At 55.0% G+C, this 83143-nt stretch carries 84 protein-coding genes, 4 tRNA genes and 1 pseudogene (1 of these 89 cut by a window edge); 31 read left to right on the top strand and 58 right to left on the bottom strand.

Going from position 1 to position 83143, the window contains the following annotated elements; genetic code table 11:
- Window positions 1-1981, top strand: the 3' portion of a protein-coding gene (gene pta, locus Q7C21_RS01925; RefSeq protein ID WP_033743374.1) for a phosphate acetyltransferase. It extends 149 nt beyond the left edge of the window; 1981 of the gene's 2130 nt are visible here — the last part of the coding sequence; its start codon lies off the left edge, out of view; its stop codon occupies window positions 1979-1981.
- A gap of 110 nt (window positions 1982-2091) precedes the next feature.
- Here pta and yfcD read toward each other — a convergent pair whose 3' ends face one another.
- Both yfcD and yfcF read right to left on the bottom strand, forming a co-directional pair.
- Window positions 2092-2616, bottom strand: a complete 525-nt coding sequence (gene yfcD / locus Q7C21_RS01930) for an NUDIX hydrolase YfcD (protein WP_003854255.1) — start codon at window positions 2614-2616, stop codon at window positions 2092-2094.
- 108 nt (window positions 2617-2724) lie between these two features.
- Window positions 2725-3366, bottom strand: a complete 642-nt coding sequence (yfcF, locus tag Q7C21_RS01935) for a glutathione transferase (RefSeq protein ID WP_008926475.1) — start codon at window positions 3364-3366, stop codon at window positions 2725-2727.
- A 182-nt stretch (window positions 3367-3548) separates the two neighbouring features.
- On the opposite strand from yfcF, the gene Q7C21_RS01940 reads away from it, so the two are divergent.
- Window positions 3549-4448 carry a TIGR01777 family oxidoreductase gene (locus Q7C21_RS01940; RefSeq protein WP_003854257.1) on the top strand — a complete coding sequence of 300 codons (900 nt, stop codon included), beginning with the start codon at window positions 3549-3551 and terminating at the stop codon, window positions 4446-4448.
- Between the two features lie 36 nt (window positions 4449-4484).
- On the opposite strand, the gene hisP is transcribed toward Q7C21_RS01940, so the two are convergent.
- The 15 genes from hisP to Q7C21_RS02015 all read right to left on the bottom strand — a co-directional run bounded on the left by hisP (window position 4485) and on the right by Q7C21_RS02015 (window position 18293).
- Window positions 4485-5258 (bottom strand): histidine ABC transporter ATP-binding protein HisP, encoded by a 774-nt coding sequence (hisP, locus tag Q7C21_RS01945; protein WP_003854258.1) that lies wholly within the window; start codon window positions 5256-5258, stop codon window positions 4485-4487.
- A gap of 8 nt (window positions 5259-5266) precedes the next feature.
- Window positions 5267-5983, bottom strand: coding sequence for an ABC transporter permease (locus tag Q7C21_RS01950; RefSeq protein ID WP_003854259.1), 717 nt, complete (start codon window positions 5981-5983; stop codon window positions 5267-5269).
- A complete protein-coding gene (locus tag Q7C21_RS01955; protein WP_003854260.1) occupies window positions 5976-6665 on the bottom strand; it encodes a histidine ABC transporter permease HisQ in 690 nt (229 codons plus the stop codon). Before Q7C21_RS01955 ends, Q7C21_RS01950 begins: the two co-directional genes overlap by 8 nt.
- A 178-nt stretch (window positions 6666-6843) precedes the next feature.
- The gene (gene argT / locus Q7C21_RS01960) at window positions 6844-7626 is read right to left on the bottom strand and encodes a lysine/arginine/ornithine ABC transporter substrate-binding protein ArgT (protein WP_003854262.1); all 783 of its coding nucleotides are present in this window, start codon (window positions 7624-7626) and stop codon (window positions 6844-6846) included.
- A gap of 259 nt (window positions 7627-7885) precedes the next feature.
- Window positions 7886-8455, bottom strand: a complete 570-nt coding sequence (locus Q7C21_RS01965) for a UbiX family flavin prenyltransferase (RefSeq protein WP_008926477.1) — start codon at window positions 8453-8455, stop codon at window positions 7886-7888.
- A gap of 112 nt (window positions 8456-8567) precedes the next feature.
- Complete coding sequence (gene purF / locus Q7C21_RS01970) at window positions 8568-10085, bottom strand: amidophosphoribosyltransferase (RefSeq protein ID WP_003854264.1); 1518 nt, start codon at window positions 10083-10085, stop codon at window positions 8568-8570.
- A 37-nt stretch (window positions 10086-10122) separates the two neighbouring features.
- Window positions 10123-10608, bottom strand: a complete 486-nt coding sequence (gene cvpA / locus Q7C21_RS01975; protein ID WP_003854265.1) for a colicin V production protein — start codon at window positions 10606-10608, stop codon at window positions 10123-10125.
- 265 nt (window positions 10609-10873) lie between these two features.
- Entirely contained in the window at window positions 10874-11656 is a 783-nt protein-coding gene (dedD, locus tag Q7C21_RS01980; RefSeq protein ID WP_003854266.1) for a cell division protein DedD, read from the bottom strand.
- On the bottom strand, window positions 11646-12914 hold the full coding sequence (folC, locus tag Q7C21_RS01985) for a bifunctional tetrahydrofolate synthase/dihydrofolate synthase (RefSeq protein ID WP_375150314.1): 1269 nt from the start codon (window positions 12912-12914) through the stop codon (window positions 11646-11648). The genes dedD and folC overlap by 11 nt, the downstream gene beginning before the upstream one ends.
- Window positions 12915-13008: 94 nt before the next feature.
- The gene (gene accD, locus Q7C21_RS01990; protein ID WP_031590594.1) at window positions 13009-13923 is read right to left on the bottom strand and encodes an acetyl-CoA carboxylase, carboxyltransferase subunit beta; all 915 of its coding nucleotides are present in this window, start codon (window positions 13921-13923) and stop codon (window positions 13009-13011) included.
- Window positions 13924-14067: 144 nt separating this feature from the next.
- Complete coding sequence (locus tag Q7C21_RS01995; protein ID WP_008926480.1) at window positions 14068-14730, bottom strand: DedA family protein; 663 nt, start codon at window positions 14728-14730, stop codon at window positions 14068-14070.
- Between the two features lie 29 nt (window positions 14731-14759).
- The gene (gene truA, locus Q7C21_RS02000) at window positions 14760-15563 is read right to left on the bottom strand and encodes a tRNA pseudouridine(38-40) synthase TruA (RefSeq protein WP_008926481.1); all 804 of its coding nucleotides are present in this window, start codon (window positions 15561-15563) and stop codon (window positions 14760-14762) included.
- Window positions 15564-15565: 2 nt separating this feature from the next.
- A complete protein-coding gene (locus Q7C21_RS02005) occupies window positions 15566-16573 on the bottom strand; it encodes an aspartate-semialdehyde dehydrogenase (protein ID WP_003854270.1) in 1008 nt (335 codons plus the stop codon).
- Window positions 16574-16876: 303 nt separating this feature from the next.
- A complete protein-coding gene (pdxB, locus tag Q7C21_RS02010; protein WP_140916282.1) occupies window positions 16877-18010 on the bottom strand; it encodes a 4-phosphoerythronate dehydrogenase PdxB in 1134 nt (377 codons plus the stop codon).
- 55 nt (window positions 18011-18065) lie between these two features.
- Window positions 18066-18293 carry a hypothetical protein gene (locus Q7C21_RS02015; protein ID WP_003854272.1) on the bottom strand — a complete coding sequence of 76 codons (228 nt, stop codon included), beginning with the start codon at window positions 18291-18293 and terminating at the stop codon, window positions 18066-18068.
- A gap of 89 nt (window positions 18294-18382) precedes the next feature.
- On the opposite strand from Q7C21_RS02015, the gene Q7C21_RS02020 reads away from it, so the two are divergent.
- The gene (locus Q7C21_RS02020; protein WP_140916283.1) at window positions 18383-19282 is read left to right on the top strand and encodes a DMT family transporter; all 900 of its coding nucleotides are present in this window, start codon (window positions 18383-18385) and stop codon (window positions 19280-19282) included.
- Here the strand turns inward: Q7C21_RS02020 and Q7C21_RS02025 are convergent.
- Both Q7C21_RS02025 and tctD read right to left on the bottom strand, forming a co-directional pair.
- Window positions 19263-20651: a sensor histidine kinase gene (locus tag Q7C21_RS02025; protein WP_283543961.1), complete on the bottom strand. Its 1389-nt coding sequence runs from the start codon at window positions 20649-20651 to the stop codon at window positions 19263-19265. The genes Q7C21_RS02020 and Q7C21_RS02025 overlap by 20 nt on opposite strands.
- Window positions 20642-21313 carry a transcriptional regulator TctD gene (tctD, locus tag Q7C21_RS02030; RefSeq protein WP_003854275.1) on the bottom strand — a complete coding sequence of 224 codons (672 nt, stop codon included), beginning with the start codon at window positions 21311-21313 and terminating at the stop codon, window positions 20642-20644. The genes Q7C21_RS02025 and tctD overlap by 10 nt, the downstream gene beginning before the upstream one ends.
- Window positions 21314-21433: 120 nt before the next feature.
- On the opposite strand from tctD, the gene Q7C21_RS02035 reads away from it, so the two are divergent.
- The 4 genes from Q7C21_RS02035 to flk all read left to right on the top strand — a co-directional run bounded on the left by Q7C21_RS02035 (window position 21434) and on the right by flk (window position 25534).
- A complete protein-coding gene (locus Q7C21_RS02035; RefSeq protein ID WP_140916285.1) occupies window positions 21434-22414 on the top strand; it encodes a tripartite tricarboxylate transporter substrate binding protein in 981 nt (326 codons plus the stop codon).
- 12 nt (window positions 22415-22426) lie between these two features.
- Complete coding sequence (locus tag Q7C21_RS02040) at window positions 22427-22858, top strand: tripartite tricarboxylate transporter TctB family protein (protein WP_003854277.1); 432 nt, start codon at window positions 22427-22429, stop codon at window positions 22856-22858.
- Window positions 22859-22868: 10 nt separating this feature from the next.
- Window positions 22869-24374 (top strand): tripartite tricarboxylate transporter permease, encoded by a 1506-nt coding sequence (locus tag Q7C21_RS02045; protein ID WP_375150315.1) that lies wholly within the window; start codon window positions 22869-22871, stop codon window positions 24372-24374.
- Between the two features lie 113 nt (window positions 24375-24487).
- Entirely contained in the window at window positions 24488-25534 is a 1047-nt protein-coding gene (gene flk / locus Q7C21_RS02050) for a flagella biosynthesis regulator Flk (protein WP_003854279.1), read from the top strand.
- Between the two features lies 1 nt (window position 25535).
- Here the strand turns inward: flk and Q7C21_RS02055 are convergent, their stop codons facing one another.
- Window positions 25536-25979, bottom strand: a complete 444-nt coding sequence (locus tag Q7C21_RS02055) for a rhodanese-like domain-containing protein (protein WP_003854280.1) — start codon at window positions 25977-25979, stop codon at window positions 25536-25538.
- 87 nt (window positions 25980-26066) lie between these two features.
- Here Q7C21_RS02055 and Q7C21_RS02060 point away from each other — a divergent pair, with 87 nt between their 5' ends.
- Window positions 26067-27491, top strand: coding sequence for a PLP-dependent aminotransferase family protein (locus Q7C21_RS02060; RefSeq protein WP_008926488.1), 1425 nt, complete (start codon window positions 26067-26069; stop codon window positions 27489-27491).
- A 78-nt stretch (window positions 27492-27569) separates the two neighbouring features.
- Here Q7C21_RS02060 and fabB read toward each other — a convergent pair whose 3' ends face one another.
- Window positions 27570-28790: a beta-ketoacyl-ACP synthase I gene (fabB, locus tag Q7C21_RS02065; RefSeq protein ID WP_003854282.1), complete on the bottom strand. Its 1221-nt coding sequence runs from the start codon at window positions 28788-28790 to the stop codon at window positions 27570-27572.
- A gap of 154 nt (window positions 28791-28944) precedes the next feature.
- Here fabB and mnmC point away from each other — a divergent pair, with 154 nt between their 5' ends.
- Complete coding sequence (gene mnmC, locus Q7C21_RS02070) at window positions 28945-30951, top strand: bifunctional tRNA (5-methylaminomethyl-2-thiouridine)(34)-methyltransferase MnmD/FAD-dependent 5-carboxymethylaminomethyl-2-thiouridine(34) oxidoreductase MnmC (RefSeq protein WP_375150316.1); 2007 nt, start codon at window positions 28945-28947, stop codon at window positions 30949-30951.
- Between the two features lie 36 nt (window positions 30952-30987).
- Here the strand turns inward: mnmC and Q7C21_RS02075 are convergent, their stop codons facing one another.
- The 6 genes from Q7C21_RS02075 to prmB are packed head-to-tail and all read right to left on the bottom strand — an operon-like array spanning window position 30988 to window position 35574.
- Window positions 30988-31272: a YfcL family protein gene (locus Q7C21_RS02075; RefSeq protein WP_003854283.1), complete on the bottom strand. Its 285-nt coding sequence runs from the start codon at window positions 31270-31272 to the stop codon at window positions 30988-30990.
- A 32-nt stretch (window positions 31273-31304) separates the two neighbouring features.
- Complete coding sequence (locus Q7C21_RS02080) at window positions 31305-31850, bottom strand: elongation factor P hydroxylase (RefSeq protein ID WP_003854284.1); 546 nt, start codon at window positions 31848-31850, stop codon at window positions 31305-31307.
- A 19-nt stretch (window positions 31851-31869) separates the two neighbouring features.
- Window positions 31870-32673 (bottom strand): sulfite exporter TauE/SafE family protein, encoded by an 804-nt coding sequence (locus Q7C21_RS02085; protein WP_003854285.1) that lies wholly within the window; start codon window positions 32671-32673, stop codon window positions 31870-31872.
- An 8-nt stretch (window positions 32674-32681) separates the two neighbouring features.
- On the bottom strand, window positions 32682-33506 hold the full coding sequence (mepA, locus tag Q7C21_RS02090; RefSeq protein WP_375150317.1) for a penicillin-insensitive murein endopeptidase: 825 nt from the start codon (window positions 33504-33506) through the stop codon (window positions 32682-32684).
- Between the two features lie 4 nt (window positions 33507-33510).
- Window positions 33511-34596 (bottom strand): chorismate synthase, encoded by a 1086-nt coding sequence (gene aroC, locus Q7C21_RS02095; RefSeq protein ID WP_375150318.1) that lies wholly within the window; start codon window positions 34594-34596, stop codon window positions 33511-33513.
- Window positions 34597-34641: 45 nt separating this feature from the next.
- The gene (prmB, locus tag Q7C21_RS02100; RefSeq protein ID WP_008926490.1) at window positions 34642-35574 is read right to left on the bottom strand and encodes a 50S ribosomal protein L3 N(5)-glutamine methyltransferase; all 933 of its coding nucleotides are present in this window, start codon (window positions 35572-35574) and stop codon (window positions 34642-34644) included.
- A gap of 159 nt (window positions 35575-35733) precedes the next feature.
- Between prmB and smrB the strand changes: the two genes are divergently transcribed.
- Window positions 35734-36282: an endonuclease SmrB gene (smrB, locus tag Q7C21_RS02105; protein WP_008926491.1), complete on the top strand. Its 549-nt coding sequence runs from the start codon at window positions 35734-35736 to the stop codon at window positions 36280-36282.
- A gap of 29 nt (window positions 36283-36311) precedes the next feature.
- Here smrB and sixA read toward each other — a convergent pair whose 3' ends face one another.
- From sixA to Q7C21_RS02125, 4 genes are all read right to left on the bottom strand, one after another.
- Entirely contained in the window at window positions 36312-36794 is a 483-nt protein-coding gene (gene sixA / locus Q7C21_RS02110) for a phosphohistidine phosphatase SixA (RefSeq protein ID WP_033763107.1), read from the bottom strand.
- 224 nt (window positions 36795-37018) lie between these two features.
- Entirely contained in the window at window positions 37019-39115 is a 2097-nt protein-coding gene (gene fadJ / locus Q7C21_RS02115) for a fatty acid oxidation complex subunit alpha FadJ (RefSeq protein WP_375150319.1), read from the bottom strand.
- Window positions 39115-40425 carry an acetyl-CoA C-acyltransferase FadI gene (gene fadI, locus Q7C21_RS02120; protein WP_192377761.1) on the bottom strand — a complete coding sequence of 437 codons (1311 nt, stop codon included), beginning with the start codon at window positions 40423-40425 and terminating at the stop codon, window positions 39115-39117. Before fadI ends, fadJ begins: the two co-directional genes overlap by 1 nt.
- 158 nt (window positions 40426-40583) lie before the next feature.
- A complete protein-coding gene (locus Q7C21_RS02125) occupies window positions 40584-40880 on the bottom strand; it encodes a YfcZ/YiiS family protein (protein ID WP_003854289.1) in 297 nt (98 codons plus the stop codon).
- Between the two features lie 358 nt (window positions 40881-41238).
- Here Q7C21_RS02125 and fadL point away from each other — a divergent pair, with 358 nt between their 5' ends.
- Entirely contained in the window at window positions 41239-42522 is a 1284-nt protein-coding gene (gene fadL / locus Q7C21_RS02130; protein ID WP_008926495.1) for a long-chain fatty acid transporter FadL, read from the top strand.
- 317 nt (window positions 42523-42839) lie between these two features.
- Here fadL and mlaA read toward each other — a convergent pair whose 3' ends face one another.
- The 10 genes from mlaA to ccmA all read right to left on the bottom strand — a co-directional run bounded on the left by mlaA (window position 42840) and on the right by ccmA (window position 50720).
- On the bottom strand, window positions 42840-43604 hold the full coding sequence (gene mlaA / locus Q7C21_RS02135; RefSeq protein WP_003853085.1) for a phospholipid-binding lipoprotein MlaA: 765 nt from the start codon (window positions 43602-43604) through the stop codon (window positions 42840-42842).
- Between the two features lie 150 nt (window positions 43605-43754).
- Window positions 43755-44966: a c-type cytochrome biogenesis protein CcmI gene (ccmI, locus tag Q7C21_RS02140; protein ID WP_003853087.1), complete on the bottom strand. Its 1212-nt coding sequence runs from the start codon at window positions 44964-44966 to the stop codon at window positions 43755-43757.
- Window positions 44966-45418, bottom strand: a complete 453-nt coding sequence (locus tag Q7C21_RS02145) for a cytochrome c-type biogenesis protein (RefSeq protein WP_003853088.1) — start codon at window positions 45416-45418, stop codon at window positions 44966-44968. Before Q7C21_RS02145 ends, ccmI begins: the two co-directional genes overlap by 1 nt.
- Window positions 45415-45972, bottom strand: a complete 558-nt coding sequence (locus Q7C21_RS02150) for a DsbE family thiol:disulfide interchange protein (RefSeq protein ID WP_039659714.1) — start codon at window positions 45970-45972, stop codon at window positions 45415-45417. The genes Q7C21_RS02145 and Q7C21_RS02150 overlap by 4 nt, the downstream gene beginning before the upstream one ends.
- Window positions 45969-47927: a heme lyase CcmF/NrfE family subunit gene (locus Q7C21_RS02155; protein ID WP_008926497.1), complete on the bottom strand. Its 1959-nt coding sequence runs from the start codon at window positions 47925-47927 to the stop codon at window positions 45969-45971. The genes Q7C21_RS02150 and Q7C21_RS02155 overlap by 4 nt, the downstream gene beginning before the upstream one ends.
- A complete protein-coding gene (ccmE, locus tag Q7C21_RS02160; RefSeq protein WP_003853091.1) occupies window positions 47924-48409 on the bottom strand; it encodes a cytochrome c maturation protein CcmE in 486 nt (161 codons plus the stop codon). Before ccmE ends, Q7C21_RS02155 begins: the two co-directional genes overlap by 4 nt.
- Window positions 48406-48639, bottom strand: a complete 234-nt coding sequence (ccmD, locus tag Q7C21_RS02165; protein WP_039659712.1) for a heme exporter protein CcmD — start codon at window positions 48637-48639, stop codon at window positions 48406-48408. Before ccmD ends, ccmE begins: the two co-directional genes overlap by 4 nt.
- Complete coding sequence (locus Q7C21_RS02170; RefSeq protein WP_008926499.1) at window positions 48636-49376, bottom strand: heme ABC transporter permease; 741 nt, start codon at window positions 49374-49376, stop codon at window positions 48636-48638. The genes ccmD and Q7C21_RS02170 overlap by 4 nt, the downstream gene beginning before the upstream one ends.
- 67 nt (window positions 49377-49443) lie before the next feature.
- On the bottom strand, window positions 49444-50103 hold the full coding sequence (ccmB, locus tag Q7C21_RS02175) for a heme exporter protein CcmB (RefSeq protein WP_008926500.1): 660 nt from the start codon (window positions 50101-50103) through the stop codon (window positions 49444-49446).
- Window positions 50103-50720, bottom strand: coding sequence for a cytochrome c biogenesis heme-transporting ATPase CcmA (gene ccmA / locus Q7C21_RS02180; protein ID WP_008926501.1), 618 nt, complete (start codon window positions 50718-50720; stop codon window positions 50103-50105). Before ccmA ends, ccmB begins: the two co-directional genes overlap by 1 nt.
- Before the next feature lie 242 nt (window positions 50721-50962).
- On the opposite strand from ccmA, the gene Q7C21_RS02185 reads away from it, so the two are divergent.
- From Q7C21_RS02185 to Q7C21_RS02200, 4 genes and pseudogenes are all read left to right on the top strand, one after another.
- On the top strand, window positions 50963-51898 hold the full coding sequence (locus tag Q7C21_RS02185) for a formate/nitrite transporter family protein (protein ID WP_375150320.1): 936 nt from the start codon (window positions 50963-50965) through the stop codon (window positions 51896-51898).
- 240 nt (window positions 51899-52138) lie between these two features.
- Window positions 52139-52213 (top strand) — tRNA-Arg (locus Q7C21_RS02190).
- Between the two features lie 170 nt (window positions 52214-52383).
- Window positions 52384-52561: pseudogene (locus Q7C21_RS02195) on the top strand (Arm DNA-binding domain-containing protein); the annotation flags it as partial.
- A gap of 296 nt (window positions 52562-52857) precedes the next feature.
- Window positions 52858-53076, top strand: coding sequence for a hypothetical protein (locus Q7C21_RS02200; protein ID WP_050540853.1), 219 nt, complete (start codon window positions 52858-52860; stop codon window positions 53074-53076).
- Between the two features lie 233 nt (window positions 53077-53309).
- Here the strand turns inward: Q7C21_RS02200 and Q7C21_RS02205 are convergent, their stop codons facing one another.
- Window positions 53310-54125 (bottom strand): serine protease, encoded by an 816-nt coding sequence (locus Q7C21_RS02205; RefSeq protein ID WP_128755125.1) that lies wholly within the window; start codon window positions 54123-54125, stop codon window positions 53310-53312.
- Between the two features lie 60 nt (window positions 54126-54185).
- Between Q7C21_RS02205 and Q7C21_RS02210 the strand changes: the two genes are divergently transcribed.
- Window positions 54186-54533 carry a hypothetical protein gene (locus Q7C21_RS02210; protein ID WP_008926505.1) on the top strand — a complete coding sequence of 116 codons (348 nt, stop codon included), beginning with the start codon at window positions 54186-54188 and terminating at the stop codon, window positions 54531-54533.
- A 1-nt stretch (window position 54534) separates the two neighbouring features.
- Here the strand turns inward: Q7C21_RS02210 and Q7C21_RS02215 are convergent, their stop codons facing one another.
- The gene (locus Q7C21_RS02215) at window positions 54535-55323 is read right to left on the bottom strand and encodes a DUF4225 domain-containing protein (protein WP_375150321.1); all 789 of its coding nucleotides are present in this window, start codon (window positions 55321-55323) and stop codon (window positions 54535-54537) included.
- An 82-nt stretch (window positions 55324-55405) separates the two neighbouring features.
- On the opposite strand from Q7C21_RS02215, the gene Q7C21_RS02220 reads away from it, so the two are divergent.
- Window positions 55406-55888, top strand: a complete 483-nt coding sequence (locus Q7C21_RS02220; protein ID WP_008926507.1) for a type VI secretion system tube protein Hcp — start codon at window positions 55406-55408, stop codon at window positions 55886-55888.
- Window positions 55889-56192: 304 nt separating this feature from the next.
- On the opposite strand, the gene Q7C21_RS02225 is transcribed toward Q7C21_RS02220, so the two are convergent.
- Complete coding sequence (locus Q7C21_RS02225) at window positions 56193-57062, bottom strand: helix-turn-helix domain-containing protein (RefSeq protein WP_375150322.1); 870 nt, start codon at window positions 57060-57062, stop codon at window positions 56193-56195.
- A 177-nt stretch (window positions 57063-57239) separates the two neighbouring features.
- On the opposite strand from Q7C21_RS02225, the gene Q7C21_RS02230 reads away from it, so the two are divergent.
- A complete protein-coding gene (locus Q7C21_RS02230) occupies window positions 57240-58139 on the top strand; it encodes a DMT family transporter (protein WP_008926510.1) in 900 nt (299 codons plus the stop codon).
- A gap of 36 nt (window positions 58140-58175) precedes the next feature.
- On the opposite strand, the gene Q7C21_RS02235 is transcribed toward Q7C21_RS02230, so the two are convergent.
- Window positions 58176-58409 (bottom strand): hypothetical protein, encoded by a 234-nt coding sequence (locus Q7C21_RS02235; protein WP_003848934.1) that lies wholly within the window; start codon window positions 58407-58409, stop codon window positions 58176-58178.
- 290 nt (window positions 58410-58699) lie between these two features.
- On the opposite strand from Q7C21_RS02235, the gene Q7C21_RS02240 reads away from it, so the two are divergent.
- Window positions 58700-59926, top strand: a complete 1227-nt coding sequence (locus Q7C21_RS02240; protein WP_008926511.1) for an MFS transporter — start codon at window positions 58700-58702, stop codon at window positions 59924-59926.
- Window positions 59927-59974: 48 nt separating this feature from the next.
- Here Q7C21_RS02240 and Q7C21_RS02245 read toward each other — a convergent pair whose 3' ends face one another.
- Window positions 59975-60850 (bottom strand): SMP-30/gluconolactonase/LRE family protein, encoded by an 876-nt coding sequence (locus Q7C21_RS02245; RefSeq protein ID WP_110411168.1) that lies wholly within the window; start codon window positions 60848-60850, stop codon window positions 59975-59977.
- A gap of 263 nt (window positions 60851-61113) precedes the next feature.
- Between Q7C21_RS02245 and Q7C21_RS02250 the strand changes: the two genes are divergently transcribed.
- Window positions 61114-61287, top strand: coding sequence for a hypothetical protein (locus Q7C21_RS02250; RefSeq protein WP_008926513.1), 174 nt, complete (start codon window positions 61114-61116; stop codon window positions 61285-61287).
- Window positions 61288-61362: 75 nt separating this feature from the next.
- Here the strand turns inward: Q7C21_RS02250 and Q7C21_RS02255 are convergent, their stop codons facing one another.
- The 4 genes from Q7C21_RS02255 to Q7C21_RS02270 all read right to left on the bottom strand — a co-directional run bounded on the left by Q7C21_RS02255 (window position 61363) and on the right by Q7C21_RS02270 (window position 63980).
- Window positions 61363-61644: a lipoprotein gene (locus tag Q7C21_RS02255; protein WP_003848928.1), complete on the bottom strand. Its 282-nt coding sequence runs from the start codon at window positions 61642-61644 to the stop codon at window positions 61363-61365.
- 274 nt (window positions 61645-61918) lie between these two features.
- Window positions 61919-62725, bottom strand: a complete 807-nt coding sequence (locus Q7C21_RS02260) for a hypothetical protein (protein ID WP_039659612.1) — start codon at window positions 62723-62725, stop codon at window positions 61919-61921.
- A 9-nt stretch (window positions 62726-62734) separates the two neighbouring features.
- Window positions 62735-63187 (bottom strand): universal stress protein, encoded by a 453-nt coding sequence (locus tag Q7C21_RS02265; protein ID WP_039659611.1) that lies wholly within the window; start codon window positions 63185-63187, stop codon window positions 62735-62737.
- 13 nt (window positions 63188-63200) lie between these two features.
- A complete protein-coding gene (locus Q7C21_RS02270; protein ID WP_039659610.1) occupies window positions 63201-63980 on the bottom strand; it encodes an IclR family transcriptional regulator in 780 nt (259 codons plus the stop codon).
- 149 nt (window positions 63981-64129) lie between these two features.
- On the opposite strand from Q7C21_RS02270, the gene Q7C21_RS02275 reads away from it, so the two are divergent.
- The 3 genes from Q7C21_RS02275 to ypdK all read left to right on the top strand — a co-directional run bounded on the left by Q7C21_RS02275 (window position 64130) and on the right by ypdK (window position 67037).
- Window positions 64130-65728, top strand: coding sequence for an MFS transporter (locus Q7C21_RS02275; RefSeq protein ID WP_375150323.1), 1599 nt, complete (start codon window positions 64130-64132; stop codon window positions 65726-65728).
- Between the two features lie 2 nt (window positions 65729-65730).
- Window positions 65731-66759: an HlyD family secretion protein gene (locus tag Q7C21_RS02280; protein WP_375150324.1), complete on the top strand. Its 1029-nt coding sequence runs from the start codon at window positions 65731-65733 to the stop codon at window positions 66757-66759.
- Between the two features lie 203 nt (window positions 66760-66962).
- Window positions 66963-67037, top strand: a complete 75-nt coding sequence (gene ypdK / locus Q7C21_RS02285; RefSeq protein ID WP_099257831.1) for a membrane protein YpdK — start codon at window positions 66963-66965, stop codon at window positions 67035-67037.
- Window positions 67038-67088: 51 nt separating this feature from the next.
- Here ypdK and alaC read toward each other — a convergent pair whose 3' ends face one another.
- Window positions 67089-68321 carry an alanine transaminase gene (gene alaC / locus Q7C21_RS02290; protein ID WP_003848915.1) on the bottom strand — a complete coding sequence of 411 codons (1233 nt, stop codon included), beginning with the start codon at window positions 68319-68321 and terminating at the stop codon, window positions 67089-67091.
- 117 nt (window positions 68322-68438) lie between these two features.
- A complete protein-coding gene (locus Q7C21_RS02295) occupies window positions 68439-68963 on the bottom strand; it encodes a GNAT family N-acetyltransferase (RefSeq protein WP_003848913.1) in 525 nt (174 codons plus the stop codon).
- A 269-nt stretch (window positions 68964-69232) separates the two neighbouring features.
- On the opposite strand from Q7C21_RS02295, the gene Q7C21_RS02300 reads away from it, so the two are divergent.
- Window positions 69233-70903, top strand: coding sequence for a sensor histidine kinase (locus Q7C21_RS02300; protein WP_039659607.1), 1671 nt, complete (start codon window positions 69233-69235; stop codon window positions 70901-70903).
- The gene (locus Q7C21_RS02305) at window positions 70900-71628 is read left to right on the top strand and encodes a LytTR family DNA-binding domain-containing protein (RefSeq protein WP_003848909.1); all 729 of its coding nucleotides are present in this window, start codon (window positions 70900-70902) and stop codon (window positions 71626-71628) included. Before Q7C21_RS02300 ends, Q7C21_RS02305 begins: the two co-directional genes overlap by 4 nt.
- 166 nt (window positions 71629-71794) lie before the next feature.
- Here the strand turns inward: Q7C21_RS02305 and glk are convergent, their stop codons facing one another.
- Window positions 71795-72760, bottom strand: coding sequence for a glucokinase (gene glk, locus Q7C21_RS02310; RefSeq protein ID WP_003848907.1), 966 nt, complete (start codon window positions 72758-72760; stop codon window positions 71795-71797).
- A 160-nt stretch (window positions 72761-72920) separates the two neighbouring features.
- Window positions 72921-74573 (bottom strand): indolepyruvate decarboxylase, encoded by a 1653-nt coding sequence (gene ipdC / locus Q7C21_RS02315; RefSeq protein ID WP_078804641.1) that lies wholly within the window; start codon window positions 74571-74573, stop codon window positions 72921-72923.
- A 219-nt stretch (window positions 74574-74792) separates the two neighbouring features.
- Between ipdC and mgrA the strand changes: the two genes are divergently transcribed.
- Both mgrA and Q7C21_RS02325 read left to right on the top strand, forming a co-directional pair.
- Window positions 74793-75782: an L-glyceraldehyde 3-phosphate reductase gene (mgrA, locus tag Q7C21_RS02320; protein ID WP_078804642.1), complete on the top strand. Its 990-nt coding sequence runs from the start codon at window positions 74793-74795 to the stop codon at window positions 75780-75782.
- A gap of 172 nt (window positions 75783-75954) precedes the next feature.
- Window positions 75955-76374: a DUF2502 domain-containing protein gene (locus Q7C21_RS02325; RefSeq protein WP_187512857.1), complete on the top strand. Its 420-nt coding sequence runs from the start codon at window positions 75955-75957 to the stop codon at window positions 76372-76374.
- A gap of 46 nt (window positions 76375-76420) precedes the next feature.
- Here Q7C21_RS02325 and Q7C21_RS02330 read toward each other — a convergent pair whose 3' ends face one another.
- The gene (locus Q7C21_RS02330; protein WP_003848897.1) at window positions 76421-77662 is read right to left on the bottom strand and encodes an Nramp family divalent metal transporter; all 1242 of its coding nucleotides are present in this window, start codon (window positions 77660-77662) and stop codon (window positions 76421-76423) included.
- A gap of 369 nt (window positions 77663-78031) precedes the next feature.
- Between Q7C21_RS02330 and Q7C21_RS02335 the strand changes: the two genes are divergently transcribed.
- Entirely contained in the window at window positions 78032-79222 is a 1191-nt protein-coding gene (locus Q7C21_RS02335; RefSeq protein ID WP_003848895.1) for a NupC/NupG family nucleoside CNT transporter, read from the top strand.
- Window positions 79223-79535: 313 nt separating this feature from the next.
- On the opposite strand, the gene Q7C21_RS02340 is transcribed toward Q7C21_RS02335, so the two are convergent.
- Window positions 79536-79611 (bottom strand) — tRNA-Ala (locus Q7C21_RS02340).
- A 44-nt stretch (window positions 79612-79655) separates the two neighbouring features.
- Window positions 79656-79731: transfer RNA gene (locus Q7C21_RS02345), tRNA-Ala, on the bottom strand.
- Between the two features lie 359 nt (window positions 79732-80090).
- Between Q7C21_RS02345 and Q7C21_RS02350 the strand changes: the two genes are divergently transcribed.
- Window positions 80091-80879, top strand: a complete 789-nt coding sequence (locus Q7C21_RS02350) for a formate/nitrite transporter family protein (protein WP_003848892.1) — start codon at window positions 80091-80093, stop codon at window positions 80877-80879.
- A 111-nt stretch (window positions 80880-80990) separates the two neighbouring features.
- Entirely contained in the window at window positions 80991-81344 is a 354-nt protein-coding gene (locus tag Q7C21_RS02355) for a YfeC-like transcriptional regulator (protein ID WP_003848889.1), read from the top strand.
- A 35-nt stretch (window positions 81345-81379) separates the two neighbouring features.
- Here Q7C21_RS02355 and gltX read toward each other — a convergent pair whose 3' ends face one another.
- The gene (gene gltX / locus Q7C21_RS02360) at window positions 81380-82795 is read right to left on the bottom strand and encodes a glutamate--tRNA ligase (RefSeq protein ID WP_039659597.1); all 1416 of its coding nucleotides are present in this window, start codon (window positions 82793-82795) and stop codon (window positions 81380-81382) included.
- A 271-nt stretch (window positions 82796-83066) separates the two neighbouring features.
- Between gltX and Q7C21_RS02365 the strand changes: the two genes are divergently transcribed.
- Window positions 83067-83142, top strand: a tRNA-Val gene (locus Q7C21_RS02365).
- Window position 83143 lies beyond the last annotated feature (1 nt).

The following is an 83143-nucleotide window of genomic DNA, read 5'->3' on the forward strand; positions in this document are numbered from 1 at the left end:
GATTATCCGTAAGAACTCCTCGATTCCTGCCGCTGAACCGCTGCAGATGTCACGTGTGGAATCTCTGCTGGGATCGAACCAGCAGGATGTGCTGATGGAAGAGATCATCTCCCGTTACCATGCCAACACGCAGGATGCGGAAGTGGTTCTGGTTGAAGGGCTTGTGCCGACCCGTAAACATCAGTTTGCCAACGCGCTGAACTACGAAATCGCCAAAACCCTGAACGCAGAAATTGTCTTCGTGATGGCGCTGGGCAATGACTCGCCAGCACAGTTGAAAGAGCGCATTGAACTGACTCAAAGCAGCTTCGGCGGTCAGAAGAACAAAAATATCACGGGCGTAATTATCAACAAACTCAACGCGCCGGTGGATGATCAGGGGCGTACCCGTCCTGACCTGTCAGAGATCTTTGATGACTCCTCAAAAGCGAGCATCGCCAACATCGATCCAAAGCAGCTGTTCTCAGACAGCCCGCTGCCGGTGCTGGGCTGCGTGCCGTGGAGCTTTGATCTGATTGCTACCCGCGCGATCGATATGTGCCGCCACCTGGATGCGCGTATCATCAATGAAGGTGAAATTCAGACCCGCCGGGTCAAATCCGTCACCTTCTGTGCGCGCAGTATCCCGCACATGCTGGAGCATTTCCGTCCTGGCTCACTGCTGGTGACTTCCGCAGACCGCCCTGATGTGCTGGTCGCCGCCTGTCTGGCCGCGATGAACGGCATTGAAATTGGTGCAATTCTGCTGACCGGTAACTATGAGATTGACGATCGCATCGCCCGTCTCTGCGACCGGGCTTTCCAGACCGGCCTGCCGGTGTTTATGGTGAAAACCAACACCTGGCAGACCTCCCTGAGCCTGCAGAGCTTTAATCTTGAAGTGCCTGCTGACGATACCCAGCGCATTGAGAAAGTGCAGGAATATGTGGCCAGCTACATTAATGCCGAGTGGATTGAGTCACTGACCGCCACCTCTGAGCGCAGCCGTCGCCTGTCACCTCCAGCCTTCCGCTACCAGCTGACTGAGCTCGCGCGTAAAGCGGGTAAACGCGTCGTGCTGCCAGAGGGTGATGAGCCGCGTACGGTTAAAGCGGCCTCTATCTGTGCTGAGCGCGGTATCGCCACCTGCGTCCTGTTAGGCAATCCGGATGAGATTCAGCGTGTCGCTGCGGCTCAGGGTGTCGTACTGGGCAAAGGTGTCGAAATTGTTGACCCGGAACAGGTACGTGAAAACTACGTGCCACGTCTGGTTGAGCTGCGTAAGAGCAAAGGCATGACCGAAGTAGTCGCTCAGGAGCAGCTGGAAGATAACGTGGTTCTCGGCACCATGATGCTGGAGAGCGGTGAAGTGGATGGTCTGGTTTCAGGCGCGGTTCACACCACCGCCAACACCATTCGTCCGCCACTGCAGTTGATCAAAACCGCGCCGAACAGCTCGCTGGTTTCATCCGTGTTCTTTATGCTGCTGCCGGAGCAGGTGCTGGTCTACGGTGACTGCGCCATTAACCCGGATCCCACCGCTGAGCAGCTGGCTGAGATTGCTATCCAGTCAGCGGATTCTGCCAGCGCCTTTGGTATCGATCCGCGTGTGGCGATGATCTCCTACTCTACCGGCACGTCAGGTGCAGGTAGCGATGTTGAGAAAGTGCGTGAAGCAACGCGCATTGCGCAGGAGAAACGTCCTGATCTGGTCATCGATGGTCCGCTGCAGTATGACGCCGCGATCATGGAAGATGTGGCGAAATCGAAAGCGCCAAATTCACAGGTTGCAGGTCGCGCTACCGTGTTTATCTTCCCGGATCTCAACACCGGTAACACCACCTACAAAGCGGTACAGCGTTCAGCCGATCTGATCTCAATCGGACCGATGCTGCAGGGTATGCGTAAGCCGGTCAACGATCTGTCGCGCGGTGCGCTGGTTGACGACATCGTCTATACCATCGCCCTGACGGCTATTCAGTCACAGCAGGCTGAAGGTTAAGCGTCTGGTAACAACGAAAAAGGCATGCCACGAGGCATGCCTTTTTTTTCGCCGGTAACCGGGCAGTGCACGTTAATGCGCGTCGGTCACTGGTATGAATGCGCCCGTTTTCAGGCCCGGTTATCACCGTTGCGGCTCATCCACAGAGAGAGCGCTTTCAGCGAATCGTCGGTAAATTCATCACAGCGTGCGGTGATCTCATCGGGCGTCATCCAGATAATCTCATCGACTTCCGATTCCTGCATGGCGAAAGGGCCATGTGACACACAACTGAACAGACCGCCCCAGACACGGCAATGCTGATCTTCGAAGTAGAATTTGCCATGCTCAGCAAACGGCACGGCGGCAATCCCTAACTCCTCTTCCGCTTCACGTCGCGCAGATTCCAGCATATCTTCACCGCTCTGCACCACGCCGCCTGCGGTTGCGTCCAGTTTGCCCGGCATAAAATCTTTTATCTCGGTGCGACGCTGTACCAGAATCTTACCCATACCGTCATGAACCACGATATAAGTGGCGCGGTGACGCAGGCACTGAGCACGCATCTGCGCGCGTGTCGCCTGAGCAACGACTTCATTCTCTTCGTTTACGATATCGACCCACTCAATGCCGTCACCCGCAGTTTGATCCACCATCCGTAACCCTTTCCTGTTTGGCGTACAGTTGCGTACGCAGTTTGCCACGTCGTTATTTTTATGTGGCGTAAGGTAATCACTTACGCCAGCATGAGCAAGCCCCGGCTGTTACCGATTTTTACCACTTTCTGCTAACCACAGCTGTACCGAGGCGCGTTGCCACTGAAACTCAGCATATTGCTGTAAGCGTGCAGGCAGAGGATCGCCATGCAGTACCAGCCGGTTAAGCATCACCGCCAGATCGGTATCTGCAATTGACCACTCGCCAAACAGGTTCTGCTGTCCGTCTGGCAGCAGACGTTCGACAGCCGTAACGAGTTTATCCACCGCCTGCTGCGCTGACGCGGTCAGCGGCGCAAAGCGTTCACCGGCAAACAGCACCTCTGTCGGACGCTCCTGACGAATCCACAGGAAGTCACTGCGCAGCCAGGCCTGAATCTCTCTCGCGCGCGCGCGCTTTTCGCGGTCGCGAGGATAGAGACGTTCAAACTCGGGTGCCGGAAAACGCTCTTCAAGATATTCGGTTATCGCCGAGGATTCGCTTAACAGAAAGTCATCAATCTGCAGGGTCGGAACCCGGCAGGTCAGCGACAACTCACGGTATGCCGCTGCGTATTGCTGATTCTGCGACAAATCGACGCGTTTCAGGTGGAACGGAATCCCTTTTTCGTTAAGGGCAACGTAGGCCGACATGGCGTAAGGACTGAAAAATGATGAATCTGACCACAGGGTGATGGGCGGATAATTCATCGGTTACCTCAATTGGCTGTCAGGATTGCATCATGTTTACCGATTTTTTTTTGCGAAGGCAACGCTGAGCTGATCCGATCTCTTCCTTCAGAAGAAGAAACCGCGACGCGACTCACTATAGAGTGGCTCCACTCTTCTATGCTGAAAGGTGCAAATAACAAAAACATCAAGGGAGCCGCAACATGCACATTCTTATTACCGGTGGCACGGGACTGATTGGCCGTCACCTGATTCCACGTCTGCAGCAGTTGGGCCATCAGATCAGCGTGGTAACGCGCGACGTGGTCAGCGCGCGTGAAAAACTGGGCGAGAACGTCGCACTCTGGTCAGGACTAGCGCAACAGTCGACACTGGATGACATCGATGCGGTGATTAATCTGGCGGGCGAACCGATCGCTGACAAACGCTGGACGGAGCCACACAAGCAGCAGCTCTGTGAAAGTCGCTGGCAGATAACCGAGCAGATCGCCTCACTGATCAACGCCAGCACCACGCCACCCGCCGTATTGATCTCAGGTTCGGCAACCGGCTTTTATGGCAATACCGGCGATCTGGTGCTGACCGAAGAGGATCAGGGACAGGATGAGTTCACGCATCAGCTCTGCGCCCGCTGGGAACAGCTGGCGCTCACGGCGGAAAGCGAACGCACCCGCGTTTGTCTGCTGCGAACTGGCGTGGTACTGGCGCCCGAGGGCGGCGCACTCAGCAAAATGAAGTTGCCGTTTAAGCTCGGCATCGGCGGGCCAATCGGCAGTGGTAAACAGTACATGCCGTGGATCCATATTGATGACATGCTCAACGCCATTATCTGGCTGCTGGACCATGATGACCTGAGAGGGCCGTTCAACATGGTCGCACCTTACGCGGTGCGTAATGAGCAGTTTGCCGCCACGCTGGGTCGGGTTATGCATCGTCCGGCCTTTATGCGTACGCCTGCCAGCGCCATTAAGCTGATGATGGGCGAATCGTCGGTTCTGGTGCTGGGAGGACAACATGTGCTGCCAAAGCGGCTGGAGGCGTCAGGTTTTGGCTTCCGCTGGTACGATCTGCAGGAGGCATTGCAGGATGTAGTGAAGCATTAACCAGAAGCCCGCGCCCGGCCAGGCGCGGGCTCAGGCTTACTTCAGCGATCCCTTGAGGAACTGCTGTAAACGTGGACTTTTCGGGTTGCCAAACACCTCCGCAGGCGGCCCCTGCTCTTCAATTTTGCCCTGGTGCAGGAAAATCACATGGCTGGAGACGTGACGGGCAAATTCCATCTCATGCGTGACGACCACCATGGTTTTACCCTCCTCCGCCAGCTTCTGCATAATGCGCAGCACTTCGCCCACCAGTTCAGGATCCAGCGCCGACGTCGGCTCATCAAACAGCAACACTTCCGGCTCCATCGCCAGCGCGCGCGCAATCGACACACGCTGCTGCTGACCACCCGAGAGATGCACAGGATACTTCGCCTGCGCCCGCGCATCAATGCCGACTTTATCGAGATAGCGGATGGCGCGCTCACGCGCTTCCGCTTTACTCAGCCCCAGCACCTGAATCGGCGCTTCCATCACGTTTTCCAGCACTGTCATGTGACTCCAGAGATTAAAGTGCTGGAACACCATGGTGAGGCTGGTGCGCAACGCGCGCAGTTGCTCTTTGTCAGCCACTTTAAGCTGACCATCTTTATCCCGGACTAAGGTGATCTGCTGGTTGTTCACCATGATGCTGCCTTCACTCGGTTTTTCGAGGAAGTTGATGCAGCGTAAAAAGGTACTTTTCCCTGAACCGGACGATCCAATGATACTGATCACATCGCCCGCTTTAGCAGTTAACGAGACCCCTTTCAGCACTTCATGTTCACCGTAACGCTTATGCAATTCGGTGACGCTTAATTTATTGTCAGCCATAGTTCTACTCAATGCGATGAAGAGGGTTTCACGTGGGCCAGCCAGCGGCGTTCCGCCAGGCGGAACAGGCTGATCAACACGTAAGAGATAATCAGGTATAACACAGCCGCAATGCCAAAGGCGGTAAACGGCTGATAGGTCGCCGAGTTAATATCCCGCGCGATTTTCAGCAGATCCGGCACCGTGGCGGTGAAAGCCAGCGCCGTGGAGTGCAGCATCAGAATCACTTCGTTACTGTAGGCCGGCAGTGCCGTCCGCAGCGCCGAGGGCAGGATAATGCAGCGATAGAGTTTAAAGGTGGAGAAGCCATACGCCCGCGCCGCCTCAATCTCGCCGTGGGGCACCGAGCGAATGGCACCGGCAAAGATCTCTGTGGTGTAAGCACAGGTATTCAGGGTGAAGGCGAGTAACGTACAGTTCAGGCCACTGCGGAAAAATGCGTTCAGCAGTTCAGTGCCTTTCACAATCTCCAGCGTGTACATGCCGGAGTAGAATACCAGCAGCTGTACATAGAGCGGCGTGCCGCGAAACACGTAGGTAAAGAGCCAGACCGGAAAACTGATAAACCGGTTAGGCGAAACCCGCGCTATCGCCAGCAGGATGGCCAGACAGCCACCAACGGTCACCGAAAGGATCAGCAGCCAAAGGGTGATAGCCACACCGGTAAAACGATAACCGTCGGTCCAGAGCAGCGATTTCCAGTATTCCTGAATAATCTCAATCATAACTCGCCCTCTTCACACCGACCGTATAGCGACGGTTCAGCCACCACAGCACGCCATTCGACAGCGTGGTGAACACCAGATAAATCACACCCGCTACAATAGCGAAGTAGAACGGCTGCCAGGTACTTTTCCCCGCCAGTTGCGTTGCCTTCACGACATCTTCCAGCCCCAGCAGCGAGACCAGCGCGGTGGCTTTCAGAATCACCTGCCAGTTGTTGCCGATGCCCGGCAACGCATAGCGCATCATGGCCGGAAACAGAATGCGGCGGAACACCTGCGCGCTGGTAAAACCAAATGCAGTAGCCGCCTCTATCTGTCCCTGAGGCACAGCCATAAAAGCACCCCGGAAGGTTTCGGTGAAGTAGGCACCATAGATAAAGCCGAGCGTGATGATACCGGCCACCATCGGGTCGATATCAAACTGCGCCATACCCAGCGCATCGGTTACCTGGTTGAGGACAATCTGCAGACCGTAGAAGATCAGCAGCATCAGTACGAGGTCAGGCACGCCACGAATCAGCGTGGTGTAGCCTTCAAAAATCATCGCCAGCGGCCGGCTGCGCGACAGTTTCGCGCCTGCGCCAATCAGGCCCAGCAGCACGGCCAGTACGACAGAGGTGAGTGCCAGCTCCAGCGTCACCAGCGTGCCCCGAAGAATTACATCAGAATAGCCATACAGCATCGAAAGGTCCTGTCGTGGGGTGTAAACGAAACGCTGCCCGCAAGCGAGACGGGCAGTTTAGCTTTACCTCTCCGTTTCAGACGCTTTCCGTCATCACTGGGCCAGGTCCGGTTTCTGCCTCGGGCAGAACCGGCTCAGTCCCGGCAGAACGGAAACAGAAGGTAAAGCGACAGGATGGTTAGTCGCCGTACACATTGAAATCGAAGTATTTCTTCGCAATCTTGTCGTAGGTGCCATCTTTACGCATGTCAGCAAAGGCTTTGTCGATGGCGGCTTTCAGTTCGCTGTCATCTTTACGCAGTCCCATACCGGTGCCGACGCCAAAGATCTTGTCATCTTTGACGGCCGGACCGGCAAACGCGTAGTTTTTACCGACTGGCTGCTTCAGAAAACCTTCGCTGGCCTGCACTTCATCCTGGAAGGCCGCATCAATACGACCGGCATTCAGATCCTGATAAACCAGATCCTGATTAGCATAAGGGGTGACGTTAACCCCTTTAGGCCGCCAGTTCTGATTGGCATAGGTTTCCTGGGTTGTGCCCTGCAGCAGACCGATATTTTTGCCTTTCAGCGACTCAATGGTCGGTTGAATTTTCGATCCTTTCGGTGCGACTAAACGCGCATTAGCAGCGTAAAGCTTATCCGAGAAGGCGATCTCTTCCTGACGTTTTGCTGTGATGGAAAGTGAGGAGATGATGGCATCAATTTTTTTCGCTTTCAGCGACGGGATCAGCGCATCGAAGTCGCTTTCAACGTAGGTGCATTGGGTATGAATACGTTTACAGATTTCGTTAGCGAGGTCGATATCGAAGCCCACTAACTTGCCTTGCGCGTCTTTCGACTCAAACGGTGGGTAAGTTGGATCTGTGCCGATACGGATTGAACCCGGCACTGCCGCGAATACGCTGGCAGCACTGGATAAGCCCAGCATCAGGGAAAGAGCCAGAACACGCTTTTTCATAGATTACCCTCAAGTGAAGTGCTTTTTGTTATGTGGTTTGTGATGTGTTTGCGCAAATTAATTTGCATGTTTCATGCCAGTTCTGCAAGTTTTCCACGCAGTTAGCGTGATGTCAGACAGGCGAAAACGCTGTGTTTGTAGGGGGAATATAGCAGTGAAGTAAAAGAGAAAAAGCGACGTTGTTAACTTTTGGTGCATCAAATGCACGAAGAGTGATCCGAGGCGCGCTTATGCACTAAATAAGTGCGCCAGCGGAACTTTATGCACCCTGCCAGCGCGCGAAGAGATCTTCCGGTAATTCGATATCGAATTGATCAATAACCCGGTTGACGGTCTGGTCAATCAGCTGATCGATGGTTTCAGGCCGATGATAAAAAGCCGGCACTGGTGGCATTATTATGGCGCCCAGCTCGGCGGCGGTGGTCATCATGCGCAGGTGTCCAACGTGCAATGGCGTTTCACGTACGCACAATACCAGCTTACGCTGCTCTTTTAATATGACGTCAGCCGCACGGGTCAGCAGGGAGTCAGTGTAACTGTGGACGATGCCTGAAAGCGTTTTCATTGAGCAGGGTAAAATCGCCATGCCCAGGGTTTTAAACGACCCCGACGAGATATTTGCTGCAATATCGCGCACGTCATGCACCACATCGGCCAGCGCCTGCACGTCACGCAGCGAATAGTCGCTCTCCAGCCCCAGCGTCTGACGCGCCGCCTGGCTCATGACCAGATGCGTTTCTACTTCTTCCACCTGCTGCAACACCTGCAGCATGCGCACGCCATAGATCACCCCGCTTGCGCCGGAGATGCCAATGATGAGTCGTTTCATATTCCAACCTTATGTCAGCCAATGCACCATCATACGCGGCCAGCAGGTTTCTGAAAACAAACAGGGCGGGATTGCTCCCGCCCTGCTTTATGTTGACCACCCGCTGAGCATATCAGCCCTCGTTGTGCAGCTCGAGGTTTTCGACTTCGTTCTGGCGTTGAAGCGCTTTGGCGTCATCGTTGCGCAGCGATTCCAGATACTCCAGATACTGCTGATCGACATCTTTCGTCACGTAGATACCGTTGAACACCGAGCATTCAAACTGGGCGATGTCCGGGTTCTCTTCACGCACCGCTTCAATCAAATCGTCCAGGTCCTGGAAAATCAGCGCATCGGCTTTAATCAGCTGGCGAATCTCTTCCACTTCGCGGCCATGCGCAATCAGTTCCGTGGCGCTCGGCATATCAATGCCGTAGACGTTCGGGAAACGAATTTCCGGTGCAGCAGACGCCAGATAAACGCGTTTAGCGCCGGCTTCACGCGCCATCTCAATGATCTGCTCTGAGGTGGTGCCGCGCACGATAGAGTCATCCACCAGCAGGACATTTTTATCACGGAATTCGGCACGGTTAGCGTTGAGCTTGCGGCGAACCGCGCTGCGACGTAACTGCTGGCCCGGCATGATAAAAGTACGGCCAACGTAACGGTTTTTCACGAAGCCCTGACGATAAGGCTTGTCGAGAATACGGGCAATTTCCAGCGCAATATCGGTAGAGGTTTCCGGAATAGGAATCACCACGTCGATATCCAGATCTTCCCACTCGCGGGCAATTTTCTCGCCCAGCTTGGTGCCCATGCGGACACGGGCGCTGTAGACGGAGATTTTATCCAGGAAAGAGTCCGGACGGGCAAAATAGACATATTCGAACAGGCACGGATTGCTTTTCGGGTTTTCAGCACACTGGCGGGTAGAGAGCTGGCCCGCTTCAGTGACATAGACGGCTTCACCCGGTGCGACGTCACGGATGAACTCAAAGCCCAGCGTATCCAGCGCGACGCTCTCGGAGGCGACCATGTATTCGGTGCGACCATCAGCGATAACGCGCTTGCCCAGCACCAGCGGACGGATGCCATTAGGGTCACGGAAAGCAACCATGCCGTGGCCGATAATCATCGAGACAACCGCGTAGGCGCCACGCACCTGCTGATGTACGGCAGCCACCGCGGCAAAAATGTTGTCGGCTTCCAGCGGATCATTTTGAAAACGATCTAACTCCTGCGCAAAGATATTCAGCAGGATTTCAGAATCTGAGGTGGTATTAACGTGACGGCGGCCCTTTTCAAACAGGTGCTTGCGCAGCACGTGGGCGTTGGTCAGGTTACCGTTATGCGCCAGGGTGATGCCGTATGGGGAGTTTACATAGAATGGCTGCGCTTCAGAGGCACTGGAGCTTCCCGCAGTGGGATAACGCGCGTGGCCAATCCCCATATTGCCCTGCAGACGCTGCATGTGGCGTGCTTCGAAAACGTCGCTGACCAGGCCATTTGCCTTTCGCAGGCGAAAACATTTCAGCGCATCAATCGTACAAATGCCTGCGGCATCCTGCCCGCGGTGCTGGAGCACCGTTAACGCGTCATAGATCGACTGGTTGACCGGCATGAAACCGGTGATACCGACAATACCGCACATGTTGTCATTTCCTCATTTAGCCGCACTCCCGGTCACATCACCGGGGTAAAAAACTCGACGTGCTTTTCAGGTAATCAAAAAACCACCTGATGATATAACTGAACTCGGGAATGAGTTGAGACTGTTGCCAGTCTGGACTTTTAGAAAAGCCAGTGAATGTATCAAGGAAGAACAGCAAAGCGGCTACGATCAGCACACCACGCAACGCCCCGAAACAGACGCCCAACACCCGGTCGGTTCCCGACAGGCCGGTTTTCTCCACCAGCGTGCCGATAACATAGTTCACAATGGCCCCTACAATCAGGGTAGCCACAAACAGCACACCAATGGCGATACCGTTACGAACCAGTTCGTCGTCAAAACCTGTAAACCAGACTGCAAGGTAGGCGTAGTAATGACTGGCGACAAAAAACGCGCATCCCCAGGTAACAAGAGATAAGGCTTCCCGGACAAACCCACGGACGAGGCTGACCAGAGCCGAAAAACCAACTACCGCAATAATGACGTAATCAATCCAGATCATGAACTCTTCCAGCGCCAGTGCAATTGCACCCCTGCATCCAGTTCGGGGCGCATTCTAACAGAAAAAGAAAACGTTTGCGTAGCGGTTTTCTTTTTCTGCATCCATAAAAAAGGCGATGAAAAAAAACGCAATCGCCTGGGTGATTCTCAGCCGGAAAGGCCGTTGAAAATATTCACTATTTCAGGCGTACCGCGCGACCTGAGCACGCTGTACGCCGGGAAAAAGACGCTGCCTGTTACTGCTATCGGCAGCGCCAATCGCCGGTTTAGCGGGCGCTGTACGGTTTCACAACACCGCCCAACCCTGAGATGCTTTTCAGCTCGCCAACGGCACTCTGCATTTTGGCTTTCGAGGCATCCGGCCCGACGTAAATGCGGGTAATCTGACCCTGAACGGGCGTTGAAGGCACAGTAAAGGCGCGATAGCCCGACAGCCGCAACTGCGCGACAATCTCATTCACTTTGCTGGCGTTTTTCAGCGCACCTAACTGCACCACATAAGCCTGCCCTGCCGGTGCGGTCGTCTCTGCTGCTTTTGGCGCCGCTTCCTGCTTCGGCTGTTCGACCGCTTTAGGCGGTTCTTCCGGCTTCGGCTTCGTCTGCTCCACCGCTTTAGGCTTCTGCTGTTCGACCGGTTTCTGCTTAGGCTGCTCAGTGACTTTAGTTTTCTGCTGCTCTGCCACTTTCGGTTTGGTCACCGTCTGTGCAGGCACAGACTGATGAACCGGCGGCGGCGAAACCACAGTCGGTTCGGTATCATCATCCGGCTCGGCACGCCCCTGCTCTGCCGTGACGCTGCTTTTGCTATTACCATTACTGCTGTTGACCGCATTGCCCGCGCCTTCAGGTGGCTGGGATGGCAGCGACTGGGTAACCGGTGGCACCATTTCACTGTCCTGCTGATCGTCAGGTTTCGGCACCAGCGGAATGGCGGCGAACTCTTCTTTGTAATGCTTTTTCTGACCATCCAGCAGCCCTGGCAGCACAATCACGCCAACGGCGACCAGAATAACGGTGCCGACTAAACGGTTTTGAAACTTACTTGCCACGTCCTTTCTCCGTTTCAATCGATTCCATGACCTGCGCAACGGTGTGGAATGAACCACAGACCAGCACAGTGTCCTGCGGCGCTGCCCGCTGGCGTGCCTGCTGCCAGGCGAGCTCAATCGAGCTAAAGGCTTCGCCCTGCGAGAGGCAATCCAGCAGTTGCTCAGCACTGGCGCCGCGCGGACCGTCAAGCGGTGCGCAGTACCAGGCATCGACCATGGGTGCCAGCACCGTCAGCGTACCGGCAATATCTTTATCATGCAGCATGCCCACGACGGCATGCACTTTGCCGCGTTTCGGCAGCGTCGCCAGCTGTGACGCCAGATACGACGCTGCATGCGGATTATGGGCGACATCCAGAATCACGCGCGGTGATTCACTAATCGTCTGAAAACGCCCTGGCAGCATCGCCAGCGGCAGGCTGGCGCGAATCTGCGTCTCACTGACCTCAAGTCCAGATACACGCAGCGCCACCAGCGCGGTCGCCGCGTTAGGTAACGGCACCTGGGGCAGTGGCAGATCGTTCAGCTCCCCCAGCGCATCATGCAGCGACCAGCTTTCGGCCTGTGCATGCCATGACCAGTCACGGTTGCGCTGTAACAGCTCAGCGCCTTTTTCCTGCGCGACCACCGCGATGCTGTGTGGCATATCGGGTTCACCGACGACTGCCGGTTTCCCCGCCCGGAACACACCCGCTTTCTCACGCCCGATGCTTTCGCGATCCGGCCCAAGCCAGTCAGTATGATCCAGTGCAATGCTGGTGACTACGGCGACATCGGCATCCACGATGTTGGTGGCATCCAGCCGTCCGCCGAGGCCGACTTCGAGAATCACCACATCCAGCTGCGCCTGGCGGAACAGATTGAGCGCAGAGAGCGTGCCAAATTCGAAATAGGTCAGGGAGATATCCGCACGTCCGGCTTCAATCTCCGCAAAGCTGGCGCAGTGCTGCGCTTCACTCAGCTCCTCTCCCTGGACCCGAACACGCTCGGTGTAGCGCACCAGATGTGGCGAGCTGTAGACGCCAACGCGGTAGCCCGCGGCAATCAGCAGCGTTTCCAGGGTCCGACAGGTCGTGCCTTTGCCATTAGTGCCGGCTACGGTAAAGACAAAGGGAGCGGGTTTCAGCAGGTCGAGACGAAGTGCTACCTGACGAATACGGTCCAGACCCAGTTCGATGGCCTGGGTATGCAGGTGCTCAAGATAATAAAGCCACGTGGCCAAAGGCGACGTGGCTTGAGGAAGGTGAAGATTGTCCATATGTCCCGTTTTGCTTATTTATACCTGGCAGACTGGTGCTGCGGTATACGGTGCATTGGTAAGAGGTGCTTTGGACGCACCTCTCTATCTCCTGTCAGGCCTCGTTGCTTTCCGATTCAGTCGTCGCAGGAGCGGACTGTTCACCGTCATGCAGCGGTGCCGGCAGGTTCATCATTTTTGCCAGCAGGCTTGCCAGTTTGTAACGCATTTCCGGACGACGAATGATCATATCGATCGCGCCCTTCTCAATCAGGAACTCACTGCGCTGGAAGCCTGGCGGCAGTTTTTCGCGCACGGTCTGTTCGATCACGCGTGGACCGGCAAAGCCGATCAGCGCTTTAGGTTCCGCGATATTGAGGTCACCCAGCATCGCAAAACTGGCCGAAACGCCACCCATCGTCGGGTCAGTCAGCACAGAAATATATGGCAGACCGCGCTCGCGCATTTTGGCCAGTGCCGCACTGGTTTTCGCCATCTGCATCAGCGACTGCAGCGCTTCCTGCATACGGGCACCACCACTGGCGGAGAAGCAGATCAGCGGACAGTTATCTTCTAACGCCTGCTCAACCGCACGCACAAAGCGCGCACCAACCACAGAACCCATTGAACCGCCCATAAAGGCAAATTCAAAGGCTGCCGCAACAACCGGCATGCCGTGCAGCTGACCTTTCATGACAACCAGCGCATCTTTCTCGCCGGTGTCTTTCTGGGCCGCTACCAGACGGTCTTTATACTTTTTGGAGTCACGGAACTTGAGCAGATCTTTAGGTTCAAGTTCACTGCCCAGCTCAACCATAGTGCCCTGATCGAGGACACTGCCGAGACGCTCACGGGCATGCATACGCATGTGATGGTCACACTTCGGGCAGACCTCAAGATTACGCTCCAGCTCGGCGCGGTAGAGAACCTGACCACAGCTGTCACACTTGGTCCAGACCCCTTCCGGGATACTGGCTTTGCGCACAGGCGTTCCGGTGCTTTTATTAAGAATGCGTTCAATCCAGCTCATTGATGACCTTTCTGTTTAAAACTGACCTGGTCCAGTCGTCTTGATACTGCTGAAAACCGCTTCAGCAGACGGTAAATGTCGCTCATTAAACCACAACCTGTTCAGACTGTGGATAAAAATCTGGTCTTACCCCTGAGCGAAGCCTTATGGCAGCTTCTGCTGCTTAGCCTGACGGCGATGACGCCAGACTTCAATCACACCCGGCAGAATCGACACCAGGATAATGCCGACAATCAGCAGCTTCAGGTTTTCCTGCACCACCGGCAGATCGCCAAACAGGTAGCCGGCGTAGGAGAACAGCAGCACCCATAGCAGCGCACCCGTCACGTTGAACAGTGCGAAGTGGCGATAGGACATATGGCCCATACCCGCAACAAACGGCGCGAACGTCCGGACGATGGGCACAAAGCGCGCAAGGATAATGGTTTTTCCGCCATGACGGGCATAAAACGCATGGGTTTTATCCAGATGGCTGCGACGGAAAATCTTCGAGTTCGGGTTACTGAACAACCGTTCGCCAAACAGGCGGCCAATGGTGTAGTTCACCGCATCGCCCAGAACCGCCGCCACCACTAACAATGCCACCATAATGTGCACATTGAGATCGTTACCTGGCAGCGCGGCCAGTGCGCCCGCCACAAACAGCAGCGAATCACCCGGCAGGAATGGCGTGACCACCAGTCCGGTTTCGCAGAACAAAATCAGGAACAAAATAGCGTAAATCCAGATACCGTACTGTGCAACCAGTTCAGCAAGATGCACATCGATGTGCAGAATAAAATCGACCAGAAAATGGATAAACTCCATAGCGCGCCCTTTTAAGTCCTGAAAGTAAATTAATCCGCGAGGAACAACGGTCCCATCGACGGTTGTGGTAACGCAAAGTGGGATGGGTAATCCACCGCCACCAGATACAATCCCTCTGCCCGGGCTGTGGCTGCCGCCAGTGTCCGATCTTTCGCTGCCAGCAGCGTGGCCATCCATGACTCAGGCTTATTGCCGCAGCCTATCTCCATCAGACTGCCCACGATATTGCGCACCATGTGATGGACAAAAGCGTTGGCTTTGATATCCACAATCACGTAAGGGCCCTGACGCGTGACGTTAAGATGAATCACGTTGCGCCACGGGGTACGCGACTGGCACTGCACGGCGCGAAATGAGGTGAAATCATTTTCGCCTAACAAACATTGCCCGGCGCGCTGCATCTTCTCCGCATCCAGAGGATGGTAGAAGTGCGTGACGCCCTGCGCCAGCACCGCCGGACGCAGACGCTGATTGTAGATCAGGTAGCGATAGCGTCGGGCCGTAGCGCTGAAGCGGGCATGAAACTCATCCGGCACCGCTTTCACCCAGCGCACCGCAATATCCGGCGGCAGATTAGCGTTGACGCCCAGCGTCCAGGCACCATCAGGTCGTTGTGATGTCGTCTCGAAATGGACCACCTGCCCCGTTCCGTGCACGCCGGCATCGGTGCGGCCCGCGCAAAAAATGCTGACCGGGTGATCCGCGACCTTCGACAGCGCGCGCTCTACCTTCTCCTGCACGCTGCGGACTTCATTCTGACGTTGCCAGCCGTAGTAACGACTGCCGTCATACTCGATGCCGAGCGCCAGTTTTTGCGTCTGACCATCGGACATGGTTACAGATACTCCTGAACCAGTTTCTCGGCAGTTTTCACCGCCATCAGCGCGCCGCCAAAACGAATATTGTCCGCCACTGACCAGAACTGCAGTAACTCCGGAATACCGTAGTCGTTACGTACCGCGCCGATACTCAGTTCGCCGTTGCCTGAGGCATCCGTAACCGGCGTTGGCACTTCATCCTCTTCGCTCAGACGAATATCTGACGCCAGCGCCAGCTCGGCACGCGCTTCTTCCGCAGAGAGCGGGCGCAGGTTTTCGATATGCACAATCTGCGCATTACCGTAGAACACCGGTGCCTGTACGCTGCTGACCGCAATCGGTAAGCCTTCGTCCTGTAATACCTTACGTACCTGATCAATCAGGCGACGTTCACTTTCCACGCTGCCTTCTGCATCGGCCTGTTGGGGCATCAGGTTAAACGCCAGCTGACGACCAAAATGGTGTTCATCGGCTGGAATACCATTCAGCAGGCGGGCACTTTCCCCGGCCAGCGCATCCACCGCCACTTTGCCGTAGCTGGAGACCGAGATCAGGTTCGTCACCTGTAAACGGCTCAGTCCGGCTGCATCCACCAGCGGTTTAATTGCGGTCAGCAGCTGGCTCACCAGATTATCTGCCACGCTGATGATGTTGCGATTACGATAATCAGCCAGCACCTGCGGGTTCACATCCGGCACCACCAGCGGCACATCAGGTTCCAGCGCAAACAGCTCGCTGCTGTCGATCACCAGACAACCGGCGTTTGCCGCTTCATCGGCAAAGCGCGCCGAAGCGTCACGTCCCGCCACGAAAAAGGCCAGCTGCGCCTGTGACCAGTCGAATGTCTCTGCATTGTCGACCCGCACCGAGCGGCCCTCGTAACGCTTGATTTCGCCTGCGCTGTTTTCGCTGGCCAGCAAATATAATTCACCAACCGGGAACTGGCGTTCCGCCAGCAGTTCCAGTACAGCGTTCCCTACTGCGCCTGTCGCGCCAAGTAGCGCAATATTCCAGCCGTCAGACATGTTGGTTTACTCCAGACAATGACATAAAAACAGAAGGCGGTGATATTCACCGCCCAGGGATTCAGATTTATCCCCATCGTCTTTCAGGTTGCATCTTTGCTGGCTGCGTTCACTCAACCGAATCACTTACCTGAGTAAGCTCATCGGGACTCGTGCTCTTGCCGCCGCAATGCAACCCGAAATCCATGGGGTATCTCCCCCGGAAACCACCGTCATGCAGCCATGCCAGCAGTACGCATCGTTTCCGTACACTGACTGATTCAGTGCGGAAACCGCGCCGGGGCGACTGACCTGCAGCGCCCGTTATTTCGGGGAGATGATTGCGTTAAAGCCCAGCTGGTTTAGCTTCTCAGCCGTTGTGGCGTCATCACAGTTCACCTGCAGCGACGACCATTCGCGGCGCTCCAGATACTGCTTGCGCAGGCGATCAAATTCGCCCGGTTTGGCCGCCACTTTACGCAGGGGGGCATCATCGCGGCGCACATCATACACCAGATGCGCCAGGCGTTTCAGCGTTGGCTGATCCAGCGGGCCATTCAGGGTGATTTCACTGAACTCCGGCACCGGCAGTAAAGTGCTGAGCGGCACCTGCTGCGGCTGACCAATAAAATCGCACCAGGCTTCAAATACCTGCGTGGTGCCGCGTGCTTTACCTTCCAGGGTGTAGCCCGCGATGTGCGGCGTGGCGATATCAACCTTATCCAGTAACGCCAGTGAGAGATCCGGCTCCGGCTCCCAGACATCCAGTACAACGCTGAGATCCGGCCGCATTTTCAGCACTTCCAGCAGCGCGCCATTGTCCACCACCGGACCACGACAGGCATTGATCAGAATGGTGTTGGGCTTCAGCGCCATCAGCAGCGCCGCATCCGCCAGATGCCAGCTTTTATAGGGACCGTCTTTAAACAGCGGGGTGTGGAAAGTCAGAATATCAGCCTGTGCGGTGACGGCGTCCAGCGACAGGAAATCGCCCTCGTCACCCCGATCGGCGCGTGGTGGATCGCACAGCAGGGTTTTGATGCCCCAGGCCTCCAGACGCTTTTGCAGACGCCCGCCAACGTTACCGACACCGACGATGCCGACCGTGCGGTCACGCAGCTCAAAGCCGTCACGCTCCGCCAGCAGCAGCAGCGCAGAGAAAACATATTCCACCACGGCAATGGCGTTACAACCCGGAGCGGCAGAGAACGCAATGCCCGCCTGCTGCAGCCAGTTCTCGTCGATATGATCGGTGCCCGCCGTGGCGGTTCCGACAAACTTTACCGGCTTTCCTGCCAGCAGTGACTCATTCACCTGGGTGACTGAGCGCACCATCAGACCATCGGCATCGGCCAGTTCTGCCACCGGCAGCGGACGTCCCGGCACCGCGACAACATCGCCGGTACGGCTGAATAACTCACGGGCGTAGGGCATATTTTCATCGACCAGAATTTTCACTACGGCTTTCCTGTCAGTTGCATAGAGGGGAGTGATTCTGGCACAAAGCGACGCGTTAGCCTAACCGTGCGCGATAGCGATCGGGCGTGATTTCCGCCGGCTGCCTGAAAATGACAATCAGCGCCGGGGCGGAACGGTATTCCAGCGCAAGGGCGAGACGCTGCACACGTTCCCCTGCTCCGGCAGCACGATGGCGCGCAGAAAACGCAGCCGCTGTCGTGACCCGCCCGATGTCATATGACGCGGGGAGTGACTGGTCACTTTCAGGATCACTCTGTCCCATCAATCACTTATTTTTCCGATATTAATGATCTGAATAAATCCGGACACGCGTACAATGCGCCTCATTAATTATACATATAGAGAGTCAGCATGTTTTTCCTCTATCCGCTCTTTGCGGTAATAATCTGGTCAATCAACTCCATTGTCAGCAAGCTCTCAGCCAGTGCGATCGATCCCGCGGCGATCTCTTTCTATCGCTGGCTGCTGGCGCTACTGGTGCTGACGCCCTTTGTGCTGCCGGGCGTGTGGCGGGCGCGTGTGGCTATCAAGCCGCATCTCTGGCGGCTGGCTATGCTTGGACTGCTCGGGATGGTGCTCTATCAGAGCCTCGCGTACTACGCGGCACACAGTGTCAGCGCACTCTTTATGGGCATTATTGGCGCACTCATTCCGCTGCTCACCGTGCTGCTGAGCGTCGTGATCCTCCGCATTGCGCCGACGCTCGGTATCCTGCTCGGCAGTATCATCTCATTCATCGGTCTGGTATGGCTGGTCAGTGAAGGCAATGTGATGCAATTGCTGAATTATGGCCTGGGCAAAGGCGAACTGCTGATGCTGGCCGCTTCCGCCGCCTATGCACTCTATGGCGTGTTGACACGGCGCTGGGCGCTGCCGCTGCCTATCTGGCAAAGCCTGTATGTGCAGATTTTATTTGGTGTCGTGCTGCTGTTGCCTGGTTTTCTGCTGGCACCTGAGGTGGCGCTTAACCGGCATAATCTGCCGCTGGTGGCATTTGCCGGTCTGTTTGCGTCGATCATTGCGCCGTTCCTGTGGATCCATGGCGTGCAGCGTCTGGGGGCCAGCACCACCAGCATCTTTATGAATCTGATTCCGGTATTTACCGCGGTGATTGCGGTGATATTCCTGCATGAACAGCTGCACAGTTACCACTGGATTGGCGGCGGTCTGACGCTGGGCGGTGTGATCCTGGCCCAGCGACTGCGTACGCCGTTAATCCGGCGTAAAGCGGTCAGCCTGCCACCGAGGTAAACAAGACGGTTACCCGCAGCCCGCCAAGCTGCGGGCTGCGGTCCAGCTGCATTGTGGCACCATGCCAGGCACAGATATCCTGGACCAGCGCAAGACCAATACCCGCACCGGGCTGCATGCCGACATTATCCAGCCGCTGAAAAGGCTGCAGTGCTTTGGCCTGACTGGCATCCTCAATGCCCGGACCACTATCCTCAATTTCCAGTTTTCCAGGTGTCACGCGCGCCGTCACCACGCCATTGTGCGGGGTGTATTTAATAGCGTTATCAAGCAGGTTGGCGCACAGCTCGCCCAGCAGAACACCATCCCCCACCACCTTATGACACTCTTCACCCTCATAACCGAGGTCAAGCTGCCGGGTTCGCGCCGCCGGATAACGGCTAAAACAGGCTTCACGCACAATGGCGGCCAGATCGACACGTGCCATTGGCTTATCTTCACCATGCCGCGCTTTAATGCGGGCCAGCTGTAGCAGCCGGTCGGTAAGTAAAATGGTCTCATCCAGCGTGTGGCGCATCCCAAGCAGGCTCTCCTGCCACTGCTCAGGACGATCGCTGTTGAGTGCCACGCTGACCTGAGTTTTGAGGATGGTCAGCGGGGTGCGAAGCTGGTGAGCCGCGTCGGCGCTGAAGCGATCCTGACGCGCCAGCAGCCCGCGCAGGCGCTCCAGGTAACGGTTAAATGCGATGATCAGCGGCTGAAGCTCTGACCAGGGTAATGACGGCAGTGGCGTTAACTCTCCCCCATCCCGCTGCAGGACAATGCGTGACAGTCGGCGTAGCGGTCGCAGCACCCGACGCAGCATCAGACTGGCCAGCAGTAGCGTCATCAGAACCAGCCCGCTCTGACTGATCAGCGCAGTGCGCATCAACCGGCTGGCGAACTCCTGACGAGAATTAATGGTTTCAGCCACCAGGACCAGTGCCATGCCTTCAACACCCGCCTCACTGACCGGTTGCCAGAGTGCCGCAACGCGAATGCGATGCTGGTGATAGCGACCATCATAGAAGTGCACCAGCGCCGGATAAGCGATCGACATTTCACTGGCTGGCGGAATCGGCGGCAGATCGTCGTAACCGGAGAGGGTTTTTCCCTGCGGGGAAATGACCTGATAAAACAGCTGATCATTCATATTGCGTTCAAAACTGTCGAGCACCACCCAGGGAACATCGACTTCCAGATGCTGCTGTCGTACCACCAGACGTTCTGCCACGGTTCGGGCCGAAGCCAGCAGCGAGCGGTCATAGGCCTGGTTGGCTGCCGCCAGCCCACTCTGATAATGGGTATAGACTGACAGGGCCCACAGCAACAGCAGTGGCAGGCCCAGCCACGCCAGCAGCTCGCCGCGCAGAGAGTGAATCAGCCGCACGGCAAGGTTTCCAGGCTGTAGCCGAGTCCGCGCAGCGTCACAATCGCTACATCACTGCCCGCCAGTTTTTTACGCACCCGATGCACATACAGCTCAATGCTCTCCGGACTGGCCTCATCAGCCAGAGTAAAGGTCTGTTCATAGAGATGCTGACGGGAAACGGGCCGGCCATGACGCTGCATCAGGGTAGTAAGAATACTGGATTCGCGCGGCGTTAATGCCAGCGGCTTTTCAGCCAGCAGAAAATAGCCCTCCCCATCCAGCACCAGTTGCCCCAGTGACTGACTTTGCGCGGACTGGCTTTGACTGCGCCGCAACAGCGCGCGCAATCGCGCTTCCAGTTCATCCAGTTCAAACGGCTTGGTCAGATAATCATCCGCCCCCAGATTCAGGCCGCGCACCCGGTCATCCAGTGCACTGCGCGCCGTTAACAGCAACACCGGCACACCCTGTCCACGCCGCCGTAACCGCGTCAGCACCTCCAGACCATCAATACGCGGCAGGGAAACATCCAGCACGACCAGCGCATAGGCTTCACATTGCAACGCGTGATCGGCGGCAACCCCATCTGCAACCCAGTCAACGGCGAAGCCCTTTTGCGTCAGCGCCTTCTGCAGCCAGCGTGCCAGTTCAACGGTATCTTCTACCAGTAAGAGACGCATATCACATCCTGTCATTAAATCCGGGCAGTGAAAGGTAAATGAAAGGTAACTGTTTTAACAATTCAGTAACGCCAATATTACGGCTGTAATCACACTCTGGAAGAATGAATGGAGCGCACGATGAAAAAAATAATCCATACCGCCCTTACCTCTGCCCTGCTGGCTCTGCTGGTACCGGCTGCCAATGCCGCTGACGGCCCTGGCCGTACCGAATGTATTGCACCAGCCAAACCGGGCGGCGGGTTTGATCTTACCTGCAAGCTGTTGCAGGTCTCGCTGCAGGAAACCAAACAGATTGAAACCCCGATGCGCGTGACCTATATGCCTGGCGGCGTGGGTGCGGTGGCCTATAACGCCATTATTGCCCAGCGTCCGGCTGAAGCGGGCACGGTGGTCGCCTTTTCTGGCGGATCGCTGCTGAACCTGTCACAGGGCAAATTTGGTCGCTATTCGGTTGACGATGTGAAGTGGCTGGCCGCCGTGGGAACGGACTACGGTATGGTCGCCGTCCGCGAAGACGCGCCATGGAAAACCCTGGGCGAACTGATGGCGGCAATGAAAGAAGACCCGACCAAAGTGGTGGTCGGTGCCGGCGCATCAATCGGCAGTCAGGACTGGATGAAAACGGCGTTGCTGGCGCGCGAAGCGGGCATCGATCCCCGCAAAATGCGCTATGTCGCCTTTGAAGGCGGTGGTGAGCCGGTAACGGCGCTGCTCGGCAATCATATTCAGGTGGTTTCCGGCGACATGAGTGAGATGGTGCCACATCTGCAGGGCGGCAAAATGCGGGTACTGGCGGTGATGTCCGATCAACGTCTTCCTGGCCAGCTGGCTGAGGTCCCTACCGCCAAAGAACAGGGTTTTAACATGGTCTGGCCCGTCATTCGTGGCTACTACCTCGGCCCAAAAGTCAGCGATGCTGATTATCAGTGGTGGGAGCAGGCATTTAAAAAGATGGTGGATACCCCGGAGTTTAAAAAACAACGCGATATGCGTGGCCTGTTTGAATTCAACATGTTCGGGCAGGAACTTGATAGCTACGTGAAAACGCAGGTCGCGGATTATCGTGAAAAGGCGAAATCATTTGGTCTGGCCAAATAAGCGGAGCGAATCATGAGCGATCGTATTTTTGCGGGCCTGTGGCTGGCCCTGTGCCTCGGCGGCATGGTAATAGCCTGGCAAATTCAGAGTGAATACAGCTACGAACCGGTGGGACCACGACCGTTCCCAATGGCGATCCTTGGCCTGATGGCAATCTGTGCCGTGCTGATGCTGTTTCGTAAACCGGACACCATTCACTGGCCAGCCCACAGCACACTGAAACGTCTGGTGGCGCTGGCGGCAATGATGATGCTCTATGGCTGGCTGTTTGAAACGCTGGGCTTTGCCATCAGCACAACGCTGCTGACGTTTGGCATCGGCTTGCTGTTTGGTGCGCGCTGGTGGGCAGCCGCACTGTCCGGCGTGGTAATGGGCTCCACACTTTTTTATGCCTTTGACCGTCTGCTGGAAGTGACCCTTCCGGTCGGCAGCTGGCTGAGTTAAGGAGAGTATCATGGATACCTGGTCCTTTTTAATGCAGGGCTTTGCCGTCGCCATGACGCCAGAGAACCTGCTGATTGCCCTGATTGGCTGTTTTATCGGTACCATCGTCGGCCTGCTGCCGGGTCTGGGGCCGATCAACGGCGTGGCGATCCTGATGCCGCTGGCCTTTGCCCTGCACTTACCGGCGGAATCGGCGCTGATCCTGCTGGCAACGGTCTATATCGGCTGTGAATATGGCGGACGCATCTCCTCCATCCTGCTTAACGTGCCCGGTGATGCTGGCGCGATTATGACCGCGCTGGATGGTTATCCGATGGCGCAAAAGGGCAAAGCAGGCGTTGCCCTGTCCATCTCAGCCGTGAGTTCATTCATCGGTTCAACCATCGCGATTATCGGCATTATTCTGTTCGCGCCCCTGCTGGCCAGCTGGTCGCTGGCATTTGGCCCGGCGGAATATTTTGCGCTGATGGTGTTCGCTATCGCCTGCCTTGGCAGCATGATGAGTCACAATCCCCTGAAGTCGTTCCTTGCGGCATTAATAGGGCTCAGCATGGCTACGGTGGGCGTGGATGCCAATACCGGCGTGTACCGCTTTACCTTTGACAGCGTTCACCTTTCCGATGGCATTCAGTTTGTGGTGGTGGTGATTGGTCTGTTCTCAGTCAGCGAAATTCTGCTGATGCTGGAGTCCACCAGTACCGGGCAGAAAGCGGTTCGTGCCAGCGGTCGCATGATGTTCAACATGAAAGAAGCCTCTATGGCAACCGGCGCAACGCTGCGCTCCTCGTTTATCGGTTTCTTTGTGGGTGTGTTACCTGGCGCAGGCGCCACCATCGCCAGTGCTATTGCCTACATGACTGAGAAAAAGATCAGCGGCAGCGATCAGTTCGGTAAAGGCGATATTCGTGGTGTGGCAGCACCGGAAGCGGCAAACAATGCTTCTGCCTGTGGATCCTTTATTCCGATGCTGACACTGGGTATTCCCGGCTCAGGGACAACAGCGGTGATGGTCGGCGCATTAACGCTCTACAACATCACACCAGGACCGGCGATGTTTGTTGAGCAGCCAGATATTGTCTGGGGCTTGATTGCTGCCCTGCTGATTGGCAACGTAATGCTGTTGATCATGAATATCCCGATGATCAACGTCTTCGCCCGCATGCTAACCATTCCATTGTGGTTTCTGGTGCCAGCCATTGCCGCTATTTCTGCCGTGGGCGTCTACGCGGTGCACAGCACCACCTTTGACCTGTTGCTGATGGTGGGATTGGGTATCTTTGGTTATATCCTGCGTAAAATGGATTTTCCGATGTCGCCGTTGATTCTGGGATTTGTGCTGGGTGAGATGCTGGAGCAGAACCTCCGTCGCGCCCTGTCGATCAGCAACGGCAACATGGTCATTCTGTGGGAAAGTCTGATCTGTAAAATCCTGCTGGTTCTGGCAATTGCGGTTCTGCTGGTGCCGCCAATCTGGAAACGCTGGCGTCGTCACCAACTGAAGCGCACCGAAGCGTAATTCTCCTGCCGAAACGCGCATGCCCCCGTGGGATTTCCCGGGGGCTTTTGCTATCATGGCCTATTCTTTTTCCGGCGCGCCCCACGCTGTTCTGTTTTTCCAAGGAATCCGCCATGCAACCTCTTAGCGGCCCCGGTGTGCCGGTCGATCGTTCATCTGTCAATCCGCAAACCGGCGTAACGCGTCACGGTTCCGTGGCCGGTGAACAGCCTCTTTCGCCTGCGCAGCGCACGACGTTAGAACGCCTGATCGTGCGTATCTCTTCGCTCAGCAATCTTAAAGCGCCTGAACTCTGGGCGGGGCTCCGTCATGAAGTGGGCGTCAAGAGTGAAGCGGAGTTGCAGTCGCGTCATTTTCCGGCAGCGGAGCAGTATCTTAATAACCGCCTAACACAGACGCAAAATGGACATGCCACCCGCCTGCTGATGACCCAGCTCACCGACTTGCTGCCCAAGGGCAATAACCGCCAGGCTGTCAGCGATTTTATCCGTCAGCAATTTGGCCAGACAGTGCTTAGCGCGCTGAGCCAGGATCAGTTGCGCCAGGTGCTGACGATGCTGCAGAACGGGCAGATGACGATTCCCCAGCCGCAGCAGATTCGCGTCAGCGACCGTACGCTGCTGCCTGCTGAGCACCATACGCTGAATCAGCAGGTGGTGCGCCTTGCCGCTGCCACCGGCGAATCTACCGGTAAGCTGTGGACGGCTGCGCTGAAGCTGGTGAACCTGACCAGCGGCGATCCGATCCCGTCACGTCACTTCCCGCTGCTGACCCAATATCTCCAGGTGCGCCAGACGCTGAGTCAGCACAGCGCCCCTACGCTGCACTTGCTGGAAGCCTCCCTGAAACAGCCGCTTGATCAGCAGGAGCGGCAGCAGCTGGAGGATTACAGCCAGCAGCGTTTTCAGGCCACGCCACAGACGGTGCTCACGGTGACGCAGACTCAGGATTTGCTGAATTTTCTGTTCAGCCGTCGCGCAGACCGGGCAGAAAAACTGCACGAACAGCCGCTGGCTGCCAGCGAGATTAAACCGCAGCCGATCTGGTCACCCTTTGTCGCCTCGCTGCCGCCGCCGATTCAGTCACTGGCAGGGCGTCCGCTGTTGGGTTTCTTTATTGCACTGGTCGTCATCACCCTTTTACTCTGGCTGGTACTCTGAGCTAACAGCCACAGGATGCTTTGGTCGCGGTAACGGGCCATTCACCCGCCGCATCACCCCAGGTCAGCGGATGACCATCACGTTTCCAGAAATCCAGCCCGCCAATTAACTCCTTTACCTGAAAGCCCAGCGATGCCAGCTTCAGGGCCGCTTTCGTCGAGCCGTTACAGCCAATGCCGTCACAATAAGTGACATACACTTTGCGGCGATCAAGCCGGGCCGTCGTGCTGGCATCCATCCCGCGATGCGGAAAGTTGATGGCGCCGCAGATGTGCCCGGCGCGATAAGCCTCCGGCGCACGCGCATCAATCACCACGATAGCCTGACGCTGCTGCTCCAGGTCTTCCGCCAGATCCCACGCGTCGGTGTAATACGCGAGTTTTGACTGCAGATAGTCGAGGCTTTGCTGCGGCGTGGCGGCCGGAATGCGTAAAACTGATGACATAGCGATTCTCCTGTTGTGATGAATTCGCAGTTTACGGCAAAGTGGACTGCTTACTGATACCCATTCTTCATCAGGGATAAGACCGATATGCCTTCACCGCTGTTACAACTTTTCCAGCATCAGACCAGTGGCGGCGTGCGTGAACGTCTCTGCGCGACCCTTCGGCTGGCGATTAACCGGCACCATCTGCGTGCGGGTCAGCAGTTACCCTCCAGCAGACAGCTGGCGCTGGATCTGCACCTTTCACGCGTGACGGTGGAAGCGGCCTACGGACAACTGGAGAGTGAAGGCTATCTGCGACGTGAAACCGGTCGCGGTACTTTTGTCGCCATCATCATCCCCGGCACACCCTCATCTTTGCCGACACGGCATCAGCCCGCCCGTTTTTCGGCGCGCGGCCAGCAGGTGCTGGCAACCGGTGGCTGTCAGGATCCCCCTTTTCCTCACGCGTTCGCATCCGGTTCACCGGAGTTACGTGCGTTTCCTCACGACACCTGGCGACGCCTGAGCAGCAGCGTACAACGTTCTCTGGGCAGCACCGCAATGGGATATGGCGATCCCTGTGGCTATCTGCCGTTACGCAGTGCACTTGCTGATTATCTGACACTCTCCCGGGGCGTCGCGTGCCAGCCGGAGCAGGTCATCATTCTGACCAGTTCCCAACAGGCGCTGCAGTTACTGAGCATGATGCTGGTCGATCCTGGTGATGAGGTGTGGATGGAGGAGCCGGGCTATCCCGGTGCCCGCAATGCCTTCCTGGCTGCAGGCGCACAGGTGCGTGGGATTGTTGTTGATGCCGAAGGCGCCCTGCCCACCAGTGGCAGTGCAACGCTCATGTACCTGACGCCCTCGCATCACTATCCCACCAGCGTCACGCTCAGCCTGCCGCGACGTCTGGCATGGCTGGACTGGGCACAGCGCAACCAGAGCTGGCTGATAGAAGACGATTACGACAGCGAGTTTCACTACAACGAACGTCCGATTCCTGCATTGCAGGGTCTGGACCGGCATCAGCGGGTCATTACGCTGGGCACCTTTTCGAAGTCGCTGTTTCCTTCCCTGCGGCTGGCCTGGATGGTCGTGCCGCCGGCGCTGGTTACGCCCATAGGCCGTGCACGGAGCGTGCTGGATGGGCACAGCGCCCTGCTGCCGCAGGCTGTCACCGCCGCCTTTCTGCAACAGGGACATTTCGCCAGCCATCTGCGCCTGATGCGTCAGCTCTATCACAGCCGTCGCGATCGGTTGCTTGAGCAGATTGAGCAGCGGCTCTCGCCGTGGATCACGCCAATAGCCAGCGGCGGTGGATTACAGCTGACGGTAACAGTACAAAAGGATGAAGCACGCTTAACCGCGCTGGCAACACAACAGGGATTGCTGCTACCGCGACTGAGTCCGCTTTATGCCGGACACGCATCTCAACAAGGCTGGATGCTCGGTTTTGCCGCGCTGACGCCTGACGAGATTGTGGCAGGATGCGATAAGTTGCTGCGGCTACTGCAGCGGGAGGGTTAATACCGAGGGGTAAATGAGGTAACGGAGATGGGCTTTAAAAACAAAAAGGGCCGGCAAGCCGGCCCTTCAGAGTACTGATTACGCCTGATATTTACGCATGGTCAATGTGGCGTTGGTGCCGCCAAAACCAAAGCTGTTAGACATCACGGTGGTCAGCTCTTTTTCCACTGGCTCAGTCACAATGTTCATGCCGGTTGCTGCCGCGTCCAGCGAGGTGATGTTGATGCTTGGCGCGATAAAACCATGCTCCAGCATCAGCAGCGAGTAGATCGCTTCCTGCACGCCAGCGGCACCCAGTGAGTGGCCGGTCATTGCTTTGGTCGCAGAGATGTATGGCGTGTTATCGCCAAACACTTCACGAATCGCACCCAGCTCTTTCACATCACCTACCGGGGTAGAGGTTCCGTGGCTGTTCAGATAGTCGATGGGTGTATCGACACCGTGCATCGCCATCTTCATGCAGCGTACTGCGCCTTCGCCGGATGGCGCAACCATGTCTGCACCGTCTGACGTCGCACCGTAACCGACGATTTCGGCATAGATGTGCGCACCACGAGCCAGCGCATGCTCCAGCTCTTCAACAACGACCATGCCGCCGCCACCTGCAATAACAAAACCGTCGCGCTCGTTGTCATAGGTACGTGACGCTTTTTCCGGGGTGTCGTTGTAACGGGTAGAGAGCGCGCCCATCGCGTCGAATTCACAGGCCATTTCCCAGCACAGCTCTTCGCCGCCGCCAGCAAAAACGATATCCTGCTTGCCGAGCTGAATCTGCTCAACAGCATTACCGATACAGTGCGCCGAGGTGGCACAGGCGGAGCTGATTGAGTAGTTTACGCCATGAATCTTGAACGGCGTGGCGAGGCAGGCAGAGACGCCAGAAGCCATCGCTTTGGTCACCACGTAAGGGCCAACCGCTTTCAGGCCACGTGGGCTACGCATCGCATCAGCACCAAATACCTGGAAACGAGGAGAACCGCCGCCTGAGCCTGCAATCAGACCCACACGTGGGTTGCTCTGATACATTTCAGTGGTGAGGCCGGAATCTTTAATCGCTTCTTCCATGGAAAGATAAGCATAGATTGACGCATCACTCATAAAACGCACAACTTTGCGATCGATGAGGCCGGTGGTATCCAGTTTAACGTTACCCCAGACGTGACTACGCATGCCGGAATCTTTCATCTCTTCAGAAAAGGTGATGCCAGAGCGTCCTTCACGCAGAGATGACAGCACCTCCTGCTGGTTATTACCAATACTGGAAACGATCCCTAAGCCAGTAATCACAGCACGTTTCATTCAATCTTCCTCATCCACTTCTTCTTAATTGGCATGCACTCTAGCGTACACTTGTACGCCGAACAAGTCCGATCAGCTATTTCCTTTTGTAAATTTGCGTCATGTCACGTGGGTCGCTAAAATCGCGCCACTGCCTGAAAAATGAGCCTTTACCGTGAAATTAACCCCGGTCGAACATGCGCAGCTAAACTGGAATGAACAGGGTACACCTGTTTCCCGAGCGTTTGGCGACGTCTATTTCTCTAATGACAATGGTCTGGAAGAGACACGCTATGTCTTCCTTGGCGGCAACGGTTTTCCCCAGCGTTTTGCTGAGCATCCACGGGATCTGCTGATCGTGGCGGAAAGCGGTTTTGGCACCGGCCTCAATTTTCTGACGTTGTGGCAGGCGTTCGATGCGTTTCAGCGTGACCAGCCTGATGCCACTTTAAAACGTCTGCATTTCATCAGCTTTGAGAAATTTCCGTTAACCCGTGATGACCTGGCTGCGGCGCAGCAGCACTGGCCTGAACTGGCCCCGTGGGCGGCGGCGCTGCAGGCGCAATGGCCCGCCGCCCTGCCCGGCTGTCAGCGACTGCTGTTTGACGGCGGACGTATCACCCTCGACCTGTGGCTGGGCGATATTAACCAGCTGATGGGAGAGCTGGATGAGAGCCTGAATCATCAGGTGGATGCCTGGTTCCTGGATGGTTTCGCGCCGTCGAAGAACCCGGATATGTGGACGCCAGCACTGTTCAGCATGATGGCAAAACTGGCGCGTCCGCAGGGGACATTCGCGACCTTTACCGCCGCAGGCATTGTCCGGCGCGGTCTGCAGGAGGCCGGCTTTGACGTCATCCGCCGCAAAGGATTTGGTCCCAAGCGCGAAATGCTATGCGGACCTTTACAGGATGCACCTGCGCTGCCTGCCGGGCAGCCCTGGTATCATCGTCAATCAGCGGCGCAACATGATGTTGCGCTCATTGGCGGCGGCGTTGCCAGTGCCACGCTGGCGCTGGCGCTGCTGCGTCGCGGCTGGCGGGTGACGCTTTACTGCGCCGATGAGGCGCCGGCGCTGGGTGCGTCCGGCAATCGTCAGGGAGCACTCTATCCGCTGCTCAATCAGCACGACCCGGCGCTTGCCACCTTTTTCCCGGCAGCATTCAGTTTTGCCCGGCGGCTCTACGATCAGTTAACTGTCGCCTATGAACATCACTGGAGCGGTGTGCTGCAACTGGGCTGGGATGAGAAAAGCCGCAAGAAGATCGATCAGATGCTGGCGATGGGCCTGCCTGAATCCATCGCCCGTGGCGTTAATGTGGATGAGGCAGAGACGCTGGCGAATGTCGACCACGGCTGTGGCGGTATTTTCTACCCGCAGGGCGGCTGGCTTTCACCGGCTGAGCTGACCAGCGCGATGCTGGCGCATGGCGAAACCCAGGGATTACGCATTCACTGGCTGCATCGCGTCAGCGAACTTTCACGCGAGGGCGATCACTGGACGCTGACGTTCAGCGATCGTCCGGCGGTCCGTCATGCCACGGTGGTGCTGGCAAACGGTCATGCGATAGCCGACTTTGCGCAGAGCGCCCCGCTGCCAGCCTATCCGGTGGCCGGTCAGGTAAGCCATGTTCCCTCCACGCCGGGGCTTAATGCACTCCACACCGTGCTCTGTTACGACGGCTATCTGACGCCCGTCAGCCCACAGTTTGGTACTCACTGCATCGGTGCCAGCTATCACCGTGGCGAAACCGCCACAGATTACCGGGAAGAGGATCAGCAGGAGAACCGCAGCCGCCTGTTGCATTGCCTGCCTGACAGCCGCTGGGCAACAAACGTGGATGTCAGTGGCGGTGAAGCAAGAATGGGCGTGCGTTGTGCCACGCGGGACCACCTGCCGATGGTGGGCGGCGTACCGGATTATGATGCGACGCTTAAGCAGTATGCTGATTTACCGACCCAGCTTGCAGCAGGTCATGACATCGCTGACGCACCTGAGTTTACGGGCTTATACCTGTTTGGGGCGCTTGGGTCGCGCGGCCTGTGCAGTGCACCGCTGGCAGCCGAAGTGCTGGCAGCCCAGCTGACCGGCGAGCCACAGCCGCTGGATGCCAGTACGCTGGCAGCCCTCAATCCTAATCGTTACTGGGTAAGGAAATTACTGAAGGGAAAAACGGTTTAACTGGCGATGATAAGGGCGGCATGCCGCCCTGCACTGTCAGGCGGAGAGCTGACGAGCCTGGACAAACAGGTTGTCCCACATCCCCACCACTAATGCCTGATCGCGCGGCGAGAGTTCACCCGCCGCAATGGCATTTTGCAGGCTGCGGGAGACCTGAATCTGCAGCGCTTCTGGCGTATGTTCGCCCAGTTGCTCCACCTCGGCCACGGCCAGTGTCAGATGCCCGCGCAGATAACCGCTGGCGAACAGCTCATCGTCACTGGCATGCTCGACCATGTCGTCAATCAGGGCCAGAATACGCGCTTCAAATTCTGCGATCATCTTAATTCCTCTATTTATAATGCCTTTCTGCATCACAGATCGTCCGGCCAGGGAAACTGCGACGCTGTTAATGACGGCCTGCCATAAAATTCCGCCAGGGCGGTAATAAAACGCGCGGGACGGTCGGGAATGCCCGACGTCAGATAGCTCATGACCTGAGCATGGACTTTACGCTGAAACGCAATGCGATCCGGCTCACAATCTCCATCGAGATTGTCACAACTCACGTTGAAGGGAAAGCCTGCCGCCGTACAAAACATCCACTCCAGCGCCTGCGGCTTCACTTCCACGGCTTCAAACTGACTCTGGGTCAGCGCGTCGCGACCATCCGGGCAGTACCAGTAGCCAAAATCGACCAGTTTGCGGCGGGCTTCACCGGCGATGCACCAGTGTGAGATCTCGTGCAGAGCGCTGGCGTAGAAGCCGTGGGCAAAGACCACGCGGTTCCACGGCGACTCTGCATCCGCAGGAAGATAGATCGGTTCATCGTCGCCTTTAATTAGACGGGTCTGAAATTCATCGCTGAAACAGCGATCAAACAGCGTGATCAGCTGTTCATAATGATGAGTCGGGTTCATGACGGTATCACGTAAAAAGTTACGAATGCAGCGTGGCCAGCCAGGCCAGAACGTCGCTGCCGTGGCTGTCCCACAGTAATTTAATGCTCATGACGGCAGAGACAATGACCACCATCGGGCGGATCAGTTTCTGTCCGCGGCTCAGCACCAGCCGCGCGCCCAGACGCGCGCCGCAGAACGCGCCGAGCATCATAACCAGGCCTGTTCCCCACACCACTTTGCCGCCGAACATAAAGAACAGCAGGCTGCCCAGGTTTGAAGTGAAGTTAAGGACCTTGGCGTGCGCGGTCGCTTTGGCCAGGTTGTAGCCGCAGAGCGTGACGAAAGCCAGCGCATAAAAGGAGCCTGCGCCCGGTCCGAAAAATCCGTCGTAGAATCCTACTGCTCCGCCGCCCACCAGCGCATAAGCCAGGCCATGCAGGCGGCGCGCCTGATCCACTTCCCCCAGGCGCGGCATCAGCAGGAACCACAGGCCGATGGCGATTAAAAACAGCGGCAGCATCTGGCGCAGAAAATCCGCCTGCAGGCGCTGAATCAGTATCGCACCCAGCACGGACCCCATCAGCGTCATGGCGATATTCAGCCACTGTTCATTCAGCTTCACTGCACCGCGTCGGACAAAGTAGAGACTGGCGGAAAACGATCCGCCGACTGATTGCAGTTTATTGGTCGCCAGCGCCTGGGCAGGAGAGAGGCCCGCCGCCAGCAACGAAGGTACCGTAAGTAATCCCCCGCCACCCGCGATTGAATCAATAAAACCGGCCAGCATGGCGATTAAAAACAGCAGCCCGACCAGCAGCGGGCTGACCACAAACCAATCCATGGAATCCCTTACAGTAAATGTTTATCCAGCAGGGCCTGACAGGCAGGCGGCAGCGGCGGTGGCTCACGTTTCACCGGTGCACCAGAACCCGGTTGCTTCGGCAGGAACCAGCTCTGCAGTTCTGCGCCACAGCCATCGCCTGGCGGCGGTGCAGGCTGATCTTCACAGCCAATACTGCCTGCCGGGCAGCGCAGCCGCACATGCATATGGGCACGATGAGCAAACCACGGACGCACTTTACGCAGCCAGTCGCGATCGTTACCTGCATCAGCACAAAGCTGCTTTTTAATTGCCGGATTGACGAAGATGCGTGTGACATCATCATCTTTGGCCGCCAGTTTAATCAGGCTGTCGATTTCCGGCTGCCAGTGGCGCGCAATGACATTTTTATCGCTTGGCCCAACCAGATCCAGCGGCTGCGGCTTCAGCAGTTGCTGCGCGCTCCAGCGGCTTTTTGGTAGCTGCAGCCAGATATCTACATCCAGTCCGGTCTGATGACTGGCGTGACCGCTGCTGAAGCGCCCGCCTGCTGCCATGCCCATGTCGCCAATCAGCACGTTACCCAGTTGCAGGTTATGCACCTGGGTGCTGAGCCGCTGAATAAACTGAATCAAATCGGGATGACCGAAATAACGCCGCTGATCCTGCCGCATCACCTGATAGTTGGGTGAATTCAGCGGCAGCGACTGCGCGCCAACAATACAGCCATTGGCAAAGCCGCCAATAGATTGCGGTGCGCCGCTGATTGGATGCTGAATGTTTTGCCACGGCGTCGCCGCCAGGCTTGAGGCGCTGATCAGCAGCGCACTCAGGGTAAGCAAGAGCGCTTTCATGCCATCACCAGCGCGGCACGGAGCTGTTAACATCACCGTTCTGCGCCCGCTGGCGCAGCAGATGATCCATCAGCACGATCGCCATCATCGCTTCCGCGATCGGCACGGCACGGATCCCCACGCAGGGATCGTGACGACCTTTGGTGATCATCTCCACTTCTTCGCCATCGCGGGTAATGGTTTTACCCGGCACGGTGATGCTGGAAGTCGGTTTCATCGCCACATTGGCGCTGATGATCTGACCGCTGCTGATACCGCCCAGAATGCCACCCGCGTGATTGCTCTTGAAACCATCGTGACGGATCTCGTCGCGATGCTGACTGCCGCGCTGGTTTACCACCGCAAAGCCGTCACCGATTTCGACGCCTTTGACGGCATTGATACTCATCAGCGCATGCGCCAGATCGGCGTCCAGTCGGTCGAAGACCGGCTCGCCCAGGCCTGGTGGCACGTTCTCAGCCATGACAGTGACTTTAGCGCCAATGGAGTCGCCCTCTTTTTTCAGGCCGCGCATCAGTTCGTCCAGCGCTTCCAGCTTGCCAGCATCCGGGCAGAAGAACGGGTTCTCTTCTACGATGCTCCAGTCTTTCAGCTCGCAGGCGATATCACCAATCTGTGACAGATAGCCGCGCACCACCACACCGTGTTTCATCTGCAGGTATTTCTTGGCGATGGCACCTGCCGCCACACGCATCGCGGTTTCGCGCGCCGACGAGCGGCCGCCGCCACGGTAGTCGCGCTGACCATATTTCTGCTCGTAGGTGTAATCCGCATGGCCCGGACGGAACAGATCTTTGATCGCGCCGTAATCCTGCGAGCGCTGATCGGTGTTCTCAATCAGCAGACCAATTGAGGTGCCGGTCGTCACGCCTTCAAACACACCGGACAAAATTTTCACCTGATCCCGCTCGCGGCGCTGCGTGGTATAGCGCGATGTGCCAGGACGACGACGATCGAGATCGTGCTGAATATCGGCTTCGGTCAGCGGGATGCCTGGCGGCACGCCGTCAACAATGCAGCCCAGCGCAAGACCGTGGGACTCGCCGAAGGTGGTTACTCGAAAAAATTGCCCGATGCTGTTTCCGGCCATGCTGTTTCCTTCTCAGGGTTTGGCGGGCGATACTTCGCCCCACTTTTAGTCTTTATAAAAAGAGAAATGGTGTTGTGCGTCGACAATCTGCTGGCGCGTCAGCGTAAAGACGCCGTCACCGCCGTTGTCGAATTCCAGCCAGGTAAAGGGCACATCGGGATACTGCTCGATCATGTGCACCATGCTGTTGCCCACTTCGCAGACCAGAACGCCCTGCTCGCTGAGATAGTCAGGTGCACACGCCAGAATACGGCGCACCAGCTTCAGGCCATCGCTGCCTGCCGCCAGACCCAGCTCAGGTTCGTGACGATATTCGTTTGGCAGATCATCCATGTCTTCCGCATCCACATACGGCGGATTCGTGACGATCAGATCGTATTTTAGCTGTGGCAGTTCGCGGAACAGGTCAGCACGAATTGGCGTCACCTGATGAATCAGTCCATGCTCTTCAATATTCTGCTCGGCGACGGCCAGCGCACCGGTGGAGATATCCACGGCGTCCACTTCCGCTTCCGGGAAGGCATAGGCGCAGGCAATCGCGATGCAGCCGCTGCCGGTACACATATCCAGAATATGACGCGGCGGCGTGCTGACCAGGCCGGCAAAGCGGTTCTCAATCAGTTCGCCAATGGGTGAACGTGGAACCAGCACGCGCTCATCCACAAAGAATTCGTGACCGCAGAACCAGGCTTTATTGGTCAGATAGGCGACCGGAATGCGCTCGTTGACGCGACGGATAACGCGCTCAACGATCAGCAGACGTTCGCTGGCGGTCAGACGCGCGTTGCGCATATCTTCCGGAATATCCAGCGGCAGCCAGAGTGACGGCAGGACCAGTTGAACGGCTTCGTCCCAGGGATTGTCTGTACCATGTCCGTACCAGATTCCGGCAGCGGAAAAGCGGCTGACCGCCCAGCGCAGCATGTCCTGAATGGTGTGCAGTTCGTTCACTGCCTCATCGACGAAAATTTTGTCCACGTAGCCCTCCGCAGGCCTTTTGCTAAATCGGCCAGTAGTGTGCCATGAAGCCGGGGAGAATTCAGCGCAGCGAGGTGAAAAAGCTGACATTTAATGACACTTAACGGTAAGGTAGCGGCTCTGCTGTGTGACAGCCTTTTCTGATATGACTGACCTGCCATGAGTAAAAAAACACCACTAAGCCCGGATGATGAAGCGCTGTTTCGCCAGTTAATGACCGGAACACGTCAGTTAAAACAGGACACCTTTGTCCATAAAGCGCCGGTGAAAACCCGCCAGATTCCAGTGAAACGTCTGCTTTCAGAGCAGGCGGACAACAGTCACTACTTTTCGGATGAGTTTCAGCCGCTGCTTTCTACGGAAGGGGCAACCCGTTACGTTCGCGCCGATGTCAGTCACTTTGAGCTGAAAAAATTGCGTCGCGGCGACTATACGCCAGAGATTTTCCTGGATCTGCACGGATTAACGCAGCAGCAGGCCAAGCAGGAGCTGGGGGCACTCATCGCCGCCTGCCGCCGTGAACATCTGTTCTGCGCCAGCGTCATGACCGGTCATGGGAAGCATATTCTGAAGCAGCAGACGCCGCTGTGGCTGGCCCAGCATCCGTGGGTGATGGCTTTTCATCAGGCGCCGAAGATGTTTGGCGGTGACGCCGCGCTGCTGGTATTGATTGAGATTGAGGAGTGGCAACCGCCTGAGTTGCCATAAAAGGGGCCGACGGGATCGGCCCAGAGACGTCAGATCGCTTTCGCCAGTTTTTTGGGACTGACCTGCCACAGCAATTTACCTGCGCTTGCCGCGGGATCGAACTCCACGCAGGCAATGGCGGAAGTGGCAAACATGGGCGGTGCTTCCTGTGGGCACAGTTCAGAGACTAAATACCCTACCAACGGTAAATGTGAGATCACCAGCGCCGATTTCACGCCTTCATTCGCCAGCGCCTGCAGATAGCACCCTACCATCTCAGGATCGCCACCCGGCGTTAACTCCGGCAGAACGTCCTGGCCTTCCGGCAGGGGAAAGGCTTCACGCACCGTCGCGAGCGTTTGCTGCGCGCGTAAATAGGGACTCACCATTACTCGCTCAATGTCCGGCGTCTGGCTGTTAAGCCAGTTGGCCATTTGACGTGATTCGTTGCAGCCACATAAGGTCAATGGCCTGACTGAATCACTGGCTGCTTCCAGAGCCGCATCGCCGTGACGCATGATAAAAACTTGCATAAAGCACCGCTGTTGTTTGTCGACATCGCCCGACGCGTAGCGCCTGACTCTTCACTCTGCGAATGAACGCTGTGTTTTACCCTAATGGCTTCAGTATAGTCAACCGGTTGTTTATTAAATAAGCACTTCTCAGAATCATGCTGCGCCGCACACTCTGGCGGCGTTTTTCTAAGCCGCTGAATCGGATTGGTTATTCCATTTTCAGCAGAAATGTAAAATTTCGTCTATTTTTTAGCCGCCTCAATCAGCGCGTCACAGGGTGTAAAACATTCCCCATGTTGCTGCGTAAGCCGGGTTAATCTGTTGACCATTTCCGCCGCGCCCAGTTTGTCCATGTAGTGGAACGGACCACCCAAAAATGGCGGAAAGCCGATGCCAAACACGGCACCGATATCGCCATCGCGCGCGCAGCGGATCACCTGCTCGTCAAGACAGCGGGCCGCCTCATTGAGCATCATCATGACACAGCGTTCAGCAATCTGTGCCTCACTCTGCCTGGCTTTCGGTGTGACCTTCAGCAAAGTATAAAGTGAGGCGTCAGGTTTTTTACGCTGCCAGCGCGCCTGGTCATAGCGATAAAAGCCTTTGCTGTTTTTACGTCCCTTGCGGCCATCTTTCAACACCGCATCAAACGCGGCCGGCGCGGCAAAGCGTTCGCCATAGGCCTGATGCAGGATGGGACTGATTTTACTGCCGACGTCGATACCCACCTCATCCAGCAGCTGAATCGGGCCGACCGGAAAACCAAACTTCACCAGCGCCCGATCAATATGGTCGATGGGTTCGCCCTCCAGCAGGCAGCGCATCGCTTCATTTATATAAGGCGTCAGGATGCGGTTAACATAGAAACCCGGCTTGTCCGCCACCACAATCGGGGTTTTGCCCTGGCTGCGTGCCAGTGCCACAATCGTCACCAGCGTTGCGGTTGAGGTGTTCAGATGGGGAATCACCTCCACCAGCGGCATTTTTTCGACCGGACTGAAATAGTGCAGCCCGATGACGTTTTCCGGACGCTGCGCTTTGGCGGCGATCTCTTCGATCGGCAACGAAGAGGTGTTTGAGGCAAACAGCGTGTGCGGCTGGCAGTGTGCTTCCACTTCGCTCACCATCTGCTGCTTCAGCGCTAAATCTTCGAATACGGCTTCGATCACCACATCACGCTGTGAAAAGCCCTGATAATCGGTGCCGCCCGTGATACGAGCCATCTGCTGTTGACGCTGTGCCGGCGTCAGCTGGCGTCGTTTAACCTTTTTACTCAGCAGCTCCCAGCTGGTTTTCAGCGCATGGTTTACCCCTTCCAGGCTGATATCTTTGATGCGCACCGGCAAGCCCGCGTTGATGGCGGTGACGCTGGCGATGCCGCCGCCCATCAGGCCACCGCCGAGAATAGCGACGCTTTTCACCCTGGCAGGCTCCGCGTCTCCGCCCCGCTCTTTCTTCATGGCCGTGGTCGCGAAGAAGATGCCGCGCAGCGCAACGGATTCTGGCGTCATCGCCAGTTCACCAAAGGCACGCGCTTCAGCATCATGTCCTGCCCGGCTGCCCTGTTCCAGCCCGATGCGCACCACCTCAATAATGCGATTTGCCGCCGGATAATTGCCCTGGGTTTTAGCGGCTGTCTGACGGCTCGCCAAGGCAAACAGTGCCTGACGGCCAATCGGGCCATGCAGCAGACGGTCGCGCAGCGGCAGCGTTCGTCCGCTGACCTTGCCCTTTTTCACACGGGCGATGGCGGTCTCCAGCAGAATCGCCTGCGGCACCGCGTCATCAACCACACCCAGCTTACGTGCCTGTTTAGCCCGCAGCGTTTTGCCAGTCAGAATCAGCGGCAGCGCCTGCTGCACGCCGATTAAGCGTGGCAGCCGCTGAGTGCCGCCAGAGCCTGGCAGCAAGCCGAGCTGTACCTCCGGTAATCCGAGGCGGGTTTTATCATCCAGCGAGCAGATACGTGCATCGCAGGCCAGCGCCAGCTCCAGTCCGCCGCCGAGGCAGGCACCGTGGATGGCTGCAACCACCGGGAACGGCAGCGCGTCGAGCGCAGCCATCACTTCCTGGCCCTGTTTTGCCAGCGCTTCAGCTTCCTGTTCGCTCTTGCAGCGGTCGATCATGCTGATGTCCGCACCCGCAATGAAGTTATCCGGCTTGCCGGAAATCAGCACCAGGCCAGCCAGCTTTGGATCGCGCCGCGCCTCCGCAATAATCGCGGTGATCTGCCCGGCAAATTCCGCTTTCAGGGTGTTCATTTTCTCATCAGGCACATCAATCGTGATGATGCCGACGTGATCCAGTCGCATCTTCAGATGAAACGCATTCTGCTCCATTATTCGGCCTCCAGAACCATCGCCGCACCCAGACCACCTGCTGCACAGGCAGTGACCAGTCCTAACCCGCCACCCCGGCGGCGTAATTCGTTCAGCGTCTGGGTAATCATGCGCGCGCCCGTGGCGGCGAAAGGATGACCATAGGCGATTGAACCGCCCAGCACGTTAAAGCGCTCTTCATTCACTTCGCCCAGCGCATGCGGACGATTCAGTACCTCACGTGCAAAGCGCTCATCGCGAAACATCTGCAGGTTGCTCAGCGTCTGGGCGGCAAACGCTTCATGCATATCGATCAGCGTCAGATCGGCCAGGGTCACGCCAGCGCGATCCATGGCCAGTGGTGAAGCGTACGCCGGACCCAGCAGCATATCCTGCTGCACCCCGATAGCGGAAAAAGCGTAGCTGCGCAGATAACCCAGCGGTCTGATACCCAGCTCGCGGGCGCGGCCCTCGCGCATCAGAATCACCGCGGCCGCGCCGTCGGTGAGTGGCGTACTGTTGGCCGCAGTAACACTACCGTGCTGGCGATCAAATGCCGGACGCAGTCGGGCGTAATCCTCCGCTTTGGCATTCATACGGACGTTATTGTCCTGATCGATAGCGGTTTTCCACGGCGGCACAAAAGCGGCCATCACTTCCTGATTCAGCACCCCGGATTGCCAGGCTCGGGCGGCATGCTGATGGGATCGCAGTGCCAGCGCATCCTGTGCTTCACGGGTAATGCCGTGACTCTTCGCCATCTGTTCGGCTGTGTCGCCCATGCGCAGGCCGGTGGAATACTCCGCCACTGCGGGTGGCACCGGCAGCAGATCGCGTGGGCGCAGACGTCGCAGGATCTGCAGTTTCTGCCCGACGCTGCGGGCTTTATTGAGATCCACCAGCGCACGCGCCAGCGTTTTACTGACACCGATTGGCAGCACTGAAGAGGAGTCAGCCCCACCCGCGATGCCCGCAGAGATGGTGCCCGCCATCAGACTTTCTGCCACATTCGCTACCGCCTGAAAACTGGTGGCGCAGGCACGGCTGACACTGTAAGCGTCGGTATGTACATTCAGCCCGCTGCTTAAAACAATTTCCCGCGCAATGTTCGGCGCTTCCGGCATCTGCACGACCTGGCCAAAGACCAGTTGCTCTATCACTTCAGCGGGAAGTTCACTGCGCGCCATTAATTCGCTGACCACCATACGTCCCAGTTCAATGGCAGGAATGCCATGAAAGCCGGTCGCCTGGCGCAGGAAAGGGGTGCGTAACCCATGGGTTATTGCGATGCGTTCACCATCACGCGTCAGCAGCGGCTGCGCTTTGCTCATTATTCTCACCTGTGGCTGGGACTGAGGCATCATTGCCTGAAGAGGTCTGACCTGATCAGTGTTAACCACAAGCGGGTGAGCCGCCAATATCGGAAAGGAAAAAGTGCGAAGGGAAACACGAAAATGAAAAACGCCGCATGTACGCGGCGCTTTGAGATTTAACGCAAACCGAGCTGAAAAATCAGGGTTTCAGCCTGGCAGCTGAAGGTGAAATCGACATCGAGCTGTACGCCCTGATTTACTTCGCTGAAGCGCGATTCAATCACACAGGGTTCTGATTCAACCTCACGCGCGCGCTGGGTAAGTTGCGCTAATTTCGCTTCCGCATCGGCACGCTGAGCAAACCATTCTGACCAGCTTGCAGTGCAATCGGTGTTATCCATCACTGTGCCCACATCAACACAGCAACAGGCTGCGGTTTCGGTCGCACTGCATTTTTTAATGGCATCAGTCATTTCATTCTCCTGACCAGCATTCTGGCGGTTTGCGCGATTTTATGACCGAAATTTTACCTGCTTGCCCAAAAATGCGCCACGCGTATGGCCCTAAGTGACGAATATCACAATAAAAATTGATCCAGAACAAACTGGAATCGGTATGCTGTGCAGAATTAGGGCTGTTTTGTTAAGCAGATCGAATTTTAAGCGATCAATTCTGAAATATTTGAAAAACAATATTGCAACATGCACACAGGTCGGACCTATACTCTCCGCACTGGTCTGATATGTGCGCTTTACATCAGTCCCTACAATCCGCCGTCCTTTGTTACGCGACGTTATAGCGTTAAATAATAATTCACATGAGGTTGTGGTCATGAACCATAAAAACCTGTTTGCAAAGTCAGCCGTGGCGGCTGCAGTGGCGCTTGTCTCTTCACACGTTTACGCAGCTGGATTTCAGTTAAATGAATTCTCTACGATTGGTTTAGGTCGCGCATATTCAGGCGAAGGGGCAATGGGCGATACGGCGGCGTCAGCCAGCCGTAACCCGGCGACGATGGCATTAATGGATCGTCCTGAATTTTCACTCGGTGCGGTTTATATTGCGCCAGATGTCAACATCAGTGGTCGCAGTCCCAGCGGACGCAGCCTGGATGCCAATAATATTGCCCCGAATCAGTGGATCCCCAATATTCATTACGTTCAGCCTATTAACGATCAGTGGTGGATTGGCGCATCTGCAACGTCAAATTATGGCTTAGCCACAGAGTTTAATAATGGCTACACCGCAGGCGGTTACGGGGGTAAAACCGACCTGATGACCGGCAATTTCAATCTCAGCACCGCCTATCGTCTGAATGATCATTTTAGTGTGGGTGTGGGTTTTGATGCGGTTTACGCCAAAGCCAAAATTGAACGCTATGCAGGTGAATCAGGCGCGAGGCTGGGTATTCCGGCTGATACCCAGGTGGCCCATCTGAAAGGCGATAAGTGGGGCTACGGCTGGAATGCCGGTGTCCTGTATGAAGTGGATGAAAATAACCGCTTCGGCTTTACCTACCGTTCAGAAGTTAAAATTGATTTCGATGGCGATTATAAGAGCAACCTCTCATCACGGCTGAATGCGTTTAATGATCCGACCGTGACCGGTGTTCCTGATGGCACCAACGGCACGACCGTTCCGGGGGCATTAACCCTGAATCTGCCGGAGATGTGGGAAGTGTCGGGCTGGCATAAAGTGGCACCGCAGTGGGCGGTTCACTACAGCCTGGCGTACACCAGCTGGAGTCAGTTCCAGGAGCTGAAAGCGACCGGTTCAAACGGCCAGACGCTGTTCTATAAAGATGAAAGCTTCCACGATGCGTACCGCATTGCGCTGGGCACGACCTATTCCTACGACAAGAACTGGACTTTCCGTACCGGTATTGCGTTTGATGACAGCCCGGTGCCAGCAGATAAGCGTTCTATCTCTATTCCGGACCAGGATCGTTTGTGGCTAAGTGCCGGTACCTCTTATGCCTTTAACGATAATGCCTCTGTTGATTTAGGCATCTCTTATATGCACGGACAGAAAGTGACGGTGAAAGAAGGTCCTTATACCTTTACCTCTGAAGGTAAGGCCTGGCTTTACGGCGCGAACTTTAACTACAAGTTCTGATGAAATAGCACGATCAAAAAGGGCGACTCTGGTGAGTCGCCCTTTTTTGTGGCGGCGGGTCGCTGGCTGGCTCAGGGAGCATGCGCCCTTTGCAAAGACGCAAAACCCGCCATACCTGACTGCTCAGCGTGGGCGATTACGCACCTCATCCCTGAGATGCGCCCGCTGCCGGGCCAACGCTTTGCGTTGTTTAAAAACGCTCCCGGCGTTTTTATCCATGGCCCGCGATGCTTTGTTCCGGGCGTATGCTCCCATCACTTCAGCTGCTGTGCGCTCTGCAGAAAAACACAGCGACACGCAGGCAGGGGATCCTGCATTTACTGCGCGTCGATATCCTTCAGGTCATCCTGAATCGCGGCTGCGTTAGGGTTGTCTTCCGGCTTGAGCTTGCCACCGCGCGCCAGGAAGTCGTGACGCTGGAAGTAAGCGTTACGAATAAAGGCGTAAGGATCGCTCTGCTGTTTCAGGATCGCATCGGAATCCAGCAGCTGCGCACGGGTCTCGATCCCTTCAAGCGTCCATTTACCGATCGACATCGGCCAGGTCAGCCAGCCAAGAATCGGATAGAGGGTATCAACGTAGTCGCCGCCATCCTGACGAACCGTAAAGCTGCCATAGGCAGGCAGTTCAACGTAAGGACCATAGCCAACGCCGTAATGACCCAGCGTAGTACCGAAACGGTGCGGCTCTTCACGCGCCAGTTCCGGGTTCGCTTTACCGGCAACGTCAATGAAACCGCCCAGGCCCAGCACGCTGTTCAGGAAGAAACGGGTAAAGTGAATACCCGCATCGCGCCCGTCACCCACCAGGATGGCGTTGACCATGCTGGCAGGTTCTTCCAGGTTGCCAAGGAAATTGCTCAGGCCGGTACGTGCCGGAACCGGCACATAATCGCGCCAGGCGACAGCGACCGGACGTAACACATACGGATCCAGCACATTGTAGTTAAAGTTAAACATCGTGCGGTTAAAGCCTTCGAATGGATCGCTGCGCCCGGCAGGATCGCTATTCGCGGGCTTTGAACTGGCACAACCCACCAGAAGGACGCTGGCCACAGCCAGGCTGGTCAGGCGATAATTCATTCCAATCTCCCTGTGCGGATGAAAAAGGTCTACCCATCGTTCAGGTCACAGCCCGGAGTCGAATCGGCTTACCCGATGAGCATAGCTGACTTTGTGCCAGAGGCAGCAGGCAATGGCACGCATCATTGTTAACATTATCAATTTTTACGTTCAGGGAAGCTGCTTATTGATCTCTACCGCGATGGACTGATGCCCATCCCAGGGCGTTACAGCGCTCAGCCCCAGCCAGTCACCCGGCTGCGGATTGGCGCTGCCATCGCGTGAAACGCGCACCCTTACTGCGACCTGATGCTGCGCCGAAAGCAGGCGATCTGGCATCATGGCGTTACTGTCATCCAGCGTCAGCGTCAGCGGGAAATGACTCAGCGGCATCCGCTTAACCGCCACCGGCACGGGTGAATCCCCGTCAGAAACCGAAATATACAACACTCCGTCTGGCGGTAACATTTTTTCTGCCTCAGGTGTCAGCGTCACGGTCAGCGCCAGCTGACGACTCTGCTGCCCTGCCTCACTTCTGGCCTTTTCAATGCTGCGGGCGATCATCGCGTGCCGCTTGTCATCGGCAGGCAACAGAGCTAAAAGCGTCTGCCATGCGTCGATAGCCTGATCGTATTGCTGCTGTCCGTAAGCATTAAACGCCAGCAGGCTCAGCGTCCGCAGGTTGTGCGGATCTGCTTTCAGCAATGATTGCAGCAGCAGTGACGCCTGCCGGTTATCCTGCGGGTCAGAAGATCGCGTCAGAACCTCTGCATAATCCTGTTTGAGCGCCAGATCGTTGGGGGCCAGCTGTAAAGCATGCTCAAAGGCCTGACTGGCGATCTCTGTATTATTCAGTACCATGCCGAGCCGCCCCAGCATCGTCCAGTCGGCCAGATTATCCGGTTCTGTTTGCAACGCGGTACGCAATCCGAGCTCTAAACGCGCCAGCTCTTCCATGCTCAGCGGCTTAGCGCCAGGGTCCATCAGACGGGCACGCAGCTCAGGATACGCCTGCTGCACCTGCATCCAGCCAGTGAATTGTGCCAGGCCGCCGGTTTTCAGATAAGTGCCCAGCGAGACCGCAATCAGTACAATCAGGCCTGGCAGCAAAATCCAGCGGCTGCTGGTGTGTGATTGCATTGCCTGTGACGGCGGAATATCCGCCAGTAGTGTCTGCTGTAATTCCCGCTCCATCAGCGGACGTTCAGCGACCACGCCCTGCGCTTCATCCTGCGCCAGCTCATCTATGCGCTGATGGTAGAAGCGCTGATTAAGACGATCGCGATCGCCTGTGCTGGCCTGACGTTGCCGCCAGCCCGCCGCCATAAACAGCGTGCAGGCTGCCAGCAGTAACAGAAAAAGGGTGATCCAAAATGCACTCATTACGGCTTCCTGTCTGACTTCAGTAGCGCATTAAGACGCTGTTGCTCATCTTCATCCAGCTCGCTGCGGGTTTTACGCTGACGGCTGCGCAGGATGATCACCGCGCCGCCCAGTAGCGCAAACAGCGCCGGGCCCGCCCAGAGAATCAGGGTGGAGGGCGTGACCGGTGGCGAATAGCTGACGAAATTGCCGTAACGCGCCACCATATAGTCGATGATCTGCTGGCGACTCTGGCCCTGCTTCATCAGCTCGTAGACCTTTAATCGCATGTCGGCGGCAATCATGGCATTCGAGTCGGCGATGCTGTTGTTCTGACATTTCGGACAACGCAACGACGCAGTCAGGTCACGGTATTGCTCTTCCTGGGCTACCGAGTCAAATTGCAGCGTGTCGATGGTCGCCCAGAGATTGATGCTGAACAGCAGGCCGCAGAGCAGTAACAGCGTTCTCATGATCCCGCCTCCGCGCTGTATTTCATCCACAACGGTTTCACTTCCTGCTCCCAGACACGCACATTCAGATCGCCCGCATGGCGATAACGAATGATTCCTTTGCCGTCGATCAGGAAGGTTTCCGGCGCGCCATAGACACCAAGATCGAGTCCCAGCATACCGTTGCCATCATAAAGACTCAGCGCATAGGGATTGCCCAGCGTGTTCAGCCAGTTAACGGCCTTGCGTCGATCGTCTTTGTAGTTCAGCCCCACCACGCGGATGCCCTGCTCCGCCAGCGTATTCAGATACTGATGCTCTGCGCGGCAGGTCGGACACCAGGTCGCCCAGACATTCAGCAACATCGGCTTGCCATCCGTCAGCACATGCTGATCGTAGATTTTGCCCGGCTGATCCAGTGCTTCCAGCCGGAACAGCGGCACCGGTTTGCCAATCAGCGCAGATTCGAGTCGGGTCGGATCGTCACCCTCGGCATTGCGGGTCAGCTGCCACAGCAGCGCCGCCGCCAGCAGCAGAAACAGCATCAGGGGAATGAACAGGATTTTCTTATTCATGTCCGCGCCTCCGTTTCCGCTTTTTTGCGCGAACGGTAGCGGGGATCGAACAGGCAGAATAGGCCACCCAGCGCCATCAGTGCGCCACCGAACCAGATCCAGCGAACAAAGGGTTTGTAGTAAATGCGCACGGCCCAGCTGTCATCATCCAGCTCTTCGCCCAGCGCCGCATAGAGATCGCGGCTGAAACCGCCATCGATCGCCGCTTCAGTCATCATGGTGCGGGCAGCGGTGTAAAAGCGTTTTTCCGCCTGCAGTGTTGCTTCATGTTTGCCGTTGCGGGTGACATCAATAATACCCATGCCGCCGCTGTAGTTCGGCCCCTGCAGATTCTGCACACCACGGAAGACAAAGTGATAGTGATGAATATCGACACTATCGCCTGCTTTCATCCGCACATCGCGCTCCACGCTGTACTGCGTGCTGAATGCAATGCCAATCACCGTGACCCCTACGCCCAGATGGCCCAGCACCATGCCCCAGTGACTGCGTGACAGATGACGTAATCCGGCAAAGAACGGGTGACGATGGGTGGCGCGTTCGTGCAGCTCCAGCAGTGTCAGTACAATAATCCAGAGCGACATCAGCAGGCCAACCACGGTCATCGCCTCAATGCGATCCTGCAACCACCAGGGAATGATCATGGAACAGGCCAGGGTCACGATCAGCGCCAGTGCCAGCCGTTTTGCCAGCTTTTGCGGTTCATCGCGACGCCAGCGCACCAGCGGTCCGATTCCCATCAGTAGCGCAAACGGCGCCATCAGCCAGCTGAACATGGTGTTGAAGAACGGCTCGCCGACCGAAATGCTGCCCAGCCCCAGTTGCTTATGTACCAGTGGCAACAGCGTGCCGAGCAGGACCACCAGCATCGCGGCAATCAGCAGCACATTATTGCCCAGCAAAAATGATTCGCGCGACCAGGTTTCATTCTGTACCCGGCCACGCACCTGCCCGCCTTTGATGGCGTAAAGCAGCAGCGAACTGCCGATGACAATCACCAGAAACGCGAGGATAAACATCCCGCGCGCCGGATCGGAGGCGAAGGAATGCACCGACACCAGCACCCCGGATCGCACCAGGAACGTCCCTAGCAGGCTCAGCGAAAACGCCGTAATCGCCAGCAGCACAGTCCACGCTTTGAAGGTGCCACGCTTTTCAGTGACCGCCAGCGAGTGCATCAGGGCGGTGCCCGCCAGCCACGGCATAAACGACGCATTTTCAACCGGATCCCAGAACCACCAGCCGCCCCAGCCCAGCTCGTAATAGGCCCACGCCGATCCCAGTACGATGCCAATGGTCAGAAAGACCCAGGCCGCGGTCGTCCACGGGCGTGACCAGCGCGCCCAGGCGGTATCCAGCCGGCCAGCCATCAGTGAGGCGATGGCAAACGCAAAGGCCACCGAAAAGCCGACATAGCCCATATAGAGCAGCGGCGGATGGAAGATCAGGCCGATATCCTGCAGCATGGGATTCAGGTCATGGCCGTCTATCGGGAAGTCCGGCAGCGTGCGGCCAAACGGATTCGACGTCAGCAGGATAAACAGCAGGAAGCCAAGATTGATCATCCCCATCACTGCCAGCACGCGTGCCAGCGCATCCTGCGGCATACCGCGACTGAATATCGCCACCGCCAGTGTCCAGGTGCTCAGCAGCAACACCCACAACAGCAGCGATCCTTCATGTGCGCCCCAGGTGGCGGCGATGCGATAGTAAACCGGCAGCAGGCTATTAGAGTTGGTGACGACATAGGCAACGGTAAAGTCGTTGCTGATAAAGGCCCAGACCAGCAGTGCAAACGCCGCCGCGATACAGACAAACAGACCCGAGGCCAGCGGACGCGCCATCGCCATCAGGCGGGCATCCTGGCGCACCGCGCCCCACAGTGGATAGCTGCTCAGCAACAGGGAGAGGCCCAGCGCCAGGCAGAGCAGAAAGGTTCCAATTTCGGGCATCATGATGATTTATTCCCCGCCTGATAGCGCGACTGCGGGCCGGTTTGATCACTCTTCATCGCGTTTTCAATCTCCGGCGGCGTATATTTCTCATCATGTTTTGCCAGAACCTCTTTGGCGATCACCTGGTTGCCCGCCGCCAGCACGCCCTGCGCGACAACGCCCTGCCCTTCACGGAACAGGTCCGGCAGGATCCCTTCAAAACTGACGCTGACCACACCACGCGCATCATAAAGTTTGAACGACACAGCCAGCGTTTTCGGATCGCGGCGGACGCTGCCGGGCATCACCATGCCACCGACGCGCAGCCGCTGTCCCGCTTCGGGCTTCTCGTGCGCCTCCCCTTTGCCGTAGAGGATTTCGCCTGGGGTATAGAAGAGATCGATGTTTGAGCGCAGCGCATACATCACCAGCGCGGTGGCCAGGCCAAGACCGAGCAGGATCGCCAGGGCCGCATAAAGGCGGTTGCGTCGACGGATATTCACAACTTCTCTCCTGCCGCTTCAGTCGCGGCTTTTTTCGATTTTGCTGCCCGGATGCGACGTTCACGTGCGTCACGCTGGCGAATCTCCGCCAGCAAACGGCGGCGCAGTAACAGGGTATGCAGCGTCAGGCCGATCAGTGAAAGCAACGTGCAGGCCACTGCCAGCCAGACGTAGAAAGCGTAACCGCCCATCGCAAAGAAGGCGTGCCAGGAGGAAAAGGCTGGAGTCATGCCTGCTCCCCCCGCTTCGCCACATCAATCGCCCAGGGACGATGACGTTCGGTTAACAGAATCAGGTTACGCAGTCGCATCAGCGTCAGCGTAATAAAGACCAGCAGATAGCCGAGGATTGCCCAGCGCAGCGGCGTGCGCATGACCGGCGCAATCGCCTGCTGGAGAATGCCCGACGAGCCCTGATGCAGGGTATTCCACCACTGCACGGAGAAGTGAATGATCGGCAGATTGACTACGCCGACCAGAATCAAAATACCCGCTGCCCGGCCTGCGGTGCGGCGGTCATCAAAAGCGTGATACAGCGCAATCACACCCATATAGAGGAACAGCAGTACCAGCTCTGATGTAAGGCGGGCATCCCAGATCCACCAGGTGCCCCACATCGGCTTGCCCCATGCCGAGCCGGTGACCAGCGCAATAAAGGTAAAAACCGCACCCACCGGAGCCATGGCGGCGGAAACCAGATCGGCCATTTTCATCTGCCACACAAGGCCGATAAAGGCGGCGATGGCCATTGAAGCATAAACACCCATCGACCACATCGCAGCGGGCACATGAATGTACATGATGCGAAAGCTGTCGCCCTGCTGATAGTCAGCGGGTGCGTATCCAAATCCCCAGACCCAGCCCAGCAGCAACGCCGCCAGCCCGGCGATGGCGAACCACGGAACCAGTCGCCCCGAAAACTGATAAAGCCGTTCGGGTCTGGCCAGCTGATGTAACGCTTTCCACATATCAAATGCTCACATTAACAATAAAAGAGTGTTGCCGCGTCTTGTACGCGCGGTTATTGCAAAGTGGCTATTGCAACGTGATGCGTAGCGCCGCCGCCGTAGCAAACGGCGCGAGTGTCGCACTGCCCATCAACATAGCGCCAAGAATCGCCAGATAGCCGCCAATCGGCAACCCCTGACTGGCCGCCTCCATCGCCGCACTGGCGAAGATTAAAACCGGAATAGCCAGCGGTAATACCAGCAGGCTCAGCAGCACGCCGCCGCGCCGTAAACCCACCGTCAGACCCACGCCAATCGCACCGAGAAAACTCAGGGTTGGCGTACCCAGCAACAGCGTCAGGGCCATTGCCCGCCAGCCATTAAAATCCAGTGACAGCAGCAGCGCGGCCAGCGGCGACAGGATAATCAGTGGCACGCCAGTGACCAGCCAGTGCGCCACCACTTTGCCGATAACCGTTACCGGCAGCGGCGTCGGCAGCAACACCAGTTGCTCCAGCGAGCCATCGCTGAAGTCATCACGGAACAGACGCTCCAGCGCCAGCAGCGACGCCAGCAGCGCAGCAACCCAGGCAACGCCCGGTGCAATGCGAGCCAGCTGTTGCGGGTCCGGTCCGATACCTAAAGGAAACAGGGTAATGACGATCAGGAAAAACCAGAGTGGATTGACGACATCCGCGCCGCCACGAAAGGCGATGCGTAATTCACGCTGGATGAGGCGAAACAGCATCACTCTGCCTCCACATCGCCGAGGCGAATTTTACGCACCCGCGCTGCCTCTGCAGGCAAATCCTGATGGGTGGTCAGGATCACTGCACCGCCGTTATCGGCATGCCGGGCGAACTGCGCCATTAATTTTTCAATACCCGCTTTGTCGATGGCGGTCAGCGGCTCGTCAAGAATCCATAGGCGAGCCTGACTGAGCCACAGACGTGCCAGCGCTACCCGACGCTGCTGCCCTGCCGACAACCGGCTGACGGGCACCTCTTCGTCGCCCGTGAGATCGACACTTTCCAGCGCAGCAAAAATCTGCGCATTACTGCAATCGGGATGGTAAAAGCGCAGATTTTCCAGTGGCGTGAGCACGCCTTTGACGCCGGGCTGATGACCCAGATAGAGCATCGCCTGATGCCAGCTTTCACGCTGACGCAGGATTGACTGCTGCTGCCAGCGTATTTCACCCTCTTCAGGACGGCTCAGCCCGGCCAGCAGGCGCAGCAACGAGGTTTTACCGGCACCATTGGGGCCTTCAATCTGCACAATGTCACCTGCGGATACGCGAAATGAGAGCCGCCGGAACAGCGACCGTTCGTCGTATGCACAAGTGAGTGTAATGATTTCCAGCATTGAAGGGGGAGTCGCACCAGCTAAAAGTGGCCGGGATATTACCACAATGTTGCTGTGGGCCGAAGTGTGAGCCAGCGCTCAGTTTCGCTGGTAAGGGATTATTCGTGCGTTTTCATCAGCAGTCTGAATAAAAATGCAGTTCCGAAAAACGTTGTTACGCTTATTCGCATCGGACGTTACATTTCCGGCAAATAAAAAACGGCTACGCTTATAACGTTACAGCACTATCACCAGGAGAAAATATGAAGCCTTCATCAGGTAATGAGCAGGGTCCTAACGACGTAGAGAGCGAAGAGAAGGACAAGGGCACTGACATCGAAGTTGATGAGGAGGCTTTACCCTCCCGCGCGGCTGCGATTCATGAAGAGATTCGCCAGGATGGAGAAAAGGAGCTGGAGCGCGACGGGATGGCGCTGCTCTGGTCAGCTATCGCGGCAGGCTTATCCATGGGTGCCTCGCTGATGGCTAAAGGGATATTTAAGGTACATCTGGATGGCGTACCGGGCGCTTTCCTGCTGGAAAATCTCGGTTATACCTTTGGTTTTGTTATCGTCATTATGGCGCGCCAGCAGCTGTTTACTGAAAATACCGTTACCGCCGTATTACCGGTGATGCACAAACCCACCTGGGGTAACACGGGCCTGCTGTTACGGTTATGGAGCATTGTGTTGCTGGGTAACCTGATTGGTACAGCGCTGGGTGCGCTGGCCTTCAATGAGATGCCGATTTTTGACGAGGCCACCCGCCAGGCGTTTACCGACATCAGCATGAAGGTCATGGAAAACACGCCAGGCGATATGTTTGCCAATGCGGTCATTTCCGGCTGGATTATCGCCACCATGGTCTGGATGTTCCCCTCTGCGGGCGGCGCGAAACTGCTGGTGATTGTGATGATGACCTGGCTGGTTGCGCTGGGCGACCTGGCGCACATTGTCGTGGGCTCAGTAGAAGTGCTCTATCTGGTGTTTAACGGCAGCATTAGCTGGCATGAATTCCTGTGGCCGTTTGCCCTGCCGACGCTGCTCGGCAACATCACTGGCGGCACCCTGATTTTTGCGTTGATCAGCCATGCACAGATTCGCAATGACATGAGTGAAGCCGCTGTGGCCAAAGCAAAAGCTGAGAAGCGGAAGCAGGAAAAACGCCGCCAGCGTGAAGAGAAGGAAAACGCGGAATAAATGGCAAGGGCAGACAAGGCTGATTTACCGGTTTTGTCTGCCTTTCAGGCATGCTGGCTGAACCTTTGATATTGAGATCAAACCGTCAGGCTGAAGCGGAGAATCTTTTCAGCGTGAACAGTCTGCACGCGTCCGTGCTTAACTGCGTTCAGTGCAGAAAACCGGGATTGCTGGCGGAATGAGCAAACGCGCGGCAACCTGGTGAATTTTCAGGACTGTTTCGCTATACTGCACGCCGCTGTCCTCTTAGTTAAATGGATATAACGAGCCCCTCCTAAGGGCTAGTTGCAGGTTCGATTCCTGCAGGGGACACCATATGCCTGTCTCTCAACGTCAACTTTATCCATTCCGTTCAGTAAGTTAATTCAATTCTATAGTCTACCTGCGTCTCCAGCAGGCTCACAAAATCCACAGTGTTATGTTGGTATAATTGTTAGTATGTTTGGTTCGATAATGCAGATACCATCAGCCGGAGATTTTTTACTATGCCACTCACTGAGTTAAAGGTAAGGAATTCAAAGGCTGCTGCGAAGCCTGTCAAAATGACAGACGGTAATGGTATGCATCTTTTTATTACCCCCACACGGTTCCAAATACTGGCGTTTTCAGTATCGCTTTGGCAGCAAACAAAAGATTCTTGCTCTCGGTGTTTATCCTGAGGTTTGACCTGCTCCCCGTTGATAAACACGCCGCGATGTTAGTAATGTCTTCATAAGCCACATGAGGACAACCCCATGAACGCGGGATCCGCGATAAGGAAATGCAGTTAAAGCAGTGATGTGAAATTTTCGACCAGATCCTCAACAAATCCATAGCAAAATAATGAGCACCAAAATCATATAAGGAATTAAAAATGAATAGATATTCAACAGTTGCAGCCCTGTCTTTAGCAGTTTTGCTTACCGGCTGCGACAGCAAACCCTCCTCTTCCGAAATCCAGAAAGCTATGCAGGACAACATTGAGCGCACAAACCAGACAGCGATTCGGTGAGAATAGCAAAGACATGCTCACGACTCTAAACCAAGCTGATAAGGTTTCCTGTAAGGAGTCAGAGGAAAAAGGGAAATACCTTTGCAAAGTGGATACTGATATAAAACTACCCATGATGGGCGAGAAGCAAACTGTAGCTGAATTTAAATTCATTAAAAACGATGGTAACTGGAAAGTGTCACCGTAACCTAACGCATCAATCTACAATAGAAATTCTTAGAAAAATCCCGAAGGAAAGCTATTTTATTCAATTGCAGCGCCAGAAAATATATCAAAAAAACAAATCACTCACACCATTATCAGGATTTTTTTAGGGATGAAAAACACTCACTATTAATTTACACAAATTAATGAGTGAGCTTTTGCAACTCTACTTAACTGTGCGAGAAGGTATAAGAATTATATTTGCCCAAACCCTATCTAAGCATCATCATCATTTAAGTATGAATTAAGATTATCAGCAAAATCAATCAAGGTAGAACCTACCAGAAAATTACCTCTTTTAGGTCGATGTTCTTTGAATATACCAATAGCTTTTAAAGAAACTCCGCCGTCCAATTTATTAATTATCAACTGAGCAATCACGCTTCCACTCATACCTGCAAGCGAAGTAACGGTTTTATTAGTACTGGCATCCTCAAAACAGATGTTTTTTTCTTTTCCGCCAGCAATAAAATGGAAATAAATATCTTCGGTTTTTCTTTCATAAAAAAAGTTGTGAAAATTAATATTAAAAGGCGACAAGCCTTTCTCAGGGTGCATTTTATGTAACTTATTAACTTTTGATGGATATCCCATGATCACAAATGAAGATGTTTTCTCAAAAAAATCGTTATTAACTTTAGTATCAAAAAGAACGCTATTTGGTATAGCCTTCATGATTTCTTCAGACATAGGAATAATAGCGTAATCTTGTTCATCATTAAAAAATACTTCCAGATGCTCGAACTTAAATTTATTTCCGTCAATCGATATGAACGACAATTCACTTTTTTGCATCTCTTTAATTACATGGGAAGCAGTAACAATACAAGGTATATGGTCACCTAATAGATATATAAAACCGCTTCCGATCAAAAAGGCCTCTTGTTTACGGTGAGGTTGAGTTATAAAAAAAGACACTAGTGAACTCTGCCATTCCAAAGCTAATTCAGTAGTCCTGCTCTCATCAATCCACGTTGGGGAATAGTGTATAATTGAAAAATGCGGATAAATTAATTTTGAGTCCTCTAACACTTTCATTTCCTTTTGAATGACAATATAATTTTTTCTGGTAAATTATTAGCAATGTGAGTTATGATCAATATAAATCTACAATTTGGTGATGATATGAACATTTTTGAAATTGAAGAAAAACTTGCTGAAAACGGTTTCAATGCGAAAGATATTGCGGCTTTAAGAATGCAAGCTGAAAAAAGTGGAACGACTTACCCGGCTTTACTTAAAGAGCTTAGCATACGTTTTATTGCTTCAATGGTCCTTGTAGCCATTCTTGCTATAGTCTGGATATACACGCTTATGTACAAGGATAGCCTCGCTGTTACCTCATACTCAATCACAATGCTAATCATAGCTCCTATTTTTTACATTTTCACACCCATGAAGTTAGGCTACAAATCATTCCGGTACACGAGAAAAAAGTGATTTATTTTTTATTATCGTAAATTGATTTCAGAGCCGAATAGTCATTATATATTTCCACGCCTAATTCAAAGCGGCTCATATCTTTGATACCCCTAACGAAGTCGGAGTTTACGTAGTAAAAAAGTCGAAATGTTTGAGGTTTTCTTATCAGCCTGAACATGCCATAGGCCGAAAGAGCAAGATCCATACTGCTGTAGGCAATTTCACCTGTTTTTTGATCAAAACCTAAGAACCTGGCTGCTCCAATGTAACCATCTTTCAAGAATCCCTGGGCGTCATTTTTTCCTGTAATAACATTCATTACACCTTCCTGAACGCCATTCACGCCATGAAGCGTGAGCATCGCACCAAAACCAACCCCTATTATATTTCCGGTTGCAGCTGAAGCGGCCATAACTCCAAACCCAGCCACCACCTGTAATCCACTCAGTACTACCCCCACACCATCGATAATATATCCCCAGATATCACCTTGCTGAACGAATTTTACTGAAGCATGCAATGCCGCCTGACCAGTACGAAGAAGCTGATCTTGTCTCATGAGATTACGATGTTCTTCTTTCAGGTTTTGAATGCATTGCTGGCATTCATCATCGCTGGCACCTGTTCGAATCGTATCCATCTGAGCATTAACGAAAATCTTCACTTCGTCCTGAAACTGAATCCTGTTGTAACCCTCAGACAGGTGAATCAAAGATAAGTGATTTGTCGTACTAAACAGCTGATTAGCTTCAGCATTAGCCATAGTCAGAAAGTAATCCTTGAATCGGTCTGGTTTCCAGTAGTCCATGACTGTGCCTTTATGTCATTATACGTATCGTTAAGTTTATTTAATCAGATTCCCTTACACAGGGAAAGCAAAAGGACCAGCTATGAGTACAGACATCTTCTTAAAAATCGATGGCATCACAGGCGAATCACTGGATAGTAACCATAAAGGCTGGATTGCTATTGAATCTTTCACCTGGGGTGCAAACCAACCAGGGAATATGTCTGCTGGAGGCGGTGGTGGCGCAGGAAAAGTTCAGTACCGGGACCTGTCGGTTCAGGCACTTATTGACAAAGCTACGCCAGCGATAATGCGCTACGTATCCAACGGCAAACATGTCGCCAAAGTTGAGCTTTCGGTATGTAAAGCCGGAGGGAGCCAGATTGAGTACTGTCGCATTACGCTTGAAGACGTCCTTATCACTAATGTGGTTTTCAATGGCACTACAAATCGCGACCTTATCGGAGTCTCATATCAGTTCCAGGCATCAAAAGTCAGAACACAGTACTGGGAACAGTCAGCGAGTGGCGGCAAAGGCGCTGAAACTCAGTCAGGGTGGGATATTAAAGGTAATAAAGAACTGTAATGCCTCAAGAACATTGGATGGTTTAACACGTTCCGAAGCTTTTTATTTAAGGTGTCCATCAAGATTGGCACCTTCATATTTTATCTGCTAATAAAAATGTTTCTCAAAGTATAACTCTTAATCCGATGAGACAGTCTTGACACATTCATGAAGCATTAATGAAAATTAAGACTCATATGTTAAGCCAGAATTCAAAAAAGTTTTAATGCTCTGAAGAATCATTGCCGACTGGCTAAATGGTAATCCAGGGCTGGTTATTTAGTGTGGCTTAATATCAGTATCTATAGCGGCAAGTTCAGGAATTTTAACAACTCCCCCGCCGGCACGCCGAAGGCGTCATGCCATAAACCTGACGAAAACGATGACTGAAGTGTGCTGAAGAGTGAAAACCACACTGAAAAGCAATATCGGTCAGCGTCAGGTCAGGTCGCTCAAGCAACGTTCGTGCGCGCTCCATACGACGGCGCATCACAAACTGGTGTGGCGCTTCGCCCGTGGTGTGACGGAACATACGGGCAAAGTGAAACTCACTTAATGCCGCTTCCTGCGCCAGCACCGCCAGAGTTAAAGGCTGGTCGAGATGGGTTTCAATAAATTCCAGAACACGTCGTAATATCGCCGGCGCCAGTCCGCCACGCACCTGTGGCAGTTGCCACCTGACTTCGCTGTAGTGCTGCAATAGATGGGTCAGAAGCAGTGTGGATGCACTGCTCAGCATCAGCTGGCTTGCGGGCTGTTGCCAGTCACTGCTCAGAAGAAAGTGCCGATAAAGCTGGGTAATGCGGTCATCAGTGGAAAAGATTTTTTCATGCAGATTTAACTGCGCCGGGCTGCGGTCCCAGACCCGTTCGGCCAGCTGCCGCAGCTGGTTTTCGCTGCAATAGAGATGAACAAAGGCGAGATCGGCTCGCAGATCCCAGGTTGATTCCGTGCCTGCCGGCATCAGACAGAAGCGATCCGGTGCGCCACCATTACGCCAGCCGTGTGGGGTTTTATGCCAGGTATCGTAGCCGCCCGCGACATAAAGGCTCAGGGTGTGATGATCGCTGAGGTTGGTGACGCGATCGCCGCTGTTGAACCAGGCTGCCAGCTGAATGCCACTATTAAGATGCACATGGTCACGCAGTTGCGCTTTGTGACGTTGCAGCATTTCAAAGGTCTGGCAGGTACGCATCAAAGTATCAGTTCAGATAAAACAGAAGATCAGTTTACGGATTGTAAGGGACAGAGAACAGGTCACATTGGGACGGAGGATAAAAATGCGCAAGATTTTGCAAATCCGGCGCAATGCCCTGCAAGACCAGAACGCAGTGCAGATGCAGAATCAACGGTTTAGATCGGAGAATCTGGCATGAACCTGTTTTTGTATCTTTCTGTTGTACTTATCTGGGGCACGACCTGGATCGCGATTTACGCGCAACAGTCTGCGGGCGATAACGCCGTGGTCGTCGCGGTGTTCTGGCGGTTTTTGCTGGCTTCACTGGTCATGCTATTGCTGCTTACGCTGATAAAACGGCTGCACAGACTGACACTGCAGGATCATCTCTTTTGTATGCTGCAGGGCTGTTGTGTCTTTGGCTTCAACTTTGTCTGTTTCTATTACGCGTCCGGCTATATCAGCAGCGGACTGGAGTCAGTGATTTTCTCAATGGCTGTCATGTATAACGCCATTAATAGCTGGGTATTCTTCCGTCAGCGCCCCTCTGCACGTCTGATTCCGGCGGTAGTGCTGGGGATGGCAGGCATTGTTGCCCTGTTCTGGCACGATCTGCGCAGCACGCAGGCCTCGGCAGAATTGATATGGGGCATTGGATTGAGTGCACTGGGCACCCTGGGATTTTCATTCGGCAATATGATCAGTCAGCGACATCAGCGTCTGAAACGCGACGTACTGACAACTAACAGTTACGGCATGTTATACGGTGCGGTTGCGATGGCCCTTGTCTCGCTGGCACAGGGGATTTCGCTGCAGCCAGCATGGAATACCCAGTGGGTGGGAGCCTTAACTTATCTGGCTCTGGTAGGGTCGGTGATAGGGTTTGGCGCCTACTTTACGCTGGTCGGTCGCATCGGAGCCAGTCGTGCTGCATATACAACTGTCCTGTTTCCGCTGGTTGCACTGGCACTTTCCACCCGATACGAAGGGTACGAATGGCATGCCAGCGCCATCCCTGGCCTTGTCATGATTTTGCTGGGCAATGTTGTGATGTTTGCCCGCTGGCCGGCAAGCCGTCGCCGGGTCATTATCTGACATGAATGCGGGCTAAGGCCCGCGTCCGGATGGGCGTTACGCCGACTGCTGCTGAAGAAGTTTCTGTGGTTGATTGATCGCTTTACGCGCAATCCAGTAAAGCAGAACACGCTCATCGTCACTATCACGATCGGCCATGGAGAGCAGTTTCAATGCCAGGGTCGATTTAGTCACAGGCTGCTGTTCTGTACTGAGTTCAATCACCGCCTGACCGATGATGCAGCAAACGTCATCCTCACTGCTATTGGATTCATATGTCCGGTCTTTCATATTTCCTCCTGTTAAGTGAGTTGTAAGTCTGGCAAATAATCTGGAAACCCGCTCACAGAAACAGCGAAATGAAACATTATCTTACGGCTAATTACGCTTACACATCATGATGCTGTATTGGTTACTTTTCCCGTTACGCCCCGTCGCTGCACTGTGACGATGTCGTTCATACCCTCTGAAGAGCATTTCATTCCCTGATCCGTTCTATTCATGCCTTTATTACACACGCACGCGAAGCACGGCTTTATTCTGACCGCAGTTTCCAGATTCCCGGACGGGAGAGAAAAATCATGAACCAGACTCAACAGGCTTCTTACCAGCGTTCCCGCTGGCTTACATTGTTCGGCACGGTAATCACTCAGTTCGCGCTGGGGTCAGTCTACACATGGAGTTTGTTTAATGGCCAGCTGTCACAGAAGCTGGATGCCCCCGTCAGTCAGGTCGCTTTTTCTTTCGGCCTGCTGAGTTTAGGTCTGGCTATCGCCTCTTCGCTGGCCGGTAAATTACAGGAACGTTTTGGTGTACGCCGCGTCACTATCGGTGCAGGTGTACTGATGGCACTGGGTTTCTGGCTCACCGCTCACGCAAATAACCTGATGATGCTCTATTTCAGTGCCGGCTTGCTGGTCGGTCTGGCCGATGGCGCAGGTTACCTGATGACGTTGTCTAACTGCGTGAAGTGGTTCCCTGAGCGCAAAGGAATGATCTCTGCCTGTGCGATTGGGGCATACGGTCTGGGCAGCCTGGGATTTAAATTTATTTGCGGGGCGCTGCTGGCGACGGTGGGTCTGGAACAGACCTTCATGATCTGGGGCGTGCTGGCGATGTCGATGATTATTCTCGGTGCGCTGCTGATGCGTGAAGCACCACTGCAGCAGATCGGAACCTCAACTAAAGGTCAGCAACATACGCGGGATTACACGCTGGCACAGTCGGTACGTCTGCCGCAGTACTGGATGCTGGCGCTGATGTTCCTGACCGCCTGTATGAGCGGCCTCTATGTGATAGGCGTTGCCAAGGATATCGGCGAAGGCATGGTGCATCTTTCCACGCAGACAGCTGCCAGCGCAGTAACAGTGATCGCGATTGCCAACCTGAGCGGTCGTCTGGTACTGGGTGTGCTCTCTGACAAAATGATGCGCATCAGAGTCATTTCACTGGCGCAAATTGTGTCTCTGATCGGAATGAGCGTGCTGCTGTTTACCCGGATGAATGAGATGACCTTCTTCCTGTCACTCGCCTGTGTCGCCTTCAGCTTTGGCGGCACTATCACAGTGTTCCCATCGCTGGTGAGTGACTTCTTCGGGCTCAACAACCTGACTAAAAATTACGGTCTGCTCTATCTCGGCTTTGGTATCGGTAGCGTGCTGGGTTCACTGGTCGCCTCACTGTTTGGTGGTTTCACCGTCACCTTCAGCCTGATTATGACGCTGCTGGTCATCTCGCTGTTCCTGTCACTCACTATCCGCTTACCTCAGAGTTCCATCACAGCAGAACCGGTGTTGCAACGCCATTAACGCTTACTGACAATGATTACGGGCCGCAATTAAGCGGCCCGTAGTCGTTTAACCGCGGAATCGCGGCTCTGCCATTCCCGCCACCGCCAGGTCTACTGCAAAGATATCGCCGGACTGCGGATAGCGTGCCAGCTCCTCTTCCGTGCGATCTTCACGTGAACTGGTAATGAACAGCGTTTTAAGATCGGCACCGCCAAAGGCCACCATGGTTGGCCACTTCACCGGCAGCAGGATCTCATCGACGATTTCGCTACTCTGCGGATCGATACGTACCACGCGTCCGCCATCAAACTGTGCAGACCAGTAAAATCCTTCACTGTCCACAGCAGCGCCATCCGGTAGCCCGCCCTTCGCGTCGAAACGGCGGAACAGCGTGCGCTCACCCGGTTCGCCCTGCTCATTCAGCGGATAGCGATAGAGTGCCTCATTCGGCGTGTCGCTGTGATACATCCAGCGTCGGTCAGGAGAAAATGCCAGCCCGTTGGAAATTTTAATGTCGCGCGCCTTCACCTCCAGCTTCAGGTCAGGCGTCACACGGCACAGCAGGCCGCCGTTTTTGTCCTGCGGTTCCCACAGGCTGCCGCACCAGAAGTTACCCCAGGGATCAACGCGGCCATCATTAAAGCGACTTTGCGCAGCGATACCGGGATTCTCTGCGACCTTTTTCTCCGGCTTACCCTGCGCATCCAGCAGCCAGACACCGCCGCGCAGTGCCGCTATTATCCCGCCCTGCTCACGCAGCCCAATACATCCCACCTCTTCCGCCTGCGGGAAGGTTTGCAGCTCGCCGCTGACTGGATTAAAACGGTGAATGGCCGGTGCCAGGATATCGACACAGTAGAGCATCTGCTCCTCCACTGACCAGAGCGGGCATTCGCCCAGCTCTGCCTGTAAAGCCAGAATATTTTTAACGTCATGCGGCATGTTTCTCTCCCATTGAACTGACATGCTAATAATGTAGTGGTAAAAACTTTCAAATGAGAATTATTTTCGCTTGATTTTGAGACTATTCTCTTTGATAGTATTAATTATTCAGTTCATTCCGATGTTTTTAATTCCCCTTGCTGCATAATTCAGCATTTTGAAATATTCCGTCATATCTTCTTAAATAACTCTACAAAGCCTGCATCTTCACTCCACTTTTCCGGCGTAGTGTCGTAGTCATTGGAAAAGAGGAGAAGCTTCCGATGAAGAGATTAATTAAAGTCGCTTCTGTCGTTGCACTGATGACGTTATTAAGTGGTTGTATTATCAGCCCACGACACGACAATGGCTGGCATCGCGGTGGTGGCGGCGGATATCATGGAGGCTACTATGGAGGTTATCACGAAGGGTATCATGGCGGTTACTATCGCCACTGACGGGCAAAGATGTCACACAGCATAAAATAAAAGCATTACATTTTAAGGGCGGGATATTTATCCCGCCCGTTTTATTTAACTTTTCAATGCGTAATTACACTGGAACCACGCTTTCTTCAGTCCCGGAATATGACTCTCCTCGGCAGGCAGCGCTTCGACCTTATCAAATCCTTTACTGCTGCAGTAATTCGCCAGATCAATATCCATTGCGTCACGATTGACCTTTGCCGGGTCAAAACGGTACTGAACGGTATTTGAATCCGGATCTTCATCAACACGTTCGAATGCCCCGGGTTTGCTGGCAGTACATCCACTCAGCAAAATCAGCGCTACTGCGCCGGTAATTAGTTTTTTCATAGTTGTTGTCCTCACGTTGCCGCGCAGTGTATGACGCAGCATGTCGATCATCCATAGGATTTATGCGCGAAAATTAAAAATTGAGAAGCTTTTGCCGATTAATGTAATACGATTAAACGGCTATCGCTATCGTGTCAGAAATGACAGGATGTACTCAGACAAGACGAAACGAAGACTGCACCACACCAGGAAATGCCAAAAATAAAAAAGCTGTTCCTCTCTCTTCCCTGCCCGCGCTTAGCGGGCTTTTTTTTGCCCGCTATTCCGCGGTCGCTTACTGACCCGTCATTGCCACCATTCTACGTAACAGGTTAGCGGCGCGTTTGTCAGGTAATGCCAGAATGGCACTGTAGAGATCAATGGACATGCCACACAGCGATGAGCGATCCACTGCCGTGTCAGCTGGCATATTCAGCTGCTGCAGTTTGTCGCCCCATTTCAGAAAGAGGCGTCCGACGATCTTTTGCAGATCATCCTGCGCCTGCGTCTTATCGAGGGGCTTTTCGGGCGGAGGGCTGTTAAGCAGCAACTGCTCCATGGCATCCGCTTCTTTGCGATTCAGCGAAGACGGTAGCGTAGTCTGTAAATTAATTCCTCCACTCACCTGCGGATAGAGAAAACGGAAGCAGAGGCCCGGATCGATTTGATTCAGCGCCCGCATCTCTTCTACTGAGACGCCGATATAGTTAACCACCGCTGCATCCGTTGCGCGCATCAGCCGTTGGTTGACCACCTCAATCAGCCAGCCACGCAGTTCACCTGTTGCCTGCAGAGCGGGCTCGCCTGCACGGATTCGACGGGTCAGCTCCTGGGTCAGCAATAACCAGAGCGCGGGTTCCTGCGTTTGCAGCACGCGATAGCCTGGCATCTTTGCCAGTTGATTTACTGCCTGCTCATGCTGGCTTGCCTGCAACTGATGCGGCGCGACCCAGCTGAACCAGAGCAGATTAGCCATGATCAGGGGCAGCAGAAAAATGAGCAGCCCCTGCCACAAACGCAGTCGGGTCGTTTTGATCAGCACAATAACGATCAACGCCAGCAATGCAAACGCAGCCAGCGTAATAAAAAGCAGAGAATTCATGCTGCGGGGTTAATCCTTACGCACATCGATTAGCACAGGGCAGTGAGCACGCTCAATCACCGCTGCGCTGACCGAGCCTTTTAATAACCTGTTAAACGAAGAGAGGTGGCGACGTCCCATGATAATCATGCTTGCCTTAAGCTGTTGTGACTGGGCAACAATGGTATCTGCCGCCTCACCCGCCAGGATCACGCCACGCGCATTAATGCCAGCGCGCAGTAACGGTGCCAGTGCATGACGCACCACCATTTCCGCCGTATTTTGCTCATCCTGTGCTGCCACAAAATCGGCCGGGTCTTCACCCGCATCGATTTCCATCGGCTGATTACAGGAGGAGTAGGCAGGATCGACGCAGCACAGCACCACCACTTCGGCGCGATGTGCCAGCGCTTCTTCAATCGTCAAGGCAACCACTTTCCCGGCAACCGGAGAGTGGTCTATGGCCATCAGCAGGGTTTTCATCAGATGCTTATCCTTAAATCGCGGCAACTTTGCCGATTTCACGCACCAGCGCCTCTTTACACTTCAGCATCTCGTCACGAAAACGCGCTTCATGTCGCAGAAAACGAGCAGAGGGCACCAGTAAAGAGACAGAAAAGCGACCAAACAGCGTATCCAGCGCAAACGCCATGGTAGAGATCCCTTCCAGGGTTTCACCGCGATCCACGGCGATACCGGTTTCGCGGACTTCCCTGATAAGTTGTAGCAATTGTGGCAATGTTTTCACCGTCTGATCGGTCAGCTCCTGCCAGGCATCGCCAACAATCGTCCGGACATCTTTTTCACACTCCAGTGCCAGCAACGCCCGTCCGCCGGAGGTACTGTAGAGCGGCAGATTCAGTCCCATATGCGGGACAACCCGAAGTTCACGTGACGCCACGACATGGTGAATAATCGCCAGCTGGCTGCCGCTGGCGCGCGCCAGCGAGACCGTTTCATTAGTATCCGAAGAGAGTTTTTCCAGTAGCGGACTGACCAGATCAACCACGTCGGTATGCACACTGGAGATCAGTTTTAACAGGGCAGGTCCCAGACGCAATCCGCCCGCCCCACTGCTGCGCACAAGCTCTGCGCTGTCGAGCGCAGCGACAATGCGCTGCACCGTTGAACGGGGCAGTTTCACCGCCTGAGCGATCTCGCCAAGGCTCATGCCGCCCGGCTGTTCGCCCAGCGCATTAAGAATTTTTGCCGCACGGGCGATGACCTGGATACCGCCCGTTTTTTCATCCTCGCGGCTGGAGGGTTGATGTGCCATAGCGTCGTCCTGTTTGAGCTGCCTTACTGTAGCGCGAATGCCGCACTTTTTACAGCCTGTACCACATTGCAATACAGCATACCGGGATGTAATATTACGCCCTGTACCACATTGCAGTACACTGCATCATAATAACGAGATTGCCAGTAATGAACACTAAGCCCGCCACGCCGCCGGCTCCTCATCCTTTTACACTGCGACTAGCCCTGGGCCTGATCGGCGTGCTTATTGCTGCGCTGACCTCCGGGCTGAACGACCGCGTCAGTGATATCGCGCTGGCTGATATCCGTGCCGCAACCGGCATCGGTTTCGATCAGGGTAGCTGGATCATCTCCGGCTATCAGGCGGCAGAAGTTGCGGCGATGATGATTGCCCCCTGGTTTGCCGTCACCCTGTCGCTGCGGCGTTTTACGCTCGGCGTGTCGGCGGGATTTATGCTGACCGGCATTCTGCTGCCGCTGGTGCCGGATCCCACGCTGTTTATCAGCCTGCGCGTGCTGCAGGGGCTGTTTGGCGGCGCACTGCCGCCGATGCTGATGACTGTGGCTCTGCGCTTTCTGCCGCCGCCTTTTAAGCTGTTCGGCCTGGCAGGCTATGCGCTGACCGCGACGTTTGGCCCCAATATGGCAGCGTCGCTGGCCTCAATATGGACCGACCATGTCGGCTGGATGATGGTGTTCTGGCAGGTGGTGCCTGGCATGCTGATTGCGATGGTGCTGATTAGCTGGGGGATACCGCAGGACCCGCTGCGTCCGGAACGTTTTCAGCAGATCGATCTGTTCGGCATGGTGACCGGTTGCAGTGCTGTCGCGCTGCTGGTGCTGGTGCTGACCCAGGGGGAGCGCCTTGACTGGCTGAACTCGCCACTGATCGCCGGTATGCTGCTAGCCGCCTTGCCGCTGCTGCTGGTTTTCCTGATCAATGAGTGGTTTCACCCGCTGCCGCTGTTTAAATTGCAGATGCTCCGGCGACCTAATCTGGCGCACGGCCTGCTGGGGCTGGCCTGCGTGCTCATCCTGGGGCTTTCAGGTTCCGCGCTGCCTTCGGCCTACTTTGCTCAGGTGAGCGGCTTTCGCCCCCTTGAGTTTGCCCCGCTGGCACTGACCGTAGGCCTGCCACAATTGCTCATCGCGCCACTGATTGCGGCACTGCTCAATATCCGCTGGATTGATTGCCGCTGGATGCTGACAGCGGGCGTCGGCCTGCTGGTGACTGCCTGTCTGCTGGGCTCGCAGATCACCAGTGACTGGGCGCGACAGAATTTCTGGCTGCTGCAAATCCTGCAGGCGTTCGGACAACCGATGATCATTTTGCCGATTTTGATGAGTGCCACCAGCGTTGTGGCCCCACCTGAAGGCCCGTTTGCCTCGGCGATGTTTAACACAGTGCGCGGCTTCTCCAGCATCGCTGCCTCCACGCTGGTTGAGGTATTCCTCTCCCATCGTGAACAATTTCATTCCAGTGTCCTGATTAATCAGGCCGCCAGCCGCAGCTGGCTGATGACCGCGCCAACAGCCGACCAGGCCAGCCGCAGTTTGCCGCTATTGCCGGATGGCAGCATCAGCGCCAGCGATAATCTCAGCGGATTCGCCACGCTGGTCCGGCATCAGGCCACGGTGCTGAGTCTGAGCGATAGCTGGCTGATGCTGACCGGCTTTGCCGCCTGCCTGTTATTGCTTACCGCCATCCTGCCAAAACGGGTCTGGCCGCCTCAAACTTTGATTCAAAACCCCTCCCGGAATAACTGAATATGCGTACTTTTGAAATGAGAAGAACCCTGCTGCTGAGTCTGCTGCTGCTGGTGTTACTGGCCATTGCCTTTGTCGTCTGGTCAATGATGACCAGCAACGATCACCGCACCAACGACGCTTACGTTAATGCGGATTACACCCTGGTAGCACCGAAAGTCTCGGGCTACATAAGCCATGTTGAGGTGCAGGATAATCAGCAGGTCAAAGCGGGCCAGTTGCTGGCAACGCTGGATGACCGTGACTATCGGGTGGCGCTGGAGAGTGCTGAAGCTGACCTGCAGGTGAGTCAGGCGAAACTGCTGAGCAGCCAGGCTCAACTGGAACAGCAGCAGTCGATGATTGATCAGCAGAAAGCCAGCGTCGCGGCAAGTCAGGCTTCTGCGCAGTATGCGGGTCAAAGCGCCGATCGCTATAACCGCCTCTATAAAAGCGGCACCGTCGCCGCTGACGATCAGCAAAAGGCCAGCTCAAATCAGCGCTCGGCGCTGGCAGCTGTCCATCAGAGTCAGGCTGCACTGGCATCGGCAATAAAACAGGTGGGCGTATTACAGGCGGCGGTGCGTTCAGCAGAAGCGGATGTTGCCGCAGCCAAAGCCAGCGTCGATCAGGCCAGGCTGAATCTCTCCTACACGCGCATTACGGCTCCTGTTGACGGCATGGTGGGTCAGCGTGCGGTGCGGACAGGCGCATACGTTTCAGCCGGAACCCGTCTGCTGGCCGTGGTCCCCCTGCAGCAAACCTACATTACGGCTAACTACCTTGAGACGCAGTTAAGCGATGTGCGCCCAGGACAGCGGGTCCGAATCCGGGTTGATGCCCTGCCAGGCGAGACCTTTACCGGTCATGTGGACAGCATCGCACCGGCCACTGGTGCAACTTTTTCAGCGATCGCTCCCGATAACGCCACAGGCAACTACACTAAAGTCGTTCAACGTCTGCCGGTGAAAATTGTGCTGGATGGCGACCAACCGCATCTGGCTCAGTTACGTGTCGGCATGTCGGCGATCCCTGAAATCGAGGCGCCCTAATATTGTGAGCAATATCTCAGAACGGGCCTATTTCATTTGGGTGGGATTACGCGTAAATTAGCGCCTGATCCTGTTCTGAGAGTTATTCAGATCGACCCGGAAGAGAGCAGACCATTACTGAAATGGCGATCTCTTTTCCACATCTGTTCGCGTTGCACTGGTTTGGGATCGCCATCATCGTAACCGCTCAGAGGAGTTGCTTTGTGAAATATGCCTTGATGGGAATATCTTTTTTCGCGTTACTTTGGTTCGGAACCTTTGTTCTGCTGCTGAAGTAATGGCGTGACAGTGCCGCCAAGGGGCGACCATCGTGTCGCCCCTGCTGGCTGTCAGCTCTCTTCTTCTGTTTTCATGCTGCCCGGCAATACGCCATCGGCACGAAACATCGCCTTAATTCCCCGCACTGCCTGACGAATACGATCGCTGTTTTCAATCAGCGCAAATCGCACGTGCGTGTCGCCATAGTCACCAAAACCGATACCAGGGGAAACACAGACTTTCGCCTCCTGCAGCATATGTTTAGCAAATTCCAGCGAACCCAGATGTGCATAGTGGTCGGGAATTTTTGCCCAGACGTACATCGAGGCTTTGGGGTTATCCACCATCCAGCCCGCTTCATGCAAGCCTTTGACCAGCACATCACGGCGGCGTTTATACTGCTCAGCAATGTCACGCACGCACTGCTGATCCCCTTCCAGCGCGGCAATGGCTGCCACCTGTAGCGGCGTAAAGGTGCCGTAGTCATGGTAACTCTTGATACGCGCCAGCGCGGCGACCAGCTCTTTATTACCCACCATGAAACCGATACGCCAGCCTGCCATGTTGTAGCTTTTTGACAGGGTAAAGAATTCAACGGCGACATCACGCGCGCCCGGCACCTCCATAATCGACGGCGCTTTCCAGCCATCGTAGACGATGTCAGCATAAGCCAGATCGTGGATGACCAGCACGTTGTACTGCTTCGCCAGCGCAATCACCCGCTCGAAAAAGTCGAGTTCCACACACTGTGCGGTCGGGTTGGATGGGAATCCAAGGATCATCATTTTTGGCTTGGGGTAGCTTTCCCGAATAGCACGTTCCAGCTCAGTGAAGAAGTCGACACCCGCCACCAGCGGCACCGAACGCACCTGCGCTCCGGCAATCACTGCACCGTAGATATGAATCGGATAGCTGGGATTGGGCACCAGTACGGTATCACCATGATCCAGCGTCGCCAGCATCAGATGCGCCAGCCCCTCTTTGGAGCCAATGGTGACAATTGCCTCAGATTCGGGATCGATCTCCACCTGATAGCGCTCAGCGTACCAGCGCGAAATCGCTCTGCGCAGACGCGGTATGCCGCGCGAGGTGGAATAACCGTGGGTATCGTCACGCTGCGCCACCTGGCATAACTTTTCGACAATGTGAGGCGGAGTCGGACCATCCGGGTTGCCCATTGAAAAGTCGATGATATCTTCGCCGCGCCGACGCGCAGCCATCTTCAGTTCAGCAGTGATGTTGAAAACGTAAGGGGGTAAACGTTCAATACGCGAGAAACGACGGGGTGTGCTGTTATCAGCCATGATGTCCTCTGGATTACGTAAGCGCCCGGACCGTCCGAGCGACGTGGGTCACTGCGGTGACCCGTTACGAACATAACGTGGCGAGGATCATTTTGTCGAGGGTGGCGGAAAATTTTTTTATTTTTGCGGATTCAGCCGTCCCAGCAGCCAATCGTTCACCCAGTGGCCATCCAGCAGATAATTATCCCGCAGCGTGCCCTCCAGCTGAAAACCGTTTTTCTCCAGAATACGGCGTGACGCCCAGTTCCCTTCAATCACCATCGCCTTGAGTTTGTGAAAATCGGCTTCAAGCAGAAACTGACACAGCGCCGCCAGCGCTTCGCTGCCATAGCCCTGACCACAGTGGCGATGCAGCAGCATATAGCCCACCTCCGCCTGACGATACGGCTCCCATTCCGGGCTGCAGCCAAACAGGCCAATGGGCTCACCGCTGTCCTGGCGTCTTGCCACCAGGCAGAGCATATGAAAACTGCCCGGCTGCCAGGGTGCCAGACGCTGTGTGAAACGCTGTCGAATATCCGCTTCATCCGGGATTTCGCTTACCCATTTCATGGTGTCGGGATCTTCATGGACGGCACGAAACAGTTGCCAGTCTTCGGGTTGTAATTTACTCAGGGTTAGTCTGTCGGTGACAAGTTGCATCTGTGGCTCCCGATGGGCGCGGTTTTCCAGCGGTTACTGGCGCGCGTCATCGCGCAACATAGCAAAACGGCTTCACAGCGACCAGCGTGAAAAACTATTCCCCTTTATTCCACTCAACTTTTCCTCTTTTTACTGGATTGCCGTAAAAATTGATCTGAAACATTAACTTGTGGCGGGATTGATCGGGGTGCTAGCGGTTCGCGATCACATTTTTTATCATAGAGGCACTTTCCATCGCTCACGAGTCGCCTGTGTCCTCCCACTTCACGATGTTACTGGCAGTCTTTGACCGCGCCGCCCTGATGTTGATCTGCCTGTTCTTCCTGACGCGCACCCGGCCTTTTCGTCAGCTGCTGCAAAAAGATGAGCACACCCGCGCGGAAAAAGTGGCGGTCACTGCCATCTTTTCCCTGTTTGCGCTGTTCAGTACCTGGTCGGGCGTCAATGTCGACGGTTCGCTGCTGAATGTGCGGGTCATTGCCGTGATGGCGGGTGGGATTCTGTTTGGTCCCTGGGTTGGCATCGCCACCGGTGTGATTGCGGGTCTTCACCGTTTTCTGATCGATATTCATGGCGTCACTTCCGTCCCCTGCCTGATTACCAGCATCATTGCCGGTGTCGTCGCAGGCGGGATTAATCGCCGGGTGCTGAAAGAGCATCGCTGGCGCGCCGGTATCGTCGGCGGCATGCTGTGTGAAGCCCTGACGATGTTGCTGATCGTCCTGTGGGCGCGCCCTGCCTCACTCGGGCTGGCGATTGTGTCGGAGATTGCCCTGCCGATGATCCTCGGCGCGTCCAGCATCGGCATCATTGTGTTGCTGGTGCAAAGTGTTGAGGGAGAGAAAGAGGCTATTGCTGCCCGCCAGGCCAAGCTGGCACTGGAGATCGCCAACAAAACGTTGCCGCTGTTTCGTCAGGTGAACAGCGACTCGCTGCGCAATATCTGTGACATTATCCGAAGAGAGATCAAAGCCGATGCGGTGGCGATGACGGATAAAAAGCAGATTCTGGCCTACGTCGGCTATGGCGAACATAATTATAAGCATGGCGATGATGGCATCAGCCCGACGACGGCGCAGTCTATCAACAGCGGTAAAATTATTATTAAGAACAATGATGAAGCGCACCGCACTAAAGATATACATTCGATGATCGTCATCCCGCTGTGGGAAAAAGGCAAAGTCACCGGCACGCTGAAAATCTATTATCGCCGCGCACACCGTATTACCGGCTCGCTGAAGGAGATGGCGATTGGCCTGTCACAAATTATCTCAACCCAGCTTGAAGTGTCGCGCGCCGAGCAGCTGCGTGAGATGGCCAATAAAGCGGAACTGCGCGCGCTGCAAAGTAAAATAAATCCCCATTTCCTGTTCAATGCGCTGAATGCTATCTCCTCTTCTATCCGGCTCAATCCCGATACTGCCCGCCAGCTGGTCATTAACCTTTCACGCTATCTGCGCTACAACCTGGAACTGAACGACGATGAGCTGATCGACATCCGTAAAGAGCTGTGGCAGGTGAAAGATTATATCGCCATTGAGCAGGCGCGATTCGGCGATAAACTGACGATGATTTATGACGTCGATGAAGATCTGCATTTTCTGCTGCCAAGTCTGCTGATTCAGCCACTGGTAGAAAACGCCATTGTGCATGGGATTCAGCCCTGTAAAGGCAAAGGCGTGGTCACGCTGAGCGTCCGGGATCTGGGCGATCGGGTGCGGATCTCCGTGCGGGATACCGGTCAGGGCATCAGTGACGAAGTCGTGGAACGGGTGGCGCGCAACGAGATGCCCGGCAATAAAATCGGTCTGCTCAATGTGCACCATCGCGTCAAACTCCTGTCAGGTCAGGGACTGAACATCGTGCGGCATCAACCGGGGACCGAGATCGCTTTTACGCTGAGTAAAAATGGCCAGCGCCTGGCGGAGAATCTGTTATGAAAGCCATTATTGTGGAAGATGAATTTCTGGCCCAGCAGGAGCTGAGCTGGATGATTCAGCATCACAGCAAAATCGAAATTGAAGCCTGTTTTGATGATGGTCTTGATGTACTGAAGTATCTGCAACAGCATCGGGTCGATGTGATTTTCCTCGACATTAATATCCCCTCGCTGGATGGCATGTTGCTGGCACAGAATATCCATCAGTTTGCCCACAAGCCGCTGATCGTCTTTATTACCGCGTGGAAAGAGCATGCGGTAGAAGCATTCGAGCTTGAGGCATTTGACTACATTCTCAAGCCCTATCAGGAGTCGCGGATTGTCACCATGCTGAACAAGCTGGAAGCCACCGCACAGGCGCAGCAGGCTGTGAGTCATCTTAGTGCCACACCTGCGCCGCAGACCGTCAACCTGATTAAAGATGAACGCATTATCGTCACTGACGTGAATGATATTTACTACGTTGAGGCGCATGAAAAGCTGACGTTTGTCTATACCCGGCGCGAGTCCTACGTCATGTCGATGAATATCACCGAGTTCTGTTCACGCCTGCCAGAGCAGCAGTTCTTCCGCTGTCACCGCTCTTACTGCGTCAGCCTGAGCAAGATCCGCGAAATCGAGCCGTGGTTTAACAACACCTATCTGCTTAAGCTGCGCGATCTGGAATTTCAGGTGCCGGTCAGCCGCAGTAAGGTTAAGCAGTTCAGACAGCTGATGCGTCTGTAATGCAGGAGAGTGAGGGAACGATTCAGGTAGAGAAGTGGCTTTCAGGACAACAGCAGGAAAAGGCAGGAGAAGTCAGGCGGTGATTTCCCGGGCCTGAACGGCTGAAGCCTCCAGGTCGGGAAAGCGATCGCGCGCACAAAGGCTGTGCGCGCGGAGTAAAGCAGAATCAGATTTCGCGGCCCAGCGTCTGACGCAGATGCGCGCCCGCCCCCAGCAGGCCAGGCTGATCGTGCGTAATCATGTAAACCGGAATGCTGGCAACATAGTCGCGGAAGCGTCCTTTATCTTCAAAAGCCGCACGGAAACCCGACGCCTTAAAGAATTCCAGGAAGCGAGGCACAATGCCTCCCGCAATATAAACGCCGCCAAAAGTGCCCAGGTTCAGCGCCAGATTGCCGCCAAAACGGCCCATAATGACGCAGAACATGGAGAGCGCGCGACGGCAGTCGGTACAGCTGTCATCCAGCGCACGTTCACTGACATCTTTCGGCTTCAGATTTTCCGGCACGCGGTTGTCAACTTTCACAATGGCACGGTAGAGATTAACCAGACCGGCACCCGACAGCACACGTTCAGCTGAGACATGGCCCAGTTCTTCACGCAGCACTTCCAGGATCTGATCTTCTTCTTCGCTGTTGGCCGCAAAATCGACATGACCACCCTCACCTGGCAGGCTCACCCAGCGCTTGTCCACATGCACCAGATGGCTGACGCCTAAGCCGGTACCGGCACCATAAATGGCGATAGGTTTATCTTTGACCGGCTCTGAGCCGCCAAACTGAATCACGTTTTCGGCGGTCAGCATCGGAATAGCCATGGATACCGCAGTAAAATCGTTAATGATTTCCAGGTGTTCAAAACCGATGTTCTCTTTGAGCTTGCGCGTAGAAAACGCCCAGTCATGGTTGGTCATTTCAACCCAGTCATCGGTAATCGGGCAGGCGATAGCAATACAGCCATCTTTAACGTCCTGCTGTTGTTCATCAAGATAGTGGCGGATGACGGCTTCGAGGCTGTCGTATTCTGATGTTGAGAATGTTTTGGCCTGGGTGATGCTGCCGCTTTCCACCTCACACAGGGCGAGGCGCGCGTTAGTACCGCCGACATCGCCGACCAAGGCATAGGTTGTCATTCTTCTGTTGCTCCGCTTGGGGTCTTAAGAGTTGGAGGACACTATAAAATTCTGCCCATAAAACAACAACGCTCACCGGTGCGATTGGTGAGCGTCTTACTCAGTTGTGCTACAGCCTAACCGCGTTAGTCCAGCCTGCACAGCGGCAACTATCTGAATCTTAGCCGCCGTTGCGTTGATTCAGGCAGGCAGTGACTTTTCTTAGCAGTGGCGGCAAATCTTCTTTCTGCATCACCACCTCAACCAGCGACAGCCATTGAGGCGCGGCCAGTCGCGTCATCACCTCGTCTAACTGCACGGTTTCACTGATGCGCCAGCTCTGCGCCTGGCCCTGAAGGCTAAGGGCGTGTGGCAGAGCCGTCCAGTTCCACGGGGCGATATCATTGTAACGTTGTGTTGCGCCATGAATCGCCCGTTCGACGGTATAGCCGTCATTATTCAGCAAAAAGATTATCAGTCGCTGCCCATCGCGCAACATTGAACTCAGTTCCTGAATGGTCAGTTGCGCCGAACCGTCTCCGATGATCAGGATAACCCGTCGATCAGGGTTAGCGGTCTGCGCGCCAAACGCTGCCGGAAGAGTATAGCCGATTGATCCCCATAATGGCTGAACCACCAGCTGTGCCCGCGAGGGCAGTCGCAATGCGGCGGTACCAAAGGCCGCCGTCCCCTGCTCGGCCAGAATCAGGTCGCCGGGTTGCAGAAATCCCTGCATGGCCTGCCAGAAGGCGTGCTGACTGATCACCGCCGTGGGTTCTGCTGGCTGCGCGGCGGGGATTGCAGCGGCAGGCTGCCACTGCTGACCATAACGTTCAAACAGCGGTTGCAGTTCACTGAGTGCATCCGCCATCGACAACGGCGCAAAACGTTCATTACCCACGCTGGCACTGAAGGGCTGCAGATCGATCAGTCGCTCGGTGGCAAACTGCTGTGTAAAACCTGCCGTAATGGTGTCGGTAAAACGGACACCGACGCAAATTGCTGCATCCACCTGTTCAATCTGTTCACACACCTGCCCTGCACTGGCCGCGCCGGCATAGGTACCGACGTAACCTGGCTGCTGCTCATCCAGTACGCCTTTGCCCATCAGCAGACTGGCGCAGGGAATCGCGCTCTGTTCGCGCAGCGCGGCCAGCGCAGATTGCTGCTGCCAGCGCAGCGCCAGAAAATCTGCCAGCAGTGAAACACGCTGTGCCGGTGCCAGTAAACGTTCTGCCGCGGCCCTGAAAGCGCGACGCGCGTCAGCCGATGCGGGCTGATGGGTGTTCAGCGGCTGTGCAGGTGGCTGTACAGCCATGGCTGCCACGTCCACTGCCAGCGACAGATAGCCGGGACGACGGGCCTGCAGCGCACTGATAATCACCCGATCAATCTCAGCCGTGGCATTGTCGGCAGTCAGCAGTGCGGTTGCCACACTGACCTCGGCAGCCATGCGAATAAAATGCTGGAAATCACCATCGCCCAGCGAGTGATGCACGCAGTCACCCTGCAACTGCGCCTGCGTGGCTGGCGCACCCACAATATGAATCACCGGCAGATACTCAGCATAACTGCCCGCAGTGCCATTAATCGCGCTGAGCTCGCCAACACCAAACGTCGTTAACAGTGCCCCCGCGCCGTTGCAGCGCGCATAACCGTCCGCCGCATAGGCTGCGTTGAGTTCATTAGCGCAGCCCACCCAGCTGATTTCAGGATGGGCGATAACGCGGTCCAGGAATTGCAGGTTGTAGTCGCCCGGCACACCAAACAGATGCTTGATACCAATCTCCTGCAGACGGGTCAGCAGGTAATCTCCGACAGTGAATGTGGACATTGCGCGTTCCTTTCAGGGAAGAGTCGGGTTAAGTATCTGACAGAGGATAAAATTAGCGAGGAGAGTAGCTATTTTAACCAGCCGCAATGCCTGGCAAGACGACGTTACGCTGGCGGAATATTCTGTAAAATCGCGAACTGCTGCGCGCTGTCACTAAGTGTAACCGTATACACTGATAGACTTTTGGCACATATTCCCGTTTTTGCTCAGGAGCGCTAAATGTCCTCTTTCCCCCATCCCGATCGCTATCAACAGATGGAATATCGCCGCAGCGGCCGCAGCGGCATCAGACTGCCTGCAGTTTCGCTGGGACTTTGGCACAACTTTGGTGACAGCACGCGGGTCGATAACAGCCGTGAGTTGCTACGTCATGCATTTGACCTCGGCATCACCCACTTCGACTTAGCGAATAACTACGGCCCGCCTCCGGGCTCGGCGGAAGAGAATTTTGGTCGTATTCTGCGGGAAGATTTTCGTGCCCATCGTGATGAGCTGATAATCTCCACCAAAGCGGGCTATACCATGTGGCAGGGGCCTTATGGAGACTGGGGGTCGCGTAAATATCTGATTGCCAGTCTGGATCAAAGCCTTAAACGCATGGGGCTGGAATATGTCGATATTTTCTATCACCACCGTCCCGATCCGGAAACCCCGCTGGAAGAGACGATGCGCGCGCTCGATCATGTGGTACGCCAGGGCAAAGCGCTTTACGTAGCTCTTTCTAACTATCCGGCTGAACGGGCTGCCCAGGCGATTGCTATCCTGCGCGATCTCGGCACCCCCTGCCTGATTCACCAGCCGCGTTATTCGATGTTTGAACGTACCCCTGAGCAGGGATTGATTCAGACGCTGGGCGATGCGGGCGTTGGCTGTATCGCTTTCTCTCCCCTGGCAGGCGGTGTGCTCACCGATCGCTATCTGCAGGGCATTCCGGAAGATTCGCGTGCGGCCAGCGGCAGCAAATTCCTGAGCGAAAGCCAGCTGACCGAAGAGAAGATGGAAAAAGTCCGCAGGCTGAATGTCATCGCACAGCAACGTGAGCAGAAACTGGCGCAGATGGCGCTGGCGTGGGTATTGCGCGATGATCGCGTCACGTCAGTGCTGATTGGGGCCAGTAAAACGGCGCAGATTGATGACGCGGTGGCCATGCTCGCCCTTCGTCAGTTCAGCGACACCGAATTAGCGGCCATTGACGCGGCTCTGATGTAAGCATTCACCGCCCGGCGCAGGTCGGGCGTTTTTTTTCACCAGAATAATCTCAATCCCCCTTCTCTCCCCAATTTCCTCACAATTTTCCGACACAATGATGCGGTAACAACAGTAATACGCAGGCATAATCACTGCGCCGCAACAGCATCAGCCTGTTGATGAGGAGAATATAATGAAAAGAGCTCTAATTTTTGCTGCCCTGCTGGCGCTGTTTTCGCCGCTGGCCTATCACACAGCCGAGGCCTCCAGTGCCTCTATTTCTCTGGCCCCTGGCGTCACCCTGAATCTGGGCGATCGCGATAATCGTGGTAATTACTGGGATGGCGGTCGCTGGCGTGAACCCCGCTGGTGGAATGACCGCTATACCTACAACGAACGCCGCTGGTGGCGACACGAAGAGTGGCGTCGTCAGCAGCAGTGGGAGCGTGAACGCCGCTGGCAGGAACGCGCCCGCGAGCGCCGCTGGGATCATCAGTATCGCCGCGATCGCGACTGGGATCATCATGACCGTCGTGGTCCAGGTCCTGGCCCGCGTGGTTTTGGGCCCCACGGACCCGGTGGACCCGGTCCGCATGGCCACGATCGTCACTAACAAAAAACGCCCGGCTATGCCGGGCGTTTTTTGTTTCCAGAAATCCCTACAGTCCCAGCGCTTCACCTACCAGCAGGTAAAGATTGAGCGCAATCACCAGCAGCACGATCAGTCGCCCGGTGTTCTGCATCAGACGCGAGTTCACCATATCATCGCCCATCAGCTCGCGGTTGCCGGTAAAGGAGAGCAGCGGAATCAGCGCCAGCGCGATACCAAAGCTCAACAGCACCTGACTCATCACCAGAACCCGTGTCGGATCCCAGCCTGCCCAGATGACAATAAACGAGGGCAGCATGGTGACAGTTCGACGCACCCAAAGTGGAATGTGGAAACGGATGAAGCCCTGCATTACCACCTGCCCCGCCAGCGTACCGACCACTGTTGAGGAGAGTCCCGCAGCCACCAGGCTCAGACCAAATACGGTTGCGGCAGCCTGACCTAACAGCGGTTGCAGCGTCAGATAGGCTTGGTCAAGCTCTGCGATTTTACTGTGACCACTAAAATGAAACGCCGCTGCCGCAGTTGCCATCATCGCCAGGTTTACAAATCCGGCAATGGTCATGGCAATCGCCACATCCAGTTTAGTTGAGGAGTAACGCTGACCTTTGCTGTCCTCACTTTTGCCCTGCGTCAGCGCAGAGTGCAGATAAATCACATGCGGCATGATGGTCGCCCCAAGCACACCTGCTGCCAGGAATACGGCATCCGACGTCGGTAACGCGGGCAGCGCCATGCCGACCACCAGCTCTTTAATATTGGGCTGGGAGAAGAAAAGTTCGACAATATAGGCGGCCGCCACAAACAACAGCAGTCCACCAATCACCAGCTCCAGCGGCTTCTGTCCGCGACTCTGTAACATCAGTATCAGGAAGGTGGCGATGCCCGTCAGCACCGCGCCCTGCATCAATGAAATGCCGAGCAGCAGTTTGAACCCCAGTGCAGCACCGATAAACTCCGCCAGATCGGTGGCCATCGCGATAATTTCCGCCTGCACCCAGTAAAACCAGACGGCAGGCCGGGGAAAGCGATCGCGGATGTGTTCGGCAAGATTTTTGCCGGTGGCGATACCCAGCTTGGCAGACATGAGCTGAATCAGCATGGCCATGATATTGGCCCACACCACCACCCACAGCAATTTGTAGCCGTAAGCAGCGCCTGCCTGAATGTTGGTCGCAAAGTTGCCCGGATCGATATAGCCAATAGCGGCAATAAAGGCGGGCCCCAGCAGTGCGAGTTTGACTTTTCTGACTCCGCGAGCAGCGCGCTCGGCGGTACGACTCTCAAGCATATCCGGTACCCTGTCTGAACATTTGCCTGCCCCGGCAGCTTAGGGGTTAGCATGTGCAAGTGAAATTCGTTTATTGTTATCGGTGTAATAGATGCTGCTATAAAGTATAGCCATTGCTATACATTACAGTAAAGGAAGAGAGTGCTAAAAATGTGAGCAACGGTGTCACTTTACGCTCTGTGTAAAATTCAGACAATAATTATGTGGTTATCTGGGTTGAACGATTTTTAAACAGGGCGTGATCTCTGGAACTTTTCTGGAAAATATAGCGATAGCGAATACTTATAATGTGGTTCAGATCTCGTTTTTAAGTAACGCGTTACATAGAATACGCAACAAAATACAACCCTCCTCAAATTTGGAGCAACTATGTCCCATATTTTGCAATTTCTTTTAGCACTGGTGGTGGTCGGGATACTCTCCTTGCTGGTGAGTCACGATCGTAAAAGCATTCGCATTCGCTACATTATACAGCTACTGGTGATTGAAATTGTGCTCGCCTGGTTCTTCCTGAACTCAGAAGCGGGACTGGGTTTCGTCAAAGGCTTCGCCGGCTTCTTTGATCATCTGCTGAAGTATGCGGCCCAGGGCACAAACTTTGTCTTCGGTAACATGAATGACAAAGGCCTGGCGTTCTTCTTCCTCAACGTATTGTGTCCAATCGTCTTTATCTCTGCGCTGATCGGTATTCTGCAGCATTTCCGTATCCTGCCGTGGGTTATTCGCGGTATCGGTACTGTGCTGTCGAAAGTCAATGGCATGGGAAAACTGGAATCTTTCAACGCCGTGAGTTCTCTGATACTGGGACAGTCAGAAAACTTCATTGCCTATAAAGATATCCTGGGCAAGATGTCACAGCGCCGCATGTACACCATGGCCGCGACGGCGATGTCGACCGTTTCGATGTCTATTGTCGGTGCCTACATGACCATGCTGCAGCCAAAGTATGTGGTCGCCGCACTCGTGCTCAACATGTTCAGCACCTTTATCGTGCTGTCATTGATCAACCCTTACCGCGTTGAGAACGAAGACGATCTGCAGTTGCAGGATCTGCATAAAGGTCAGAGCTTCTTCGAGATGCTGGGCGAATATATCCTGGCCGGTTTTAAGGTCGCGATTATCGTTGCCGCGATGCTGATTGGTTTTATCGCGCTGATTTCAGGTCTGAATGCGCTGTTTGATCTGATCTTCGGCATCAGCTTCCAGGGCGTGCTTGGCTATGTCTTCTATCCGTTTGCCTGGGTGATGGGTGTGCCGTCGGGTGAGGCGTTGCAGGTCGGCAGTATTATGGCGACCAAGCTGGTATCGAATGAATTTGTTGCCATGATGGATCTGCAGAAAATTGCAGGCCAGTTGTCACCCACTTCAGAAGGTATTCTTTCCGTGTTCCTGGTGTCGTTCGCCAACTTCTCTTCCATCGGCATCGTGGCCGGTGCGATTAAAGGCCTGAACGAAGAACAGGGCAACGTGGTTTCCCGCTTTGGCCTGAAGCTGCTGTACGGCTCTACGCTGGTCAGCGTGCTCTCCGCCGCTATCGCCGGTCTGGTTCTGGCGTTCTGAGTGCAGTGCTGAACATTTAAGGGCGAGCCTGTCTCGCCCTTTTCGTTTTTCGCCATCCCTGCTTTTCTTCCCGCTGAATACCTCTTCAGGCGACGTCTGCCTTATACAATACACTCAGATTCTGCATGTAAAGCGCGCACGAGGCGCAGCACAGCGTTATCCGTGCAGAACGCGGCGGCGCTTGCCGGGTATGTACGCGTTAAGCGTGCGCAGCAGCTGATTTGCAAAGCAATAGCGTTAGATTCGCAGAAAGGCGAATGAAAGATAAATCAGAAAGGATTTTGACAACAATGACATCGACGTTGTCAGAAAATGGTGGAGATAAGCGGGATCGAACCGCTGACCTCTTGCATGCCATGCAAGCGCTCTCCCAGCTGAGCTATACCCCCACATCTGGAATCGTTTTTCAGTGCCAAACTTTTGGGAAAAAGTTTGGTGGAGCTAAGCGGGATCGAACCGCTGACCTCCTGCATGCCATGCAGGCGCTCTCCCAGCTGAGCTATAGCCCCGAACCGAAAAACTGTCGCGTTAAGCGACGGACGGCATAATATGAAACCGCCTCCAGGGTGTCAACGGCAAAATGACATTCTCTGTTTGATCGCTGAAAAAGGCGGCAACCTGCGAAGTTTCAGCAGCATGCTACAGATAAAAATCATGTCTGGTCATGCAGTACCGTTTTTTAACTGTTATACCCGCTGCCATCAGGTTAATTCACGGTTAAATATGTTATAGGAATTTTCTTGTCTTCGTCTTTTTCGCATGCAAAACTTAGCCCGCTAATTTAGTGGCCACCGGGACCCTCTCCCGCGCGCCGCGCGTCCACCAGGCGTTATCGTCCCATTAATCATAAAAAAACTATTGAGATACTATGTCGCTGCATACACCTAAAGAAATCGCACAACTGGCGATCCAGTCTGGCGTGGCTAAAAGTCGTGCGCCTGTCAGCATCCTTCTGATTCTTGGCTTTATGGCGGGTGCATTTATTGCGACCGGCTTCCTGTTAGATCTTCACGTCATTAACTCCCTGCCCGCTGAATGGGGCTCTTTCGGTGGCCTGTTAGGTGCCGCAGTCTTCCCTGTAGGTATCATTATGACCGTGCTGGCGGGTGGCGAGCTGCTGACCGGCAATATGATGACGTTACCCGTGGCCTGGTTCGCCCGCCGCATCAGCTTTATGAGCGTAGCGCGTAACTGGTTCTGGGTGACCCTGGCGAACTTTATCGGCAGCGTGGCTGTTGCATGGTTCTTTGGCCATATGCTGGGCATGACCGAAGGTGACTACCTGAAAAAGACCGTGGCTATCGCCTCTGCCAAAGTTCATGCCGATTTCCTGCATTCCTTTATTTCAGGCATTGGCTGTAACTGGCTGGTGTGTCTGGCTGTGTGGCTGGCATTTGCGAGTAAAGATATGGTTGGCAAAATCTTCGGCATGTGGTTCCCGGTGATGGCGTTTGTTGCCATTGGCTTCCAGCACGTTGTCGCTAACATGTTTATTATTCCGGCCGCTATTTTTGCCGGTCAGATGAGCTGGGCAGAGTACTTCCCTAACTTTGTCGCCGTCTTCCTGGGCAATGCCGTAGGAGGAGCCGTCTTCGTTGGTCTGGCCTATTTCCTGGCATTCCGTCCTGCTGCCGAACCTGCCAGTAATCCTCAGTAATTCTGTTTTGCCTTTTGTCATCAGACAAAAGGCAATTTCAGCCTACGTTACTTTTCACCGTTACTTTTTGCTGTAATATGTACCGCTAATGTATTTAACAGGGACAGTGTCGTGAAAAAGGAATGGCTTACCCCCGAAGAGCTGGCTGCAGAAACGGGTTACAGTCGGCAAACGGTGAATAAGTGGATCAAGCGGGAGAACTGGACAACCACGCCAAAGCCCGGAGTTCAGGGCGGCAAGGCACGTCTTATTCATATTGATGAACGCGTAAAAAGTTTTATTCAATCCACCCGCAACCTTAATGAACCCACAGCCACCTATGGCGCAGTAACGAATTCATTACCTGCGTTATTGTTAAGTTCCATCCAGCAAATGAGCCAGGATGAACAGGATCAACTCACTGCATTAATCTTACGTGAAGGGATTAAAGGCGTGCTGGAGCGACTGGGAATTGGTGAAGAGTAAGAAAACCGGAAGCGTAGCGCCTCCGGCTGTGTTCATTACGCCTGCGCTTCGCGCTCACTGATAAAGGCCAGGGCCTGCTCAATACGGGCCACGCTGCGGCTGCGGCCAATCGCCTCCACGGTGACATCCAGACCCGGTGACTGACCGGCACCGGTCACGGCCACACGCAGCGGCATGCCGACTTTACCCATACCCACTTCCAGCTCATCTGCGGTGCTCTGAATCGCCTGATGCACGTTTTCAGCCGTCCATTCAGTGATGGCGGCCAGCTTGTCACGCACCACTTCCAGCGGCTGACGCGCGACCGGACGAAGATGTTTCTTCGCCGCATCGGCATCGAACTCTGCGAAGTCTTCGTAGAAGTAGCGGCAGGATGCAGCCATTTCCTTCAGCGTTTTGCAACGCTCGCCCAGCAGACCCACCAGCTTCGCCAGTTCCGGTCCGGTGCGGGTATCAATTTTCTGCTCTTCAATATGCCACTGCAGATGTGTCGCCACATATTCTGGCGGCAGCGTATTGATATAGTGGTGGTTCAGCCACTGCAGTTTCTCAGTGTTGAACGCACTGGCAGACTTACTGACGGCATCCAGCGTAAACAGCTCAGCCATTTCAGCCACGCTGAAAATTTCCTGATCGCCATGTGACCAGCCCAGACGAACCAGGTAGTTGAGCAGCGCTTCCGGCAGGTAGCCGTCATCACGATACTGCATCACCCCTACTGCGCCATGACGCTTGGAGAGTTTTTTGCCATCATCGCCCAGAATCATGGAAACGTGAGCGTAGACCGGAACCTGCGCGCCAATCGCTTTGAGGATGTTGATCTGACGTGGTGTGTTGTTGATGTGGTCTTCACCACGAATAACATGGGTGATACCCATATCCCAGTCATCAACAACAACGCAGAAGTTATAGGTTGGCGAACCATCGGTGCGGCGGATGATCAGATCATCCAGTTCCTGGTTACTGAACTCGATCGGTCCACGAATCTGATCGTCAAAGATGACCGAACCTTCCTGTGGATTGCGGAAACGCACCACGCATGGCTCATCATCAGCATGATGTTCATGGCTGTCACGGCAGCGGCCGTCATAACGCGGCTTTTCGTTGTTCGCCATCTGTTCTTCGCGCAGCGCTTCCAGGCGTTCTTTAGAGCAGTAGCATTTATAAGCGGTTCCGGCTTCCAGCATGTCATCAATGACCGCGTTATAGCGATCAAAACGTTTAGTCTGGTAGTAAGGGCCTTCATTCCAGTCGAGGCTCAGCCAGTTCATACCATCCATGATGGCTTCGATAGCTTCCGGCGTGGATCGCTCCAGATCGGTATCTTCAATGCGCAGCACGAACTCGCCCTGGTTGTGACGGGCAAAGAGCCAGGAGTAAAGTGCGGTACGTGCGCCACCGACATGCAGATAGCCGGTTGGGCTTGGCGCGAAGCGTGTTTTGATTTTCATTGAGTATTGCCTTAGATGCGCGGGTTCTTTGTCTGGATGACAAAAAACAGGTTAGACGCGAAAAACAGTGGGCATATTCTAGCATCTGACGGTGAATCCTCAATGCATGCCCGCCGGTTGCGTCCCGGGAAAAGGGACTTTTCTGCCAGTAAAACCAGCACATTGGCTAAAAGCGCAACAGGATGTTTAAAAATAAACCGAACGCACATTTATGTTTTAAAAAGCGTTGACTCAAAATCAACTATCCCTATAATGCGACTCCACACAGCGGGGGTGATTAGCTCAGTTGGTAGAGCATCTCCCTTACAAGGAGGGGGTCGGCGGTTCGAACCCGTCATCACCCACCAC

This window comes from Pantoea sp. ANP04, assembly GCF_041982285.1.
Classification (GTDB): domain Bacteria; phylum Pseudomonadota; class Gammaproteobacteria; order Enterobacterales; family Enterobacteriaceae; genus Pantoea; species Pantoea eucalypti.

What these genes read in the sequence shown, in the direction of transcription:
- yfcD (WP_003854255.1), bottom strand. Translation starts at nt 2,616, where the DNA reads ATGGTGGATCAAACTGCGGGTGACGGCATTGAGTGGGTCGATATCGTA.
- yfcF (WP_008926475.1), bottom strand. Translation starts at nt 3,366, where the DNA reads ATGAATTATCCGCCCATCACCCTGTGGTCAGATTCATCATTTTTCAGT.
- Q7C21_RS01940 (WP_003854257.1), top strand. Translation starts at nt 3,549, where the DNA reads ATGCACATTCTTATTACCGGTGGCACGGGACTGATTGGCCGTCACCTG.
- hisP (WP_003854258.1), bottom strand. Translation starts at nt 5,258, where the DNA reads ATGGCTGACAATAAATTAAGCGTCACCGAATTGCATAAGCGTTACGGT.
- Q7C21_RS01950 (WP_003854259.1), bottom strand. Translation starts at nt 5,983, where the DNA reads ATGATTGAGATTATTCAGGAATACTGGAAATCGCTGCTCTGGACCGAC.
- Q7C21_RS01955 (WP_003854260.1), bottom strand. Translation starts at nt 6,665, where the DNA reads ATGCTGTATGGCTATTCTGATGTAATTCTTCGGGGCACGCTGGTGACG.
- argT (WP_003854262.1), bottom strand. Translation starts at nt 7,626, where the DNA reads ATGAAAAAGCGTGTTCTGGCTCTTTCCCTGATGCTGGGCTTATCCAGT.
- Q7C21_RS01965 (WP_008926477.1), bottom strand. Translation starts at nt 8,455, where the DNA reads ATGAAACGACTCATCATTGGCATCTCCGGCGCAAGCGGGGTGATCTAT.
- purF (WP_003854264.1), bottom strand. Translation starts at nt 10,085, where the DNA reads ATGTGCGGTATTGTCGGTATCACCGGTTTCATGCCGGTCAACCAGTCG.
- cvpA (WP_003854265.1), bottom strand. Translation starts at nt 10,608, where the DNA reads ATGATCTGGATTGATTACGTCATTATTGCGGTAGTTGGTTTTTCGGCT.
- folC (WP_375150314.1), bottom strand. Translation starts at nt 12,914, where the DNA reads ATGGACAATCTTCACCTTCCTCAAGCCACGTCGCCTTTGGCCACGTGG.
- accD (WP_031590594.1), bottom strand. Translation starts at nt 13,923, where the DNA reads ATGAGCTGGATTGAACGCATTCTTAATAAAAGCACCGGAACGCCTGTG.
- Q7C21_RS01995 (WP_008926480.1), bottom strand. Translation starts at nt 14,730, where the DNA reads ATGGAGTTTATCCATTTTCTGGTCGATTTTATTCTGCACATCGATGTG.
- truA (WP_008926481.1), bottom strand. Translation starts at nt 15,563, where the DNA reads ATGTCCGATGGTCAGACGCAAAAACTGGCGCTCGGCATCGAGTATGAC.
- Q7C21_RS02005 (WP_003854270.1), bottom strand. Translation starts at nt 16,573, where the DNA reads ATGTCTGACGGCTGGAATATTGCGCTACTTGGCGCGACAGGCGCAGTA.
- Q7C21_RS02015 (WP_003854272.1), bottom strand. Translation starts at nt 18,293, where the DNA reads ATGGGACAGAGTGATCCTGAAAGTGACCAGTCACTCCCCGCGTCATAT.
- Q7C21_RS02020 (WP_140916283.1), top strand. Translation starts at nt 18,383, where the DNA reads ATGTTTTTCCTCTATCCGCTCTTTGCGGTAATAATCTGGTCAATCAAC.
- tctD (WP_003854275.1), bottom strand. Translation starts at nt 21,313, where the DNA reads ATGCGTCTCTTACTGGTAGAAGATACCGTTGAACTGGCACGCTGGCTG.
- Q7C21_RS02035 (WP_140916285.1), top strand. Translation starts at nt 21,434, where the DNA reads ATGAAAAAAATAATCCATACCGCCCTTACCTCTGCCCTGCTGGCTCTG.
- Q7C21_RS02040 (WP_003854277.1), top strand. Translation starts at nt 22,427, where the DNA reads ATGAGCGATCGTATTTTTGCGGGCCTGTGGCTGGCCCTGTGCCTCGGC.
- Q7C21_RS02045 (WP_375150315.1), top strand. Translation starts at nt 22,869, where the DNA reads ATGGATACCTGGTCCTTTTTAATGCAGGGCTTTGCCGTCGCCATGACG.
- flk (WP_003854279.1), top strand. Translation starts at nt 24,488, where the DNA reads ATGCAACCTCTTAGCGGCCCCGGTGTGCCGGTCGATCGTTCATCTGTC.
- Q7C21_RS02055 (WP_003854280.1), bottom strand. Translation starts at nt 25,979, where the DNA reads ATGTCATCAGTTTTACGCATTCCGGCCGCCACGCCGCAGCAAAGCCTC.
- Q7C21_RS02060 (WP_008926488.1), top strand. Translation starts at nt 26,067, where the DNA reads ATGCCTTCACCGCTGTTACAACTTTTCCAGCATCAGACCAGTGGCGGC.
- fabB (WP_003854282.1), bottom strand. Translation starts at nt 28,790, where the DNA reads ATGAAACGTGCTGTGATTACTGGCTTAGGGATCGTTTCCAGTATTGGT.
- Q7C21_RS02075 (WP_003854283.1), bottom strand. Translation starts at nt 31,272, where the DNA reads ATGATCGCAGAATTTGAAGCGCGTATTCTGGCCCTGATTGACGACATG.
- Q7C21_RS02080 (WP_003854284.1), bottom strand. Translation starts at nt 31,850, where the DNA reads ATGAACCCGACTCATCATTATGAACAGCTGATCACGCTGTTTGATCGC.
- Q7C21_RS02085 (WP_003854285.1), bottom strand. Translation starts at nt 32,673, where the DNA reads ATGGATTGGTTTGTGGTCAGCCCGCTGCTGGTCGGGCTGCTGTTTTTA.
- mepA (WP_375150317.1), bottom strand. Translation starts at nt 33,506, where the DNA reads ATGAAAGCGCTCTTGCTTACCCTGAGTGCGCTGCTGATCAGCGCCTCA.
- aroC (WP_375150318.1), bottom strand. Translation starts at nt 34,596, where the DNA reads ATGGCCGGAAACAGCATCGGGCAATTTTTTCGAGTAACCACCTTCGGC.
- smrB (WP_008926491.1), top strand. Translation starts at nt 35,734, where the DNA reads ATGAGTAAAAAAACACCACTAAGCCCGGATGATGAAGCGCTGTTTCGC.
- sixA (WP_033763107.1), bottom strand. Translation starts at nt 36,794, where the DNA reads ATGCAAGTTTTTATCATGCGTCACGGCGATGCGGCTCTGGAAGCAGCC.
- fadJ (WP_375150319.1), bottom strand. Translation starts at nt 39,115, where the DNA reads ATGGAGCAGAATGCGTTTCATCTGAAGATGCGACTGGATCACGTCGGC.
- fadI (WP_192377761.1), bottom strand. Translation starts at nt 40,425, where the DNA reads ATGAGCAAAGCGCAGCCGCTGCTGACGCGTGATGGTGAACGCATCGCA.
- Q7C21_RS02125 (WP_003854289.1), bottom strand. Translation starts at nt 40,880, where the DNA reads ATGACTGATGCCATTAAAAAATGCAGTGCGACCGAAACCGCAGCCTGT.
- fadL (WP_008926495.1), top strand. Translation starts at nt 41,239, where the DNA reads ATGAACCATAAAAACCTGTTTGCAAAGTCAGCCGTGGCGGCTGCAGTG.
- mlaA (WP_003853085.1), bottom strand. Translation starts at nt 43,604, where the DNA reads ATGAATTATCGCCTGACCAGCCTGGCTGTGGCCAGCGTCCTTCTGGTG.
- ccmI (WP_003853087.1), bottom strand. Translation starts at nt 44,966, where the DNA reads ATGAGTGCATTTTGGATCACCCTTTTTCTGTTACTGCTGGCAGCCTGC.
- Q7C21_RS02145 (WP_003853088.1), bottom strand. Translation starts at nt 45,418, where the DNA reads ATGAGAACGCTGTTACTGCTCTGCGGCCTGCTGTTCAGCATCAATCTC.
- Q7C21_RS02150 (WP_039659714.1), bottom strand. Translation starts at nt 45,972, where the DNA reads ATGAATAAGAAAATCCTGTTCATTCCCCTGATGCTGTTTCTGCTGCTG.
- Q7C21_RS02155 (WP_008926497.1), bottom strand. Translation starts at nt 47,927, where the DNA reads ATGATGCCCGAAATTGGAACCTTTCTGCTCTGCCTGGCGCTGGGCCTC.
- ccmD (WP_039659712.1), bottom strand. Translation starts at nt 48,639, where the DNA reads ATGACTCCAGCCTTTTCCTCCTGGCACGCCTTCTTTGCGATGGGCGGT.
- Q7C21_RS02170 (WP_008926499.1), bottom strand. Translation starts at nt 49,376, where the DNA reads ATGTGGAAAGCGTTACATCAGCTGGCCAGACCCGAACGGCTTTATCAG.
- ccmB (WP_008926500.1), bottom strand. Translation starts at nt 50,103, where the DNA reads ATGCTGTTTCGCCTCATCCAGCGTGAATTACGCATCGCCTTTCGTGGC.
- ccmA (WP_008926501.1), bottom strand. Translation starts at nt 50,720, where the DNA reads ATGCTGGAAATCATTACACTCACTTGTGCATACGACGAACGGTCGCTG.
- Q7C21_RS02185 (WP_375150320.1), top strand. Translation starts at nt 50,963, where the DNA reads ATGAAGCCTTCATCAGGTAATGAGCAGGGTCCTAACGACGTAGAGAGC.
- Q7C21_RS02210 (WP_008926505.1), top strand. Translation starts at nt 54,186, where the DNA reads ATGATCAATATAAATCTACAATTTGGTGATGATATGAACATTTTTGAA.
- Q7C21_RS02215 (WP_375150321.1), bottom strand. Translation starts at nt 55,323, where the DNA reads ATGGACTACTGGAAACCAGACCGATTCAAGGATTACTTTCTGACTATG.
- Q7C21_RS02220 (WP_008926507.1), top strand. Translation starts at nt 55,406, where the DNA reads ATGAGTACAGACATCTTCTTAAAAATCGATGGCATCACAGGCGAATCA.
- Q7C21_RS02225 (WP_375150322.1), bottom strand. Translation starts at nt 57,062, where the DNA reads ATGCGTACCTGCCAGACCTTTGAAATGCTGCAACGTCACAAAGCGCAA.
- Q7C21_RS02230 (WP_008926510.1), top strand. Translation starts at nt 57,240, where the DNA reads ATGAACCTGTTTTTGTATCTTTCTGTTGTACTTATCTGGGGCACGACC.
- Q7C21_RS02235 (WP_003848934.1), bottom strand. Translation starts at nt 58,409, where the DNA reads ATGAAAGACCGGACATATGAATCCAATAGCAGTGAGGATGACGTTTGC.
- Q7C21_RS02240 (WP_008926511.1), top strand. Translation starts at nt 58,700, where the DNA reads ATGAACCAGACTCAACAGGCTTCTTACCAGCGTTCCCGCTGGCTTACA.
- Q7C21_RS02245 (WP_110411168.1), bottom strand. Translation starts at nt 60,850, where the DNA reads ATGCCGCATGACGTTAAAAATATTCTGGCTTTACAGGCAGAGCTGGGC.
- Q7C21_RS02250 (WP_008926513.1), top strand. Translation starts at nt 61,114, where the DNA reads ATGAAGAGATTAATTAAAGTCGCTTCTGTCGTTGCACTGATGACGTTA.
- Q7C21_RS02255 (WP_003848928.1), bottom strand. Translation starts at nt 61,644, where the DNA reads ATGAAAAAACTAATTACCGGCGCAGTAGCGCTGATTTTGCTGAGTGGA.
- Q7C21_RS02260 (WP_039659612.1), bottom strand. Translation starts at nt 62,725, where the DNA reads ATGAATTCTCTGCTTTTTATTACGCTGGCTGCGTTTGCATTGCTGGCG.
- Q7C21_RS02265 (WP_039659611.1), bottom strand. Translation starts at nt 63,187, where the DNA reads ATGAAAACCCTGCTGATGGCCATAGACCACTCTCCGGTTGCCGGGAAA.
- Q7C21_RS02270 (WP_039659610.1), bottom strand. Translation starts at nt 63,980, where the DNA reads ATGGCACATCAACCCTCCAGCCGCGAGGATGAAAAAACGGGCGGTATC.
- Q7C21_RS02275 (WP_375150323.1), top strand. Translation starts at nt 64,130, where the DNA reads ATGAACACTAAGCCCGCCACGCCGCCGGCTCCTCATCCTTTTACACTG.
- Q7C21_RS02280 (WP_375150324.1), top strand. Translation starts at nt 65,731, where the DNA reads ATGCGTACTTTTGAAATGAGAAGAACCCTGCTGCTGAGTCTGCTGCTG.
- alaC (WP_003848915.1), bottom strand. Translation starts at nt 68,321, where the DNA reads ATGGCTGATAACAGCACACCCCGTCGTTTCTCGCGTATTGAACGTTTA.
- Q7C21_RS02295 (WP_003848913.1), bottom strand. Translation starts at nt 68,963, where the DNA reads ATGCAACTTGTCACCGACAGACTAACCCTGAGTAAATTACAACCCGAA.
- Q7C21_RS02300 (WP_039659607.1), top strand. Translation starts at nt 69,233, where the DNA reads ATGTTACTGGCAGTCTTTGACCGCGCCGCCCTGATGTTGATCTGCCTG.
- Q7C21_RS02305 (WP_003848909.1), top strand. Translation starts at nt 70,900, where the DNA reads ATGAAAGCCATTATTGTGGAAGATGAATTTCTGGCCCAGCAGGAGCTG.
- glk (WP_003848907.1), bottom strand. Translation starts at nt 72,760, where the DNA reads ATGACAACCTATGCCTTGGTCGGCGATGTCGGCGGTACTAACGCGCGC.
- ipdC (WP_078804641.1), bottom strand. Translation starts at nt 74,573, where the DNA reads ATGTCCACATTCACTGTCGGAGATTACCTGCTGACCCGTCTGCAGGAG.
- mgrA (WP_078804642.1), top strand. Translation starts at nt 74,793, where the DNA reads ATGTCCTCTTTCCCCCATCCCGATCGCTATCAACAGATGGAATATCGC.
- Q7C21_RS02325 (WP_187512857.1), top strand. Translation starts at nt 75,955, where the DNA reads ATGAAAAGAGCTCTAATTTTTGCTGCCCTGCTGGCGCTGTTTTCGCCG.
- Q7C21_RS02330 (WP_003848897.1), bottom strand. Translation starts at nt 77,662, where the DNA reads ATGCTTGAGAGTCGTACCGCCGAGCGCGCTGCTCGCGGAGTCAGAAAA.
- Q7C21_RS02335 (WP_003848895.1), top strand. Translation starts at nt 78,032, where the DNA reads ATGTCCCATATTTTGCAATTTCTTTTAGCACTGGTGGTGGTCGGGATA.
- Q7C21_RS02350 (WP_003848892.1), top strand. Translation starts at nt 80,091, where the DNA reads ATGTCGCTGCATACACCTAAAGAAATCGCACAACTGGCGATCCAGTCT.
- gltX (WP_039659597.1), bottom strand. Translation starts at nt 82,795, where the DNA reads ATGAAAATCAAAACACGCTTCGCGCCAAGCCCAACCGGCTATCTGCAT.